We start from the raw sequence: 115,343 nt of genomic DNA on the forward strand, positions 1-115,343 counted from the left end.
GTACAGATGCTATCGCCCTTTGGCATAAACATCAACACATGGCGTAAACGCCTTGGCAATAAGCGCCCTTTTTATTTGCCCAAAGTTTTCGCCACTGACAACCTAGTCGCCAATTTAGTCACCAATAGGCCACTTCTGGGTGATCGGATAGCGTCGATCGCGACCAAAGCCCCGCTCGGTAATTCTTGTGCCAATCGGCGCCTGACGACGCTTGTACTCATTAATGTCTACCAGCCGCAGCACCCGGTAAACCGTCTCTCGGTCAAAGCCTTCCGCAATAATGGCCTCGGCACTTTCGTCGCGCTCGATATAGCGCTCGAGAATTTTGTCGAGCGTCTCGTAGGGCGGCAGGTTGTCCTCATCTTTCTGATCCGGCGCCAGTTCGGCCGAAGGTGGGCGATCTATGACGCGCTGTGGAATGGCAGCGGCGCGGGTATTGCGGAATCTAGCCAGCTCAAATACGCGGGTCTTCGCCACATCTTTGAGCACATCAAAGCCGCCCGCCATATCGCCGTAGAGGGTTGAGTATCCGACAGCAACCTCGCTCTTATTGCCGGTCGTCAGCACTAGCGAGCCTTTCTTGTTGGAAATCGCCATCAGCAACACGCCCCGGCAACGCGCCTGCAAGTTCTGCTCGGTTGTATCCGCATCCAGCCCGGCAAACTCGTCAGCCAAGGCCGCCATAAAGGCGTCATACATGGGTTCAATGGAGATACAGGAATAGCGAACGCCCAGCAACCGTGCCTGCTCTTCGGCGTCGCTCACGCTCATCGACGACGTGTAGCGAAAGGGCATCATCACGGCTTCGACCCGCTCAGCACCGAGTGCGTCGACGGCTATCGCCAGCGTCAGCGCAGAGTCAATACCGCCAGACAGACCGAGAACCACCCCTTTGAAACCGTTTTTGTTTACGTAGTCGCGAACGCCCAGCACCAGCGTCTCGTAGACGTCTTCCAGCACCGGCTTGAGGTCGGTAATGTCGCCCTCGGCAAAGCTCAGCGTTTTGCCGTTCCAGGTGGCATCCATGCAGGCGAGATGCTCCTGATAGGCCGGGCTGCGCGCCAGCAGCTCCCCTTCTTTGGATACCAGCATCGAAGCGCCGTCGAAAACCAGCTCATCCTGACCGCCGACAAGATTGCAGTACACCACTGGCATTCCGCCCTGCCAGGCGCGCTGAGCCAGCAGTGCTTCACGCTCGATTTGTTTACCCGCGTGAAATGGCGAGGCGCTCAGGTTAAGCATCAACTGCGCACCCTGAGAGCGTGCCGCCGACGTTGGACCATCCTGCCAGACGTCTTCGCAGATACTGACCGCCGTCGGTACGCCAAAGAAATCGAACACCAGGCTTTCCTTGCCTTCCCTGAAATAGCGTTTCTCATCAAATACGCGGTAATTCGGCAGGCATTGTTTGAAATACTCATACTGCATGCGACCGCGATAAAACACCCCGGCGGCGTTGTACAGTCCATCTTCGCGACTGCGCGGATAACCGACAATGACGTAGGCTTCACTAGTTGCCTGCGCGATGCGCTGCAGTGCGCGATCGACGCGATGAGAAAGACTGGCACGAAGCAACAAGTCTTCAGGCGGATAGCCGGCGACCACCAACTCGGGGAACAGTATCAGTTGCGGATTGTGGGCCGCCGTGGCCCGCGCAATGGTATCGAGAATTTTGTCGGTATTGCCCTCGATATCCCCCACCACGGGGTTAATCTGAGCAGTCACAATGCGAAGCGTGGTCATTAAAGGGATTCCGTGTTGCTGTGGCGGCACGCCCCAACCGGGCACCGCTCGCCGTCGACGCGGTATTCTATCAAAACTCGCGGTGTGCATCCGCAGGAATTGGCAGATACACTGGCAACAGCCGAATTAATGAGTCCACCATGCCCACTGCCTACGACCCCAACCAGCGCCGCGCGGTCATGCGCATTTATGCTACCTACCGCTTGTTGCTCGCTGGCACCCTGTTTTTAAGCTACCTGCTGGGCGCCAGCAACAGTATTCTCGGCAGCAACCTGCCCGGCGTGTTCATGGCAACCGTCACCGCCTATCTGGGCTTCAGCCTGCTGGTATTTCTGCAACACCTGCTGATCACCCGCGACTACAGCGACACCGGACTGTTTTTCGAATTCTTTGTCGATATCGGCAGCATTATGCTGATGAGCTATTGCTCGACAAGTACCGACAGCGGCCTCACTTTATTGCTGATTGTCAGCATCAGCGCCGCCAGCATGACCCTGCCAGCGCGATTGTGTCTGTCGCTGGCGTCACTGGCGACCATTGCCGGCATAGGCGAAGTTGCCGCACACACACTCAGCGAACGGGTAGCCACCCAGCAGTTCGTTATCTCGGGCATGATGGGGATCGCCTACTTCTCTACCGCCATCGCCATTCGCCACCTCAGTGCCCGAATCGTTAAAGCCCAGGGGCTGGCTGAAAGCCGACGCAACGACCTGGAACAGCTCTCGCAGATTAACCAGAGCATTGTTCAGCGTATGCAAACTGGCATTCTGGTGATGTCGCGCACAGGGCGCATCAAGCTCAGCAATGCCGCCGCCATTGAACTGCTGCAGTTACCCGCCGACCCCGAAAAAACACAGCAATATGCGCCGCCGCAGCTCATCGCCATGAGCAACAGCGGCAACGGGCACTCGACGATTATTCAACTGCAGCCCTCAGGCGTAGAACTGCATGTAAACCTGACCTATCTCGCGCCTCAACACGGCGACGATGTGCTGATGTACATAGAGAATATCAGCAAGATCAATCAACGCGCCCAGAACCTGAAGCTGGCCTCCCTGGGCCGCTTTACCGCCAGTATCGCCCACGAAATTCGCAACCCGCTGGCAGCGATCAGCCACGCCGCGCAGCTTCTGCGCGAATCGCCGGACCTGATCAGCAGCGACGCCCGCTTTGTCGCCATTATCCAAAGTCATGCCAACCGAATGAACGACATTATCAAAAACATTCTGGAGCTTTCGCGGGGCCGCCTCGCGCAACCCCGGCAATTTGCTCTGCGGCCGTGGCTGGAAACGTTCTGCCGGGACTGGCACGGCAACCATCCTGATAAAACCCGACTACAGATCGACGCCAACACCGAACACGACACGATTAACGTCGACCAGAGTCAGCTGTCACAGATCATCAGCAACATCGTGGAAAATGGCATCCGCCACGGCATTGCCGCCCATGGCGAAGCGCTTATCCAGTTTCAACTGAGCCACACATCTCCCGGCGGCGGCCTGACATTGGACATTATCGATAACGGGCCGGGTATTGATCGCGACGACGAAGACAAGATATTTGAGCCTTTTTTCACAACCCAGACACAGGGCAACGGCCTTGGTCTGTATCTCTGTCGCGAGCTCTGCCTCGCTAACCAGATCGCCATCTCTTACCGTCGCGACAACAACGGCGCCAGTTGTTTTCGGTTACAATTTGCCCATCCCGAACGCGGCACCATTCCAGAATAATCGACACGGCACCGATGAATAGCAAAACCGTACTGATCATTGATGATGAACCCGATATTCGCGAACTGCTGGAAATCACCATCAGCCGCATGGGACTCCATACTGAAGCAGTAGGCTGTGTGGCCGACGCACTGCACTGTCTGGCCAGTAGGCCGATACAGTTGTGTTTAACCGACATCAAACTCCCCGACGGCACCGGACTCGATATTGTCCGGCATATACAACAACATTGTTCCGATACTGCAGTGGCAGTCATCACCGCGTTCGGCAGCACCGAGTTGGCCGTGGAAGCCCTGAAAGCGGGAGCCTTCGACTTCATTAACAAGCCACTCGCTGTCGATCAACTGCGTAATCTGATCAAATCCGCTTTGCGTCTGGAAAACAGCCAGGCCAGCCCGGTGGACAGCAGCCGCAACACTCGCCTGCTCGGAGAGAGTGAACAGATCCGGCGACTGCGCGAGCAGATCAACAAACTTGCCCGCAGTCAGGCGCCGGTGTACATCAGTGGTGAATCGGGCAGCGGCAAGGAAGTGGTTGCGCGCTTGATTCATGCTAATGGGCCGCGCAGCAATGCGCCCTTTGTGCCAGTGAACTGCGGCGCGATTCCCGGCGAGCTGGTAGAGAGCGAGTTCTTCGGTCATGTAAAAGGCAGCTTTACCGGCGCCTATGGTGACAAGGAAGGTCTGTTTGAAGCCGCCAATGGCGGCACCCTGTTTCTGGACGAGGTCGCGGACCTGCCGCTGAGCATGCAGGTGAAACTACTGCGTGCCATTCAGGAAAAGGCCATCCGTCGGGTCGGCTCGAACCAGGAGATTCCCGTGGACGTGCGCATTCTCAGCGCCACCCATCGCGATCTGGCCAAAGAAGTGGCCGCCGAGCACTTCCGCAGCGACCTCTTCTATCGGATTAATGTGATTGAGGTTCAGGTGCCCAGCCTGCGCCAGCGAAAGGAGGACATCCCTCTGCTCGCCCGTTTCATGCTGGAAAAAATAGCGCGGGAGTGGGGCATCACGGCGCCGCAGCTCAGTGACGAGGCGCTGTCAGCCCTGAACACCTACCAATTTCCGGGCAATGTTCGCGAACTGGAGAACATCATTGAGCGCGCCGCCACGCTTTGCGAGGGCAATGTCATTCGCGCCAGTGACCTGTCCCTGCCCGACAGCCCTGGGCAGCTCCCTGAGGCGATAAGCGAGCCGAATCATCTTGCTCAGGCCGCAGGGGATATCGAGGCCTATGTGTCGAGTATTGAAAAGGCGATTATTCTCGAAGCGCTGGAAGCCAATGACGGCAACAAAACCGAATCCGCCCGCATGCTAGGCATCACCTTCCGGCAGTTTCGCTACAAGCTGAAAAAGTACGAAATGGAATAGCGGGGCCCATAACAGGCCCCGATTGCAGTTACTCGTAGTACCAGTAACTGCGTTTGCGCCCACCGGACAAATCCAGCGTTGGCGTAGTCGGGTCAAAGGGTGACGGGCCAGCCCCCCCAATGATAAACGGCACCGTTTTTCCGTCGATAGTGACGAGCCCGGCAATCGGTGATGGCGGCAAGCCGCCCCCCGAGAATTCATTGCGCTGACGCTCGCCAGTCACCAGATTGACGATATATGCCCCGGCATTCCCGAGGTTCGCACTACAGCTTTGCGCATCGGGAACATCCGGCTGGTTCGTGCCGAAATACACCTTGCCAGCCACCGCCAGAGGCGCATTTACGCCCTTTTCTCCCGCTAACAAGTCGATGTAGTAGCCGGCGAAACTGTCTTCCAATCCACCGAAGTAAAGACTCGTTGCCCCTGTTGTCTCACAAGCAACCACCGCCCCGGTATCGTCGCTGCACTGCAAGGTGGTCTGGTTCACCAAGTCGTTCAGGGTGTAGGTCGTAAAACTGTCCGACACCGATTTTCCGAGATTCTTGTCCATAACCATGAAGAATTTATTCTCCACGTTATAGGCAATGCCCGGTGTGGTTGAAGCGCTGTACAAGGGGTGCTCACGGTCCCCTGAGACTGCGACCACCGCATCGTAGCGGTTGGTCGGCACGACATCCGCGCTGAACAGGAACTTGCGATTATTGTTACCGGTTCCCCCGAGGCTAGCGAGTTTAGTGATTTCCACTTCGTCAAAGTCCGTGGTTTGCGGATCATCGGCCTCCAGGTCTACGCGCCAGATATTACCGCCCACGTCGGTGGCATAGAGCCGGTCGATATAGCCATCGAAATCTTTGTCGAGCAAGGTAATATCGGCAGGGAAAGATTTATTCATGCCCGTAACCGTTTCACAATGCCCGCCACTGGCCAGCGCCACACCGGAACAGTTCGCCAGTGCCGCCCACACAACCTCGCCACTGATCGCATCCAGAATCAGCACGCCGCGCCCCTGACTGTTGCTGGCTGGCGCAGGTTCCTGATCCTCAGCAGGGTCATAGCCCGCACCGAGAATCAGCACAGGATTGTCATGATGTTTGAGCATGCCGACTTGCGCCTGTGACCAGGTTTGTCCCAACTCTGGTACCTGCTGCTCTGTCAGGCGCCACATGAACCGCGGCGCCAACGGGTTGCTGACATCCATCGCATAGATCAAGCGTCCACCACGACGCGCTGACAGATAGATAAACGCCTTGCCCGAGGTTGCCGTTCCCGTGCGCTTGTCCTGCAAGATTGTGGTACTGCCGTCGAAGAAATAATCGCGCTTCAAGGCACGCGGGTCGACGACATTGGGGTATTTGACCAAGGGGTCATTATTGAACTGACGCTTGAGTTTGCCAAAAAACTCTGGCGCGACAAAGCTCCACAACTCGCCACCGGGCTGCACGCTGGAAATATTGCTGTCCTGATTGCCATTAATGGCGTGGAAGTGGCCGTCGTTAGAGCCGTAGAACACCACAACCCCGGTGCTGCCACCGTAGTTAATAACAGCCGGACGGGAGTGCAGTACGTCGGCGTGAATAGAGCCCCGCGCTGTAATCGGGCAATTCGCATCCCGAACTTCAGGCGGACAGGGGCCTCGGCGCGCCTCGTTACCATTAATATCCTCACCGCGTACCCAATCAATGAGGTTTTCCGCTGTCAGCGTCACCGTGCTTGCACCACAGCTGACGTTATTGTTTTCAGCAAGCACATACTGGCTCAACTGGAGCACATAGGAGTCGTCATCAATTTTACTGCGTACGGCCCCCAACACTGTGCCTTTCAAGGCATCGATATTGTAGGTATTACTCTCGTTGCCCACCGTGCAGTTTTCCAGCTTGACCTGATCACCAATGTTTAATCCGTGACCGGCCTGGGTGACCGTGGCCGCCCGACTGACCTCCACAATAGTGGCGTTGCTATAGCTCGCGCCATCAGGGATATCCTTTGAGGCGATATCAAAGCTGGTGTCCTGAACATTGCTAATACTGCAGGGTGCTGCAAAGGTACAAACCTGTTTGTTTTGTACTTCGTTCCAGGCATTCAACAAAACGACCTGATCGGTATTGGCGTCCAGATTTGTTCCACCGCTACCGTCATGTGTAATCGTGCACACGGTATTTTTGCCGCCACCAGTGCAGCTGGTGGAAATCGCCTCGCCGGTATCAATACGCCCTACACTGATACTCGCGCCACCACCCTGTTGGGCAGCGCCCAGAAGGGTATTAAGCGACGCCACCAGCGTACTGTTGCTGCTGGCGAAGCTGGGCATTTCCGTGCCGGTAGGGCAACCACCAGCACTGTTACAGGTATAGACCACGCGGCTGTCAGAGTTAAGCAGATTATCAATCCGCAATAGCTGCCCGGCGCCCCCCTTCTCTACCAGTTCTCCGTCTGGCGAATCCAAACCAAAACCCGCCCCTTCCGGGCTGTTGCGCCAGAAGCCGTCCAAGGGCCAGTCGCTGACACTGGAGCCATCGGCACGCGTCGGAGTGTTGGTAGTCCAGAAGCTCACCGCATCGTCAGTAATCGCCCCCGTAATGGGGTTAGTCACCGAGGTGACCGCACCGGAAATATCCTGGGTCGAATCGGTAAGGACAATATTGCCACCCGCATCAAACCCCAGCTGATATTGTTTAACGTTACCCGTCCAGCGCGGGGAAGCGGTGCTGTCGGGCCGGAAGCTGGCGATATACACCTGATTCAGGAAGGTGCCCTGTGTATTGGCGCTGACGGGCAGCGTGGCCGACGAGAAGGCGCTGTTGATGTCCTGCACCTCATTGAAAATCTGCAGCAGAATTTCTGCCAGACCGGCGTGATTCTCCGCGGTGACTTTGAAGGCCTTACCGCCACCTTCAACAGCCATATCCGCCAGAAAATTAATTTCCCCCGCCAGCTTATTCTCAAGGGCGGGGTCATAGACGGCAATAGAATAGGTCGTGACATTGCGATCAGCCTGCGCGCTGTCGCCGACATCCACCAGATTCATGAAGCGCGTCCACTCGTCCCCCCAGTATTTGTTGTTGGCACTGCCGGAATTATTGAGCTGGGTAACGGCACGCGGCGTGGCGTAAAAATTGTACTGGGTAGAACCTGCCGCATAACCGAAAACACTGCTGAGTTGATTCTTGAGCAAGGTGTCGGGGTTACCCGTACCGTCTGCAACACTGGAGGTTTCCTTTGTCGCATTGCCGATATACACCAGTACCGCATCTCGGCACTCGGTCGCCACTTCCGCCAGCCCAGAATAATTGACGCCGGAACAAGACGTGGACAGGCCATTAAGCATGGCCCAACTTTCCGCAATCAGGTCACCCAGGCGGGACTGGTTCGCCAGCTTGTTCTTATCGATTTGTTTAAGGCGGGTAATGAAGTTGTTTATTCCAGTACTGTCCATCAGCGCCGGCGGCGCCAACAGGAAACCGCAGTTGTTGTTACCATTGCCCAAACCAGTACCGTTATTAAAGCTACTGAAGCCCTGCTCATTGAACACCATCAAACCAATACGGATCGCACCGTTGAGGTAGGCATATTGTGGATCCAACAGTGACAGCATAGTGTTAACCAGCGCGCACTGCTCCATACCGCCGACCGTATCGCCGAGCGCGGGGGCATTGCCGGTGTCCCCGTAGACACAGCCGTGAGTCACATTCGCGTTGGAATTCGCCGTGCTGTGCCAACCGAGCAAGACGGTAGGCGGATTCGCGCCACCAGGCGTAATACCCGCAAAAAGATCAATATCTTCTGCCTGCACTGGCCCCTGCATGGCAAGCAGCATCAGTGACAGACCCAGCAGTGATTTCAGCGTCTTCATATTCGTTACTCTTTGCTCATGCCTCGGCGCTCACCGTCAGTTCAGACAGGGCGTCCCGATTACCTCTCGCAGATACACACCCTGGTGCATCTCAACTTCTGTATTGGTACGGGCATCACTGACCGTCGCGCCAACATCCCAGGTCATTTTGGCGCACCAGGAGTTACCCTGCAGCGCCGCACTGTCATCCGTCAGCACCCCGGAACTGCTGTTCTGAGCGGTTCCCAGGCACTGAGCATCAGCGGGGTCCGCAACGTCCAGCTCTGATTGTTTGATCGGTTCGGAGCTCAAGCACGTCGGCGGCGCGACGACCGCAACCATGTCATCGCTGCCGTCTCCGTTAAAGTCGCTGCCAAACTCGGTATTTCCTTCCGGCAGCGGAATAGCAAAGTTGGCCGGGTTGCTGATGTAGGACTCGATAGCATTGCTGGCGCTATGTTTGGCCTCAATCCGATTTTGCTGGTTGCCGGCGATCTTGAAATTAATATTACTGCCCGTGAGCATACTCACCACGATCACGGTGAAAATAGCGAGCATGATCAGCACCACGATCAGCACGATGCCACGCTGTTTTGCCTTGGCCTTCATTCTCTCGGCCCCGCCATATTTGGCATCAGGATAGTCGAAGAGACCACCTGCCGCTTAAAGCGGTCATCAAAGGGTCCCTGCTCCGCCCCCCTGCCCAGATTGAAGGTATCGGCCACGGGCTGATTGAGCGCAGGCTCCTCCGATCTCAGCAGTAAACTGACACTCACTGCCACCACATCTTCCCAGTTATCCACGGCTGTCGCCGGCCACAGGGCAGCAGCACAGCCTGCGGGCACGGTGGCCGCCGCCGGATCAGCCGCATAGCAGTCGGGGCCGCCATCGCCATCAAGATCGAGACCGTACTGGATATGCATGTCCTCAACACCGCTGACCATCGAGAAGGTACCGAGGCTGTCGTTGGCATACTCGATCATTTTCAGCGTGGGTTTGCCGTCTCCCCCGTTGGCACAATCATCGCAGTTCGCGATAAAAAAGCTGCGAACAATCAATGGCCGTGCCACTTCCACACTGCCGCAGCCTTTGGCTCGCAGCGTCAGCTGGCTTGGGTCGTGGCTCAAGCGGTAGGGCAACAGATCCAGCTCACAGTTGGAAATCTGCAAATAAGGCGTGGTATTGCCCAAGGGAATATCCGCTATCTCAACAGTGCCTACTCCCACCCGCCGCACAGTGATCACCTCCGCGGTCGACGGCGCTCCTGCAGCAGAAATACAACTGGGCTGGGTGCCGCCACTGGCGATACCGCTAACCGGCAGGGGAAAGTTCAGCGCAAAGCCATAAAAGCCTTGGTCCACCGCTGCATTACTGCTGACGCAGGGGCTGATAGCTTGATAGTTGGGCACGCCGACGCCGGGATGGTAGCGCCCCCAAAAGCCCGCGAGTGACAACTCTTCCTCCAGCATCATCATGGCATATCGCCCATTCTCCGCCTGCGCGGAGACCATCGACAATTTGCCGCGGGTCTGACTGACCGAGGCCACCAGAGAAATAATGCCAATCAGCATAAACGCACCGATGCCCAGCGCGATCATCACCTCCACCAGCGAGATGCCCCGTTGCAAGCGCCTCATGACAGATCTCCAATACGGACGGTCGCGGTGACCACTCTGCGCTGCTTCTCGCTGCCGTACTGATCCTTACCGCAAGCCAGTGCATCATTCGGCGCCACCGTTTCATTAAGCCCCTGCCAGACGACGCTGATACGGTAAATTCTCGCCACGGCATCCAACTGATCAATGCAGCCTCGCGCACCAATCATGGCACCGACATTGTCATCATCACTATTCTGTTGCGCCGCCCCCAGCAACGCATCATCCCAGGCCTGTAAATCGGCATCGGCGCGGGTTCGCTGCTCCGTCGTCCCTGCCGCACAGCTGGTGGGCACCGAAGTCTGGTATCCAAGCTGCATTCCGTTGGCGCCGTTGGAGTAACAGTCGGCAACCAGCCGATTCGCATTCAGTCGGCCAACCATATCTTGCAACAGATTCAGTGCCTGCAGGCGCTGGTAAGATTCAACTTCCTGCTGGACGGAACGGGCGATCAGCCCGGCGGCGCCCATCAGCGCAACCAGGCCGATGACCATGGCAACCAAAATCTCGATCAGCGTAAAACCGCGAACCACTCGCATCAGCACTCCCCCTTGGCACTTCGCGGGCGACCGCTCAAGCTGATTTCGACACAGGACGCGTGAGTGGTATCGCCAGAGGCTGGCACAATGCTGAAGCTGGCGGAGGCGTTAGCCCGGCCATTGCCCGTAAATTGGACACTGGTGTGACTGGCGGTGATGCTGGCACTCGGCTGGGCCGGTGCCTCGTAGACAACTTCCGCACCGGCCAAAACCTGCCAACCCTTATTCCAATCGTCACTGACGCGACTGACCGTGATGGGCGTATTTCGCTTAACAGCTTCGCTGCGCGCCAGGTCGATACTGCTGCGCAGCATGTCGGCAACCGTACGTACACGCTGGCGCTCCAACACGCCATTAAAGGATGGGGCAGCCAGTGTTGCGACAATCGCCACAATCGCCATCACGATCAGCAACTCGAGCAGGGTAAAACCCCGTGTCACCGGCCTCAATCCCAACATCGCGTTGCTCCCGAGGCGTGACCTTTTTCCCCTTTGTTGTTCAGGGTCAGCGTACCGCAGCTGTCACTAGACTGTGCGCCCTTGGGGGCTGCGCTAACCGAATAGCTGGGTGGTGTCGCCGCATTGTTGCCGACTGTGGTGATGGTGTAGCGATCGCTGAGTTCAGCCGGTGTCGATGCGCCCAGCGCGCTCATATCCGCCGCATAAGCGCGTGCGTCCAGATAGTAACGCTCCTGCATATTCGCCACTTCCATCAGGAAGCTGGCCGCCGCCGAACGGTTGGCGCGCATCACGTGATTTTGGTAAGACGGCAGCGCCACTGTCGCCAGAATGGCAATGATGGCAACCGTGACCATCAACTCGATCAACGTAAAACCGGCGTATTGGTTCTTTCGCACGTGTATTTGCACTTGGCCCGATCCCCCTCAAACCGATGTGCTTATTGTTATGCCTGGCGCAGAGGCCGATCGAAGGAGAGAGTGCAGGCTCACACCGCGGGGTGTAAAGCGCGGCCTCATGCCTACTTCTATTGGAAGTGGTTCCTCGATGCCAGCGCGTGGCGGCAACAACTGTCAGTATAGAACGGTTGTGTAAAGCGAGAATACGCAGTTTCACCAGTCAAGTACAAAAGCAAACGCACAAAGCGAGCACTATTCGACACTCAGGAAAAACGCGTATGGACAGCGCCGCGTTACCGCCGCCAACAGTCCGCCAGCGTTCGACTGGCATTGCTAATCCCTACCTGTCCCGCCTGATTGATCGTTAAATCACCACAATCGTCGCCAGCCATCACGCCTTTGCGCTGAGCCATCAAGGTGAAACTGTTTGGCGCCGGCGTTCCCGAGACCACAATCTCGTAGTAGGCCGTACCGTTATCCGGCACCTTGCCCGGATAAACCGAGGGCAACACACCGCTGTTCAGCGTGGTGGTATAGCGACCGTTCGCAGAGTAGTAACGCTCCAAGGCCTGAGCCCCAACCATTAGTGCATTCGCGGCTTCACTGCGGCGGGATTTGGCCACATGTTCTTGGTAGCTCGGATAAGCAATCGACGCCAGGATGCCAACAATGGCAACGGTGATCATCAACTCCAACAGTGTGAATCCGCGCGCGTTTATTCTGCACATTACTGTAGCTGCCTCCATGACTGACGACCGATATCGCCGCCATCATCGCCTTTCTCCGTAATCACACCCACCGTACCGCTACTGCCGGAGGTGTATTTGTATTCCAGACTGCCCTTGCTGATGACACCCGGCGTTTTAATAATTTCATCGCTGCCGCGACCGCTGATCGGGTAGTACTCGCCTTCAAACAAGATTGTATCCAGCGCGCTGATCAGGCCATCGTTATTGGTATCCAGCACCGGGTCGGCATAGCGCCCACCCGTGTAAGCGTCCAGCTCCATCAGCCAGCTTCGCCCCCCAAAGCCACAGATATTATCGGTGGGAATCAGAGTGGTAAAAATCACTCGTCCGTTGCGCAGCAGTGGCCGGGAAACCGCCCGTTCACCATCAACACGGTCGTCGGGCGGCTGTAGGGGCAGGCGCCAACCGTACTCGGGCACGTCTGCACCGTTGGAGCTCACCAGGCGCACCTGGACGTCCGTGGTGCTGCTGTCTTTATTGGTGCCGATATTTTCAAAGAACACATCCTGCACCAGCAAGTTGTCGCGATCGACCACACTGCCCGCGTCGCGAATGCCGTAAAAATCCTGCAATTGGGGATTATCACCCACGGTGGCATCACTGGTTTCAAAATATTTGCCGGTGCCGAAATACACGTAGTAGCCCCCGGCGGGGTGACGGCCGACGATAGGACGCATGGTAATCGGCTGGGGATTGCCGTCGTCATCGACCGCATTGAATAGCGGCGCCGGAGTACTGCCCGACTTGAAGGCCACCTTCCACTGATTACTGTTACTCCCTGTTAAGTCAAACTTCCAGAGATTGCCATTCAAATCGCCTGCGTAGACATAATCGGTAATTCGATCATTATCGATATCCACCGGCACCGGCGAACCCAGGCCGTTGCCCTCCCCGCTCACCTCAGTATCGATGGCTTTAATCAAGCTTCCCGTCGCCAGATCCACCACCATCAGTTTGACGGTATCACCCGACTCATAGCCATTGCCGAAAATCGCCACCCATTTGTTCCCTGCCGCCACCCGGATAATCGTCGGCTCACTCATCGCCACACCCAGCTTGTCGCTGGCATCGGACGGGGTAGCAAATTCCCACAGGAAATTATTCTGGCTGATTGTCGCCGGGTTGCTGACATCCACGGCAAACACTGATCGTCCGCCTGCGCCGGTCGCACCAACCGCCACCGTGGTCCAGCTGCCGTTGATGTAAGCATCACTGGCCCTCGGAGAGCCATCAACAAAATAGCGATGCTCATAGTTGGGATCGGCGAGCTGCACTAATCCACTGAACGATGATACAGGGACAAAACCGAATATCTCTTTACCCGTTTCTGCATCAAAGCCATGCAACATGCCGTCGTTAGCACCGACGACGATGATGGAATCCCAGGATTTTTTCGTTTTCAGAAAATCGCGATAGGTGCTCCCTTCAGAACCACTTAATGTATGGAAACCATAGTCGTCGCGATTGCCAATAAACACCGGGTCTGAATTGACGATATCCCCCAAAATACTTGTGCGACGACGCAAGCCAGCCAACTGTTCGCCTCGTACCCACCTAACAATTCTGCGACCATCGTCATCAGTGCCGCCATTTTTTAGGGTGGCTCGTTGTTGAGCACTAAGATCAGTCCACGTCGCCGCACTAAAATTGATTGCATCTGCTGTTATTGTATTTCGATCACCTGTCGCCGCAAACAGGTTACGCGATGCCACAGTCGGCATAGCCGACTTATCGCTATCCCACTTTATGTCTCCCAGACTGCCATCAGACTGCACTTTGTAAGCAACGATCCTGCCTGTCCACTCTAAGCTATTAAAGCTTGCTTGATATACTAATGTTCCAGAATCAAGCCGAGTAGAGTTGGCGGCTACTGCCGATGCCGATGACTTACTTTCGTTGGCAATTGTCTGCAGCGAATCGGAAAGTCCCTGTGCGAATTCGTCAGGGTTATTTGCGCTGAAAAACTGGCCACGGCTGTTGACTGCAGCGTGGAGGAGGTCATCAATTTTATGCAGGTCATCCGATGTCGGCGATGGCCAATTAATTGCGGTACCCGTCGTTAATGCGGCAAACGCCGCTTCAGGGTCAATAGTGCCACTCACCCCCAGGCCAACCCCAAAGGTTGTCATATGCTGCCAGAAAGCAGGATTTTTCTTGTTAATCGTTACGGCATTAGGAAGGTCGGAGCGTAAATCATTCTTCCAATAATACATCGCGACATCCGCCAAGGTATCGGAACGATCATCTTTAAACGGGGACACCGCTTTATAAGTATATGAAGCGCCGTTAGACGCCGTATGCGTTGGGTTGTTCTTACCATCGTTGTTTTTAAATGGGTCGCCAGATAAATCACCATTTGACCAATACCCGTCGGTCATTAATACAGTGTAGTTCCGCCGGCATTCAAGATCATCCCCACCGCCTTCTCCTGGCGTGTCATTCCAAGGCCCTTGGTCGTCGTCACGTTGAAAATATTCACCTGCGGCACTCAACGCCTCACGTAATGGTGTACCTTTATCAGGTATATCAATACCGTAGAGCTCGTCATAAAACGCTTGGCGATCGTCGCCGCTGAAAGCGCGAACGCCCTTTCGAATCACTTTGGTGTTTGGCTCATCATCTACATTTCTACTTTCACTATTCAGGCTCCCGAAACCAACACGCAAGCCGCCGCCTTGCAGTGCAAATGCACGACCTGAGCCAGCTCGTGCCGTTAAAACACGAGAGCGATAATACGTATACCAATTAGCAAAGTTTTGAATCTCCTCAGCATAGGTACAAGTCGCGTTTTCAGCATCCGCACAATCACTGCGTCGTACCCTGCCATGACCAACATATTCATTGTTGGAGGTCGCAAAATTTTTTATAACGACTTTTTCGTATTTTCCAGTGTCCCACTGATCGTCCGTACTCTGAACATTCCCGTTGAACCAATAATAAACTGCAGGCCAGAACCTTTTATTAGCGTTATTGTCGCTACTACAACCTCCTGACTGTGGACATTCCCTCCAACTTCCACCATCTTCGCCAATAAAATACTCGCCGTCGTTTTCTGCGGCTAAGTCACGACAAATATTTCGACCTGAACCGCTATTTACGGGATTATGCAGTGCACACCGAGGGTTCGCTTGTGGAAATTCACTGCCGTCAGCGCCTAACCACGGGCGATAAGTAATTGCGGGGTTGTAGTAAACCGTATTCAATTGCGGAGAGCGGCTCATCCGATTAAAAGCGGAGCTACTATCGAATGTCACTACACGGTTGTCGTAACTTCTACCTCCGTATACAGATTTTATCCGGGGGTACAAAAATCTCGCATTATTACGAATCAGCTCACCAGGCATTAGTTCAAACTGCATCGACCCAGAGTCATCCAAGATGTACATAACATTTGGTGGAGCTGATTGCGAGAGAAATAGCGGCACCTGGGATATACCCGACTCGGGGACAGCGTCATCACAGTCTTTTTTTCTGCCAGTAATATTAAAACTCGCTTTACACCCCGCAAAAACGGTTAATTGATTGCCTTCAAATGAATAAGAGAACGGCGAGCATTGATACTCAAAAAGTCCAAGAGCAGGCGGCGCTACTTCATTTACCGAAACAGTGGTTATCGACTCCAGCTCATCAAAAATTTGCGATTGAGTCCCGAAGAAGGACCCTATTTCTCCAGTTTGAAGCGACACCTCACAGCTTGTCGCATTTGCGAGCTGTGGCAAGCCGATAATAAGCGCCAACAGCGGGGGAGCGAGTTTAGACACCAGTGTAAATGCTCGTCTTCGAAAACACAGCGTGGCACTTCTCATACTAGCTCTCCTCCCGACGATAAGTTGTTGTCAATACCACCATCGTCCGATCACTCTGGCCAAAGCCCCGCGCGGTCACACGGTAGTAGCCCTGAGTGGAAATGGTTCGGTCAGAATCCAGGGCCGCGCCGGGGTCTGCGGTGGCACTGATCTGCTCAATAATGTATTCGGGTTGGCGCAGCACATTGGACAACTCATCATCAACCACCTTCCAGCCTGTGGACGCGCGCTGCTGCCAATCCGGCTCGCTGCAGGCGGTGCGGGTATCGGTGGTATCCGGACATGAGAGATAGAGGCCGTTGCTGCCATCAAAATCGATACTCGCCAAGGCATCCATCGCGGCTTCGGCCTCACGAACAGCGGCCTCGGCGGCCTGGAAGGCGATATTAATATCTTTGTTATTCCCCGCCATGCGCTCCTGCATGGTCGCGTTGCGCATGGAAGCGACGCCGAGAACGGAAATAATCAACATAAAAACCAGCGCGACAATCAATACCGCGCCTCGCTGCGAGGTGGAGGCATTCATGGCAGTCGATTCCTCAAGGCAAAGACCGACGTAAAGACCTGCCGCATTCGGCCGTCGCTGTTGTTGATGAGCTTACCTTCAGAGTCGTAAACGGTTTGCGCATTGTCGGCTCCAGTTTTGCCGACTACGCCCTCATCCAAAGCCACCATGGTCAGCTCAACTCTGACACTGAGCACCGTTTCCCAGTCGCTGACCGAACCAGCGGCTATATAGCGGTCTACTGAGCGATCGTCGTTATCATCCACGCCATACATTAATTGCAGATTTTCAACACCTTCCACCAGCTCGGTGGCAGCACTATGTGCCCCGCCCGAGGCAATCGCTCGCTCGCGAAAATACAGCGAGGTAACTGGATTACCGCCGCCGGTGTCACGCTCGGTATCGCGAATAAAAAACTGGCTACTGACAAAGCCGAACACTTCGGCGTCGGGACCATAGGCTTTACTGAGTTTATTGCTGGTATTGGTGTTCTTTGCGTGGGTTAGAACCGCTTTTTTCTTGCCCCCGGCCTTCGGCTCCGGGTTGTTAGTGATACGAAAAATATCCGCAGAGGTACAATCAGATATCAACACATAATCGCCTTTGACAAAGCCGACACTATTTTCATCGATATGAACATTAGCGTTCACGGGATCAGTGTTACCGGTCAACCGTATACTCTGTGTCGAGCCACGGCGAATACTCAGCACATCTGTACCAAGCAGCGCGTCCAGATCATTATCCTTTGGCACGTCATCCAGCCCTTCGATCGCTTTAAATTCGCCCTCAGCGGGCGGGTCGGCAATCACATTGGGAGCAATCCCGCCCGTGGAGTTACAGCCCATATAACCGGCCATTCGAACTTCTCGCCCGATATAATCCATCGCAAAGCGCGCACTCTCCTGAATCAAAGACAGCGACTCCTGCACGCGATAGCTGCTGCGGCTGGCCATAAACACCTGTATCACTGCCGCGCTCAACACTAAGCCAAGCGTGATGGCAATCATCAGCTCGACCAGGCTCAGTCCCTGCTGCCTTGATTTCACGCCTATAGCTCCGTGATAAACTGAAAGGATTGAAGATTACCGCTGCCCGCTTCGCGGGTATCGCTAAGGCGGCTCTCATCCCATTGAATAGTGATGGTAAAGCGGCGGTCATCCCGAGCCACCTCGCCATCCCCTGACGGCATACGCAACGCGAGCTCACCCAGCCACTCGCTCAGGTCCACCACATCGATACTGGTGCCGCTGGGCGCATCATCGTCCATGGCAATATCGTAGTCACCGTTCAGTGCCGCCGCTCTGTTGGCCCGCAGCCGGTCGGCGATATCATTAGCAAGAAAGACGGCCGTCGAACGAAACTTGGCAGTCTGGTTAAATTTCACGGCATTCAATTGCACCGCGGCCGCCCCCATCACACCAATGGCGGTAACCAGAATGGCAACCAACACCTCAATCAGCGTGGTCCCCCGCTGATGCTGTGGCAAACGTATCCGCTTCCTCATCCTCACTCCCGATTTGCCTGCCCTGGCCGGACTTTGTATGGACACCGCTGCATTTCCACCACGCCAACAATGCTCCGACATGGAGCCGAAGACTAACGTCCTGCAAAACAGAAACCAATTCAAGCGTTTAGCCTAGCACAAAGGCGATTTTTTACTGTAGTTAGGAAAAGCGCCGCCTGACAAGGCGGACTTATACTTAAATTCGGCTTACGCGCTGGTTTTATTTGCAAAAACGCGCAATAGCAACTAATTAGCTAGAACAGTCTCTGAACAGCAGCAGCCCATGGAAAGGAGTCCGTGATGCGTGCACAAGGAAAGACGCTGCTTGAAATGCTCGTGACGCTTGGCTTGATTGCGATATTGAGCGCGGTGGCAACGCCTCAACTCAGTCAGTTCCTTCACGAACAACGCTTGCGCAGCGCAACTGACAATCTTTACCACGCCCTGTATGCCACCCGCTATGAAGCCGCTGTACGGCAACAGCGTATCAGTCTATGGAATCAACACGGTGACTGGAGCGGTGAACTGGAAATGTTTGTGGACAGCGACGGCAGCGGTAAGCGGGAAAGTGGCGAGCCCCTGCTGCGCAGTATCTCGGCGCCGGCGGACGGGCTGTCCATCTCCGGCAACAACAGTGTCAGTGACTATGTCTCGTACATGCCAGATGGGCGCGCCCTGACCAAGAACGGCGCCTTTCAGGCTGGCACGCTGCAGCTATGCCAACCGGGGCATCAGGGTGTCTACCGCATTGTACTGAGTATCGGCGGCAGGTTGCGCCGGGCGCACCAGGCAGAGAGCAGCTGCGAACGATAAGCTCAGGACGCGTCGACCCAGCGCAGTTCGCGAGGAAGAGAAAAGGTGATGTTTTCCGGGCGACCATCAAGCTCCACAGGCGCAGCAGCGCCCAGCTCGCCAAGCCGGTCGATCACCGCCCGCACCAGCACCTCAGGGGCCGACGCGCCGGCGGTGATACCAATTCGCAAGCCTTCTTTGAGCCACGAAGGCTGAATATCATTTTCGCTGTCGATGAGGTGTGCCTCACAGCCAAAGCGCTCTGCCAACTCGCGCAGGCGGTTTGAGTTAGAGCTGTTGGGGGAACCCACCACCAGCACTAAGTCGGCTTGCTGGGCAAGATTCTTCACGGCGTCCTGGCGATTCTGGGTGGCGTAGCAGATGTCATCTTTACGCGGCCCCTGAATGGCGGGAAACTTCTCCCGCAACGCCGTAATCACCGCGGCGGTATCATCCATCGACAGGGTAGTTTGGGTAACGAAAGACAGCCGCTGCGGGTCATTCACCTCCAGCGCCTTGGCCTGAGCCACGTCTTCCACCAGATAAATCGCGCCGCCATTCCCGGCATCGTACTGCCCCATGGTCCCCTCAACTTCGGGGTGACCTTTATGCCCGATCAACACGCACTCACGGCCGTCACTGCTGTAATTAACCACTTCCATATGGACTTTCGTCACCAGCGGACAGGTGGCATCAAACACTTTCAAGCCACGTCGCGCCGCTTCATTGCGCACAGCTTGCGATACACCGTGGGCGCTGAAAATCACGATTTTGTCATCGGGGACTTCGTCCAGCTCATCAACAAACACAGCCCCGCGCTGGCGCAGGTTTTCGACGACAAATTTGTTATGCACAACCTCGTGCCGCACATAAATCGGCGCGCCGAACACATCCAGCGCGCGATTTACGATTTCAATCGCGCGATCTACCCCCGCGCAGAACCCCCGGGGATTAGCCAAAACGATTTCCATGCTGTGCTCAACCGGCATGCTGAACCTCATCCTCGCCGCTATGCGGCTGCACATCGATGATCTCGACCTTGAAGCCCAGCGTACGCCCAGCCAGGGGATGATTAAAGTCTACGTCGACCATTTCATCGTCAATGGCGCTGATCACACCCGGCAACTCCGCATTGGCGGCATCGGCAAAATTCATCACCAGCCCCTCGCTGAGTTCGATATCGCCGAACTGGCTGCGCGGCAAACGTTGAATATTGGCGGGATTGCGCTGCCCAAAGGCATCCTCTGGCGCCAGCACAAGCTCCTGCTGATCACCGGCCACAAGGCCTAACAACTTTAATTCCACCCCAGGCAGTAACTTGCCGTCGCCAAAGACAAACACCGCGGGCTGGCGCGAGAAAGTGGAATCCACCTCACTGCCGTCTTCCAACAGCAGCGCAAAGTGCAAGGTAACAGCGGTTCCGGGTCCAATCGCTAAGCTCATTTATCTTCTCTCTGGGTCAGGGCCATGCCAGCTATTTGCGGCTCTCAGGGTTCAATACGGTATCCAGCACCAGCAAGATAGCGCCTACCGTAATGGCCGAGTCAGCAATATTAAAGGTGGGGAAGTACGCGCTGCCCCAATGCACAGAAATAAAATCGATCACATGGCCGTGTAGCAGGCGATCAATCAGGTTGCCCAGTGCGCCGGACAACACCAGCGACAATGCCGCCGACAGCAGGCGCTGTTGCTGGTCGAGGCGCATCAGCCAGACAAGCAGATAGCCGCTGACCAGCGCCGCAATCCCGGTGAAAAACCAGCGCTGCCAACCACCGGCATCGCTGAGAAAACTGAAGGCGGCGCCGGGGTTGTAGTGCAGCGTGATGTCCAACACCGGCAACAAGGCATTGGGCTGACCGTAAACCAGTTGCGTATCGGCCAGATACTTGCTGAGCTGATCGAGTAGGATCAGCAGAATGGCAAACACCAGCCAATAAAGGCGATTGCGGCGCTGAGCCGCGGCCTGCGCATCAGGCATAGTGGCGAACCTCGCCGTCACCATCGACATTATCAATACAACGGAAACACAGTTCGGGGTGCTCCAGCGATTGCCCAACATCGTCGCGGTGGTGCCAGCAGCGTGTGCACTTCATGCCCTCACTGGCGCGAACCCGCACTTCCAGCCCGTCTACATCGGTCGTCGCCGCCTCATTAGAGGCTGAGATCGGCGCCAGCATGGCTGCTGAGGTGATCAGCACGAAACGCAGTTCATCACCCAGCTTGGCCAGAGTATCGATCAGCTCTTCGCTGCAAAACAGCGTCACTTCTGCCTGCAAGGAACCGCCTACGACACCTTCGTTGCGGGCATTTTCCAACACTTTGTTCACCGCCGTTTTTACTGCTTGCACACGGCGCCAGAAGGCATCATCCATATCGTCATCAGCAGGCAGACGGCTGAGCCCGGTATACCACTCAGCCGCAAATACCGGCCCCTGGCGCTCGCCCGGCAGTACCTGCCAGAGCTCGTCAGCGGTAAAACTGAGAATCGGCGCAATCCAGCGAGTCAGTGCTTCGGCAATGTGGTACAGCGCGGTTTGCGCAGAGCGACGGGCACGGCTGTTTTCCTGCGTGGTGTACTGACGGTCCTTGATGATATCCAGATAGAAACCACCCAGTTCGAGCACGCAGAAGTTGTGCAGCTTTTGGTAAACCTGATGGAACTGATAGTCGTTGTAAGCCGCCTGCAGCTCGTCCTGCAGCACGGCGGCACGATGAACAATCCAGCGATCCAGCGCCAGCATATCGTCGCTGTCCAGCGCGTTTTCAGCCGGATCAAAACCGGTCATATTGGCCAGCAGGAAGCGTGCGGTATTACGGATACGGCGGTAGGAATCTGCGGTGCGCTTGAAAATTTCATCCGACACCGTCATTTCATTACGGTAGTCGGTAGCCGCCACCCACAGGCGCAGAATATCCGCACCTAGGTTGTTCATCACTTCCTGAGGTGCGATGACATTGCCCAGGGATTTGGACATTTTGCGACCGTTCACATCGACGGTAAAGCCGTGAGTCAACACCTGCTTATAGGGTGCGCAGCCATTGATTGCCACCGACGTCAGCATGGACGACTGGAACCAGCCCCGATGCTGATCGGAACCTTCCAGATAAATATCTGCGGGGAAAGCCAGCTCCTCGCGCTGACTCAGCACCGCGTAGTGGGTAACGCCTGAATCGAACCAGACATCCAGCGTATCGCCCACTTTCTCGTAATCCGCGGCCTCGTCACCCAGCAGCTCGCCAACGTCCAGATCAAACCAGGCCTGAATGCCCGCCTTCTCCACGCGCTGAGCAACCTGTTCAATAAGCTCAGGCGTACGCGGATGCAGCGCGGCGGTCTCGCGGTGAACAAACAACGCGATTGGCGCTCCCCAGGTACGCTGGCGGGAAATACACCAGTCCGGTCGCTCACCCATCATCGACTCAATACGCGCGCGGCCCCAGCCAGGCATCCACTGCACGCCGTCGACAGCCTGCATCGCTTTGTCGAGCAGACCGTTCTGCTTCATACTGACAAACCACTGGGGCGTGGCACGAAAAATGATCGGCGTTTTGTGGCGCCAGCAATGGGGGTAGCTGTGCGGGTAGGCGGCGTTATGCAGCAGACGCTGACGCGCCGCCAACTCGGCGATAACCTGTTCGTTGGCCTTGAAAACATGCTGACCGCCAAACAGTTCGGTGCCCTCAATGTACACGCCATTGGGACCAACCGGGTTGTAGACGTCCAGGCCGTATTTCTGCCCCACGGCAAAGTCGTCCTGACCATGGGCAGGCGCAGTGTGGACAGCGCCGGTACCCGCTTCCGTGGTGACGTGGTCGCCCAGAATAACCGGCACCTGACGGCCGTACAGAGGATGCTGCAGCGCCAGCCCTTCCAGCGCCTGTCCCTTGCAACGCCCAACAATGCGGAAATCGGCAATGCCGAGACGCGCCATGACCTGCTCGTGCAGCGCCTCCGCTAACAGCAGTAATTCGTCTCGGCCGTCGCGCTGGTAGGCCAGCCAGACATAATCCAGCTCAGCGTTCAGACACACCGCCATATTGGCCGGAATGGTCCAGGGCGTTGTGGTCCAGATCGCCAGATTCATCTGTCCACAGACATCGTCACCCAAGCCGCTGCGCTGGCGAGCATCCGCCTCGTCTACCACAGCAAAAGCTACATCGATAGCCGGAGACGTTTTGTCCTTGTACTCCACTTCGGCTTCCGCCAGCGCGGAGCCGCAATCCAGACACCAGTGCACGGGCTTGAAGCCCTTGTGCAGATGGCCATTCTCGGCAATTTTCCCCAGCGCTCGGATAATATTGGCCTCGAAGTCGAAGCTCATGGTCAGGTAGGGCTTATCCCAATCACCCAACACTCCCAGACGCTTGAAACCCTCGCGCTGGCCATTGACCTGCTTGTAGGCATACTCCCGGCACTTTTCACGGAAGGTGGCAGCATCAACCTTGCGGCCGGGTTTGCCGACTTTCTTCTCCACGTTCAGCTCAATCGGCAGGCCGTGGCAGTCCCAACCGGGGACATAGGGCGCATCGTAGCCGCTCAGAGTGCGCGACTTGACGATCATGTCCTTGAGAATTTTATTCAATGAGTGACCGATGTGGATATCACCGTTCGCATACGGAGGACCGTCGTGCAGAATAAATTTTTCGCGTCCTGCGCGGGCCTTGCGAATCTGACCGTAGTAATCCTCGGCGTACCAGCGCTTGAGCGCCTGTGGCTCGCGCTGGGCCAGGTTGGCCTTCATCGCAAAGTCCGTTTTCGGCAAGTTCAGGGTGTGCTTGTAGTCACTCATAAATGCGTTTCTTGCAGTCCCGGCAGTCGGGTTAGAGAGAGAAGTAATCGCGTGCCTGGTCAATATCCCGGGCTATCTGCTCGCGCAGCGCGTCGATGCTGTCAAATTTGATTTCGTTGCGCAGTTTCTCGCGAAACAGCACGCGGATATTACGCCGATAGAGGTCGCCATTGAAGTTCAATAAATGCACTTCAAGAATGGCTTTGCTCAAGTCGCCCACGGTGGGCCGAACGCCGACGTTAGCCACGCCCGGCAGCGGCTGTGCCTCAACCCCTTCCACTTCCACAGCAAACACCCCGGCCAACGGCGAACGCAGACGGCGGAGCTGGAGATTAGCGGTGGGCGCACCAATAGTGCGCCCCAGTTGCTGGCCGACAATCACGCGTCCGGAAATGCTGTAAGGTCGCCCGAGCAGCGCTTCCGCCAGCGCGAAATCCCCCGCTGCCAGCACCTCGCGAATACGGGTACTGCTGACACGCTCGCCATCGTATTGCAGCGTGGCGGTATCCATCACGTCAAAGCCATCGCGGGCACCGGCCTTGCGCAGCAAGTCAAAATCGCCGCTGCGATCCCGACCAAAGCGCAGATCGTCACCCACCACGATGTACTTGGCACCGAGGTTTTTCACAAACAGGGTATTAATGAACTCGTCGGCGCTCATATTGCGCAGCGCAGGGGTGAAGCGAATACGCACCACGCGATCAATGCCCAGCTCGCGAATGGCCTCAAACTTCTCGCGAAACGACATCAGCCGCGGCGGCGCAGAATCCGGGGCAAAGTATTCGCGGGGCAGCGGTTCAAACAGCACCACAGTGGAAGGCAGGCCGTATTCGCGACTTTTTTCCACGAGCTGGCGCAACACCGCCTGGTGGCCGCGATGCACGCCATCAAACGCGCCTATCGTCGCCACACAGCCCCCGTGTCGTGGGCGGAAATTGTGAAATCCGCGGATTAACTCCATGCCTTCGGCTGTTCCCATCGTTGCGCTCATTGCCGACACTGTTGAACATCATTATTGAACACAGAGAAACGTGCCGAAGCCGGAGCGGTGACAAAGCGCCTGATTATAGCGCAGTCACCGTCGCGACTAAACGCCTCAACGCGCGCCGCGAAAATCGCCGATGCGCATCCCCATCATCCACAAACCGAGCAGGTACACACCGCCCCCCGTCGCGCAAACCGCCAACAGCACGGCAGCACGCTGCCAGGAAAACCACAGGGCCCAGTCGTGAATACCCAGACGCGCGGCGATCAGCACCGCCGCCATCGCCGCCACCGGCAGCAACACTTGCACGCTATAGCGCAACCAGCCCGCTGCGGGATGGTACACATCGCGCTTCAGCAGCCCACGCAGCAACAGCGCCGCATTGAGCCAGGCTGACGCCGCGGTGGCCAGTGCCAGCCCCACGTGACCGATCTGCCAGTAAAAATGCAGTGGCAGCACCAGCGCGATGTTAAAGACCATATTCGCCACCATCGCATAGATGCCGATGCGCACCGGCGTGCGAGTGTCCTGGCAGGCAAAGAAGCCCGGCGCCAATACCTTGATCAGCATAAAGGCCAACAGACCCAGTGTGTATGCGCGCAGACTCAGGGCCGCCATGGTAACGTCGCGACTTTGCAGCTCACCGTACTGGAAGAGCGTAATCAGAATCGGTTCGGCGAGAATCAGCAACGCCACGGCGGCGGGCAGGGCCATCAGTAACACGCCGCGAATCGCCCAGTCCAGCGTCTGAGAAAAGGCCTGCTGGTCACCCCCCGCCCGCTGGCGCGACAAACTGGGCAGAATCACCGTGGCAATGGCAATAGCAAACACCCCCAGGGGCAGCTCTACCAGCCGGTCGGAATAATAGAGCCAGGAGATACTCCCGGTAGGCAGGAAGGACGCCAGTACGGTATCGAGCAGCAAATTGATCTGGCTGACCGAGACCCCGAACATCGCCGGGATCATCAGTTGCACGATCCGGCGCACGCCCTCATCGCCCCACTGCCAACGCGGCGTCGGCAACAAATGCAGGCGCTGGAGAAACGGCAGCTGAAAGACCAGCTGCACACAACCCGCCGTTAGTACGCCCCAGGCCAAGGCCATTGCGGGCTCATCGAAATACGGCGCGGCCACCACGGCCGCCGTGATCAGGCAGACATTCAGCAGCACCGGCGTAAACGCGGGCACAGCAAAGCGGCCATAGCTGTTCAGCACCGCCCCGGCAAAACCAGTGAGGGAGATCAGCATCAGATAGGGAAAGGTGATACGGATCATTTCCGTGGTGAGCGCAAACTTCAGCGGGTCGCCACGAAATCCAGGCGCAAATACCGTTGCCACCAGTGGCGCTGCAATGACCGCCAGCAGCGTGATGCACAGCAATGTGCCGCCCAAGGCACCGGCCACCCGGTCGAGCAGTTGTTTAACCGCCGCGGCATCACGGGTTTCCCGGTACTCGGAGAGCACTGGCACAAAGGCCTGAGAAAACGCCCCCTCAGCAAACAGGCGGCGCAGAAAATTGGGGATTTTAAAGGCAACAAAGAAGGCGTCGGCATTGGCCGTGGCACCCAGCACTACCGCAATCACCACGTCGCGAATCAGCCCCAGTACCCGCGACAACATGGTCATGGCACCGACCACCAGGCTGGAGCGCAGCAGTCCGCCACCGGATGAGGATTTAGAAGGTGCCGCTTCTTCCGTTTCGCTCACGACCATTGCGCCTGCAAACGCGCCCGATGCAGGCGCAGCCACTGCAGGGCAATCACCGAATGGGCATTGTTGATTTCACCGCGATCCAGCATGGCAAAAGCCGTTTCGGCCGCGTATACACTGGCGCGGATATCTTCCCCCTCAGTGGCAAGACCGTGAAGACCACCAGCACCATCGAGAGAACACTGTCCGCAGTAGAGGTAAAAGTACTCGTCGCTGCCACCGGGCGAAGAGAAATACTCGGCCACGGCCTCCAGCTCAGCCACCGCGATGTCCGCTTCCTCTCGGGCTTCACGGCGAGCGACGTCTTCCGGGCTTTCATCGGTGTCGATAATCCCCGCCACCAGTTCAGTGAGCCAGGGCGACTGACCGCTGTCGAGCGCGCCCACACGAAACTGCTCTACCAGCAGCACTTCATCGCGCCGGGCATCGTAGGGCAACAGTCCCACGGCCGGGCCGCGCACAAACAGTTCGCGAGAAATCGGCTTGCCCCAGCCACCGGCAAACAGGCGATGGCGCAACGTGAGCGCGCGGATCTCGAAGAAGCCCCGCCAGGCGCTGCGGCTGTCGATAACCTCGACATCGTCGCGATCGAAGTCCGTCATCAGAACCGCCTTTCGGTATACCAGTTAACGTCGCGAGCCGATTTGTCGACCTGGTCAACAACATCGAGAATCATCGCGAACAGCGCCATACGTACCAGTACGCCGTTGTCGGCCTGACGAAAAATCGCCAGATTGGGGTTGTCGTTCAGGTCGTTATCCAGCTCATTGGCTTCCTGCCGGGAATCCCTGGGCAACGGATGCATGATGACGGTATTGGGTTCGCAGTAGCGGGTGTAAATGGACTGATTCAGGCGATAGCGACCACGATATAGATCCGCGTCGGCCTTGCTGGCAAAACGCTCTTCTTGAATGCGAGTGGAATAGGCGATATCCACATTGGACAGGCTCGCCTCCATCACGTCGGACTCCACCACGGTGTGTCCGTCCATGCGCAGCGCCTCGACAATTTCCCCCGGCATGCGCAATTCGTCGGGTGAGATCAACACCAGATGGATATTGCGATACAGCCCCAGCAGCTTGCACAGCGAGTGCACAGTACGGCCATATTTCAGGTCACCAATCATCGCGATGCGCAAGCCATCGATATCATTGCGGCCCTGATGACGAAGCTCCTTGCGGATGGTGTACAGGTCGAGCAAGGCCTGACTGGGGTGTTCGTTCGCACCGTCGCCACCATTGATCACCGGCACGCGGCTGGCCTGAGCAAACTCGCTGACCGACCCCGATGCCGGATGGCGCATCACAATCACATCGCTATAACCACTGAGCACCCGTGCCGTGTCATAAAGGGATTCGCCCTTGGCAATCGCCGAGCTTTCGAAGCCGGTGGTCTCGCGCACCTCGCCACCCAGCAGATTAAAGGCGCAGCCAAAGCTGACCCGCGTTCGGGTAGAAGGCTCGAAAAACATATTGCCGAGAATGGCACCATCCAGCACCTTGGTTACCCGTTCCCGGTGCGCGTAGGGCACCATGCGGTCGGCCACGGTAAAGACGCGCTCGATATCTTCGCGCTCGAACTGACCGATGGAGAGAATATGACTACCGGCAAATTTCAAGACTGTTCTCCCATATTTACTGTGCAGCGCCAGACAAGGGACGTTCGTCCGCTGCCGACGCCTGATGGTTCGCTTCATCAAACTGCAAACTGGCCCAGCGCGCATACAGCGGCGACTGGCTCAGCAATTCACTGTGGCGGCCACAGGCCACCAGCTCACCGTGATCCAGCACGGCAATACGATCGACATTGATGACGGTGGCCAGGCGGTGGGCAATCACAATGCTGGTGCGACCTTGCATCAGGCGTTCCAGCGCCTTCTGTACCTGATATTCACTCTCGGCATCCAGCGCACTGGTCGCCTCGTCGAGCAGCAGCAGGCGCGGATCAGCCAGCAGTGCACGGGCAATCGCAATGCGCTGGCGCTGGCCGCCTGACAAGCGCACCCCGCCCTCGCCCACAAAACTCTGGTAGCCCTCTGGCAGACGCTCGATAAACTCGTGGGCATAGGCCGCCTTTGCCGCCGCTTCAATATCTTCGTCGCTGGCGTCCGCACGACCATAGCGAATATTGTCCGCGACCGTGCCAGTAAACAGCACCGGTTGCTGCGGCACCATGGCGATGTACTGCCTCAATTCGGCAGGATCAAGGTCGCGAATATCGACGCCGTCAAAACGAATAGCTCCACCGCTGACATCGTAAAATCGCAACAGCAAATCAATCATCGTCGACTTACCGGCACCGGAACTGCCCACCAGCGCCAGGCTGCTGCCAGCGGGGACGTTCAGGGTGAACTGCTTGATGGCCAGTACCTCAGGCCGGGAGGCATAGGCAAAATCCACGGCGTCAAAGGCAATCTCGCCACGAACGGGTTGCGCCAGCGACACCGGCTGTGCGGGCGGCAAAATTCGGTTCTCAGCGGCCAGCAGTTCCAACAGCCGCTCTGCCGCGCCTGCGGCCCGCTGCAAGTCGCCATAGACTTCCGAGATTGCGCCGACGGACGCGGCCACCATCACGGCATAGAAAATAAACGCAGTCAGCTCACCGGCACTGATCCGACCGGCCAATACGTCATGACCACCGACCCACAACATGCCTGTCACCGCGCCCAGTACCAGCACAATCACAATGGTGGTCAGCCAGGCGCGCTGACGAATGCGCACAATGGCCACATCAAAGGCCGTCTCGGCATGACGATCAAACGTCGCTCTATCCGCCTGCTGGTGATTAAAGGCCTGCACCAGTTTGATGTTCTTTACCGCCTCGCCCACAAAGCTGCCAACACTGGCGATCTTGTCCTGACTGCTACGGGACAGGCTGCGCACTCGGCGGCCGAAGATCAGAATGGGACCGATAACCAGCGGCACGCTCAACAGCACTACGCCGGTCAACTTGGGGTTGGTGATAAACAGCCAGATCAGGCCACCGAAAAACATCAGCGCATTGCGCAGGGCAATCGACACCGACGAGCCAATCACCGTTTGCAGCAAACTGGTGTCGGTGGTGATGCGCGACTGAATATCGCCGCTGAGCTGGTTTTCAAAAAAGCCGGGGTGCAGGGTCACAACGTGGGCAAACACCGCTTTGCGAAGATCGGCACTCACCCGCTCGCCGATCCACGACACCAGATAAAAGCGAATAAAAGTGCCAAAGGCAAGAAGGACCACCATGCCCATAAACAGCAGCAGCGCCTGATTCAGCGCGTCTTCCGTTGCGCCGCTGGCAAAGCCGCTGTCCACCAGCATCCGCAGGCCCTGGCCGATAGACAGAGTGATGGCCGCCGTGCACACCAGCGCCACACTGGCGCCTAAGACCTGAGCACGATAGGGACGAAGAAAGCCCAGCATGGCGCGCAACACGCCGATGTTTGCCTTGCCGCGCTCGTCGCCACCTTGATCAGCCATGGACCCTCCTGTTATGGGCGCGCATTATTGCGCGGATCTGCATCCGGTAAAAGCGCCCCGTCAATCAGCCGCAACTTTTGCTGGCGACTGAGTTTTTTGATCGCGGCCTCGCGCTTTGAGGCCGCCGAGCGATCCACCGCCGCTTCGGTATACACCATCGCCTCTGGCGGGTCGCTGCGAAAAAACCGGGCACCGCGTCCACCTTCGCCGCAATGCTCCCGAAAACGTCGCTCGGTGTCGGTGGTAATCCCGGTGTACAGCCGCCCGCTGCGGCAGCGCACCATATACACCCACCAATCGCTCAAAGCCCTTCCTGCTCCAGCGCGTCAGCGTAGTCGTTCAGTTCCTGCAAAATGTGCTGCTGGAAGTCGTCCAGTTCTCCCTCAGCCAGCTCGCTCAGGCGCTGACGAAAGGCGTCGAAACCCAGCAGACCGTTTCCCGGCTGACGAAGGCGCTGCTTACAGAAAGCAAACCAGCGCTGACGCTCCTGAGCGGACAGGCTCTGAGGGAAATTTCGGCCGCGATAGCGCCACAGCAGCTCGCCAAGACGGGCATCACTGAACTGAAAGGACTCGCTGGCCAGTGCTTCTGGCGACAAACTGCGAATACGATCCATGGCGCGCTTGTCACTATCACCGAAAAAGCCGCCATAGAGCTGAGTATCCACATCGGGGTTTTCCTCAAACTCCCGCTGCTGATAAAGCTGCTGAAGCTTTTCTTGCAGGCCCTGAGCATGATGCAATTGCTGCCAGTGACGACGACAGACGTCCAGATCAATCTGCAGCCGCTCGGCACTGGCGTCGTCCAGCAATTTGGGGGTCGCCACGATCGGCGCACGGTTCAGATGAATTTCTTTCAGAGGAATGCGCTCGACGCCCTCCCCCAGTTCGGCACTGCTGCTGAACAGCCGCCGAGCAACTTCTTCAACGCCGAGTTCAATCAGGGGCTGCGGGTCAACTGACAGATCGTAAACAATCACACTGTTACGATTCACCGGGTGCGGCGCCAGCGGCATCATCAAGGCAGTGCAGCCCCGCGCCGCAGAAATTCGACCTGACACATGCACCACTGGCACCTGCGTGTCGGTATCCAGCATCGCCGACACCGTGCGCTTGTTGCGCAAGCTTAGCGCGTAGTCATAGAGCTTGGGCTGCGCGGTTTTTATCAGCCTCGCCAGATCAATCGTTGCCAGCACATCCGACAGCGCATCGTGAGCCGATTCGTGGCTCAGGCCATTGACCGCTGTCAGCTCCTCCAGCCTGAAGCTCGGGCTGCCATCCTCGCGACGGGGCCATTCAATTCCCTCAGGGCGCAGTGCATAACACAGACGCACCACGTCGATCAGATCCCAACGCGAATTGCCGTTCTGCCACTCCCGGGCGTAGGGGTCGTAGAAATTGCGGTAAAGCGCGTAACGAGTCACCTCGTCATCGAAGCGAATACTGTTGTAACCGACCGTGCAGGTGCCGGGCTGGGCCAGTTCCGCATGGATATTGGCAACAAACTCGGCTTCACTCAGCCCTTCTTCCAAGGCCTGTTGAGGCGTGATGCCGGTGACCAGACAGGCCTCGGGATTGGGCAGGTAGTCAGGCGTGGGGCGACAGAACTGAACCAGCGGCTCGCCGATAATGTTCAGATCGGCATCGGTTCGCACACCGGCAAACTGTGAGGGACGGTCCAGCGCAGGCGCCGTGCCCCAGGTTTCGTAGTCATGCCAGTAAAAGGTTTCGCTCATGCCGTTTGTCCAACACCACCCTGCAAAAACGGGGGCCTAGCCCCCGTTCTGTTTTACGCCACGTTAATCTTTTCAGCCTCGATTTTGGCTTTCCAGATCTGCGGCCCGAGTTTATGTACCGACTCACCCTCGGTATCCACTGCCACGGTGACCGGCATGTCCTCCACGGTGAACTCGTAGATCGCCTCCATGCCCAGTTCCGGGAAGGCAACCACTTCAGCTTTTTTGATCGCCTGCGCCACCAGGTATGCAGCGCCGCCGGTCGCCATCAGATAGACAGCTTCGAACTCTTTAATGGCATCGATGGCGCCATCGCCGCGCTCGGACTTGCCGATCATGCCCATCAGGCCGGTTTCGGCCAGCATGGTGCGGGTGAATTTATCCATACGGGTGGCCGTGGTCGGACCAGCGGGGCCAACCACCTCATCGCGCACCGGATCAACCGGGCCCACGTAGTAAATGAAGCGGCCTTTCAGATCGACCGGCAACTTCTCGCCCTTGGCCAGCATATCGACCATTTTCTTGTGCGCGGCGTCGCGGCCGGTAAGCATTTTGCCATTCAGCAGCAGCGTATCGCCGGGCTTCCAGGTCTTAATCTCGTCAGCCGTAACAGTGTCCAGATTCACACGCTTCACATTGCCGCCGGTTTCACGGGTGACTTCCGGCCACTCTTCCAGCTTCGGCGGCGCCAGCGCAACCGGACCGCTGCCATCCAGGGTGAAATGAGCATGACGGGTGGCTGCGCAGTTCGGGATCAGTGCAATCGCCTTGTTCGCTGCGTGGGTCGGGTAGTCTTTGACTTTAACATCCAGCACCGTCGTCAGGCCGCCCAATCCCTGAGCACCGATGCCCAACTGGTTCACTTTTTTGTGCAGCTCCAGGCGCAGCTCTTCTGAACGGTTAGATGCGCCACGTTTTTGCAGGTCGTGAATATCGATGGGGTCGAGCAGAGCCTCTTTGGCCAGCAGCATCGCCTTTTCGGCCGTGCCGCCAATACCAATGCCCAGCATGCCCGGCGGACACCAGCCCGCACCCATGGTCGGCACCATTTTCAGCACCCAGTCCACTACGGAATCAGAGGGGTTAAGCATGGCGAATTTCGACTTGGCCTCGGAACCGCCGCCTTTCGCTGCCACGTGCACTTCAACGGTGTCACCGGGCACGATTTCGTAGTGAATGACGGCAGGCGTGTTGTCTTTGGTGTTGCTGCGAGCGCCGTCGGGATCGGCCAGAATGGAAGCACGCAGCACATTGTCGGGCAGGTTGTAAGCACGGCGAACACCTTCGTTCACCATATCGGAAACGCCCATATCACCTTCCCACTGCACGTTCATGCCCACGGTCAGGAAGACGGTTACGATACCGGTGTCCTGACAGATCGGGCGGTGCCCCTCGGCACACATACGCGAGTTGATGAGAATCTGCGCCATGGCGTCTTTGGCCGCCGGGTTTTGCTCACGCTGGTAAGCCTCGTCCACTGCCTTGATGAAATCGACCGGGTGGTAGTAGGAAATGTATTGCAGGGCGTCGGCAACACTCTGAATCAGGTCGTCTTGACGGATAACAGTCATGTGGCAGGTTCCTCAGGCCAAGGTTTGCATTGGGGTTGAGCGCCGTGGCGCAGACCGACCCTCAGGCCAGTCAGGCTCGGCACCGGGCCCTCGCCCAGTGCCGATAATGTGGCGCAGGATTATACACCAGCCAGCGCGGCGGCGTCAGCGGGCCTCGGGACTGCCTGCGTGGTATTGGGTAATGGTCTGGCGCAGGGCATCGATTTCACGATTGACCTGACGGCGGAACGCATTCACAGAATCCAGCCACTGCTCGCTCTGCTCCATGCGCTTCTCCAGGTCCTTGACGCGCGCATCGAGACTGCCCCCGGCGGCAAGCTGCTTGTTCACGTCCAGTAAGGTTTTTTTGTTCACCTCACTTTGAGCGATGACTCTATCCAGCTTGCCCGACATCGATTTGAGCGACTCGCGGTCGGCCTTGTAGCCATCCAGCGCCTTTTTAAGCTCCGCGCTCAGCGTGGTATTGCGGCTTTCGATACTCGCCAGACGTTTTTCGTTTTTGGCAATCTGGGCATCGTGCTCGGCCAGTTCCGCCTTCTGTCGCTTCCAGACGTTATCCCAGAGTTTGCGCACCTCGGAATCCAGCTCTTTGAGTTTTACCGCCGTTGTCACGCTGTTCTGCTCAAGACTCTCATCCGCTGAGGATAATCGCTGTTCGAGTGCATCCAGCCGCGACTGCGCCTGCTTCAACTCGCCCTGAGTCAGCAGCAAACGATCAAACAGGTAGTACGCCGCCGCGGCCAAGGCAACAATCAACAAGGCCAGCATAAACAGAATAAAGCCACTACCACCGGAGGCAGGCGGAGGCGGCGGAGGTAAATCAGCCCCGCCGTTACCTCCCTTGCCAGCGGGCGCGCGCTGGGCAATGTCCTCTTCATCGAGGGCAATCGAAATACGCGGTTCCTGTCGTTCTGTACTCACTATTCACCTTTCCATCGCTGTTTAAACATCGCCACCCAGGCATCAATGCTCCGCATTATGAACTGCCGCCCGTCCAGCCTCCAGTGCCACTGTACAAAGTCGCTCGGCCGACGGGCATTTTGCTATACTGCTGCCGCCCCCGGACGCGCTGTCTGCGGGCTACAACTATGACAACAACTCTTCGAGAGGGGCTTATGGACGCGTATATTTCTGTCGACCTCGCACTGCGCTGGTTGCACGTATTGTTTGGCATTACCTGGATCGGCCTGCTGTACTACTTCAACTTTGTACAGACCGAGTACTTCAAAGAAGCCGAGCCCGCCGCCAAAGCCGATGCGGTACAAAAATTGGTTCCCCGCGCGCTGGCGTGGTTCCGCTGGGGCGCCATGTTTACCTTCCTGACCGGTCTGGCCCTTCTACACTTCACCATGAGCCGCACGGGCGGCCTGAATGGCTACATTATTGTCGGCGCACTGCTCGGCACCCTGATGTTCCTCAACGTATGGCTGATCATCTGGCCAAACCAGAAAGTTATTTGCGGCATCAAGCCCGGTGACGCCGCCAAGGCCGCGCCTCGCGCCGCCGTGGCCTCACGTACCAACACGCTGTTCTCTGCCCCCATGCTGATCGGCATGCTGGGTTCTTTCCACGGCACTGGCAACGCGGCACTGGCCGCCGTTGGCAAAACTGCCGAGGGAGGCATCAGCCTCGGCCTGTGGATTTGCTTGGGTATTATTGCTCTACTGCAACTTAACGCCATGTTCGGCAAACCCGGCCCGATGACCACTGTGGTTGGCGTAGTGCATTTGAGTCTCGCACTGGCGCTGGGCATGATCGGTCTGCTGCAGTTTGTCTGAGCCAACACGACGTTGATAATTTTAAGGGAGCCTCTGGCTCCCTTTTTAGTTCCCAAATCCCCGCAAAATCTCCCTTCGCCCGCGCTAGAACGCCCCACTTCGCAGCATCACCAGGGTGCAGGCATCAACACACTCAATACCCGCCTCACGCAGTGTCTTCGCCAATGCTGGCGCTTCGCTGCCAGGGTTAAAAATGATTCGACGTGGCATCAGCGCCAACAACTCGGAAGCATGAGGTGCCAGCAGCGCTTCGCGCATATACACCGTTACCGTATCGACACTCCCCTCATCCAGCGCCGACAGCGACGGTACACAATTCAGCCCCGCCACGCTGGGGTGATAAGGGTTTACCGGCACAACCCGATGACCGAAGTCCTGCAGCATCACCGCGGCCCTGTGAGAAAAGCGCTCGGCTTTCGGGCTGGCTCCCAGTACCGCAACTACCATAGTTATATTCCTGAATAGATCCGATATTGAGGCAAATATGGCAGGCAATAAAAAACCGGGCAAGGCCCGGTTTTCGTTCGTGCAGTGCTCAGATTACTGCTGGTTGCTGCCCATCCATCGGCGCAGTGTAGAAGCCAGCTCCTGCGCATTGTAAGCCTCTGCCGCATCAGGCATGGGGTCTTTGCCCATTTTGATTTCCAGCGATGCCTGATAGGACGTACGCGTGGTGGACGTGGCGTAGCCACCACTGAGGCGTCCGGGCGTTTGCGCCACCACCGTGTCGCAGCTCAACAGCCCGCAACGCTGATAAACGGCCGTACCACCGCCAAAGTCGTTCACACCGGAAATACTGCTGCTGGTGCGGCTCTTACTTTCGGTATCACGGTTGACCAGCTGGAACCAGTCGTAACCCTGCTGAAGGGTTAATTCCGCTGCGCGCAGCAGCGCATAGTCATTCACCGTCTCTTTGTCGGTAACCGTATTACCGGTAAACGTGACTCGGTAGCGATCCTTGCCCAATTCAGTTTCGGTGTAGCCGTAACCGCCCCGCTTCTCCGCGGGCTGATAGGTGGTTGTACTGCTGCAGGCGGCCATGAACAGCGCCAACACTGCAATCAACATCGTCTGAATACGCATGGTCTCTCCTCATCTCGAATGCTGGCCAGTCGTTTCGCTGGCCTGTTTACTCTTTACTGACGAGAGAAAGCTTACGTGAATCTTATTAACTGAAACTGAATAGGTATAACTACGTAGCTGTCGAGATCACCATTCTCGCAACGCAGTCGTCGCCCGGCGCTAATGCAAGCTCATCGGCAAAAGCCATACCGCGCTCCACACAGACGTAGTCTCGATAGCCCCCACCGACATCCTTCATGTCAGCGGCCAGACGCTCTCCGGGGTTCCAGATGACCAGGGTATCGCAGCCCTCACCGCTGACATCCAGGGTCTGCGATCCGGTTAACAGCCGCTGACGGCCGCCAGCGCCCTCAAAAACACGATCCACCTCGCCAAAAAATGTCTGCGGTTCGACCTGCTGCTTGGCAAGCAGGCTATCGGTATTGTCGAGAAAACGACCACTTCCCAAGCCGAAGACCTGTGTTTGCTCTATGATTGCCGAAAAATAACTATGCGCGGCAAAACTCAGTGGCATAACGGTGTCACTGCAATTGCGAACCCGCAGCTCAAGCTCAATCTGACGGCCAAGGCGGTATTCCACCTCGACCTCATACACCCAGGGAAAATCCGGCAGTTCCGAGGGCAATGATGCGGTTGCCAGCTGCAGGCTCACCACGCCCTCTGCATCGCAGCTCGCCGCCTGCAACTGCCAGTCACGCTGGCGCAGCCAGCCGTGCTTGGGAAGCTCGGGCCGACGGCGATTCACGCCAAACCAAGGCAAACAGAGTGGAATGCCGCCGCGAACCGCCTTGCCCGGCGCAAATTCAGCCTGTCGGCTCAACCACAGCCAGTCGCGCCCGCTCTCAGGCACAAAGGACAGCAACTGCGCCCCCTGCAAGGCGAGTACGGCGCGGCACAAGGGGGTTTCAACACGTATCAACGGTATGGATGACTCGCTTGCATACTCGTTCCGACTGTCGCTCAGACTGACGCCGGCGGGCAACTCACACGTCAAGTTCAAGGTTTTCTCCTACAGATTGAATCCACAGCATATCGGTGGCGCCCTTCTGGAATTGGTAGTCGACCTTTTCCATACCCAGCTCGTAGCCGCAGGCCGCCAGCTCGCGAATCACCCCTGGCAAATGACTGGAGGGCCTACCTTCCAAGTCGACCAGCGGATAAATCCGCACTTCCCGGGCAACCCGGCACAGTTCTTTAAGGGCAGCGATATGCGACGCCAGACTGATCTGTTCGCTATACAGGAACAACAGATGCGAGCACAAAGCCAGATCGTACTCCCGATCCAGGCAAGGTAATTCCGGCAGACTGGCCTCAATATAGCGACCGTCAGCCAGCCCTTTGGGGTAGTCCTCCAGAAATCTGTTCATCGCTGACATGCGCACCGACCCGACGTGGCTGGGGTCGCGGAAATGCCGCCAAAGATACTCGTCGCGCTGCCGGGCGAGCTGACTGAGCATACCGGGGTAGACACGGCGAATACGCTGTTGGATGTCCTCGACGCTGAAGCAGTACATCGGGTCAACCGACAGTACCCGGCCTCCCAGCGCGGTCAACTCGGCATTAAAACTGGCAGGGCCATCGCCACAGCCCAAAATTATCCGCTCTAAATCTTCGTCACTGAGGGAAAACATCGCCCGATATTCCTCGAACGAGCGCCCCCAAGGCACAACAGATGACAACTCCAATGTATTTCACTCCGCCCTTAACGGTAAAAGCCCGCGGTGCGGGCTCTGAAGGACGAAGTATACGGCCTGAACGGGGCGACATGCCATGTCGCCCGACCTCAGTTTTCGCTGAGTTCACTGACCGCGGTGGTCAATGCCATCTGCGGATCAGGCTGGCCCGCACCGTCTACCGCATACAGCGGCAGGCGAAGGTCGGCCGAGACATTAACCAGCGGAATTGTCACATCCCGCGAGAAGGACTCGATGTACTGCGGGTGATAGCCGCTGACCCAAAAGCCCAAGGTATCGCCGGGTAACAGGCGCTCGGCAATCCCCACCATATCGATATCGACATGCTCACCCAGCCCGCGTACCGGCATCATCTGATCGTCAATCAGCGCCCAGTCGCCGCCATCGCGCTGTACAGCAAGCCCCACTAACATAATGGCGTCGCAGCCAAGGCGCAGCGTGGTAATCGTCCCCATGGTACATATTTCATCGTTAAGCATCTGGGGCGTACTCAAGGTGATATCCAACTGGGGAATTCCTGCCAGAATCACGCCTTGCTCATCGTCCACCGTCAACAGCGGCACAATCTGCGTCGCCTGGCCCAGAAGATGCGCTACCTGCGCCTCCACGCCGTTGGGGACATTGTCCACCGCGACGTCCGCAACGCCGTAGAATGCGGGCTGCACACCGTTTGCCCGCCGCGCTTTAAAATCCCCGTCGTCGATGTAGACAGCGTCGTCATCGGCCAGCGACAGGCAGAGGCCCTCGCCCAACAAACCCGCCGAATCGACGCCACGCAGCTTTTCCTGCAGCCAGGCAAACTGCGCATCGCGCTGGGACAGACTGCCACAGGCAAAATTACCGCCGGGCGCTTGGAAGTAAAGCGGCTCCGGCGTCTCACCAATGAATCCAGAGATAATGTGACCGCTCTCGTGGGTCAGCAATCGCACCTCGGCGCCGTTGCTCTCGGCGCGCTGACTCAGGCACTGGTAGTTCCACCAGGCATCATTAAAATTAAACAGCGTGTCGCGGATACCCTGCGTAATCAGCACATCGACACCCGGCTGGCCGGTGTAGGTATTGCTGCCGGGCGGCGCCACTTCAATCTGTCCGGTCAGATTATTATTCAACTCACTTTCCGCAACGCTGTAGGGCATAGTGGGCTGACGGTTCAGCCCGCACCAGTAACTCGGGCTGTGGTAGGCAAACCAGTCAATCGCGTCGCGGGGGAATTCATTCAGCGTGATTCCCCGCAGCAGCGTTTCTTTTACATAGGGGTCGAGGCCACGAGAAAAGGGCGAATCCTGCCCCTCCAGTCCGGGGCCGTAGCTGCCCGCTTCGCCACCGGCAACGAGCAGCAGGCTCCAGGTCGCCTTGATGGCATCGCCGGGGTTGAGGCTGTAGGGCAGGTGATGCCAGGTGATGTCAGGCACCATTGCGTCCAGTCGCTGCTTTTCGTCCACGGCATGCAGCAGCATCTGATAACCACCGCCATAACTGGAGCCAATGGAGCCCAACAACAGGTTCACGCCGCCTGCTGTGCTCTCGGCACTGTCAGGCCGACCGGCGTAGTCCCCACTGGCGTTGTCACGCCAGGCCAGGTAATCCAGATTTTGCTCTGCCCAGTCGACAATCTGTACGAGATCCAGCCCCTCAAAATCCGGGTCCATCACCCGCACGGTGCCGCTGCTCTGACCAAAGCCGCGCAAGTCGATACTGATTACCGCATAGTCGGCATTTACCAGCGTCTCAATACCGGTAGACGCGTAGTCTCCCGACGTCGGATCGCTGACTCGACTTCCCCCAAAACCGTGCCCCTGCAATACCAGAGGGTGCGCCCCCAGCGAGCGGGCACCGCAACGCAAGGTGGCGGGCTCAAACACTTCAAAACTGATGGTTTCACCACTGGCCGATTGCAGCGTTACCGGATAGTGGCGACCCGCCGACTGCGTGGCGAAGCTGTCGCCGCAACTGGCATTGACTTGCGTATCGGCACAGCCGCGATCATCGACCGACGCCCCCGCAGGCGTCGCCGCGCAGAGGTCATTGCTGTTTACAATGCCATCTTCATCACTGTCTCGGGCGTCGTCCGCGTCGCAGGCATCGCCCGCGCCGTCATCGTCGGCATCCTGCTGATTCGGGTTCGCCACCGCCGGGCAGTTATCATCCGCATCAAGAATACCGTCACTGTCGGTATCTATGGCTTCGGGTGTCGAACCACCACTGGAGGATGAGCTTGAGCCACCGCAGGCCTGCAGCAGAGCTAAAAGCACGCACAGCATGCCAAGACGCAGTTGGATAGACATGGGAACCACCGTTTATTGTTATTGGCGATCGCCGAAGCCATCGCTATGTCACATTTATTTAATATGTTTACTACTACAACATTAAAACGGATTTTCGACAAGCCGCCATTTCCGACCTCCTGCCTCTCACGAGCGTCTTGAACCTTTCTCGCGGGCAAAAAAAAGCCCCGCATTGCGGGGCTTTTCGGTAGAGCGTGGAGGCTTACATCATGCCGCCCATGCCGCCCATACCACCCATGCCGCCCATATCAGGCATTGCCGGGGCATCTTCTTTCGGTGCGTCGGCGATCATGCACTCGGTGGTGATGATCAGGCCGGCAACAGAGCCAGCAGCCTGCAGAGCAGTACGGGTCACTTTGGCGGGATCGAGGATCCCCATTTCCATCATGTCACCGTAGGTGCCGTTACCAGCGTTGTAGCCGAAGTTGCCTTCGCCACTGCGAACTTTGTCCAGCACGACAGAGGCTTCGTCGCCAGCGTTAGTGACGATCTGACGCAGAGGCGCTTCCATCGCGCGCAGTGCCGCTTTGATACCGGCCTGCTGGTCTTGGTTGTCGCCAGCCACTTCACCCAGCTGAGAGATAGCGCGAACCAGCGCAACACCACCGCCAGGTACCACACCTTCTTCAACCGCAGCACGAGTAGCGTGGAGCGCGTCTTCAACGCGGGCTTTCTTCTCTTTCATTTCAATTTCGGTGGCCGCGCCAACCTTGATCACAGCAACACCGCCAGCCAGCTTGGCTACGCGCTCTTGCAGTTTTTCACGGTCGTAGTCAGAGCTGGTGTTTTCGATCTGCGTGCGGATTTCACCAACACGCGCCTGAATGGCCGCGCTGTCGCCCGCACCGTCAACAATCACCGTGTTTTCTTTATCCATGGTGACGCGCTTGGCAGTACCCAGGTGCTCCAGAGTCGCTTGCTCCAGATCCAGGCCCACTTCTTCAGAAATAACCGTACCGCCGGTCAGGACCGCAATGTCCTGCAGCATGGCTTTGCGGCGATCGCCGAAACCAGGCGCTTTACAGGCAGCCACTTTCACGATGCCGCGCATCGTGTTAACCACCAGTGTCGCCAGCGCTTCGCCTTCAACATCCTCAGCGATAATAACCAGCGGACGGCTGGACTTGGCCACTTGCTCCAGCAGCGGCAGCAGCTCGCGGATGTTGGAGATTTTCTTGTCGACCAACAGGATAAAGGGGCTGTCGTGCTCAACACTCATGTTTTCAGAGTTGTTGATGAAGTAAGGCGACAGGTAGCCGCGATCGAACTGCATGCCTTCAACCACTTCCAGCGCGTTTTCCAGGCCTTGGCCTTCTTCAACGGTGATAACGCCTTCTTTACCCACTTTTTCCATCGCTTCCGCGATGATCTCACCAACATGGCTATCGCTATTGGCAGAAATAGTACCGACCTGAGCAATCGCTTTGCTGTCGGCACAGGGGATAGACAGGGCTTTGACCTGCTCTACGGCGGCAGCAATCGCTTTGTCGATACCGCGCTTCAGGTCCATCGGGTTCATGCCAGCAGCAACGGCTTTCAAACCCTCGTTAACGATGGCTTGTGCCAGAACAGTTGCGGTAGTGGTGCCGTCACCCGCGTCGTCAGAGGCTTTGGAAGCCACTTCCTTCACCATCTGGGCGCCCATGTTCTCCAGCTTGTCTTCCAGCTCGATTTCTTTCGCCACAGATACACCGTCTTTGGTCACGGTCGGCGCACCGAAAGACTTATCCAGAACCACATTGCGGCCTTTGGGACCCAACGTTACTTTAACGGCATTTGCCAGGGTGTTAACACCAGCCACCATGCGCTGGCGAGCTTCGTTGCCAAATACTACGTCTTTAGCCATGATCGTCTTACCTTTAATTCACTAATTCGTTGATTCAATTATGGTTTTGAGAATTAGGCTTCAATGATGCCGAAAATCTCAGACTCACCAAGAATGATCAGCTCTTCGCCATCTACCTTCACGGTATTGCCGGAGTACTGACCGAAGATCACGCGATCGCCGACGTTGACACCGACGGGACGCAGCTCACCGTTTTCCAGCAGTTTGCCTTCGCCCACAGCCAGCACTTCACCCTGGTTCGGCTTCTCTTTCGCAGAACCGGGCAACACGATACCACCGGCGCTGGTCTGCTCCTCTTCGCTACGACGAACCACTACGCGGTCGTATAGGGGACGAATTTTCATCTTGCTCGATCTCCATTAAATCAATGAATACATGTTGTTATTTCACCGGTCTTCCGGTGCCGCAACACGGCTTACGCCGCACGACGACTTCCCTCTCACGCAGATCGGGACTCATCAGAGTTCCCGCGAGGCCAGTGCCCGCGGGCTGTTCAGGGAGTTGGGGGCTATAAAATACTTTTCAAGAGCGGGGGGCGATTTTTTTTACTCTTCTTTGCGGTATTCGCCTTCAATAGTGACATTTGACGCAGAATCTTCACGCTGGGCGCTGCGACCCGCTCCGTAGCTGCCGAAACCGGCGGTGTTTACTTGCACCAGACCGCGACGCAGCAGCGCATCAATCAGCGCCCCGCGCAACGGTCTCAGCAGGAAAACCAGACCCAATGCGTCAGTGATAAAACCGGGCGTCAACAGCAGTACACCACCGATGGCCAGCAACATCCCTTCCAACATTTCCCGGGCAGGCACTTCACCGTGATCCATGCGCTGACGCGCGCGGAGCAGCGTCGATACGCCTTGCTGGCGGAGCAGTGCGGCGCCCGCCATGGCCGTTAACACCACGCAGGCGATGGTCGGCAGCGCGCCGATGGCACTGCCCACTTCAATCAGCAGCCACATTTCCAGAATCGGCGCCAAAATAAAAACAACAAACAGTATTCTCATGCTTACGCAGACCCGTTATTCCTGCAAAGGTGCCCTGATGGCGCCAAAATCTCATCCCGGCAATACAGCCACATTCGGAGACTTCACCCCTAGTGCATCGCCGCTTGTCACCCTATTATGTCAGCTCTTCAGACTCAACGACTAGCGACAAGCCATGCGCCAACTGCACGCCCAAATTATATGCTCACTCCTGCTCGGCGGCCTGCTGTGCGCGCCAGCCCTGGCTCAGGACAAAGTACAGGAAACGCAGGAGCAAATCGTGTCCATGCGACAGTGTCTGGCCTTGTTGAGCCAGGATGCCGCCAACGACACCTCTATCGGTGACCTGCGCGAACGCTGCCGCCAACAGATTGATCCGGTAGAAAGCGCAGAGCAGGAGCTGCGCAGCAATCAAAGTGGCGTCATCAACGAGCGCAAAGCGCTTGAAGATGTCGCCAGTGAGAACCCCTTTGTTCTCACCCCTCACCGCATCAACTATCTGCTGCCGATCTCATGGCGCGACGACACCAGCGACTTCAGTGACAGTCTCGGCGTGGATAAAGAGGGCGTCGACAATACCGAGGTAGAATTCCAACTCAGTGTGAAAGTTCATATCGCCCGGGGCATTCTCGGCGACGGCACGCTGAGCGGAGCCTACACTGGCCGCTCCTTCTGGCAGGCCTACAACAAAGAATATTCCGCACCGTTCAGAGAGACCAATCACGAGCCTGAACTGATTCTGAGTTATACCAATGACTGGGAGTGGCTGGGCTTTCGCAATGTCGGCAATCAGCTGATTTTCAACCACCAGTCAAACGGTCGCAGCGAGCCGCTATCGCGCAGCTGGAACCGTGTCATGCTGAACTTCCTGTTCGAAAAGGACCGCTTCGCCATGTCGTTTCGGCCGTGGTATCGCATTCCCGAAGACCGCGAGGACGATGACAACCCGGACATCGAGCACTATATGGGTCATTTCGAGTGGATGGGCTTCTATCAGTGGCACGACCGCACCCTGAGTATTATGGTCCGTAACAATCTGCGCAGCGACAGTCGAGGCGCAATAGAACTGGGCTGGAGCTTCCCGATCAGTTCAAAAATCAAAGCCTATGTGAAGTATTTTAATGGCTACGGCGAGAGCCTGATCGAATATAATAATTCGCTGCAAAGCGTCGGCATCGGCGTATTGATCAGTGACTGGCTCTAAGCCGGTCCGCGCAGAACACTTACAACAATCATCAAAACACTGAAGGTAAGACATGATCACTGCACAGCAAGCTTTAGCGCGGCTCAAAGAGGGCAATGCGCGTTTCGTTGAAAAACTCAGCGCCAATGAAGATACCTGCATGGTCAACCGCCCTGAGCTGGTGGCCGAACAGAGCCCTTTCGCGATTATTTTGGGTTGTTCCGATGCACGCGTTCCCGCCGAACTGGTATTCGATCAGGGCCTGGGCGACTTATTTGTTATCCGCGTGGCAGGAAATATCGTTGCACCGTCTGGCATCGGCAGCGTTGAGTTTGCCGCGCTGAGCTTCGGCACGCCACTGGTCGTGGTGCTGGGCCACTCAAAATGCGGCGCAATCAACGCCACCGTCAATGCCCTGACCGGCAACTCAAAAATCCCGACGTCCAACCTTCATTCGATCGTTAAACGTGTTCGCCCGGCGGTAGAGAGCCTGCTGGCCACGGAGTTGAAACACGACCATAACAAGCTGGTGGAGCAAGCAGTACGCGCGAATGTCCGCAGCTCTGTTGAACACCTTTCCAGCGGCTCATCGACCCTTGAAAGCCTGATCAGCGAAGGCAAGTTGATGGTTGTAGGTGCCGAGTACTCCCTCGAAACCGGCAAGGTGGACTTCTTCTATGAAGATTACTGGGAGCGCATCCGCAATCTCGACGAGTGACCTCAGTGACCGGGCGCGCCAGCAACTGAGACTGGCGCTCAGCCGCATTCCTCATGGCAGGCTGTGCAGCTATGGCGAACTCGCCCGGCAAGCCGGGCTGCCCGGTCGGGCACGCTGGGTGGGCAGGCAGCTGTCACAGTTACCCGAGGACACGGCTCTGCCTTGGCACCGGGTCGTCAATGCGCAGGGCCGAATCAGTTTCCCAGTGGGTAGCGATCAATACCAGCGGCAACTTCAGCGCCTGTTAGAAGAAGGCAGCGCCGATACCACCGGCAAACTCTACTGGCGGCAGCGTCACTGGCCCCTTCACGAAGACTGAGCATCGCTGGGCTCAGACCACGGCGCCACTTTAAACAACATCAACATGCCCGGAACCGCCAACGCGGTGCAGAAGAGGTAGAAATTGGTCCAGCCAATCGCCTCGACAATCCAGCCGGTGGTGGCGTTGGCAAAGGTGCGCGGCAATGCGGCAAGTGCGGTAAACAGGGCGAACTGCGTGGCGGCATAGGCCGGCGTTGTTGCCCGGGCAATAAAGGCGGTAAAGGCCGCGGTGCCCAAGCCAACGCCGAGGTATTCAAAAACAATCACCAGCGTCAGCGCCAGCCGGTTGGGGCCGATTTCCGCCAATGCAGCAAAGCCCAAAATACTGGCGACTTGGACAAAGCCAAACACCCACAGTGCCCGGTTAATGCCCAGGCGAATCATGATGACACCGCCAACCAGACCGCCAATGATTGCCGCCGTCAGTGAGGCGGTTTTGGCGATGGTGCCAATCTCGGTAAGGCTGAAACCAATATCCAGATAGAATGGCGATGACAGCGCCGTGGCCATGTTGTCGCCGAGTTTGTACAGAAACAGGAACGACAGCAGCAACAGGGCACTGCCCAAGCCGCGACGCAATACAAACTCCCGGAACGGCTCAACGACGGCCGCCCGTAAAGTGAGCGGCGCAACACTGGCATCAGAGGCCTCGCTGACCCACAGCGTCATGGCAACCCCAATTGCCATAAAGCCGGCCATCACCATAAACACGGTGCTCCAAGGCAGGTAATCGCCCATGATGACGCCCAGCGAACCGGGCACCAAGCCAGCCAGTCGGTAGGCCTGCACGTGTATGGCGTTGCCCAGACCGAGTTCTTCATCTTTCAGCAATTCGCGACGATAGGCATCCAGCACCACATCCTGACTGGCGCTGAAAAACGCCACGCCCGCCGCCACATAGGCCACCAAGCCCACTGACACTTTGGGATCAATAAATCCCAGTGCCGCCATCGACAGCATCAGTGCGATTTGAGTAATCAGCATCCAGCCACGGCGACGCCCCAGAAAAGGCGGCACGTAGCGGTCCATTAACGGCGCCCAGATAAACTTCCAGTTGTAGGGAAAGCCCACCAGAGCAAACAGACCGATTTCCGTCAGCCCGACGCCCTCACTGCGCAGCCAGGCAGGCACCAACTGAATAAGGAAATAGAGTGGTAGCCCCGAGGCGATTCCCGTCAATACACAGATAAACATCTGCCGGGTGAAAATCGCTTTATGCCAGGGCTGTTCTGCCAGGGGCGTGTCGGCATCGCTCATCCGACGACCTCCGTGTAAAGGAACAAAGACAACAGTAAGGCCTTAATCACGGAAGTTATTAAACTGTAGTGGCTGTTCAAGATCCGCCTCACGGAGCATAGCCATGACCTGCTGAAGGTCATCACGCTTTTTGCCGGTCACCCGCACTTGATCGCCCTGAATCTGCGTTTGTACTTTGATCTTGGTGTCTTTAATCAGCTTGACGATTTTTCTCGCCAGATCACCTTCCAGCCCGGTTTTCATGGTGATGCGCTGCTTCACCTGCTTGCCAGAGGTTTCCACCTTGTCGAGCTCCATGGCCTTGGGATCGATTTTGTTCTTGATCAGATTGCTGCGCAGCATGTCTTCCATCTGAGTCAGCTGAAACTCGGCATCTGCGTAGATGACGGCATTGAGGCCATCTCGTTCGAACTTGGCATCGACGCCCTTGAAGTCAAAGCGCGTTTCGATCACACGGTTAGACTGATCCAAAGCATTGGTAAACGTGTGCAAATCCACTTCAGAAACAATATCAAATGAGGGCATCGGGGCGTTCCTTAAGAATTCTGGCGGGCCAAGTGTAGCAAGCACCGACGCAAGTCAACAGCATCGGACATTGCCGCAGCGCAGGCCTATCCCGTAAGCTGCGCCCATGCATACACACGAGCTTCACTGGTCTATTCTCGGTGCAGGTGCTATCGGCACGCTGTGGGCTTCTTATGCCTTCAAACAAGGCCGCAGCGCCGCTTTATTGCTGCGCGACAACGCCCGGCTGGAAGACTATCGGCGGGCGCGGGGTATTCTCGCCACCCTCGGCGGCAGTGCCGAACTGCTGCCGTTGCCGGCACAGTCCTGCGAGGAAGACGGCGCCCCCATCGACCACTTGTTGCTGACCACCAAAGCCCCGGACAGTCTTAAAGCACTGAGCCGAATCGACCGTCGTCTCAGCAGAGGCGCAGCCGTGGTGCTATTGCAAAATGGTCTTGGCGTACGCGAAGAATTGCTGGAAAGGCGACCCGATCTGCATTGCTACCACGCAGTGACCACCGAAGGCGCCTATCGCCCCGCCCCCTTCCAAGTGGTTCACGCCGGTCGCGGCCAGACCTTGCTGGGCGGCGGGCCGAATGCCGATGTGCTCGCCAACAGCCTCAGTGTCGGGCCACTAGATGTCAGCGCGACCGAAGACATTGACGCCGCACTCTGGCGCAAGCTGGCGGTCAACTGCGCGATCAACCCCCTTACCGCGCTTTATCGCTGTCGTAACGGCGAGCTACTGGACAACCCGCTGGCACTCCAGCAATTACACCAGGTTATCGACGAAATCCTCGAACTGGGCGAATACATGGGCCAGCCCGCGCGCTTCGACGGGCTGCGTGAGCAAGTGCTCGCCGTCGTCAGAGGAACCGCGCTGAATCGCTCGTCCATGCTGCAGGATATTGAAAATGGGCGCCCCAGCGAAATTGACTATATTACCGGCTACCTTTGCCGCTATGCGTCAGACGTGGGCCTGACACTGGACGCCAACCAACAGCTTCTGGAACAGGTTCGCGCACTGTCGTAAATCCGCTTGCCATGCGCGCTGCAGCGCCGTTTTAATACGGTGAACAGCAAATCAAACCTGCCTGCGATGCTGCGGGCCGCCATGCGAGTCCCAGACATGACGCTGACAGCTCTGCAAGCGTATAACATAGAAAAAGCCATTGCGGCGGGCCAACAGATTGAGGCGATCAAACAATACCGCGAGGCCACGCACTGTGACCTGGCCGAGGCAAAGACCGCCATTGATCGCATCAGCAATGAATTGCGCGAGCAAAAGCCCTGGCTGTTTAAACACACGGCACCACCTGAACCGAAGGGCATCCGCAAGTCGGTCATCAATGTCAAAGCATTCGCCTTGTTTATGTTGGTCGATGCCGTGATTTTCGCCGGTGTGATTTACTACTTTTTTCTTCGCGACACGCCATCGTCGCAGCGAGACAGCACCGCCGTTACCAATGCGCTTGAGACCACCTCCGCACATGCCAAGCCCAAACGCTTGAAGCTGTCGGGCAAGATCGATACCGGCAGTTTTTCCGCAACGCTCGCTGACGGCGAGCGCTTTGAATCGCTGTATCTCGACAAAATTGCCGACCGCCATTACATCCGGCGCAAAGGCAGCTCGGCAAGCCGCCAGTATGACGACAGCCTGCTGGAGCGCAAAATTAAAACGGCCCGAAGCCAACAGGCTGCCACAAGGACGACGCCGGAGGGCACGATCACCCTCTCAATCCCTCGCGGTACCGACGCCCCCGTCATCGACGGCATTCTGGAAGCGGATGCATGGCGCGACGCCCTTCGCCTGACTAGCGATGACGGCAGCCAAACCACACTGTATGCCAAGGTTGTCGGCGACTGGTTATTTGTCGCCTGCGACGCCCCCGCTGAACGGACGGCCAGTGGCTATGACCAACTGCGCGTGTATCTCCACATGGGCCTGTTCGACACACTGGTCAACGAGAGGATTCATATCGGCCGTGGCCCCGGGATAACCAGCATTCGACAAACTCGCTTTCACTGGCAGGGCGAACCACCCAGCAGCGACAAGGAGCGCTGGAAAAAATACGCCATCAGCGACTGGGGACTCTATCAATACGCCCAAGGTAGCTCGTCAATGCACAGTGGCCACCGCCAGTATGAAGCCGCCATCCATCTCGGCGAAGCAGCACTGCACGCCAACACGCCCTTCCCCCTTTATACAGAGCTTGAAACAGATCCTCTGCGCGACACCAACGGCAAATTTGTCGAGCGACAGTACCTCGGCAGTTTCGGCAGCGATGCCCAGCCGCTATGGTTATATTTCAACTAGTACTCCCTCAACCACAAGGCTTGGGTCAACAGGCGTCGGCCATCGCAATTTGACAAGCCTTGTCGCCCGGCATACAGTTGCGCCGCCTGAAACAGGTGCCCTGAAGCGTGTCACGCTCAAGGGTTAAACGGGAAGTTCGGTGAGTCGACCTCGACAAGACCGACGCTGCCCCCGCAACGGTAATCACCCCATGGTGAGAGCCCGGAACCGGCCTGATCAGTTGTTTACCCGATGTAGCGGAGGGCTTCATCAGTGGTCATATATTCGTATATCACCTCTATCCCTCCCTCATTGCTGACGTTCACAAGCTTTGAGGTTTATCATGAAACTCGCAAAACTCGCTATTGGCGGCTGCCTGCCGCTGTTTATTAGTCTCGCCCATGCCGGTTCACCGGAAATGGAAACCACGGTTGTCACCGCCACTCGGATTGAGCAAAGCCTGGCCGAAGTATTGGCGCCGGTCAGTGTCTTCGAGCGCGCTGACATTGAACGCATCGCACCGCTAGACCTGCAGGAACTGCTATCCCGCGCAACGAGTGTCAGCATGCTGCGCAATGGTGGTCGCGGCTCTGCCACCAGTCTGTTCTTGCGCGGCAACAACAGTAATCACACGCTAGTGCTGGTCGACGGCGTGCGTGTCAGCTCAGCTACCAGCGGCAGCCCGGCATTGACCAACCTTCCCCCGGAGCTGATTGAGCGAGTGGAAATTGTGCGCGGCCCCCGCTCGGTGCTTTACGGTTCCGAAGCCATTGGCGGCGTGGTCAACATTATCACCAAGAAGTTTCATGATACCGATGGCGTGAAGCCCTTCGTCCAGCTGAGCGCGGGGTCGAACAACACCCTGAAAGCACTGGCGGCACTGAACGGCGGCAATGCCGATACGCAGTTCAGCTTGAGCCTGCTGCATGACGAAACCGATGGTGTCGACAATACCACCAGCACCGCGGGCCGCCATGGCGATGACGACGCCTTTGAACAGCAAGCCCTAAACTTCAGCCTGGTTCATCGCATCAACGAGCGTGCAAACCTCTATGCGATGTATCAGCAGAGTGATTCGGAAAACGACTACGATGCGAACTGCTATGACAACGCCTGGAATACTGTCGAGTGCGCACCCTATGGTGACAACTCCGTCAGCGTCGGCAGTCTGCGCGGCGAGTTCCTGCTTACCGATAACTGGAAACTCACCCTCAGCGCAGGCCGCTCAGGGGATGAAAGTGAAACCGAGTATCGCTACGTAGATCCTGCCGCTCCGCGTGGTGACATTTTTAAAACCACCCGCAAGCAAGGCGGTATTCAAAACGACTTCACGCTGGGCAAAGCCTATACCCTGACCCTCGGCGGCGAATACTTTAGCGACACAGTGAAAAGCACGCAGAATTATGATCAAGGTGAACGCGATGCCAGCGCGGGTTACCTGCAATGGCAGGCCGACTACGGCTTGATTGATTATGTGCTGGGCTGGCGCCACGACAACAATGAGCAGTTCGGTAGCCACAACACCCGCAATGCGGCAGCAGGCATCGACCTGACTGAGTCGATAAAAATGGTCTTGTCGTATGGCGAAGGTTTTAACGCCCCGACGTTCAATGACCTTTACTACCCAGGCTACGGCAACCCCGACCTTGAGCCCGAGCACTCAAAAAACCGTGAAGTCGAGATTCGCGGCCAGCAATCATGGGGACGCTGGAGCTTGAACTATTTCACCAATGATGTCGAAAAACTGATCGCGTACAATCCAATCACTTTTGGCCCGGATCAGATTAATTCTGCGCGCATCAAGGGTGTAGAGGCCAGTGTTTCCACCGTGATTGCCCTGTGGCATATCGATGCGAATATCACGCTGCTGGATACCGAAGATCGCGACCTCGGCAAGGAGCTGCGCCGCCGCCCCGACCGCCAGGCCAACATCAATGTTGATCGCGAATGGGATCGCTGGGGCGTCAATGCCAGCCTGAGACTGGTGGGAAGCCGCTATGAAGATGCCGCCAACAACGATGAACTGAGTGGCTATGGCCTGCTGGATGCTGGCATTTCCTATCGCCTGCGCGAGGATGTCAGCCTGAAGTTTGCCGTGAAGAACGCTCTCGACAAGGAGTACATCAGTGCGCGTGGCGGAAGTCTTGGCGACTACCAGTCTGTCGGACGCGAGGCGCTGCTGAGTATCACCTATAATCCCTGAGCACCAACAGGAGCCCACATACGATGACGGATGAAGAACAGCGCCACCGCGAGCGGATGGCCAAGAAAAAAGCACTGATTGATGCCCGCGTTGCCAAGGCAACCGAAGAGCGCGGAGTACTGATCGTACTCAGCGGCCCCGGCAAAGGTAAATCCAGTTCGGGTTTCGGCACAGTCATTCGCTGTATTGGTCACGGCTATAAAGCAGCGGTGGTGCAGTTCATCAAGGGTACCTGGGACTGCGGAGAGCGGAATTTTCTCCAGCAGTTCTGCCCCGACACCCCGTTCATCGTAATGGGCTCCGGCTTCACCTGGGAAACCCAAAGCAAGGCGCAGGACCGCGAAGCGGCACAACAAGCCTGGCAAAAGACAAAGGCACTTTTAAAAGATGAAAGCCTGCATCTGCTTTTACTGGATGAACTGACCTATATGCTCAAGTACGGCTATATCGATGCCGATGAAGTCTACGACGCTCTCAAACAGCGCCCGCCGGAAATGAGTGTGATCATTACCGGCCGCGGCGCACCGCCAGCCCTCAAGGAACTGGCAGACACCGTGTCGATGATTGACGACAAAAAGCACGCTTTCCGCGACGGCGTGAAAGCCCGTAAGGGCGTCGACTGGTGACACGGTTTGTACTGGCGGCAATCGTCGCCTGCTGTTTTCCCCTGCTCGGCCATGCCGACGCGACTTGCGTGCAGGACGACCGGGACAAAACCCTTTGCCTGGAGAAATCTGCCAGCAGGATTATTGCCCTGTCACCGGGGGCAACGGAGCTGGTCTATGCAGCGGGTGCAGGCGATCATCTCATTGCCGCCGTCACCTTCAGCGATTATCCCGACGCGGCTCAGAAACTCCCTCGCGTGGGCAGCTACAACCGCTTCGACCTGGAAGCCATTCTCAGTCTGAAGCCCGACTTATTGATTGGCTGGCACAGCGGCAACCCGGTCGAACAGTTAGCCCAACTGGAATCACTGGGGCTGACGGTGTACTACAGTGAACTGCGCGGTTTTGCCGATGTCGCCAGCACGCTAAGGCGTCTCGGGAAACTCGCAGCGACGGAAGCAACCGCCGAGACCGCCGCCAGCGAGTTTGAGAACGGGATCGACGAGCTGCGCAACCGTTATTCCAACGCCGAGCCCGTGCGAGTCTTCCAGCAGATATGGGAGAATCCGCTGATGACCGTAAACGATGAACACCTGATCAGCGAAGCAACGCGCCTGTGTGGCGGGGTGAATGTGTTTGGCGCATTGCCCCGACTGGCCGCGCGCATTGACCATGAGGCCGTGTTGGCCGCCGACCCTGAAGCCATCATAGCCGGAGGCATGGGCGAGGAAAATCGAGACTGGCTCGACGCCTGGCTGCCCTATTCCGGTCTGATTGCAGTACAGCGGAACAACCTGTTCTTTGTGCCGCCATCGACGCTGCAACGACCAACCCCCCGCCTGCTGGAAGGCACGCGCCTGCTTTGTCAGCACTTGGAGACCGCCCGTGCACGGCGCTGAACGCGCCGCTCCACGACTGATGCCGACGCTCTTGCTGCTCGGCCTGTTTGCCTGCGCCGCGATGGGGCTGAGCATTGCCACCGGCAGCCTGCACATTAACCTCGCTCAGTTGCTGGCGGTCTTATCAGGCGATGGCGAACCCCTGCACCGAACGCTGATTTTCGAGTTACGCCTGCCGCGCAGCCTCGCCGCGTTTGCCACGGGCGGCTTACTGGCCGTCGCCGGCGCGTTAATGCAGGTGTTGCTGCGCAACCCACTGGCTGACCCCTATGTTCTCGGCCTGTCCGGGGGAGCCGCTGTCGGCGCGCTGAGCGCAATGCTCGCCGGACTGGGGAGCGCAGTGGTATCGGGTTCCGCTTTTGTCGGCGCCATCGTTTCCGCCGTCACCGTGTTTACGCTCGCCCACGGCAGTGGCAGCTGGACACCGACCCGCCTGCTGTTGACCGGGGTCGTCATTGCCGCTGGCTGGGGCGCCGTGGTCACCTTTATGCTGGCCATTGCGCCGACAGAAAACCTTCCGGGTATGTTGTTCTGGCTGATGGGCGACCTCGCCTACGCGCGCAGCCCCTGGCCGGCATTGATCGCGCTGTCGCTCTTATCGCTACTGCTGATCCCTCTGGGTCGCAGCCTTAATGTGCTGGCTCGCGGCCCTCTTCAGGCTGCCGCGCTGGGTGTCGCGGTGAAGCCCTTGGAGTGGGGGATCTATATCGCCGCCAGCCTGCTGACCGCCATGGCAGTGACCACGGCGGGCAGCATCGGCTTTGTCGGACTGGTGGTGCCTCATTTACTGCGCTTGGTATTGGGCAATGATCAGCGCCTGATCCTGCCCGCCTGCGCCCTGGCCGGGGGCACCCTGCTTACGCTGGCAGATACGCTGGCGAGAACCATTATTGCTCCGGAGCAATTGCCGGTCGGGGTGATCACCGCCTTGCTCGGCGTACCGAGCTTTCTGTTCCTGCTGTACCGGAGCCGATAATGGATACGCCTTCTAGTCTGCTCAGCACTCGCCAACTGGTCATCGATGTTCCCGGACGCGACGATGCTTATCCTCTGGACCTGACGATACAGCAGGGCCAAATCTGGGGAATACTCGGCCCCAATGGCGCGGGTAAAACGACGCTGCTGCATACCTTGGCCGGACTGCGAAAGCCGCGAAGCGGCAACATTCTGCTGGCCGGAAAGGCCCTGGATCGCTGGCGACGCCGCCAGATCGCCCAGCAGTTGGCGGTGATTTTTCAGGAGCGCAGCGACAGCTTTCCCTCCACCGTGCTGGAATCGGCCATGATCGGTCGACACCCTTTTCTGAGCACCTGGGAGCTGGAATCCAGCGACGATCTGAGTATTGCCCGCGAGGCATTGAACAGAATGGAGCTGGGCAATATGGAGCAGCGTCTGGTCAGTACGCTGTCGGGCGGAGAAAAACAGCGGCTGGCTGTCGCAACTGCGCTCTGCCAACAGGCGCAGTTGTGGTTGGCAGACGAACCGGGCAACCACCTCGACTTGCATCATCAAGTCGCCGTGATGCAGCTGCTTCGCGAGCAGGCTGATAACGGCTGTGCCGTGGTACTTTGCCTGCACGACATCAACCTGGCCGCTCGCTATTGCAGTCACCTGCTGCTCCTCTATCCCGACGGCAGTGCTTGCTGGGGAGAGGCGTCTACCATGTTGAAAACCGAAGCGCTGGAGAGACTCTACCGCCAGCCTCTGCGAGTCATCGAAGACAGCGGCGAGCGGATTTTTCTGCCGCGTACCGAGCGACCAAACAAGCCATTATGAACAGCGAATTCAGCCCCGCCGATATCGACGCCATCTACCGCGTGATCGCCGCGCGTCGAGACATGCGTCATTTCGCGGGTGGCGACGTAGCGCCCGAGACACTGCGACGCCTGCTCGCCGCCGCTCACCAGGCCCCCAGCGTCGGCTTTATGCAGCCCTGGCGCTTTATCCGCATTCGCAGACCCGCGCTTCGCGATGCCTTGTACGAGGCCGTTCAACGGGAAATTACCGCTTCGGCCGAGGCGCTGGGAGACCGCAAACAGGAATTTCTGCGCCTGAAAGTCGAGGGCGTTCGCGATTGTGCTGAACTGCTGGTGGTCGCACTTTGCGATCATCGAGAGCGGTATATTTTTGGTCGCCGCACGCTGCCGGAAATGGATTTGGCCTCCGCCGCCTGTGCCATCCAGAACCTGTGGCTGGCCGCCCGGGCCGAAGGGCTGGGCATGGGCTGGGTTTCACTTTTCCAGCCCGAGGAAATCAAGCCGCTATTAAAAATGCCCGAGGACAGCCACCCAATTGCGCTGTTGTGCCTCGGACCCGTCCATGAATTCTACGACAAGCCCATGCTTGAGCAGGAAAACTGGGACAGCCGCCGTCCACTCGATAGCCTGATTATGGAGGACGGCTGGCATGACTGAGCGCAGCAAAACGCTGATGGTACAGGGCACCACCTCCGACGCGGGCAAGAGTGTACTGGTGGCCGCCCTTTGTCGGGCAATGGCCCGGCGCGGCCTGGCCGTGGCACCGTTCAAGCCGCAAAATATGGCCCTGAACAGCGCGGTAACCCCCGATGGCAGGGAAATTGGCCGTGCTCAGGCGGTACAGGCCCGCGCCTGCGGGCTGCCTCCTCACAGCGATATGAACCCGGTTTTACTCAAGCCCAATAGCGATACCGGCGCGCAGGTCATCATTCATGGCAAGGCCCTGAGCAACATGGAGGCGGCGGATTACCACGCCTACAAACGCACAGCGCGGCAGGCGGTACTCGACTCCCACACGCGCCTCCAACAGCAGTACACACACATTGTGGTTGAGGGCGCGGGCAGCCCGGCGGAGATCAATCTTCGCGACAACGATATTGCCAATATGGGCTTTGCCGAAGCCGTCGACTGCCCGGTTATCCTGATTGCCGACATCGATCGCGGCGGCGTGTTTGCCCACCTCGTCGGCACCCTCGCTCTGTTGTCGGAAACGGAAAAAACGCGGGTAAAGGGTTTCGTCATTAACCGCTTTCGAGGCGATATTGCCCTACTGCAATCGGGTCTGGACTGGCTTGAAGATTACACCGGCAAGCCGGTGATTGGCGTTTTACCCTACCTGCACGATCTTCATCTGGAAGCCGAAGACGCCATCAATGCCGACCAGCAACTGAGCAAAGTCGCTCTGCGAATTGCGGTACCCGTGCTGCCTCGCACCAGCAATCACACCGATTTTGATGCGCTGCGGCTGCAACCGGATGTAGACCTGCAATTTGTGCGCAAGGGTCAGCCACTTCCCCCCTGCGACCTGATCATTCTTCCCGGCAGCAAGAGCGTGCGCGCTGACCTCCAGGCTCTGCACGACAATGGCTGGGCAGAACAACTCACCAGACATCTGCGCTACGGCGGTAAAGTACTGGGCATCTGCGGCGGCTTTCAAATGCTGGGTAAGCTCATCCACGACCCCTTGGGCATAGAGGGACCGTCCGGCAGCAGCGAGGGACTGGCTTGGCTGGATATGGAAACCACCCTCGCCGCCGAGAAAACCCTGCGTCAAGTCAGTGGTCATTGCCGACTAAACGGGCGCCGGGCCTCGCTGCGCGGCTACGAAATTCATGCGGGGATCAGTCAGGGCCGCGCACTGGAAACCCCGTTTGCAGAAGTAAATGAGCACTGCGACGGCGCAATTTCAGCAGATGGACACGTTCTGGGCAGCTATGTACACGGCTTGTTTGATGACGATGAGGCCCGCGCCTTGATCCTGCAATGGGCTGGCGCCTCAAGCCTGGAGGCCGTCGATTACGACGGCATTATCGAGGCCAACCTAGAGCGACTGGCAGATTGTGTTGAGCAGCATCTCGACATGGAGACGCTACTCTCCCTGGGCAGTTAAAATTCAAAATCTGCCAGACTGGCCAGGCCGTCAAACAACGGGGTCAACAACAGCTCATCCAGCGCGCCGATCAGCGGTGCCAACAAGGCCAGCAAGGTGTTATCGAGGACGAAGGTCACTTCGCGCACTACCGCCAGCAGGACGCTGCTCAGGAACTTGGGACCCAGGCCAATAGCATTGGTCACCTCTGCCGGAGCGAACTGTTCAATGGGGATAATGCCGACGAGGATATTGTTCAGCAAATCTTCAACCAGTGAGACCAAAACCTGTCCCAGTTCGGCCGTGCTCGCATTGCCCACGGCATCCAGCGTTCGTCCCACGTCGAACAGCAGCTCAGACAACAGTGCAAAGCTACCGCCAACCATGGGCACAACACCTGTTTCTTCCTCTATTGCATCGACCAGCCCTTGAATATTCATGGCAAGCGCTTTAACAGGATCGGTCAAGCTGCGCAGATCGGCCGAGCCCTCCCCGGAGCCCTGATCATCGGCACTGGGAACACTGGCACGAAATTCGTCAAGAATACCGCCCAACTGATCAAACGGCGCCGGCAGAGATTCATTGCTGTCGACCACAGCCTGCAGTTGCTGCAATGAGTACAGCAACGCCTGCGAGGCCCGGGCCGAACCCGCCATCAGCAGATCGGGATTCTGCTCCTCAGCCGCCTTCTGCACGCCGGTAGACAGCGCATCCAGAACTTCGATCAGGCCGACACTGGATTGCGCCATGGCATTGATCAACGCCGCCATTGTGGGGTCATTAACGGCACCGGCCAGCTGCGTGAAGCCCTCGGCAAAGGTGCTTTGTACCTCGTCGAGATTACCCTCTTCGCCATACACATCGAATTCCGGGTTAGCCTGCAACGGGCTGGTAAAGGCATCGCTGCTGGCAATCCCTTCGGCAGGCTGCTGCAAGGTGCTGCGGATAAACGCGGGTTGCGGATCAGTCAACGAGCCGATACCCAACGCACCGTCGTCGGGGTCGACTTCATAGACCTCGCCATAAAACTGGTCGCCCTTCACTTCCACCCACACAAAGCCGTAGGAGTCGCCCTTCTCGTAAAAGACAGGATTACTGTTGCGCCCCTCCAAACTGCGAGTCTTACTCGCGGCACCGGATAGAATAAACTCGGTTTTACCGCAGTCCGGCTGACTCATCAGCCACTGGAGATCGTGATCATGCCCGGCGAACATGAAGTCGGCGCGATCACACATCGTTTCTTCCAAAAATGCCTTGTAGCGCTCACCGGCCAGCACCGGCAACAGGAAGCCCGGCACACCGTCGTAATTGCCGGCATTTCCGTGGCTGCCATTGGATACGTAGGGGTGGTGTGCAAAAACAAACTTCCATTTGGCCTGACTGGTCTCGATAGACGATTTCAGCCATTCAGCCTGCGCCAGGCCGAAGTTGTTGTAGGAATAGTTTTCGTCGCTGTCCGGGAAACCACCCGCCACCTGACTGGAGTCGATGCCAAAGAATTCCACCAGCGGCTTGCCGTTATCCTGCTCACCCTCAGAGAAACGGTAGTAGCGATCAGGCATTTTCCAGCGCTGGGAAGCGCGAGGGGCGTCGGGGTGTTCTGCGTCCCGATAGTGATAATCCACCTGATACTCACCAGTGGCATTCCCGGCACCATCACCACCGAAAAACCCGGTGTTATCGTGGTTGCCGAGGACGAAATAGAACGGCAGATCAACGGGCTCGAATGGCAGTTCAAATTTCTCTTCGAACTGGGGGTCCATTACGGACGTCACACCAGACTCATAGATATTGTCGCCAAGCCCCAATACCAGATCACAACCACGAGCCTCGCAAACCGCCGCCATGGCTTTACCCACTGCATAGGCGCCATTACTGGCGCTGCCGCTGTCGCCCATCAAAATAAAGCGAACGACATTGTTATCCGGCGGTGTTGAGCCACCATTATCCCCGCCGTTGTCACCGCCATTATCGACACTATCGCTGCCACTGCTGCCTGATGAAGAAGAACCTCCACAAGCTGACAGGCCTAGCAAGCTAGCGGCCAGTAACAGAGAGGTAAGAATCGGTTTTGCTGTCATTTGTCTCTCCCGGGGCAAAACTTAAACACGCGGCCGAGACACAGGCGTGTCTTCTACCAGACGACTGCTGCCGACCTGAACCGCAACGGTTTTGACCTTGTCCATTTCCACACCGGATTGCTCCGGATCATCAATACTCGCCGCGTAGTAATACTCCGCCTGGGCACGCTGCCGCGTGACATCGACGAGAATAAATCCCTTGTTGACCAGATCCGTATATTTCATATGCGGGTTAAGCAGGGGCAACACCGACGACACCAGTTGCGCGGCACCGTCGGGAAAACCCGGCGACGTAACACTGGGGGCCACGAATTCAACCGCTAGCGGATCATCCAGCACACCGCCGGTCAAAATGGCGCTGCTCTTGTATACCTCATTCGCCCAGCTGGTATGAATGTCACCGGTCAGGATCACGGTGTTTTGAATGCCCTGCTCTTCAATGAAATCGAGCAGCTCTTCACGCTCGCTGGGATAGCCATCCCACTGATCCATATTAATAGCAATCAGCGGACTGAATTCATTGGTGGGTACGCCAGGCAGCAGCCGCTGCAATTCGAGAATCTGCAACTGAGCGAACATGACCTGCTGCCCGATAAATTTCCAGATACCGGTGCCGGTGGCCAGTTCATTCTTTAACCAGGTTTTCTGGGGCTCACCCAGCAGATCACGCTGCTCAGCGCGCGCCGGGTCGACGGGGTTACTCAACTGCTGCTCACGTCCCTCAAGGCGGGTATCGAGCATGGTGAAATCGGCAAGGTCTCCAAAGTGGAACGCCCGGTAAATACTGTCCTGCGTGGCTGTGGGCGGCCGGATCGGCAACCATTCAAAGTAGGCTTTAATCGCCGCCGCCTTGCGTTCAAACCAATCGCCTTCACCTTCATTGTGGTTTTCCGCGCCATCGCGGTAGGAGTCGTTGGTCGATTCGTGGTCATCCCAAATCGTGACAAAGGAATGCATGGCGTGAACGGCCTGCAAATCTGTATCGCGGCGGTAGAGGGCGTAGCGACGACGGTAGTCATCCAGCGCGACAATTTCATGCGGCGGATCAAGCAGACGGTTCGGGTTATCGCCATAGCCATCCTGGGCGTACTCGTAAATGTAGTCACCGAGATGCAGCACGAAATCGAGGTCGCTGCGGTTGGCGATCATTCGATAGACAGAGAAATAGCCGTGGGGGTAGCTGCTGCAGGAACACACGGCAAAACGCAGACGGTCGGCATATTGGCCGCGCATCGGCAGTGTGCGGGCACGGCCCACTGGTGATTCGCTGTCGGCACCGCGGAAACGGTACCAGTAACGACGATCAGCCAATAAACCGGCGGCGTCGAACTTGATGGTGTAGTCACTCTCGGCTGTGGTTGTGAGGGTTTCTGAGAGCACCAGCGTCTCAAAATCCTCATCCTCCGCAATCTCACAAAGTACGGTCAACGCCGAACTGCCCGCTGGCGGCGTGGCCCGCGTCCACAAAATCACCCGGTCATCCAGCGGATCACCACTGGCGACCCCGTGCTCAAAGGAAATACCGCTACTCAGGGGCTGCCCCTGCCCACCGCCGTTGTCGGGATCAGGCGAACCGCCGCTGCTGCTATTGCTCCCACTTCCGCAGGCTGTCAGTATTGGGATGCTCAGGCTGGCGGTCGTAATGGCTTTCAGGAAAAGTCGGCGATCCATGGGTGTACTCGTGGTGATTGATCTTCGGTGCGGGACGTCGTGCAGCTCACACAACGCCAATAATTTACTACACAAAGATTACAATTCTATTTCTAACGAGTAATTAAAGATGCGATATATCACCAAGCCTTTCGCTTGCCGTGCAGCAATTATGCTTTGCCTCAGTGTATTCCTGACTGCCTGCAGCAAGCCGGTCGCCTTTACCGACTACACGGTTGAGAACCTGCTGAAGAAAAATCTCAGCGAGCTCACCGAGCCAAGACTTTTTGAGACAGAGAAGCTGGAGATTATCCAGAAAAGTGAAGAAGGCGATGCTGCCGAAGCGGAAGTCTACGTCACACTGGTGTTTCCCGAAGACTTCGACACCGTGATTTCCATGCGCAAGCTTCAGCCCTTCAACATGGAGTACAAACAGTACAAAAGCAGCTTCGGCAAATTTGCCGCCGGCGAGCGCCAGCGTCACCACGCCAAGTACCAGTTTGTGAGACGGGATGGAAAATGGCTGATCAGCGGCAGCCAGGCAATGTCACCACCGGAGATCATGCCGCCACAGCCATGATCGCCATCAGCCGTGAAAGTGCAGCTGTACCCAGGGCTCGCGCCCTTGCTGTCGGTAAACATGAAAGCGGCTAAAACCCGCATAGGGGACCGACAGGCGAGTCATCGCCCCCATCGGCATGCCCAGCCAGTGGCAGATCATCACGCGAATAACCGCGCCATGCACCACCAGTAATATCGACTCACCGGCATGGCGCTCGGCAATCTCGTCCAGCGCTCGACAAACCCGCTGACTGAAGTCCGCCATATTCTCGCCATTCGGGGGACTCGCCTCATCGGGCGACTCCCAGAAACGCCGCCACACTTCGGGGTCTCGCTGCTGCGCCTCACTGTGAGGTAGCCCCTCCCAATCACCGAAATGAATTTCTCTGAGTGCGTCTTCAATGGCCAGAGGAACACCCTTCTCCCCCGCCAGCGATTCTGCAAACCTCGCGCAGCGCTGCAGCGGGGAAGAGATAATCCGGTCCCAATGGGCATCCTCGACGATGGCAACCTTGCCACTCATCTGCGCCCAACCTTCCTCGCTGAGCGCCACATCGGTACTGCCACGGAAAATTTCTCCGCCCTCACAGGCGCCATGGCGAAGTAAATCTATACGACTGCGCTGCACGCTCATCAATCATTGCCGCGGCTGACGCCAGCCTGCTCAAAGCTGGCCATTTCATTCTGTAACAGACAGGCAGTCTGCATGACCGGCAGGGCCACCGCAGCACCGCTGCCCTCACCCAGTCGAAGATCGAGCTCGAGCAGAGGCTCTGCATCCATTTTATTGAGCAGACGTTTATGACCCGGCTCAGCGGAACAGTGAGAGAAAAACAGCCAGGGGCGAATACTCGGGTTCACTTTCACGGCAGAGATGGCTGCGGCGGTACAGATATAACCATCGACCAGAACAGCAACGCCATTCTGTGCAGCGCGAATGTAAGCACCCACTAACGCACAAATTTCAAAGCCACCGATACGGCGCAGAGTTTCCACACCATCTTTCATATGCGGCAAATGGCGTGACATGGCGCGGGTGACGACCGCCGCTTTTTTCGCCATGCCCTGCTCGTTTATCCCGGTACCACGCCCTACCATGGCCGTAGCCGACAAGCGCGTATGAGCCACCGCGAGCGCCGCCGCAGACGTACTGTTGGCGATCCCCATCTCGCCCCCGAGGAAGATATTGATGTCGTCGGCGCCATCCAATGTATCGCGCCCGACATCAAACGCTTCCAGGCACTGCTCCCGAGTCATTGCTTCCGTCACACACATATTCTGCGTGCCGGCACCCACTCGACGATCGACCACATTGGGCAAGTCTTCGATAGCATAGACGGTGCCGACATTGACCACCGAAAACTGCGCCTTCAGTTGCTTGGCCAATACACTGATGGCGGCGCCACCGTTGGCAAAGTTGCGCACCATCTCCGCCGTTACCAGCTGAGGGTATGCAGATACGCCTTCGGCTGCGACGCCGTGGTCACCGGCAAACACCGCAATGAGTGGCTTGTCGACGCGGGGCGTCAATGTTCCCTGCAACGCCGAGAGCTGCACCGCCACATCTTCAAGGCGGCCCAGCGATCCTTTTGGCTTGGTAAGATTGTCCTGACGCGCCTGCGCCTGCTCACGCAGCGCCTCATCCGGCTCGCGCGCCGGCTCCAGATACCACTCTGTCACAATTCATCCTTTTATTGATTAATGAGGCGCTTTCAGCACCTGCTCCAACCCGGCCGTTACTAGCACCACTCTCTCGGACACTGCCGCCAGCTCCTGATGAAGCCGCCCGGCCTCATCCACAAAACGGCGCGATAATGCCCCCATTGGCACGACACCTTGTCCCACTTCATTGCTGACCAGAATAAGCTGCCCCGGCGCCCGCTGTATGCCATATAAAAACTCGGCCCTGACGCGCTGCCACAGCGCATCGTCATCTTTCATCAGCCAGTTGCTCAGCCACAGCGTGAGACAGTCCACCAGCACACAGGACTCGTCGCTGGCATGGGCCGCTATCGCATCGGCAAGTTGCTCGGGAGCCTCTATCGTTTTCCAGCCACCACCTTCGCGCTGCTGGCGATGATGGGCGATTCGCTCAGCCATTTCCGAATCACCGGCTGTTGCCGTCGCGATGTACACCAGCGTTTTACCACTGGCGACAGCCCTGGCCTCGGCAAGACGACTCTTACCGGAGCGCGCACCACCCAAATACAGTTCCAGCACCCTGACTCCTTATGATTTTATGCCGCCGGCTGCCCGCGCTGTGTAAGTCACGTATACTCCGCGAGAATCGTGGGGCGTCGCGTTTGACGCACTATTCTACAAGACAGCAGTAAGCAGAGGGAAATATGGGCCACCGCTTATCCAAGATTTACACCCGCACAGGCGACGACGGCACCACAGGGCTCGGCGACGGGTCGCGGATCGACAAAGATCATGCGCGCATGGAAGCCATTGGCACTGTCGACGAGCTGAACTCTCAAATCGGGGTGTTAATTACCGAGCTGGAATCTGGCGACAACAGCATCGGACTGTTGTCGCGCATCCAGCACGACCTGTTTGATCTCGGTGGAGAACTTTCCATACCCGGTTACACCTTGGTGAGTGCCGAGCGCATCGGCGAGCTGGAAGCCTCGCTAGACACCATGAACGACGACCTGCCGCCACTGAAGAATTTCATTCTGCCCGGCGGCAGCAAGGCCGCCGCGCATTGTCACCTCGCCCGCGCCATCTGTCGTCGAGCAGAGCGCGCTGTGGTAACCCTGAGCCGCGACAATGAGGTGAACGATACCACCCGGCAATATCTGAATCGGCTGTCAGACTTGCTGTTTGTGATGGCTCGGCTACTGGCAAGGCGCGGAGATGGAGAAGAGGTGCTTTGGCTGCCTGCGGATCAGCGCAAATAAGCCCGGATTACGGCCACAATCTCGCAGCGCCTCTCACGCCGCTGCTATCTCCAAAACGATTGGCTCGAAGCTGGGTGCGGCAGTGATCACTGAACACCCAGTGCATCCATAGCTCTGGCACCCGCTGATACAGGCAGGGGATATTCGATAGACCGCCACCGAGCACAATGACCTCGGGGTCGAAGATATTGATAACCTGCGCCAGCGCTCTGGCCAAGTCGTGACAGTAGTGCTCCAGCGAGCGACAAGAAACCCCGTCACCCCGCTCAGCGGCCGCTACCAGCTCAGGCACGGAAGTCAGCGTGCCGCCGAATTGCCGATAGGTTTGCAGCAGGCCCGCACCGCAAAGATGAGTTTCAATACAGTCGCGACGGCCGCAATAACACAAGCGCTGCTCGTCGGTTTCACTGAGGCGATTGTGCCCCCACTCCCCGGCAATCCCGTTGACCCCTGAAAGCAATTGGTTGCGAAATACCAAACCGCCGCCAACGCCTGTCCCCAGGATGACACCAAACACCGACTCAGCCCCTTCGGCCGCACCATCTGTTGCTTCTGACAATGCAAAGCAGTTGGCATCATTGGCAAGGCGCAGCTCACGCCCCAACACCTTTTCAAGATCCCGCTGCAGCGGCCGGCAGTTTAGGCAAAGGGTGTTACTGTTTCGCATCAGCCCCGTTTCCGCAGAGAGGCTGCCCGGCGTACCAATCCCTATATTCGCAGAAACAGCGAACGTCCGTTCCAGCTTACATACCAGCTGCCCGATGGTCTCGAGAATGGCCTCGTAGGAATGACTCGGGGTCGGGACGCGCTCACGATGCAGTAAGTCACCTTGCGCATCCATCAGCACGGCTTCTATTTTGGTGCCGCCCAAGTCAATGCCAAGACGCATCAGAACAACTGCATCAGCGCCATGACAGCAATCCAGCAAAGCAGACTGCGCGAGAGCATTTGCTGAACGCATTGCAATTCTTTCGCCGCGTTCTGTGTAAACTGTCCGTCGTCAGTGTGAGCTGTGCATGGCAGCGACAGACAACCCAACGCATCCAGATAGTCCTCAGCGGGCAAGTCTGACATCAGGCTCTCCCGCCACTTTCTGAAACTGCCATCAAAATCCCCCACCAGCGCAAATGCGAAACCCAGCAGGCGGACTGGAATCCATTCGGCATAATAAAGCCACAGTTTCGCTTGATCCCTCTCTTCCTGATCGAAGCTGTCGTGACGACTGGCGATAAAAAGCAAACGGTACAACAAGGCGACCGCGGGACCGAGAGCGAAGAACCAGAATACCGCAGCAAACCAGCGCTCGAAGCCCTGATAGAAGACCGCCTTACGCACAGCGCTATGCAATTCTTCCGCATTTTCAGCGCCGCTGTCACAAAGCTCCGGGCTGAACTGCTGGGCATGAAGGTAAGCGCCCTCCAGGTCCCCTCGCTGCCAACTGTTCAAATATAGACGCAGCCGGGTTTGGAAATCGCCACGCCCCAAGCTGTACAACAATATGAGCACCGACAGCAAAAAGAATGGCAGACCGAATAACAAGGGACCCAGCAGCCAGAGAATAACGGCGACAAGCAGCGCCGGCGCCGCCAGAAAAATCACCAAACGCAGACGCACGGTTTGCACATAGCGAAGCACCCGCCTGAACTGCGCGATCCAGCCATCTTTCTGTACTACCACCCCACTGCCCCAGAACTGAACGGCAGCCCAGGCAATAAGAATCGCAAAAAACTCCATAGTGTTATCCGTGATCAAGGCAATTGTCTGCCTAAATTGATATCAGGCTCTTGTAATAAACCCAGTCAAACGCCGGACCGGGGTCCGTTTTTCGTCCTGGCGCGATGTCACTGTGCCCGGTGATGCGTTCCGGCACAAGCCCCGGAAACCGCCTCAACATCGCCTGGGTGACAGCGGCCAGCTCTCGATACTGTGCGTCACTATACGGTCGCAAATCTTCTCCCTCCAACTCGATGCCGATGCTGAAATCATTACAGTTTTCTCGCCCATCAAAGCACGAAACGCCCGCATGCCACGCACGATCCAAAAGAGAAACAAACTGAAAACAGTCGCCATTACGATCAATAAACAGGTGCGCAGACACCTGAACTCCAGTCAATTCCTCCAGCTGCGGATGCGAGTAACAGTCGAGTTCATTGCAGAAGAAAGCCTGGACACAACCGGTACCAAACTGGCCTGGCGGCAGACTGATATTGTGGATCACCAGCAAGCTGATATCGTTGATGTCAGGGCGCGGGTTAAAGTTGTCGCTAGGACAGCGGCGTGCGTGAGAAAACCAGCCGAGATTATCGATAAGATACATGGGGAGTCCTGAATAGCTGGCTAGAGTGTATCAGGCCGACGAGAAACAGGGGAGCCTTGGCACAGGCGCGATATCCGGCTTAGCTTAGCGGCTTGTCGTCCATATCCCGAAGGTTGCTGATCACCGACTCCAAGGCACGATCAAACATGCGGTCATCATCAATCATCAGCAAGTGGCCATCGCTCACCGCCTCCAGCAGGCTGTCGCGATTGTACTCGGCGACCTTGATACCCGCGCGATTCACGAAGATGTACCGCCCAATACCATTGATGACCGCCGCCAGACGACAGCGGAGCATTTTGCCATCATCCTGACGCAAGTCGACCCAATTACCCACACGCAGAGAGTCAAGCAGAGAAGGGTCAACCGAGGCCGCAGCAGCCTGAGATTTTCCAGTAACGGCCTCGCCCGACACCGGCAGAGAATGCGGCATGGGCTCGTCCAGCTCCCGGGCCAGTGCCGCATCAAGGTCTTCTAAATCTACGTCATCTGCAGTCGACGGCGCGTTTTGCTGGGGTGCATCATCAGGTATCTTGGGTTTGCGATTTAGCTTCGCCATATGCAGGCGCTCAAGCTGCTCAAACCACTGGCCTGTTTCAAAGGCATTCAGCGAGACGCGGTTGAAGCCCAGTCGCAGTGTTTCTACCAGCACGGGCAGCGCGGTAATCAGCTCGTTGCGATGCCCGACATCTTCATTGGCGGCGACACTCCACAACAGGCGATCAACGAACTCCACTTCGTCCTTGAAACGAGGACTTTCCGGTCCGGCCTGGACATAACTGAGAAACAGAACCTTGGACCAGCCCTCTTTGAGAATACGCTCGACAGCGACGGGATAATTACCGCCAGCCAGTTTCTCGTCCAGCAGGCCGGCGATGTAGCCCCGGGCCGCCTGGGCCGTCGCGCGACCGCCTTCCGCACTAACGGTGCGCTGCGCAACCAGCTCGGCCCGACGCTGCGCTTTTTCCTGGAACTTGCTGAACTCGCTCAGAACATCCACAAACACCTGGGTGTCTACACCGAAATCACCCAGCACCCGGAGGACGACGTCCTCAACCTTGCGGTACAGAGGGTCCTTTTCCGGAGCAGCGACCGGCGCCCAGCCGATGCTGGCACTCATGATCGCACTGAGCAACTTACGCGCAGGATGCTCCTCGCGGCTGAAAAAGCTCTTGTCCAGCATCGCCATCTTCAAAATGGGAATCTGAAGCTGTGCCATCAAGCCTTTAAGAGGATCTGCCAGTCCATCACCTTCCAGCATGTACTGAAATAAGGTGCCCACGAGGTGGATAGTGTCTCGATCACGCTCTACTGAAAGCGCCGAAGCGTCGCCCGGCGCGACACGACCGACCTGTTTGAGTCGGGACACCAGTTTCTGAGTCACCAGCTGATAAGCATCCCCGTCATCATTCGCCGCATCGCGGTTCTTCAAATGACTGAACTGCTCATTCTGAATGTCCTGCAAAGCCACCATTAGCGACGGCTTGGAAAGCGTTGCCGCCTCCTGAGTACTCCCATTGCTGGTCAGCAAGGCTTCCAGCTCATCGATCAACTGGGTAACGCGTTCGTCAGTAGACGCTTTTTGGGCATTCTCAGCTTTGACGCCGTCTACACGCTTATCGGCCGGTTTCGGCTTTTGGGTGAGCGCATCAAGAGACAGCCCCTGTGATTCCAGCACCGGAACCAATACTGCAAACAGTTCGTCAAAACGGGAAATGATCTGGGCATCAAACAGCTTGAAGAGAACCAGACGCGCCTTGAGATCAATATTCAGCTCACTGCATGCCTGCCCCAGTGCCTTGGCAATTTGCGCGGGCCCCAACGGCAGCTCTGTTGCCGTTACTGCGTCTCCGCCCAAGCTTTGCTGCCAAGCTGCCGAAAGTTGCCAAAGCTCCTTCAGATAGCGCCGCTCGGCCTTTTTGGCCATACCTTCGATGGCAACCAACTCTTCCAGCGCATCGGATTCGAGCAACTTGAGCTTGGCCACTCCCTGAGATTCGGCAGCAAACTGGCCGCCGGGAATCTGCGATTGGAAATTCTTTTTGAAAAGCTGGGAAAAATTCTGCTCGACTTGCTGCCGGTGAATGCGAATTTCCCGCATGGAGTCGAAATAGAGGTGCTGTTCTTTCGCACTACAGGCCTCATCGGCCAGCTCAAATAAGGTGTCGTCGACGTCGTCAAGTAAGCTCGTAAGCCGATCCGCCAGAAACAGGCTACTTTTCTCCTGTAACGCAGCAATCACCGGAGGTAACGGCCTTGCCGCCTCCTGCTGTCTCGCGCCTGCAAGTTTCGCGCGAATATCGACAATATTTTCCGACTTATCAGCCATACTGACCCGCCACCAGTTACCCTTCTGTGCTGCCTATGCTGCAAATTCCGTCCGCAGGTGCCGAACGCGACTATTGTTACCCTTCTAGCGCTCCCTGTGCACCTCCACGCTGTGAACCAAGTAATGGCCCCGGCCTCCCGCCGATACATCACACATTTATACCAGAGTGCAATTGCGCTTGTAAGTAGCGATTTACCCATACTTTCACCTGAACGCTACACGCACCGCATTGAACTTGCTAAACTCGCGCGCCTCAGTGCTTCCCTCTGTGAGCAACCAGTGTCCATCGTACTCACTACGCGCATGTGACAACTTAATGGCCAACGATGACGTTATAGCAGCCAGTCAGCGCGAACAGCCAGCGGGGGAAACTACTTAGGGCATATACGGGTTCTGTGCCGTTGTGCAATCGACATTAAAATAGTAGCGCTATACAAACAAGTATTATCGGAAAGGTGCCGCACCGCGATGGAATTTTCTGAACATTTGAGCAGCGACCGCAAAGCCACAGTGCGCGCGGCGCTGAACGAAGATATTGGCTCCGGAGATATCACCGCTATGCTCATCTCCGAAAAAGAGTACGCCAGCGCTAAAATCATCAGCAGGGAAAGCGCCATTGTCTGCGGACGTGACTGGGTTGACGAAGTTTTCCGCCAAGTTGATAACTCTGTCACAGTTCACTGGTTCGTCGCCGATGGACAGAAAGTCGCTCCGGATACCGTCCTCTTCGAACTGAGAGGCCCGGCACGCGCACTGCTCACTGGCGAGCGCAGCGCTCTCAACTTCCTGCAACTACTCTCCGGCACAGCAACGACCTGCCGCGAGTACGCCGATATTGTGGCGCACACCAAGGTCAAACTGCTGGACACACGAAAAACCATCCCGGGCCTGAGAACAGCCCAAAAATACGCGGTCACCTGCGGCGGCTGCCACAACCACCGAATCGGCCTCTACGACGCCTTCCTTATTAAGGAAAACCACATCGCGGCCTGCGGCGGGATCGACAAAGCGGTGCAGCGCGCCCGTGACATCGCCCCAGACAAACCGGTAGAAGTGGAAGTGGAAACGCTGGCGGAACTGGACACCGCACTGGCAGCCAACGCCGACATCATCATGCTGGATAACTTCTCACTGTCGGATATGCGAAAAGGCGTGGAAGTGACGGGTGGACGGGCAAAACTGGAAGCATCAGGCAATGTCAGCAAAGAAACCCTAGCCGCGATTGCAGAAACAGGTGTGGACTACATCTCGATTGGAGCACTGACCAAACACGCGCGGGCAATTGATCTTTCAATGCGGCTGGCGCGCTAGAATATTTTCTGGCTCAGCCCCCAACGCTTGCTTGTTGTGGAAATTGACCAAATCAAAACCTCGTTGCAACCAAGGCTCATCCGTTTGAGCATTACTATAGCGGCCACCTCTGAGTAGGTCGCCGTTCAGGTCATAGCATTGCTGCATATCCGTGAACTTTTCAAGAAATAGCTCACCAAACTGGTGTGCAACGCATTCCTGATGCAGCCCCGCACAGCTTCTGTCCTTTATACGGCACAGCCTATCTTCAACACGCACAACCAACTGACCACTTTTCATCATCAAGGCCCAAGGCTTAGCCGCAGCCTCTAGGATATTCTTGCCGATGAAAGTTCCCTCATCATCAAGACCTAACATTGCAGCCAGCGTCGGAGCAATATCCAACTGACTGGAAACTTGTCCTACCTCAATATGCTCTGAAATATCTGGATGATAGATCATCAACGGCATACGAAAGAACTGCTCGTCCAGCAAAACCTGATTTGACATATCTTCGTTATCAGCAAATGTCCAAACCCCGTGGTCGGCAGTCACCACCACAATAGTATTTTTCGCCAGGGGTGAGCGCTTGAACTTGTCCCAGAACCGACCAAAGGCGTAGTCCTCATATTGCACAGCGCGCTGATAATTCTCAAACAATGTCTGCCCGCTATTAACCGGTAGGGGCACAGTCGCTGGCCAATCCCACTTAAAAGGGTAGTGGCTACTCAGGGTCGTGATGTGTGCAAAAAATGGTGTGGCAACAGTGTAGAGATCATTCAGCATCAATGAGTACATCGCCTCATCCGAGACACCCCAGCCGATGCGGCGCGATTCATCTGGCACTTGATCCGAATGGAAGTAACGGTACTGAAAGCCCACTTTGGGCAAAAACCGGTCTCGACTGTAAAAATCGGACTTATACCCGTGATAAAAGCGGGTGCTGTAGCCTCTTTTATTACTCAGCAACTCAGGGAGACAATTCAGCGATAAGCGTTCACTGTATTTTGACAAAGGTGGCTTGGCATTGTGATCCATCAGGCCGCACCAAATTGCGGTTTCAGCCTTCACTGTAAAGTTAGTGTTCGCATAGAAGTTGCGCGCATGGATATGGTGCTTGGCAAAGGCGTCTAGATTTGGTGTGAGGGACTGACCGCCATGGTAAACACCTATCGTCGACGCGCGCACCGATTCCAGCATCACCACTATGACATTATAGTCCGCCGCCGCTGGCGATACCGCCGCACTTTCGAGCGGCACATTCATTGCCACAAAGTCAGCCGCGGCCTGTTGCTCGCGACCCAGCAACTCCTCATTGCTATCTAGTGAGATAAAAAAAGCGTGGATCGGATTGAAATACGCTGGTGACAAGCTCAGCATGTTCAGCGCGCGGTAATTGGTGACAGAATTATAAACGATTGCACCTGATGCAAAGGCAGCCCCACATAGACCAAGCAATACAGGAAGCACTGCCCCCGAACCAAAATAGGAACGCTTGTAGTAGCGAATTGATAAATAAAGAAAAAAACTACTTCCCGCTATCAAAATCAAAGCTGGAGTTTTGTAGGCAAACGCGGAAATGGAGAACAAGCTTTCCGGGGACTCGGAGCTCAACTCAAGCGACTGATAGTTAAAGTAGGACTGAAAGTATTGGAAGTGCCACCAATTACCAAGCGTTAATAACTGGCTAACCACCCAAAAAAAAACGGAAAATGACAGAAAAATATATTTACCACAACAGCTAAAAAGCACTAGTAACACTAGAGCCACTAACGCCACAAAAAAGCCACTCATGAGTCCCAATGTATTTGGGTTAACGCTTCCAAAATGCGAAATACCAATAACAAAGAGTACCCAAACTACCGTTGCATAATTTCTCAATTGCCATCCCAAAGTAAAGCAGGGGCTATCAGCCCCTGCTCAAGACAAATTACAACCCATCAAGATTTAGGATTGAGGGATACGGCAAGACCCAGGGAGGTACTTAGTGTTGCCAGCTGTATCAGTGGCCGTTGACGGCCCACAAACCCAAGAACTAACCAAGCCACCTGCAGTAGGTGCAGTACAAGCAGCAAAAGTAGCAGGGCTGTCATTCGAACAAGGCTTCATCTCCACAACCAAGGTACCTACTCCAAGGTTTTGAGAAGTCACAATAACCTTACCGGTCGCATCAGTTGCTACAGAAGCAACATATTTACTTGTTGAAGTACTAGACTCACAACCCCAATCATTCGCACCCGGCAAGCTAGATGAACTTTGAACCACTTCAGTTATTGAAGTCCGGCACGCAGATGCAGCCAATACCACTTCAGAGGCTTTGGCTCTAACTGTGTAGTCTTGGTATGCAGGTAGTGCTACCGCCGCCAAAATACCGATAATCGCGACAACGATCATCAGTTCGATCAATGTAAAACCCTGTTGTGCTTTTTTCATCACATTCTCCTAACAGTTCTTTTGTGGGTGATTAATGCAATCAACCTGCCCGAAGCAATACAGAAAACGTGCCAACTCGCCATCACAACCATTTACTCGCTTCCGGGGTACTACCTACGACCGGAAGACACTAAAAACTGCCCCTTTGCGTCAGCAGTGACATTTTCTGTCACCCCAGCTGACATCCATACCCCCGCAAACAACGCCATATAAAAACTTGCCTTGCCATGATAGAACGTCCCATCAGTCAGGCCGTGTAACATTAATGCCAACACCACTGCAGCACTGCCTAACAAGTACCACTTACTGACCATGCCTTCATACACTCGCAACAGTTCGGAGAAGCCTGCGCGGAGATAGCGCACTAGAATCGTAAGGAATAGCAGTGTGCCAACGATGCCCCACTCCACCAGAAACTGGACGATCATGTTGTGGGGCATGCTGGTCTTTCTCGCCAGCTTGTCGGGAAGGAACAAATATGCCTGAGATCCAAACCCCATCAGCCAATGGCCTTCAAGTTTAGACAGCGCGTCAGCCCAGATAGCAAGTCGCGACGACGACAAGCGGTTTAAATCGTCCGCTGCCAGTGAACGCACAAAGGAGTTGTACAAGCCGTTAAAGCGAAACTGCGCCGCCAGCTCCGCGGCTAGTAAGGCAAGCGTCACGATCCCCATCAGCAGCCACACTCGCCAGGCAGAGAGGCGCAACTGCTTGCGCGTTACATAGCCAATCACAAGCACGGCAAGCACCACCGACAACATCGAGCCCCGGCCACCCAGCCAGATCAGACAGGCGCCCACTAAAAACAGGCCTAACGCATTTGCTGCCAGGCTGGGCATTTTTTCAGTGCTGGTCATCCACAGGGTGACACCGGCGATACAGGCAACCATCATATTGTAACCGGCGTGTCTAGCATGACCAGCAAAGGGAAAATGGCTGAACCACATTCTGTGACTGTGGATACCGGGGTCGGGGCTAAAATGCCAGGTCATAAAGGCATGAACCACGATCAGCGCGTAGCCCACTAACACCGTGGTAAACAGCAGCCTGTACGGCAAGGAGTATGCTCTGAAAAAACTGTAAAGCACCGCAAAAAACGCGACATGCGCCAACGTCTCTGCGTAGCGGAATTGGGCAATGGTCAGATGCCGAAGCTGCAGCGGCGATTGCCATAGCGAGACGGTAATCGATACGGCCCACAACAATACCAACGCCACAACAAATGGGCGCTGGCGGATATCCTGCAGCAGTGGCATCTCCCCCCGGAACACCAGTATGTATGCCACAATAAACACCAACTCGTGGTAAAGCACCACGCGGGAGTTACCTATATCCCAAGTACCTGTAGTAACCGCTACAGAGAACACCAATATCAATAATAAAAGATAAAGAACGTTGTGTCCGGCCCGAAGATCCAAGCCGAAGGCTGATAAATTGTGCTGTGTCATCAAGTGCCTATGCCCACCAGTTAGCATTTTCTTTGCATGCATTGCGCCTTTCCAGTAGTCCACTGCTGCAGAAGGCCGTGCTAGAGTAACGGATATGACGCAACGTTGCTTTTTTTAGACGAGTGATAAGATCACACTATGAGCAGTACATATAGCAGCCCTTTGACCGGCCTTGCCCGCAGATTGGTTTTTGACGGACTTCTTGACGAAGACGTCGTACGCAAGGCACAAGAGGCCGCCAAGAAAGAGAAGAAAAGCCTCGTGGGCCAATTAGTCGCCGGGAAGCTAGCGGATGGCCTGACTCTGGCACAAATTGCCGCCGATGAGTTTGGCATTCCATTCTTAGATCTGCGAGCCTATAGCCTGGATCTCGCTCCCCGCAAGGTGGTAGACAACAAACTCATTCAAACTCACCGGGCACTGCCGCTGTGGCTCCGAGGTAAGCGCCTGTTCGTCGGCATGTCGGACCCCACAAACCTCCACGCTCTAGACCAGATCAAGTTCCACACCAACCTGAGTACCGAACCGGTTATTGTCGAAGAAAGTGCGCTCAACCAGGCCATTGAGAAATATATGGCGTCTCAGGAGGAGTCGCTGACCGACAGTTTGGGCGATATGGATGACCTCGATCTGGACAATCTGGATGTTGAGGCCGTCGATGAGGATGCCGCTGCTAATGGGGATGCCAGCGGCGCCGATGAAGCCCCCGTTGTAAAGTTTGTAAACAAGGTACTGCTGGACGCGATTCGCGCTGGCGCGTCGGACATTCACTTTGAGCCCTATGAAAAAATGTACCGGGTTCGCTTTCGTACCGACGGGATTTTGCAGGAAATCGCCCGCCCGCCCGCATCACTGGGCTTCCGACTCGCGGCGCGCCTCAAAGTGATGTCGCAGATGGATATCTCAGAGAGACGCGTGCCACAGGATGGGCGGATCAAGATGAAGCTGTCCAAAACCCGTGCTATCGACTTTCGGGTTAACACGCTACCGACCCTATGGGGTGAAAAGGTCGTACTGCGGATACTGGATCCATCTTCTGCGCAGATGGGCATCGATGCCTTGGGCTATGAACCCGAACAGAAAGAGATGTACCTCTCAGCGCTGAATCAACCACAAGGCATGATTCTGGTTACCGGCCCCACTGGCTCAGGTAAAACCGTGTCGCTGTATACCGGCCTGAATATCCTGAATACGCCCGAGCTGAACATTTCTACGGCGGAAGATCCGGTTGAAATTAACCTTGAGGGTATCAACCAGGTTCACGTGAACACCAAAGTGGGACTGGGTTTTGCCGAGGCACTGCGTTCCTTTCTTCGCCAAGACCCCGACATCATCATGGTGGGGGAGATTCGAGACTTGGAAACGGCGGAAATCGGTATTAAAGCAGCGCAAACTGGTCACTTGGTACTGTCCACCCTGCACACCAACAGCGCGCCAGAAACGCTGACACGACTGTTGAACATGGGGGTTCCCGCATTCAACGTTGCGACCTCGGTCAGCCTGATCATCGCTCAGCGATTAGCCCGACGATTGTGTAAGGAATGCGCAGTACCCGCCGACATCCCCCACGAGACACTCCGTGAGGAAGGCTTTAGTGAGGAATTGCTCGAATCAGCCTCTATTATGGAAGCCGTGGGTTGTGAACGTTGCAATAACGGTTATAAGGGCCGGGTGGGGATTTACGAAGTCGTTCGCATCACCCCGGATATTTCTCGTATTATCATGGAAAATGGCAACTCATTGCAGATCGCCGAACAGGCTCAAAAGGAAGGCTTTAACAACCTCCGCCAATCAGCATTGAAAAAGTGCGCCCAGGGCATCACCAGCTTGAGTGAAGTCAACCGCGTTACCAAAGACTAAGCGACAATAGAGATTACGATGGCCGCAAAAAATAAAGATGCCGTTTTTGTCTGGCAAGGCACCGACAAGCAAGGCCGCAAAACTCGCGGGGAGATGACCTCATCGACACCGGCACTGGTGAAGGCGCAGCTCCGCAAGCAGGGTATTGCCGCCAAGTCCGTTAAGCGCAAACCCAAACCCCTGTTTTCGTCAAAGAAGGCAATCAAACCCGCCGACATCGCCATTTTCACTCGCCAGATGGCGACGATGCTGAAAGCTGGTGTACCGCTTGTCCAAAGTTTTGACATCGTTGCCGAAGGTGCGGGCAACCCGACGATGACCGAGCTGATCAATGACATTCGCAATGATGTCGCCGCGGGCGGCGGCTTCGCTGCAGCCTGCGCCAAGCATCCCAAGTACTTCGATAATCTGTTTTGCAGCTTGGTCGATTCCGGCGAGCAGTCCGGTACGCTCGAGCTGATGCTGGATCGCGTGGCAACCTACAAAGAAAAAACAGAGGCCTTGAAAGCCAAAATCAAAAAAGCGCTGACTTACCCCATCGCGGTTATTGTTGTGGCAATCATAGTCACCGCGATCCTGCTGATAAAGGTCGTCCCCCAGTTTGCGGAAACCTTCCAAAGCTTTGGCTCAGACCTGCCTGCCTTTACTAAATTGGTCGTCAGTATGTCGGAGTGGATGCAGGCCAACTGGTTTATTTTATTCGGCGCCATCGGCTTGGCGGTAGCCGCTTTTGGTCAAGCTAGGCGACGCTCACAGGCCTTCTCTGACTGGATCGACAAAATCTCACTGAAAATTCCGGCGATTGGCGACATTGTATACAACGCAGTAATAGCGCGTTTTTCACGCACACTCGCCACCACTTTCGGCGCCGGTGTGCCGCTGGTAGACGCGCTCAATTCCGTGGCGGGCGCGGCAGGCAACGCCGTTTACAACAAAGCCATCATCCAGATTCGCGATGACGTCACCACTGGCCAGACCCTGTACTCCGCCATTCGCTTCACCAACCTTTTCCCCACCATGCTGTTGCAAATGGTGTCGATCGGCGAAGAATCGGGGTCTCTGGATGAGATGCTCGACAAGGTGGCTACGCACTATGAAGAAGCCGTCGACAATGCGGTAGATTCACTGACGTCACTGTTGGAGCCCTTCATCATGTCGATACTGGGTGTACTGGTAGGCGGCCTGATGATTGCGATGTATCTGCCCATCTTCATGCTGGGCTCTGCCATCTAACACTTCTGTGGCGGCATGACATTGCCGCCCGAGTTCGGAATCGAATCCATGTCAGCTATTGTGTATCTGGACAGTAATCCATGGCTCGCGTTATGCCTGCTCGGCATTTTTAGCCTGCTGTTGGGTAGTTTTTTCAATGTGGTGATTTATCGCCTGCCCAAGATGATGGAGGCACACTGGAAGCACGAGTGCCAGCTGATTCTCGAACAGGAACCAACATCTCCACCTGAAAGCTTTAATCTGGCCCTGCCGAACTCTCATTGCCCGCAATGCGGCGCAGCCGTCAAAGCTTGGCAGAATATCCCTGTTCTCAGCTATATCTTGCTGCGCGGCCGCTGCGCCTCCTGCCAAAACAAGATTGGACTACGCTACCCCGCGGTTGAGCTGGCAACCGCCGCTCTTGCCGTGTTCACCGCACTTCAGTTCGGATTCACCTGGCAGGCATTGGCGGTCATCTTGTTTAGCTGGCTGCTGCTGATTATGAGCGTCATTGATATCGACCATCAGTTGTTGCCCGACAGCCTCACATTGCCGCTGTTATGGCTCGGTCTGGCCTACAACAGCCTCAGTGGCAGCGTTTTATTAATGGATGCCGTGTGGGGCGCCATTGCCGGCTACCTCTCACTGTGGTCTGTTTACTGGCTGTTTAAATTGATCACCGGCAAGGAAGGCATGGGATTCGGAGACTTCAAGCTACTCGCTGCCCTGGGCGCCTGGCTGGGTTGGCAGATGTTGCCGGTGATTATTCTACTGTCATCCGTCGTGGGCGCGGTATTGGGAATCACCTTGCTCAGCCTTCAGGGCAAAGGCCGTAATACCAGCATCCCCTTCGGCCCCTATCTGGCAGCAGCGGGCTGGATCGCCATGTTTTGGGGCCAGGATATCCTCAGCGCGTATATGGGCTTTGCAGGCCTGTAATCTCAAAGGAAACAGCAGTATTTATGAGCAAGGTCATTATCGGTCTGAGTGGTGGTATCGGCAGCGGTAAAACCGCGGTATCTGACCGTTTCGCGGCAAAGGGTATTGACGTCATTGACGCCGATGTCATCGCACGCGTTGTGGTCGAACCCGGCACCGAAGCACTGACAAAAATTCGAGAGCATTTTGGCGACGGCATCCTCGACAGTGATGGGCAGCTTCGCCGCGCCGAGCTACGCAAACGCATTTTCAGTAACCCCGACGAGAAACAATGGCTGGAAGCGCTGCTGCATCCGCTTATTGCCGAGGAAACGTTGCGACAGCTCGGCAATATTCAAAGTGCCTACGGCCTGTACGTATCTCCCCTTCTCGTAGAGGGAGGCCAGAAGGCCCTGTGCGACCGACTACTCGTGGTCGATGTGCCGGAAGCGGTGCAGCTTGAACGAACCATGGCGCGTGATGACAATGAACGCGCACAGGTGGAGCGCATAATGGCCAGTCAGGCCAGCCGGGAACAGCGGCTGGCCGCCGCTGATGATATTCTGGACAATAGCCAAGCCATCGACACACTCGATGCTCGCGTTGAAGAACTTCACCGGAAATACTTACAGCTGGCGCAGGAGAAAGCCAATCGTGGCTAATACCCAATCAAACCGTCCGGCCGTAGCCTGCCCGAATTGCGGGACAGCTCAACAGTGGGACAGCCGTAACCCCTTTCGTCCTTTTTGCTCGGAACAATGCAAGAACCGCGACTTCATTGCCTGGTCGAATGAAGAACACAGCATTCCGGGACAAGCGGACTACGAAGATATTCTTAGCGGGGATCTAGAAATGGCCCCGGAACGGGAGTAATCAAGCGCCCTGAATGGCCTCTACAATAGCGTCGTTGGCTTTCGGAAATGCATAGTTATTCAGGTCCGCCACATCGATCCAACGCAGTGGCTGTCCTTCTTTGCCCGTGGGCACGCCCTGAAACTGACGCACCCAGCAGACTTCCAGCCGCACCGCCTTGTCGCCGTAATCATGTTCAATCGTCATCAGCGGCTCACAGCGTTCCGGGGCGACATCAATCCCCAGCTCCTCGTGTAACTCACGGACTAAAGCCTGAGCGAGAGTTTCTCCCTCTTCAATCTTGCCGCCGGGAAATTCCCACAGCCCGCCCTGATGGCGATACTCTGCTCGCCGGGCAATGAGTATGCGATGCTCGTCATCACACACCACACCAACAGCGACTCTCACTAAGGCTTTAGCTTCGGTACTCGGCATTAATTTTGACGTAATCGTAGGAAAAATCGGTGGTCCACACGGTTTCAGCCACATCGCCCCGGCCGAGATCAATGGCGATGACAATCTCTTCCTGCTTCATCACCGCCGCGCCCGCTTCCTCAGTATAGGACGCAGCCCGACCGCCTTTGTCGGCAATCAATACATCGCCCAGATGAACCTGTACGCCGCTGACATCTAGATCCTCAATGCCTGCGCGACCAATCGCGGCCAGAATGCGTCCCCAATTCGGGTCGCTGGCAAACAGCGCCGTCTTAACCAGCGGCGATTCAGCAACCGTATAGGCCACCTTCAATGCTTCTTCACTGGACTTGGCGCCGCAGACTGCCACTTCCACAAACTTGGTTGCCCCCTCGCCATCACGCACAATCGCCTGCGCCAAATCGAGAAAGACTTCGTTGATCAAATCCGTCATGGCAGCCAGCAATTCAGGCTCACGTTCTGATATCTCGACACCCGATGCACCGCTTGCCACCAGCATGCAGGCATCGTTGGTGGAGGTATCGCCATCAACGGTAATGCGATTAAAGGACTGCTCCGCCGCGTCGCTAACAAGGCGTTGCAGCAGAGTTTGTGCGATAACCGCATCGCAAGCCACATAGCCCAACATGGTCGCCATATTGGGTTTAATCATGCCCGCGCCTTTGGAGATACCGGTGACGGTAATGATCTTCCCCTGCCATTCGAACTGACGGGAGCATGCCTTGGGGCGGGTGTCGGTGGTCATGATACCGCTGGCAGCATCAGACCAATGCTCGGCAGACAAATCAGCCAGCGCTGCGGGCAAGGCAGCGATAATTTTATCGGCGGGCAAGGGCTCGCCAATCACACCGGTAGAAAACGGCAACACCTGCTCTGTCGGACAGCCGGCCAAATCAGCAAGCGCCGAGCAGCACTGCTTGGCAGCCTCAAGCCCTGAAGGCCCGGTGCCGGCATTGGCATTGCCGGTATTTACCAGCCAGTAGCGTGCACCGGACTGCTGAAGATGAGACTTGGCTATCGTCACCGGCGCAGCGCAGAACGCGTTCTTGGTAAACACGCCAGCAACCGTGCTGCCCTCGGCAAGCTCAAACACCACCACATCTTTGCGACCGGCTTTCTTGATTCCCGCACTGGCTATACCAATGCGCACGCCATCAACCGGGTGCAACACGCCAAAGTCACCAGACCCTACCGCCATGCTTTGCTACTCCTTGTGCCTTAACCCAGCTTACCGTGGCATTGCTTGTATTTTTTACCCGACCCACAAGGGCAAGGCTCATTGCGCCCCACTTTACGCCCTTCGCGCACAAAGGTTTCGGGGACAGCTTGTTCAGGTGCTTCGCCAACGTCCTCCTCAGACTCTGCATCCATCGCAGACGCCTCAGCGTGCTGGAATTCCATCGCACGGCGCGCCTGCTCTTCGCGACGCTTACGCTCCAGTGCCTCCGCACTTTCATCCTGCTGCAACTGCAGGTGAGCCAGGAAACGGACAACCTCGTGCTTGAGGCTGTCGAGCATTTGTTGAAACAGCTCAAACGCCTCGCGCTTGTATTCTTGCTTAGGATTTTTCTGGGCAAATGCGCGCAAGTGAATGCCGTGGCGCAGGTGATCCATGGTAGCCAGATGCTCCTTCCACAACGTATCCAGCACCTGCAGCATGATATGTCGCTCAATTTTGCGCATATCCGGGCCGACCTTCTCACACTTCGCCTCGTAGCCAGCCGTTACCGCATCGAGAATGCGCTCACGAACGCCTTCCTCTTGCAGCTTTTTGTCTTCTTCCAGCCACTGGGCAATCGGCAGTTTGACTTCGAAGTCATTCTCCAGCCGACGCTCCAGTCCGTCGACATCCCACTGCTCAACCATGCTCTGCATGGGAATATATTCACTGACGACGTCATTAACCACATCGCTGCGAATCGCTGCCAACATCTCGCTGATGTCTTCCGACTCCAGCAGTTCATTACGCTGCTGATAAATAATCTGGCGCTGGTCATTTGCCACATCGTCGTATTCCAGCAACTGTTTGCGGATATCGAAGTTGCGACCTTCAACTTTGCGCTGGGCTTTCTCGATGGCGTTGGACACCATACGGTGCTCGATCGCTTCCCCTTTCTCCAGACCCAGCGCCTGCATAATGCTGCGCACGCGATCAGAGGCAAAGATCCGCATCAAATTATCTTCGAGTGACAGATAAAAACGCGACACACCCGGGTCGCCCTGACGGCCGGCACGACCGCGCAGCTGGTTGTCGATACGGCGGGATTCATGGCGCTCGGTGCCGATAATATGCAGGCCACCGGCCTGAATCACCTGCTCATGACGCTCTTTCCAGGCTTCGCGCAGCTCGTTAATCATCGCCTCTGACGGGTTGTCGAGCTTTTCCAGCTCGGCATCGACGCTGCCACCCAAGACAATATCGGTACCTCGACCGGCCATATTAGTGGCTATAGTCACCACGCCGGGGCGCCCCGCCTGGGCAATAATTTCGGCTTCTTGCTCGTGGTATTTGGCGTTTAGCACCTTGTGAGACATGCCCGCTTGCTTGAAGCGCTTGGACATTTCTTCAGAGGTTTCTATCGACGCCGTCCCCACCAGCACCGGCGCACCGGTTTCGACAATGGCTTTCACATCGTTGACGATGGCGTCGTATTTTTCTTCTTTGCTCAAATAGACCAGATCATTGTGGTCCCGACGAGCATTGGGTTTGTTGGTGGGAATCACCACTACGTCCAAACCGTAAATCTGGCGGAATTCAAAGGCTTCCGTATCAGCGGTACCCGTCATCCCGGCCAGTTTGTCAAACAGACGGAAGTAATTCTGGAAGGTGGTGGATGCCAGTGTCTGGCTTTCCGCCTGAATAGTTACTCCCTCCTTGGCTTCAATCGCCTGATGAAGACCTTCCGACAATCGACGGCCCGGCATCGTCCGGCCAGTATGCTCATCAATCAGCACAACCTGGTCGTTCTGGATAATGTATTCGATATTATTATGGAACAGAACGTGAGCGCGCAGGGCCGAGTTCACGTGGTGCAGCAGGTTCAGATTGCTGGCGGAGTAAAGGCTGTCCCCTTCATCCAGCAAGCCCTCTTTAATCAGCAGCTCTTCCACTACTTGGTGACCGGCCTCCGTCAGCTCCACCTGCCGCATTTTTTCATCGACGCTGTAGTGACCTTCTTCCGGCTCCGAACCGGCCACTTTCGGCTCATCCGTTTCAGGCACGGGTTCCAGCTTGGGAATAAACTTGTTGATTTGCCGGTACAGCGCCGAGCTGTCTTGGGCTGGACCGGAAATAATCAGTGGTGTGCGCGCTTCGTCGATCAGAATAGAGTCGACTTCGTCGATAATGGCGAAGTTCAGGCTGCGCTGATAGCGATCTTCAATCGCAAAAGCCATATTGTCGCGCAGATAGTCGAAACCAAACTCATTGTTGGTGCCGTAGGTAATGTCGGATTGATAAGCAGCGCGCTTTTCATCACTGCCCTGCCCGGCACGAACAACACCGACGCTCAGCCCCAGGAATTCATACAGCGGACGCATCCAGTTCGCATCACGCTGGGCCAGGTAGTCGTTAACCGTAACGACAAACACGCCCTTACCTTCAATGGCATTAAGGTAAACCGGCAATGTCGCAACCAGCGTTTTACCCTCACCGGTACGCATTTCGGCGATTTTGCCCTCATGCATACTGATACCACCGATCATCTGCACATCGAAGTGCCGCATACCGAGCACACGACGTCCCGCTTCACGGGCGACAGCAAAGGCTTCCGGCAGTATCTGATCCAGCGTCTCACCAGCGGCCACCCGCTGACGGAACTCTTCAGTCTTACTTCGCAGCGCCGCATCATCCAGCGCGGTCAGGGATTCTTCTAAAGCGTTGATACGGGCCACGACCTTGCGCATGCGCTTGAGTTCTCGGTCGTTTTTGCTTCCAAATATCTTCTTGACTACTGCTGTGATCATGTTGAGCCGTTGGTTCTCAGAGGAATTTCAGGTCCTGCCTGACAGAGCGACAGCGCCGCGCGTCACGCTAAACTACGTCAATGAAGTTCAGATGACAAAATTTCAAGGGCATCTGGGTGGCACTGTCAGAACGATGTCGCAATGACATGGCCGGCAGGAGTCGCGCACGCTGCGCTACCGTGGGGCAATATCGCATACATGGAAAAAGATTGCTATTCCCACCCGGCGAGGTGCCGGATGGGAAAGAGGAGTGCCATCAAGCACTGGCAGCAGCGGCTGCCGCGTAGGTAATCGGCGCGTCGGCGGGGTCTTCGAAGGTCACCCATTCCCAAGCGTCGGTTTCTTTGATGAGCTGTCTCAGCGACGCATTATTCAAGCCGTGGCCAGACTTGTGCGCCTTGAATTCACCAATCAGGCTGGTACCCAACAGATACAAATCACCGATGGCGTCGAGCACCTTGTGCTTCACAAACTCATCTTCGTAGCGCAGACCGTCTTCATTCAGAATCCGGTATTCGTCTACCACGATGGCATTGTCCACACTGCCGCCCTGAGCAAGGCCCTTGGAACGCAGGTACTCGATCTCATGCATAAAACCGAAGGTGCGGGCCCGGCTCACTTCCTTCACGAAGGAGGTACTGGAAAAATCCAGCTCGGCGTGGCCGGTACGGTCGCGAAAAACCGGGTGATCAAAGTCGATGGTAAAAGAGACTTTAAAGCCGTCAAAAGGGAGGAAACTGGCAACTTTATCGCCATCTTTTACCGTAACCGGCCGCTTGATACGGATGAACTTCTTGGGTGCATCCTGCTCCTCTATGCCCGCTGATTGAATCAGGAACACGAAGGGGCCCGCACTGCCATCCATAATCGGCACTTCCGATGAGCTCAGCTCGACGTAGGCATTGTCAATGCCCAGCCCCGCCATTGCTGACAGCAAGTGCTCAACCGTTGATACCCGGACATCGCCGTTTACCAGCGTGGTAGACAGGGTCGTATCACCGACATTTTCCGCGTGAGCGTGGATCTCAACGACCGGGTTCAAGTCCGTTCGTCTGAAGATCACCCCGGTATCCACCGGTGCGGGCTTCAGGGTAAGAAAGACTTTTTCTCCGGTGTGCAAACCAATACCGGTCGCCCGGATGGTATTGCGCAATGTACGTTGTCTGATCATGGTTCACACTCTTACTAAAGACGCAAAACGCCGCCTAGCGCAGCACCCTGGCCGTAACCGACCGGGTGGCGCCAACTGCTACCGCTGCCGTACTTGCGTATCAGTCAGCTTGGCGGCGCAAAAACGCAGGAATATCCAGATATTCCATGTCTTTGTCTTCCACCACCGGCGAAGCGGGAACGGCTTCACGAGCGGCAGCTGCCTGCTGGTTACGCATAATTGTCGGCCGGTCCAGCTTGCGGTAGTCACTAGCGCGCTCAACGGGCTTGCTCTCGACCACTTTCAGCGGGGCTTCCTGCGCGATGCCGTCCAGACCAGTTGCCACGACAGTGACTCGCAGCTCGTCGCTCATATCCGGATCGATCACCGTACCAACCACCACGGTAGCGTCCTCAGACGCAAATTCCTTGATAGTATCCCCGACATCGCTGAACTCGCCTAGGGAGAGGTCCAATCCCGCGGTAATATTTACCAAAATGCCACGGGCACCCTCGAGGTTAACGTCTTCCAGCAGCGGGCTGCGAATCGCGGCCTCAGCGGCTTCACAGGCACGGTTCTCACCGCAGGCAATACCACTGCCCATCATCGCCATACCCATTTCAGACATCACGGTGCGCACATCGGCGAAGTCGACGTTGATCATACCCGGACGGATGATAAGGTCAGCAATGCCTTGCACCGCCCCCAACAATACGTCGTTGGCCGCCTTGAAAGCATCCAGCAGACTGGTGTTTTTACCCAGTACCGGCAGCAGCTTCTCGTTGGGAATAGTGATCAGCGAGTCAACGTGCTGACGCAGTTCCCGCATGCCCGCTTCAGCAACGGTCATCCGCTTCTTGCCTTCGAAGGGGAAGGGCTTGGTGACCACCGCCACGGTCAGAATACCCAGCTCACGCGCCACTTCTGCAACCACCGGCGCGCCGCCAGTACCAGTACCGCCGCCCATACCCGCGGTGATGAACACCATATCGGCACCTTCCAGTGCTTCCGCGATGCGATCGCGATCTTCAATAGCCGCCTGGCGACCCACCTCGGGGTTGGCACCTGCGCCCAGCCCTTTGGTGATGGCGGTGCCAAGCTGCAGAACAGTTTTTGACATCACATCAGTCAACGCCTGCGCGTCGGTGTTGGCGCAGATGAAATCCACACCATCAACATCGTTGGCAATCATGTGCTTAACGGCATTGCCGCCGCCACCACCGACACCCACCACTTTAATGACTGCGTTCTGAGGAACGTTATCTACGAGTTCAAACATGGTTTTTCTCCCTTTTTACATGATCAGCCGTGCTGCCAAACACGACCGGTTACTACTTCGTTAAAAACAGTGTTGTTGTGTTAAAAATTGTTCTGCACCCAGTTTTTCAACCGGGATACAAAACCGTCCTGACGAACGCGCCCGCGCCCGCCGGATTGTTCCTGATGCTTCAGTCCGTACTGCAGCAAACCCACGCTGGTGGCATAAATCGGATTGCGCACAATGTCGGTGAGGCCGCGAATACCCTGCGGAGACCCAATGCGCACAGGCATGTGGAATATCTCTTCCGCCAGCTCAACGACGCCCTCCATCTTTGAAGTACCGCCAGTCAGCACAATGCCCGCCGCACAGAGGTCTTCGTAGCCACTGCGGCGCAATTCGGCCTGAACCAGCGTGAAAAGCTCGTCATAGCGGGGCTCAACTACCTCTGCCAAGGCCTGACGGGACAGCTCACGCGGCGCGCGCTCACCCACACTGGGTACTTTGATGGTTTCACCTTCACCGGCGAGCTGAGTCAGCGCACAGGCATATTTGATTTTGATTTCCTCGGCGTACTGGGTGGGCGTACGCAGCGCCATGGCGATGTCATTGGTCACCTGATCACCCGCTATGGGGATTACGCCAGTGTGGCGTATCGCCCCGTCGGTAAAGATGGCGATATCGCTGGTACCACCACCGATGTCCACCAAGCACACCCCCAGCTCCTTCTCATCGTCTGTCAGCACCGAGTAACTGGACGCCAGCTGCTCGAGAATCACGTCCTCGACCTCGAGGCCACAGCGACGGATACATTTCTCGATGTTTTGCACGGCATTCACCGCACAGGTCACCAGGTGCACTTTGGCTTCCAGGCGCACACCTGACATGCCCAATGGTTCCTTGATGCCTTCCTGTTCATCGATCACAAATTCCTGAGGCAGGATGTGCAGCACTTTCTGATCGGCAGGAATCGCCACGGCCTGAGCCGCATCAATCACCCTGTCGAGATCCAACTGAAAGACTTCGCGGTCACGGATCGCCACGATGCCGTGAGAGTTGAGGCTGCGAATGTGGTTACCGGCGATCCCCACATACACGCTGTGGATTTCGCAGCCAGCCATCAACTCCGCCTCTTCCACGGCCCGCTGAATGGACTGGACGGTGGACTCAATATTGACGACCACGCCTTTCTTCAGGCCACGAGAGGGATGCGAGCCAATACCCACAACCTCCAGCTTGCCCTCATCGTTGATCGCACCCACAATCGCCACCACTTTCGAGGTACCGATATCCAGCCCGACCACCATTCTTCCGGCATTTGCATTAGACATTGCTGCACTTCCCCCAAGCGATGCACGATGTGAGTACGAGGCGACGTCGACCTTCTTTTAGCAACTCAATGTGCATGGTTATCCCTTGTTCTGTTGTTCGGCCCAGGCAACGGCCAGACCATTTACATAGCGCATATCCACACGCGCGACTTTGGCGAAATCTGCCGCCAGAGACTGGCGGTATACCCACAGAAAACGCCGCAACTTCTCCAGCGGCTCCTGCCGCCCCAACACCAGCTCCACATCATTTTCGATGCGAGCGGTCCAACTGCCCCGCGCACTCATTTCCAGCGTATTGAGCTGCAGATTTTCATCACCCAGCAGCTGGCTCATCAGTCGGTACTGGCGCATCATCTCCAGCGCACTGCCCTCTGGACCGTCCAGCACCGGCAGATCACCGCGGTAAGCACGCCCTTCTTCCGGTTCGAAAATACGGCCGCGATGGTTTAGCAGGCCACCACGCCCCCATACAGCAATTGGCGTTTCTTCAACGATGGTGATTTTCAGCTCACGCGGCCACAGCCGCTCCACCACCGCTCGGTATACCCACGGCTCCTGCTCCAACTCGGCCTGAATCGCAGGCAAATCCAAGCCCAGATACCCGACAGCCAAATGGCTGGTCACCCGTTCAACGAGTACCTCTCGGTTCACGTGGTGCAGATCACCCGCAAACACCACACGCTCAACGGGAATACCGTCGAGACGCTCTCCCAGTTTTTCCACGCCGTAGACAAAACCCAACGCAGCCGACAGCAGCAACAGGCGATTAAAAATTCGCCCCCACTCCCGGCGACTTCCCATGCGTCGCTTTTCTTCGCCGCCACGGGAGCGCTTGAATCGGTTCTGCTTAGCCGCCATGGGCCGCCTCAGTGTCGTTCAGGCTGCTCTGTAAAATGCGCAGCACCAATTGATCAAAATTCAACCCCGACTGCTTGGCGGCCATCGGGACCAGACTGTGATCGGTCATCCCCGGCACGGTATTGATCTCCAGTAAATAGAAACGGCCGCGCTCATCGCGCATCACGTCTACCCGTCCCCAGCCTCTGCAGCCGACCGCATCAAAGGCCTGCACCGCCAGCTTTCGCAAACCCTGCTCGTCGTCTTTGCTCAACCCCGCCGGGCAGTGATAGCGCGTACTGTCTGACAGGTACTTGGCATTGAAATCGTAAAAAGCCGCATCGGTCTCCAGCCGGATCGCCGGTAAAGCCTGACCATCCAGTACCGCCACGGTGTACTCGCCACCCGTTATCCACTGTTCCGCAAACACCCGGCCGTAGGGCTTCGCGGTATGCCATGCCGCTTCGAGCTCTGCGGCGCTATCGGCACGGGACATGCCAATGCTTGAGCCCTCGCAGGCCGGCTTCACAATCGCCTGCCCCAGCGTTTTACTGATGACCTTCCAGTCACTGTGCTCATCCAGCTCAACAAACTTTGGCGTACTCAGGCCGTGTCCTAACCAGAGCAGCTTGCAGCGCAACTTATCCATAGCCAGCGCAGAAGCCATCACGCCGCTGCCGGTGTACGACTTACCCAGACATTCCAGCGCGCCCTGAACTGTGCCGTCTTCACCACCGGGCCCATGCAAGGCCAGAAAGCAGTGACTGAACGGCGCAAGCTGCTGCATCCAGTCAGCATCGCGGGTATCGATTGCGGTGGCAGGGATACCCAAGCGAGCAAAGGCCTCCATCACCGCCGCTCCACTGCGCAACGAGACTTCACGCTCTGCCGAGCTGCCACCCAGCAGCACGGCGATTTGACCGCCAATGGCTTGCATCACTGTGTTAATGGCCGTGTCCGTCATCTAACTCGCCTGCGTCCAATCCTGCGTTGAAAATTGTTGCGCCAGTGCGCCGATATTCCCCGCCCCCTGAGTCAGCAGAACATCACCGGGGCGCAAATGGGGGCGCAGCTGCGCCAACGCCTGTTCAGGCCCATCGACGAACAGCGGCTCCAGCTTGCCCTGCAAGCGAATACTGCGGCAGAGGTTGCGACTGTCCGCTCCGGGGATCGGCGATTCGCCCGCTGAATACACATCCAGCAGAGCCAGTGCGTCCACACTGCCCAGCACTTTGACGAAATCCTCATAGAGATCGCGCGTGCGTGTGTAGCGATGCGGCTGATACAACATGAACAAGCGGCGATCCGGCCAGGCCTGACGCGCCGCCGCAATCGTCGCCGCCACTTCAGTGGGGTGGTGGCCGTAATCGTCTACCAGCATGAAACTGCCCTCTGCCAGCAACTGTTCGCCATAGCGCTGAAAGCGGCGACCGACGCCCTGAAAATTGGCGATACCGCGACAGATCGCCGTATCATCCAGGCCTTCATCACTGGCAACCGCCACTGCCGCCGTCGCATTAAGCACATTGTGAATACCGGGCTGACCGATAGTCAGCGCCAGCTCGCCGCCCTTGCGGCGGCTCACGCGGAAGTGGCTTTGCAGCCCGTCCTGCTCAACGCTGTGGATACGGAAATCCGCGTCTTCCGCGAAACCATAGGTCAGTGTTTGGCGACCAATTTCCGGCAACAACTCCCGCACCACCGGGTCATCCACACACACCACGGCCACCCCGTAGAACGGCAGATTGTGGAGAAAATCGATAAAGGTCTGCTTTAAACGACTGAAGTCGCCACCATAGGTGTCCATGTGGTCAGCTTCGATATTCGTCACCACCGACACCATTGGCTGCAGATGCAGGAATGACGCGTCGCTCTCGTCCGCCTCTGCCACCAGATAGCGGCTTTCGCCGAGCGCCGCATTGGTGCCCGCACTGTTTACCAGCCCACCAATAACAAATGTCGGATCCAGCCCCGCCTCGGCAAAAATCGAGGTAATCAGGCTGGTAGTGGTGGTTTTTCCATGCGTGCCCGCCACGGCAATGCCATGGCGATAGCGCATGAGTTCTGCCAGCATTTCGGCGCGCGGCACAATAGGAATGCGCTGCTCTCTTGCGCTCAGCACTTCCGGGTTGTCAGCCTTCACCGCACTGGATACCACCACCACATCGCACTGCTGGATGTTTTCGCCGCGATGGCCAAAACTCACGTTCGCCCCCAGGCGCTGAAGCCTGGCGGTGCTCAGTGAAGCCTTCAAGTCAGAACCCGACACCACATAACCCAGGTTCAACAGCACCTCGGCAATACCGCACATACCGGCGCCACCGATGCCCACAAAATGGATGCGCTTCACTCTGCGCATTTCGGGAACAATAAACGGATGCTTAGTGACCATGGGCATACTCCATACAACAGTCGGCAGCCACATCAGCAGCATCGATTTTTGCCAGCGCCCGCGCCGCTTCCGCGCGCTCGCGCAATAGCTCCGGCTGCGTCGCGAGTTCGCGCAGGCGGTCTGCAAGGCGCTCCGGCGTGAGTTCACGCTGGTCAAGAATTTCGCCCGCACCGCCATCGACAAACCACTGCGCATTCGCGCGCTGGTGATCGTCAATCGCGTTCGGCAGTGGAATTAGAATTGCTGACAGTCCGGCCGCCGCAAGCTCGGCCACAGTCAGTGCACCGGCCCGGCATACCACCACATCGGCCCAGGCATAGGCCTCGGCCATGTCGTCGATAAACGCATCAGCGCGCACACTCAGCCCAGATTCGGCGTAGGCCATGCGTACCGTGTCTTCGTGAGCACGGCCGGTTTGGTGCCACAATTGCAGCTGCGGCAGATCGGCAAGCAGCGCCCAGGTTTTCACCATGCATTCGTTAATCGCCAGCGCGCCCAGGCTGCCGCCCACCACCAACACCCGCAAACCGGACTCTCGCTCGGCAAAACGCGACGACGGCGCAGGCAGTTCGGCAATATCCCGACGCACCGGGTTACCGATATAGCGGCTTTTATCGCCGCCCAGCTCAATGGGATACCCGGTCAGGCAACGTTTAGCCAACTTAGCCAGCAAGCGATTGGTCGTGCCGGCCACCGCGTTCTGCTCATGAATGAGTACCGGAATACCCATCAGTTTTGCGGCCAATCCGCCCGGCCCCGAAGCGTAGCCACCCAGACCTATCACGCAGAAGGGTTTGAGACGACGTAGCAGCAACATACTGCTCAGAACCGCCAGTCCGGCCTTAGCCAGCGCCAGCAGTCGGAACAGGGGATTTTTGCCGCGCACACCGGCCATTTTCAGACAGTGCAGCGGAATATCGGCGGCAGGCACCAGCCGGGCCTCAATCCCCTGCGCCGTGCCCAACCAATGCAGTTCAACACCGCGCTGACGCAGCGCCTCCGCCACCGACAAAGCGGGGAAGACGTGACCGCCTGTGCCACCCGCCATAATCAACACACAGGGCTTAGTGGCCATATTCCCCCCTGCATTCGCGCTCAATGCGGGCGACCAATGCCACCATCGCCATGCACACCATCAGGCTGCTGCCGCCGTAGCTGAGAAAGGGCAAGGTCAGCCCCTTTGTCGGCAACAATCCCGCATTAACGCCCATATTGATGAACGCCTGTGCACTGATCATCATCGATACGCCGTACGCCACAAAAGCATGAAAACGGCGACCGGTGAGTTCGGCGTGGCGGCCGATCCACATCATCCGCCCGACCAGACCGACGAACAGGCCAATGACTACAACCGTACCCATAAAGCCAAATTCTTCTGCCAGAATGGCAAACACAAAGTCGGTGTGCGCCTCAGGCAGGTAAAACAATTTCTGCACGCTGTTCCCTAAACCGACACCCGCCAATTCGCCGCGCCCGAAGGCAATCAACGATTGAGTAAGCTGGTAACCGGTATTGAATTGGTCGGCCCAAGGGTCGGTGAAAGCCGTTAAACGCTGCATCCGATAGGGCTCAAAAATCACCAGTGCCACGGCACTGGCCAAACAGCTGAGAATGACCAGCAGAAACTGCCCTAGTTTCACGCCGCCGAGAAAAATCATTACAAATGCCGTACCGGCAGTCACTACGGTCGCGCCAAAGTCCGGCTCAAGCATCAGCAATAGCGTGACTGCAAACAGCAGCGCCATGGGTTTGATAAAGCCCGAAAAACGCTCCTGCACCTCTTCACCGCGACGTACCAGATAGCCCGCGAGATAAAAGATCACGAACAGCTTGACGAACTCGGAGGCCTGCAGGGTCAGCGGCCCCAAGGCCAGCCAGCGACGACTTCCGTTCACTTCGCGCCCCACGCCGGGCACCAACACCAGCGCCAGCAGCAGGAAGCCAATCAGCAACCACAGCCATCCCGTGCGTTCCCAGAACGCAACGGGGGTGAAATACATCACCAGGCTCAGACCGAAGGCCAGCGTAAAATGCAGGCCATAGCGTTTGGCAAAGAAGAAGGCATCGTCGTAACGACTGGCCGCGTGCTCAATCGACGCCGACGTCATCGCCACAAACCCTACTGCCAGCAGTGCCACCAGCAACCACTGAAGCTGGCGATCCATATCCTGCAAGTCCTGCCAGGCGGTGCGAAGGCTAAGCATGGCTCACCTCCCGCACGGCTTCACAGAACTGCTCACCGCGGTCACCATAGCTACGAAACATATCGAAGCTGGCACAGGCTGGAGACAGCAGCACCACATCGCCGGTTTCGGCCAGCTTCCGGGCAGCCGCAACCGCAGCCGACATGCTGTCGGCGTTTACGGTCGGCACTTGATTGTTTATTGCCGAGGCGATCTGCGGCGCCGCTTCGCCAATCAGTACCGCAGCTCGCCCATGGCGACGAAGGGCTTCCGCCAGCGGTGCGAAATCGCCGCCCTTACCCAGGCCACCGGCGATCAGCACAACGCGACCTTGCTCAGCCAAGCCTTCAATCGCCGACACCGAGGCGCCCACATTGGTGCCCTTGGAGTCGTTGTAAAACCGCACGCCGTTTTGCTCATCGACAAATTCGCAGCGATGGGGCAAGCCGGGAAATTCGCGCAGGGTATCCAGCATCGCCGCCATCGGGAGATCGGCAGCTGCGCCAATTGCCAGCGCCGCGAGCGCATTGCTGAGGTTGTGGCGTCCGGCGATACGCAGCTCATCCGCTGACATCAACGGCTCGCGCGCCAACGCCAAATAGCGCTGACCCGGCTGTTCCAGCAGGCCGAAGCGGCGGAAATCCGAACGCCCCAGACTGAAGACCCACTTTTCGACATCCTCAGGCACCAGCGGCTGGGTCAGGCTGTCATCAGCGTTGATCACCACTTTTTTACAGCCCTGAAAAATGCGGTGTTTGGCCTGATGGTAGGCCAGCATCGACCCGTGGTGGTCGAGGTGATCGGCGCTGACATTCAACACTGTCGCCACTTTCGCGCCCAACTGCTGACAGCGCTCCAACTGGAAAGATGACAGTTCCAGCACATACAGCTCGCAGTCGTCGCTGAGCAGATCCAGGGCGGGGGTGCCCAAATTGCCGCCCACGGCCACACGCAGACCAGCGCGATCTGCCATATCACCGACCAGGGTGGTCACGGTGCTTTTGCCGTTGGAACCGGTAATCGCCACGATAGGCGCCTTGGCCGCCTCGTGGAAGCAATCGATATCGCCGCTGATGCGCACACCGGCTTTAGCTGCCGCCGCAATGGCCGGCTCACTCAGAGGAATACCGGGGTTCACCAACAGCTCACTGGCGCCGGTAAATTGCTCGTCAGAAAAAGCGCCCAGTTGAAGCTCAACATCCGGATAGGCTTGACGAAAATCATCAAGGCCGGGCGGCTGTTCGCGACTGTCTGCCACAGCGAAGGGCAAACCACGCGACGACAGATAGCGGGCAACAGAAAGCCCGGTGGCTCCCAGTCCCACAATCACGCGCTTATTGTCCGATGCAATGAGGCTCACGTCCGTTCTCGTCTCGCTTAACGCAGTTTCAGTGTTGCCAGGCCAAACAGCACCAGCATCACCGTGATAATCCAGAAACGCACAATGACTCGCGGCTCCGGCCACCCCTTCAGCTCGAAGTGGTGGTGAATCGGCGCCATGCGGAAAATGCGTTTACCGGTTAATTTGAAGGACGCCACCTGCAGGATGACCGACACGGTCTCCAGCACGAAAATGCCGCCCATAATGAAAAATACGATCTCGTGGCGGGTGATCACGGCAATGGCGCCCAAGGTTGCCCCCAGCGCCAGCGCGCCGACATCGCCCATAAATACCTGCGCGGGGTAGGTGTTGAACCACAGAAAGCCGAGCCCGGCACCCGCCAGCGCGCCGCAGATCACAATCAGCTCCCCCGCCCCCGCTACATAAGGAATGTGCAGATACTCGGCAAATTTCACGTGACCGGTCAGGTAGGCAATCAGCCCCAGCGCTGACCCCACCAGTACGGTAGGCAGAATCGCCAGGCCATCGAGGCCATCGGTCAGGTTCACCGCGTTACTGGAGCCGACGATGACGAAGTAGCAAAGCACCATGAACAGCGGGCCCATCTGCCAGCTCAGGTTCTTGAAAAACGGGAAGTAGAGCGTGGTATCCACCGGGCTGTCGGCATTGATATAAAGAAAGACCGCCGCACCGATGCCGGCCACGCTCTGCCAGAAGTATTTCCACTTCGCGGGCAAGCCGCGGGGATTACGCTCGATCACCTTTCGGTAATCATCTACCCAGCCCACGGCACCGAATACAAAGGTAACGATCAGCACGGTCCACACGAAGGGGTTACGCAGATCCGCCCACAGCAAGGTGCTGGTAAAAATCGCCACCAGAATCAAGGCACCGCCCATGGTCGGCGTGCCGGACTTGCTCAGGTGCGATTTAGGGCCGTCGTCACGAACGGCCTGACCGATTTGATAGTAATTGAGGCGGCGAATCATGCCCGGCCCGACCAACAGCGAAATCGCGAGCGCCGTCAGCACACCGAGAATGCCCCGGAAACTGAGGTACTGGAACACAGCAAAACCGCTGATATGCTGGCTGAGATATTCCGATAGCAGTAACAGCATTCAGCCGTTCTCCCCTGATAAGGTTTGTTGCAGGGCCGTCACGACCTCTTCCATCGCGCTACTGCGCGAGCCTTTCACCAACACCGTATTCACGTTATCCAGCAGCGTCGGCAAATGACCGAGCAATGCTTGCTTGTCGGCAAATGCGCGGCCAGCATCGCCAAATTCTTCAGCCATCACGTCAGCAAACTCGCCAACAAAGGCACAGCTCGCCACGCCGGCATCGCGGGCATACGCAGCGACATCGCGATGCAGAGCCTCAGCATCCGGACCCAGCTCAGCCATCTCTCCGAGCACAAGCAAGGACTTGCCCGGTTTGGCCGCTAGCACCTCAATCGCCGCCCGCACTGAGCCGGGGTTAGCGTTATAGCTGTCGTCAATCACGGTGATGCCGCCCCATCGCTGACTGAACAATCGACCCGCCGTGCTATTGACCCCACCCAGGCCTTCGGCAATTTGAGACAGGCTTATACCGACTTCCAGCGCTGCCGCCGCCGCGGCCAAGGCGTTAGCGACCATGTGCCGGCCGCTGAGGGGCAACAGCACCTCAGTCTGCCCGGCCGCGCAATGCAGCGTGAATTGACTGCCCTCTGCGGTCGCGGAAATATCCGATGCATAAACGTCTGCGGACGACGAGATCAGGCTGAAGCTGGACTGACGGCAGTGCGAGGCCTGCGCCTGCCATTGCGAGTAATAACGATCATCGGCATTGATCACAGCGAGGCCAGACGGGGACAACGCTTCGAAAATTTCACCCTTGGTTTTAGCTACGCCGTCCAGCGAGCCAAAACCCTGTAAATGCGCCGCCTGGGCATTGGTCAGAATCGCGACATCGGGCTGTGCAAATTCGCAGAGGTAACGGATATCACCGGCTTTAGCCGCGCCCATCTCGATAACGGCAAACGCATGCTGCGGCGAAATATCCAGGAGCGTGAGCGGCACACCCAATTCGTTGTTGTGATTCCCCGACGTCGCCAGCACGGAGGCGTTGCAAGACAGAATCGCCGCCAGCATTTCCTTGGTACTGGTCTTACCACTGCTTCCAGTAAGCGCGATCAGCGGCCCGCGGAACGCACGGCGGTTATCTCTGGCAAGGTCCGCCAAAGCCCGCTGACTGTCATCCACAATCACACCCGGCAACTCCTTGCATTGCCGGTTAACCAGGGCTGCCGATGCGCCGGATTCTGCGGCTTGCCGAAGGTAGTCATGACCGTCCACGCGCTCACCACGCAGCGCGACAAAGAGGCTGCCAGCACGGACCCGGCGACTATCAATGACCACCGAGCTGATCTCGGCGTTCTCACCATAATGTTTGCCGTGGGTCAGCGTCGCCACTGCATCAAGAGAAAGCGCACGCATCATGCTGACGCCCTCCTTGCCAGTGCACGCCGGGCAGTAGCGACATCACTGAAAGGACGCCGCTCGCCAGCGATTTCCTGACTGGACTCATGCCCTTTGCCAGCGATCAATACCACGTCGCCCGGCCGGGCTTCGGCAATGGCCATCAAAATGCTGCGCTCACGATCTACATCGCAATGCCGGGATACCGTTGCAGGCATGCCTTCGCAGATTTGCTCAATAATTGCTTCCGGAGACTCGCTGCGTGGATTATCACTGGTCACGTAGACGCGGTCAGCAGCCGATGCGGCACGCCCCATTTTGGGCCGCTTATCACTGTCGCGGTCACCGCCACAGCCAAATACGCAACTCAGGCGACCGCGCGTCAGCGGCCGCAGCGTCGCAATGGCTTTAGCCAGGGCATCTTCGGTATGGGCGTAGTCCACCACAACCAGCACGTCATCATCACTGCGCTGGCATTGCATGCGGCCGGGCACCGGCTGCAAGCCCGGCAACAAGGCCTCAATTTCGCCAGGATCAACATCGCGTGCCAGCAATACCCCACAGGCCGCCGCAAGGTTGGCGAGGTTGAATTCTCCCAGCAACGGCGTCTCAATCTCTACATGGCCCCAGGGACTATGCAGTCGCGCACGGCTGCCGCGAATATCCTGCTCAAACGATTCCATATACAGGGTCGCTGACGGGTCGCGGAGGCTGTAATCAATACACTGCGATGCAGCACTTTTTTGCAGTAGCTGCCGACCGAAGTCATCGTCACGGTTAATCACCGCCAGCTCCAGCTCGGGCCACGTAAACAAACGCGCTTTCTCTGCCGCGTAGGCTTCCATGGTACCGTGGTAATCGAGGTGGTCCTGACTCAGGTTGGTGAATACGGCAGCGTCGAAATGCAGTGCTTCCACACGTTTCTGCGACAAACCATGGGAAGACACCTCCATGGACGCCCAACGGGCCCCAGCCTGGCACCACTCAGCCAACAGCGCCTGAATCGCGACCGCATCCGGCGTAGTATTGACCGCTGGCTCAAGGCTGCCAAAACGGCCGCTGCCCAAGGTACCAATGATGCCGCAAGGCTGGTTCATCGCTTCCAGTAACTGCGCCAACATCCAGCTACAGCTGGTTTTGCCGTTAGTACCCGTGATTCCTACCAGGCGCAGGCTGCGCGAAGGCTCTGCGTAATAACGCCCCGCAATGGCGCTCAATTGCTCACTCAGTCCCGGCACTTCCAACACAGGCAGAGACCAGCTCGAACCGTCACAGGGTGCGTCGGCAATCACCGCCACGGCGCCCGATGCCACGGCGGTATTGATGTGCTCACGGCCATCCTGACGGTGACCTTTAACGGCCAGAAATACATCACCCGGCTTGATTCGACGGCTGTCCAGACACAAGCCACTCAATGGCACCGCCGCGACTTCAGCACTCAAATTCGGCAGCAGGTCGCCGAGCGAACGATGGAGAGGGCTGTCATAGCGCTTGATCGCTGTCATGCCGCCGCATCTCCTTTTTTGTCCGCCTTCGCCACCGGCTCCACATCATCGGGCGCAATATTCATCAACCGGAGCGCATCGGCCACAACCTTGGAAAACACTGGCGCGGCCACGAGGCCACCAAAGTAGTCGCCTTTCGGCTCGTCGATAGCCACTACCGCAACAATGCGCGGGTCGCTGGCCGGCGCAACACCGGCAAACAGCGAGAAATAACGATCCTCGGCATAACCGCCTGCAATGGCCTTATGTGAGGTACCGGTTTTGCCCGCCACACGATAGGCATCCACTCTCGCACGCGTCGCCGTGCCGCCGGGGCCGGTAACGCTTTCAAGCATATCGACGATCTGGCGGGCAATTATTGGCGAGATTAACTGTTTGCGCTCAGCACTGGCCTCGCGCTTCACGAGCGACACCGGCTGAAACACACCGTGATTGGCAAACACAGAATATGCCTGCGCCAACTGCAAACTGGTGACCGTTAGGCCGTAGCCAAATGCAAATGTGGCGCGCTCAATGGCACGCCAGTTAGGGTGATTCGGGAGCACGCCGGTGCTCTCTCCAGGGAAGCCGGAGCCGGTACTGCGCCCCAGCCCGAAACGCTGAAACACCCTCCACACTTCTTGCTCATCGAGAGAGAGCGCAATTTTTGTTGTGCCAACCTGACTGGACTTTTTAAGGATGTCAGCCACAGTCAACACCCCGTAGTTGCGGTGATCCTCCAGCAGTTTTGGCCCGACTTTGATGTAGCCGGGGTGAGTGTTGATCTCGGTATCCGGCTGGTAGCGACCACTTTCCAATGCCGCCACCATCGTCAGCGGCTTCATGGTCGAACCCGGCTCAAACATATCGGTCAGCGCGCGATTGCGCATGGCGCTGGGGCTGAGCTGGCTGCGATTATTGGGGTTGTAGGAAGGCTGATTCACCAGCGCCAGCACTTCGCCGCTGCGACTATCGAGAATCACCACCGATCCCGCCTTCGCACCGGTGCGCTTCAGCGCCGACTTCAACTCCTTATAGGCGAGGTATTGCAGACGCAGATCAATACTCAGCTGCAAGTCTTTGCCCGGACTGGCCTCACGGCCAGCATCAATCTCGCGAATGATATTGCCGTACAAATCCTTCAAAACACGCTTGCTGCCTGGCGTTCCGTTCAGCCATTCGTCATAGGCCAACTCAAGCCCTTCCTGGCCCCGATCGTCGATATCGGTAAATCCAAGCATGTGAGCAGCCACTTCACCCGCCGGATAAAAACGACGGTACTCCCGCTGCAGATAAACACCGGGCACCTTCAATGCAAGAATGGTTTTAGCGTCCTGCGGCGACAGGTGGCGACGCAGATACATGAATTGACTGTCGGCATAGCGCTGAAGCCGGCCGGCGAGTTCACCGTGCGACATATTGAGTGCACGCGCCAGCTTCGCCCAACTGTCCTTGTTTTTACCCAGTTCCTGCGGGTTGGCCCAAATGGATGCCACCGGCGTACTCACTGCCAACGGCTCGCCGTTGCGGTCGGAGATCATGCCGCGGTGGGCAGGAATAATTTCGGTACGAATAGTGCGCGCATTCCCCTGCCCTTGCAGGAAACGGTAGCCGCGATCGACATCCAGCACCTGCAATGTCAGGGCACGGGCGAGCAGCAGCGCTGCCAGTATTAGCAGCCCAGCAATGACAACACGGAATCGCCAAGGCGATACCGGCGCATTAACCTGCTTTGCCATAACCCCTTACCATATTGACTTCGCGCATATCCGGCGCTTGCATCTTTAGTTTGTCTTCGGCCAGGCTCTGCACCCGGTCGGGTGAGGCCCAGGTGCTCTGCTCTAACAGCAGCCGGCCCCACTCTTCATCCAACTGCATCGCCTCGCGACGCAGGTCTTGCAGCTCACTAAACAGCTTGCGCGACCGGTGCGAACTCTGAACCAGCGCAATGGCACTCACCAACACCATCACCAGCAACAGCGGCACCAATATGCCTCCCAATGGCGCCGGCACCTGCTCTTTACTGCGGCCGGCCACCTTGGCTTTTGAGCGCTTGGCTCGCCCATCAGCCACCTTCTGCTCCCAGCTTTTCAGCAACTCGCATCACCGCACTGCGCGCCCTCGGGTTTTCATCGATTTCCTGCTGACTCGGCTTAACCGCCTTACCGAGCAAACGCATCGAACGCCCCAGCTGTTCATCACTCACCGGCAAGTAGGATGGCACTCGCTCGCCCTGAGCCTGTTTGCGCATAAAGCGCTTTACCATGCGGTCTTCCAAGGAGTGAAAGCTAATCACTACGAGGCGCCCACCCGGGCGCAATACATCAACCACTTTGCCGAGAAAGGTCTCCAGGTCGCCCAGCTCGTTATTGATATAAATGCGAATCGCCTGGAAGGCCCGGGTAGCCGGATGCTTGTGCTTCTCCCAAGCGGGATTGGCCTCAGCCACAATTTTTGCCAACTGCAAGGTTCGGAGAATCGGCTGCTCTTGCCTTGCGTTGACAATCGCCCTGGAAATTCGCTTCGCAAAGCGCTCTTCACCATATTCTTTTAATACGCGGGCAATATCGGCCTCTTCAGCCACCGCCAGCCAGTCCGCCGCACTGAGCCCATTCTCGGTGTCCATGCGCATATCCAGCTCGCCATCGCGCAAGAAACTGAACCCGCGCTCAGCCTGATCCAACTGCGGCGACGACACGCCGAGGTCCAGCAACACACCATCAACCCCGTCACCCCAAGCCGCCTGCTCCACAAAGCGATCAAAATCGGCGAATGAGCCTCGCGCAATGGAAAAGCGGTCATCCTCCGCCGCAAGTGAATTTCCCGCCTCAATCGCCCTCGGGTCTTTGTCCACACCCAGCAACCGCCCCTGCGGCCCGAGCTGCTGAAGAATCAAGCGACTGTGCCCGCCACGACCAAAGGTCCCGTCAACATAGCGCCCTTGCTCATCGCCAATCAGGGCGGCAACGGCTTCATCCCGCAGTACCGTCAGATGCTTATCCAAAGCGCCCCCTACAGTGACAGTGACAGCACTTCATCCGGCATCGACACATCGTCGTCACCGGTTTCAAGCTCGTCGTACCAGCCCGCCTCGCTCCACAGCTCAAGTTTTTTACCCTGGCCGATCAACATCAGCTTCTTCTCAAGCCCTGCGTAGTCACGCAGCGTTTGTGGCAACAGCACCCGGCCATTGCCATCAAGCTCAAGCGGCGTGGCATAACCCAACAACAATCGCTGCATGCGGCGCGCCTTGCGATGGATATTGGGCAATGCCTCAATTTTCGGCTGTAGATCTGCCCATTGAGGCTCTGGATAGACCAGCAGGCAGCGCTCCTCAGTGTGCGCAGTAACAACCAGTCGCCCATCACAAATAGACGCAAGGGTATCCCGCACCTTGGCCGGAATGGCCATGCGCCCCTTTGCATCCATCGTGATTGCGTAGCTGCCTATAAACACGCTATGCCACCTAAAGCCCTGTTAATTCCACTCTTGCACCACTGAGACCCACAAATATCCACTTTTCTCCACTACGCGACACTATATGAACTGCTCAGTCACACTGTCAAGAAAGCGATGCAGGAAATAGCAGGGATTTTTCAGAAACTGGAGGGCATCGTGCAGCGAAATTCGCAGAAAAAGAAAATCACAAAGCATCAATAGCAAGGCAAAACAAAAGAATAGAACGACAACTTAAAGTAAAACCTTAAGTTTAGCGGAATCACTTAAACACGGAGGGAATAAAATGAGAAAAATGAGTCGGCCTATAAGCCGGGTTCTGTCGAGGACGACCATTCATCTGGGACCTGCGTCACCGCAGGCCTCAAGCAGCCTACCCGAATCCACTGCGGGTCACAGCATCGGATTCCTATTTGGCCTTGCTCCAAGCGGGGTTTACCATGCCGCAAGCTGTTACCAGTTGCGCGGTGCGCTCTTACCGCACCATTTCAACCTTACCGGCAGCAGAGCTGCTTAGGCGGTATATTTTCTGTTGCACTTTCCGTAGGCTCTCGCCCCCCAGGCGTTACCTGGCGCTTTACCCTATGGAGCCCGGACTTTCCTCCCTTCCTTGCGGAAAAGCGGTCGCCCAGCCGACTCACCTGTAAGAATAACCAGTGGTTGAACGAACCACAAGCCCCTCTCACTATTTTTTCAGCGGCACATCTAAACCGTACTGGTAAAGGCGATTCTTTTTAACACCCGTTAGCTTGGCCGCCAAACTCGCTGCCTGTTTTAGCGGCAGCTCTTCGCGCAATGTGTCGAAGATATATATGGCCTCCGCCGGTAATTCATCGTCGACCGCGCGGTACCCCGCGACCAGCAACACGCACTCTCCCCGTTGCTGATTGCGATCCGCCGCTATCCAATCTACAAGCTCCCCCGCAGGCAGACGGACCACCGTTTCATAGAGCTTGGTCAGTTCACGCGCCAATACAACCACGCGCTCTCCACCCATACATTCGGCGATATCGGCCACGCTATCGAGCAAACGGTGCGGCGCCTCATAGAAAATCATCGTTCGCGGCTCTCGCGCCAGTGTCAGCAGCTGCTTCTGGCGCGCCTGCACTTTCGACGGCAGGAAACCTTCGAAAACAAAACGATCCGAAGGCAAACCCGCTACCGACAGGGCCGCAATAACGGCGCTCGGCCCCGGAATCGGTGACACCCGAAAGCCTTCACTTAAGGCGGCATCGACCAAACGATAGCCGGGATCAGAAATCAATGGCGTGCCAGCATCGGAAATCAAAGCCACGCTGCCACCATCGCGCAACACCTGTAGCAGGCGCTGCGTATCTCTCTCTCCGCTATGATCATGGTAGGCACGCATGGGCGTCGTGATTTGGAAATGCGCCAATAGCGGGGCGCTGCGGCGAGTATCTTCAGCCGCAATCGTGTCTACTGTTTGTAGGACTTCCAGCCCTCGGGGTACCATATCGGCCAGATTCCCCAACGGCGTCGCTACAATGAACAATGTGGGGACAGGGTCCACCTGAAATCCCTCCGTGTATTCGGCCCGCGAAGACTAACAACGGCATAATGATGAAGACAAGATTTTTCGTACTCGCGCTGATCAGCGCATTGCTGGCCGCCTGCTCCTCCACGCCGGAGACACCCGCGCCTTCTGGTAGCGACACGCTGCACAGCTATGAGATTAATCGGCCCAGCCCGGCGGGCAAACCCGGCGACCGACGCGACTCCGGCTTTAATCCTGCAACAGCTGACTCGGGTGCCGTGGAGCAGTGGTTGATCGACGCGCAAACTGCCTCGCCCGAGGAGGCTGCCGAGCTGCAATTACGCGCGGCAGAGGTGTTGCTGCGTGATGGCGAAATAGGTCGAGCCGACGACATTGTCAGCGAACTGATCGCTCCGGAGCTGACCGCAAATCAAGCACTGCGTCTCGCGATCGTCCGTGCGCGCGTTCACCGCGCTCACGCTGAGTTCGCCGAAGCGCTTCAGCAATTGTCCGACCCACTGGTTGAACAGGCGATGCTGGAAGCACCACTGCGCCGCCAGCTGCAATTCAGTCAATTGCGCGCCTCTCTCTTCGCGATTGAGGGCGACCACCTCGCGGCTGTCAGAGAGTGGATTTTTATCGACCCGCTGTTGACTCGCTCCCAGCAGGAGCACAATCGAAAAGCGATCTGGCAATCGCTGATGCAGATTCCGACATCGACGCTGCTGGAAAATCTGACCAGCGCCAGCAACCGAGACTATCTGGGGTGGCTTGAGTTGGCATCCATTGCCAAGGACAACCAGGGTAATATCGAAGCCCAGATTCGCCAACGAGACGCCTGGCTCGCACGCTGGCCGGAACACCCGGCCAATCAAGGAAAGCTTCCCGGCGGTCTCGATCAACTCGACACGCTGATGGTCGAGCAACCCAAGAAGATTGCGCTGCTCTTACCCGTGACCGGGCGCTACGCGCCTTTTGGCAAAGCCATCCGTGACGGCTTTATTGCGGCCTATGAAGATGCCCGGCGCCGAAATGCCACTGTCCCTGAAATGCTGTTCTACGATAGCGAAACGTCCGACATCAACCAACTGATTCAGCAACTGAGCGGCGACGGCGCCGAAATGGTGATTGGCCCCCTGCGCAAAGAAAAGCTTAGCGAACTGATAAGCCGCCACCAGGCGATGATGCCACTGCCCACACTGGCGCTTAACCGCATAGATGGCGAGCAATTCCCGGGAGGCCTGTACCAGTTTGGCCTCAACCCCGAAGATGAAGCGCAGCAAGTTGCTGAAATTGCGCGCGGCAAGGGCCTGCAACGGGCGCTGATCATTACCCCCGAGGGCAGCTGGGGCAGCAATGTCGCGCATGCGTTTGCCGAGCGCTGGCAAAGTCTGGGCGGAGAAATTATTGCCAGCACCAGCTTTGATGCCAGCGCCAACAACTACTCCAAACAAATCAAGCGCGTTCTCCAAATAGACAAAAGTGAAAGCCGGCACCGGGAATTACAGCGCATAATCGGCATGCACCCGCACTTCGAACCGCACCGTCGCAGCGATGTAGACATGGTATTCCTCGTCGCCAGACCCAATGAGGGACGCGCCGTTAAGCCGCTCCTAGCCTATCACTATGCCGGCGACTTGCCCGTATACGCCACTTCTCATGTTTATCAGGGGAATACAGACCGATCGCGCGACCAAGATATTAACGGCATTCATTTTATCGATATCCCCTGGGTACTCAGCGAAGAGAATTCGATCCGCAAGCAAGTCAATGAAAATCTACCCAACAGCGGCACCTATCAGCGCATGTATGCCCTGGGCGTGGACAGCTTCCGGCTGCATATGCGCATTAATCAGCTGCAGAGCGACGGCCAAGTTTTCGGAGAAACCGGTGCACTCACACTGAATGAGCTGGGGCAGATCGAGCGCACCCTCAGCCTTGCAAAAATCCTCCGGGGCGTTGCCGTGATGGATGCCCCCAGCACACCGGCTCAGGCCGAAGACTGAGTGCTAGACCTTAGCAAAAAGAAGGGGGATGCCGCTGAACAGGCGGCCGCCCGCTTCCTTAAAAAGCAAGGGCTCACACTCATTGAGCACAACTACCGCTGCCGCTTTGGCGAAATAGACCTGATTGCTCGCGATGGCCCCATGCTCGTATTTGTTGAAGTTCGCTGTCGGCAAAGCAAGCGCTTCGGCAGTGCGGCCGAATCGGTAAACTGGCGCAAGCAACAGCGCCTGATTGCCGCCGCCTCTCACTATCTGGCTACCGTTCAGGGCGCCGAACTTCGCTGCCGTTTCGATGTCATTGAAGCATCGGCGTGTAATGGTGGCTTTGACATAAACTGGCTGCAGAACGCCTTTCAGTAACAGGATGCCATTCGTGGACCATACCGAGCAGGTTATTGACCTCTTTCACCGTCATATCGAAAGCTGCATGTACACCATGGAGTCATTGGGAGACGGTATTGCACTGGCTAGCCAGCACATCGTTAACGCCATGCTTCAGGAGCGTAAAATTATGTGCTGCGGTGAAGGCAGTAACGGTCTCATCGCACAGCACCTGGTGACAAACCTGTTAAACCAATATCAGCACGAGCGCCCTGCCCTGCCGGCGATGGCATTGACAGCAGATACCGCAAGCGCAACCGCTATTGCCGCCCAATCGGGATACAATGATATTTTCGCCAACCAAATTCGCGCACTGGGCCAGCAAGGTGACTGCCTGTTTATCTGCTATCAGGCAAGCAGCGCCAACACCCTGCGCTGTATTCAGGCCGCCCATGAGCGCGATATGCGAGTGATCAGCATGTGTGGCGCCCAAGGCGGCGATGCCAGAGCGTTGCTGCACAGCGATGATATTGAGCTGGCGTTCCCGGTAGAGGACCGCGCTCGCCTGACGGAAATGCAGCTTGTCGCCGTACACGCTATTTGCGAACTCATTGACAGCCAACTTTTTGGAACCCATTAACCATGTATGTACTGACCCGGCTTCTGACCTGTGTATCTCTTTGCATCGGCCTGTCTGCCTGCACACAAATCCTCAGCGCAACTCATGAAGGCCCGATAGAGGACGACCCCGGCAGCCGCAGCCTTGGCAGTTACATCGACGACCAAATCATTGAAACCAAGGTATCCGTCAACATCCGCAAAGCCAATGACGCTTTCTCCCAAGCCAGTATCGACGTCAACAGCCACAACGGCATTGTTCTGCTTACAGGCCAGGTACCCAACGAAGAACTCAAACGCGTAGCTGCCGCAGTCGCCGACCAGGTAAAGAAAGTACGCAAGGTTCACAACGAACTGGTGATCGGAGAGCCCATTCATCTGATGGCCCGCACCAGTGACAGCTGGCTGGCCACAAAGGTAAAAAGTCGCCTCTCTCTCAATGACGAGCTCGATGCATCACGCATCAAAGTCATCACCGAGAACGGCGCCGTCTACCTGATGGGATTAGTATCAAAGAATGAGTCCGACATAGCAGCAAAAGTCGCCAGCGAAACCACCGGGGTCCAAAAAGTCATACGCGTCTTTGAGTATTACTGAGGAGCGAACTATCGCTTACTTAACGACTTTCAGTGACGGCCTGCCAGACTTTGGCGTCTTCGAGCTAGGCGACGTGCTATCGTCATCTGGGCTTGATGGCGAAGGAGGAGGAACCGGGTCGTCGGAGTCGAACAGCATGCCCTGCCCGTTTTCCCTGGCATAGATTCCCAGTACTGCCGACGTTGGCACGCGGACATCTTGAGCGACGCCACCGAAACGACCGCGAAATCCCAGCTCATCGTTACCTACATCCAGTCCGACAACTGCCGTGGGGGAGATATTTAGAACAATCTGCCCGTCTTGAACAAATTGCTGGGGCACCTGCACACCCTCCTGCATCGCATTGACGAGGATATACGGCGTGCAGTCATTGTCGACAACCCATTCGTAGATGGCCCGGATCATGTAGGGCCGACTGGATGTCATACTTCCCAGCATCCGAGACGTCCCTCAGGCCGCGCTGCTTTCGCTGCGCATTTCCCGTTCTTTCTGGGTCAGGCTTTCCTGAAAAGAAGGACGCTCGAAGAGGCGTGCCATATAATCCAGTAATGGCTTTGACTGGCGAGTCTGCGGCATATCGATGCCCAGCTGCTCAAGACGCCAGAGAATCGGAGCCAAGCAGCAGTCCACCAGCGTAAACTCATCGTTCATAAAGAACGGCTTTTCAGCGAAAATCGGCGCAATGGTCAGCAGGCTGTCACGCAGATCTTTACGCGCTTTGTCCTGTGATTTCTGGGGGCCGTTCTGAATCTCATCAACGAGGCGGCACCAATCGCGCTCTATGCGGTAGATGAACTGGCGGCTTTCTCCACGGGCAACCGGGTAAACCGGCAGCAGCGGTGGATGAGGGAAGCGCTCATCGAGATATTCCATCATCACCTTTGACTCATAGAGCGCAAGGTCACGATCGACCAGTGTCGGCAGACTGTTGTAGGGGTTGAGCTCAGACACTTCCTCGGGAAGGTTGTCGGGATCCACGTCAATGATATCGACGGTCACGCCTTTTTCAGCCAGCACGATGCGCACGCGGTGGCTGTAGTGACTGGACGCATCCGAAAAGAAAGTCATAGTAGAACGCTTGGCGACAACGGCCATTGAACTCACCTCAAACTGTATACCGTAATGACAACAAACGGGCAGACTTCATCTGAAGCTGCCCGTCAGCAAAGACCCGCTTGTCGAGTCTGTTTTAGTGCACGTCTTTCCAGTACTCGCGGTTAAGCAGGTACGCGAAGACGAAAAACAGCGCAATAAAGGCCAACACATAAATACCAATGCGCTGACGCTTGGCTTGCACCGGCTCACCCATGTATTCCAGGAAGTTTACGAGGTCGTAGATCACCTTATCGTACTCTTCCGGGCTAAGGCGACCTTCGGTCGCGTAAGTGAAGCTACCGCAAGGGTTCAGGGCGTCGCCATTCTCGTCGAACAACACGTCCTCACCGGTCAGCGGATCGCGCAGTATACCACCATTTTCAGCGTGAACCGGACCGGGCGCGCACTCGGGCATACCCTGCAGCTCGGCCAATACATGTGGCATACCGACGTCTTTAAAGACCTTGTTATTCACACCGTAGGGACGAGACGGATCGGCGTAAAAGTGGCGCAGGTAGGTGTACAACCACTCGGGGTTACGCGCACGCGCCACCAACGTCAGGTCCGGCGGCGCAGCGCCGAACCACTTCTTCGCCTCATCCTTGGGCATGGAGTTGGTCATCAACGCCCCAATCTTCGCCGACTTGTCGAACTTAAGGTACTGCTCGAACAGGTCCTCAGGAATATTCAGATCGGTTGCAACACGCTGATACCGACCGTATTCCAGTGTATGGCAGCCCATACAATAGTTCATAAAGGTCTGCGCACCGCCCTGCAGAGAGGCTTGGTCAGTCACATCCGTTTCGATTGAATCGCAAGCCATAGTGCCGCAATCGTAAGCGGACTCAGCGCCGACCGCCTTCAGCGGAAGAATCGTCAGCAATGCCACAATCAGCAGCACACCCATGCTCTTCCAGAAGCCCATACCACCGTCTGTAACACGGGTCGGCTCTTGCTTGGTCGCTTCCCATTTAGTCCAGAAAGGCATCAGCAGGAAGAAAGCAAAGTACAACACGGAGCAGATACGTGCCAGCAGAGTACGACCTTCAGTCGGTGCTTTCACACCCAGCACCCCCAAGATCAGGAAGGATGCGACAAAGATCACCAGTGCGATTTTGCTGATACGCCCTTTATAGCGAATCGACTTCACGGGGCTGCGGTCCAGCCAAGGCAACAGGAACAGAATAGCGACTGACGCGCCGAAGGCGATGAAGCCCCACAGCTTATCCGGCACCGCACGCAATACCGAGTAGAACGGGGTGAAGTACCAAACCGGCGCGATATGATCGGGCGTTTTCAGGCCATTCGCCAGTTCGAAGTTCGCGTATTCCAAGAAGAAACCGCCCATCTCCGGCATGAAGAAGATGATGCTGCAGAATACAAACAGGAAGACCGCAATCGCCGTCAGATCGTGCACGGTGTAGTACGGATGGAACGCCACGCCGTCGAGCGGGATACCATTTTCGTCTTTGTTCTTCTTGATCTCAACGCCATCGGGGTTATTTGAACCCACTTCATGCAGTGCCAGAATGTGCAGCAGAACAAGCGCCAACAGGATGATTGGCAGCGCTACAACGTGCAGAGCAAAGAAGCGGTTCAAGGTAATACCGGAGATCAGGTAGTCACCGCGAATCCACTGAACAATATCTTCACCGACAACCGGGATTGCGCCAAACAACGAAATGATAACCTGCGCGCCCCAATATGACATCTGACCCCAAGGCAATACGTAGCCTACGAATGCTTCGGCCATCAGCGCGAGGAAGATAAACATCCCGAACACCCAAATCAGCTCACGCGGCTTTTTGTATGAGCCGTAAAGCAGGGCGCGGAACATGTGCAGGTACACCACCACAAAGAATGCGGAAGCACCGGTGGAATGCATATAGCGGATGATCCAGCCATATTCCACGTCGCGCATGATGTATTCAACAGAACGGAAAGCTTCTTCTGCGCTGGGGGTGTAGCTCATGGTCAGCCACACACCTGTCAGCAGCTGGTTAACCAGCACCACCAGTGACAGCACACCAAAGAAATACCAGAAATTAAAGTTCTTCGGCGCATAGTATTTACCCATGTGGGTGTCCCATGCGCGCATAATCGGCAGGCGGGCATCAACCCAATCGCGCAGACCAATCAACATCTTCATTACGCAGCCCCCTGATCAACACCAACAACAAGAACATTGTCACCTTCATAAGAGTACGGAGGTACGACAAGATTGGTTGACGCGGGAGAGCCGTTGTAAACGCGACCGGACAGGTCAAAACGCGACCCGTGACATGGGCAGAAGAAACCACCCACCCAAGCGTCACCACCCAAATCAGGCACACCCACTTCAGGGCGGTGCTTGGGCGCACAACCCAAATGGGTACAAAGGCCGACTAACACCAGAATCTCCGGGCGAATCGCTCGCGCAACCCCTTCGATGTACTCAGGCTGATCTGCACTGGCGGAGGTAGGGTCTTTCAGATGTGACTCAACGGTCGGCAGCTCGTCAATCTGCTTTTGCGTACGACGCAACACGTAAACGGGCTTGCCTCGCCACTCAACCACGACCATCTGGCCGGGCTCTAGCTTACTGATATCCGCTTTTACCGGTGCACCAGCCGCCTTGGCCTTCGCACTGGGATTCCAAGAACCGACGAAGGGTGTTGCCACCCCAACCACGCCGGCGGCACCAACCACAGAGGTCGCCGCTGTCAGAAAGCGCCGACGCCCGGTGTTTACGCCGTCATTACTCATGACGTTTCCCCCATAACATATGAATAATCAGACTGGATGGGCCCCGAGGAGGAACCCCAGCTAATCTCAAATGGGCCAAATAGTAATGGAACTTGACCCTTACTGCCAATAAATTCCAGGCAACTCCCTGCCTCTCCAGCAGGGCAAAACGGACAAAAAAAAACGCCCCACAGATTGCTGTTGGGCGTTTTCCGATAGCCGCCAGTAGCGTCCCCGGTCTGAAAGACCGTAACGGTTAACGCTTGGAGAACTGAGGTCTTCTACGCGCCTTGCGCAGACCAACTTTCTTACGCTCAACCTCACGGGCATCACGGGTTACGTAGCCAGCCTTACGCAGATCACCACGCAGTGCCTCGTCGTACTGCATCAGTGCGCGAGTGATACCGTGGCGAATCGCACCAGCCTGACCAAAGCTGCCGCCACCGTTGACGTTCACTTTGATATCAAACTTCTCAGCCATATCCACCAGCTCCAGAGGCTGACGAACAATCATGCGGGCTACTTCACGACCGAAGTATTGATCCAGCTCGCGATCATTAACGAGGATCTTGCCGCTGCCGGGCGTCAAAAAGACGCGGGCTGAAGAAGTTTTACGGCGACCAGTGCCGTAGTATTGAGTGGCTGACATAGTACGCTTCCGTTAGATATTCAGTTCGATGGGCTGCTGAGCGGTGTGCGGGTGCTCTGCGCCAGCATAAACTTTGAGTTTTTTGAACATGGCCCGACCCAGCGGGTTTTTGGGCAGCATGCCTTTTACAGCACTCTGGATAACACGCTCGGGCGCCTTGTCGATCAGCTTTTCAAAGCTCATTGACTTCAGACCACCGGGGTAACCAGTGTGATGGTGATACATTTTGTCTGTTGTTTTCTTGCCAGTAACGCGAATCTTCTCCGCGTTTACAACAACAATGTAGTCGCCGGTATCGACATGAGGCGTGTACTCAGGCTTGTGCTTGCCGCGCAGGCGGTGCGCAATCTCACTGGCCAGACGACCCAATGTTTTGTCGGCGGCGTCAACCACGAACCAGTCGCGAGTGACATCGTTGGGTTTTGCACTAAAGGTTTTCATGAATCTCGCCTATGGGGACCGTACCGAACAAAGAGCGCGAATACTACATAAGCGCCAAACGATTTTCAAGCGAAAAACGCAGCTTTCTTGAATGGCGTTTTGGCGCCAACGTCACCCTACGGGCGGTGCTCTCGGGCCAGGTATTCCTGCGACTGCATTTCCAGCAGGCGGCTTTGGGTACGTTCAAATTCAAAGTCTAATCTGCCACCGGCATAAAGTGCCTCCAGTGGCGCGGCCGCAGACAATACCAGTTTTACATTGCGGTCGTAAAACTCATCGACCAAATTAATGAAGCGTCGGGCCTGATCATCGCGCCCCGCTCCGAGTACCGGCACATTACTAACCAGCACAGCATGGAAGATTTTGGCCAGCTCAATGTAGTCGTACTGGCTGCGCGGGCCGTCACAGAGCTCGTCGAACTCGAACCAGGCAACATCGTCGGCAATTTGACGCGCCAGGATATTGCGCCCCTCAATTTCCAGCAACTGGTCCGATAACGGAATCTCCGGCGCCAATCGATCAAAGCTTTCCTGAAGGCTGGCCTCAGCTTCCGCGCCGAGCGGCGAATGGTAGAGCTCAGCTTGCTCCAGTGCACGAAGGCGGTAATCGACCCCTCCATCAACATTGATCACGTCGACATTCTGCTTGATTAACGCAATGGCTGGCAGGAAACGCGCGCGCTGCAGACCGTCCTTATACAGCTGGTCAGGCACAATATTCGACGTCGCCACGAGCACCACCCCGCGTTCAAACAGACGATCAAACAGGCCAGCCAGAATCATCGCATCAGTAATATCGGAGACAAAGAACTCATCAAAACAGATGACCCGCGCCTCGTCAGCAATGCGATCGGCGACTGAAATCAGCGGATTTTTTTCTCCCGCCAGGCTTTTCAGCTCGCGATGCACCCGCTGCATGAAGCGATGAAAATGAGCCCGCAGCTTGTCTTCAAATGGCAAGGTGTCAAAGAACGTATCCATCAGGTAGGTTTTGCCGCGCCCGACACCTCCCCAGAAATACAGCCCCTTTGTCGGCGCCACTTCCGGAGATTTCACAAAACGCCCCAGCAACCCACGCAATCCTCCTGCCGACCGTTGCGGCGGGGGCGCAGCCACCAAATCCTCATAGAGCCTTTGCAGGCAATCAACGGCCTGGGCTTGAGCGGCATCATGGGCAAACGCAGGCGACTCCAGATCGCGACGATAGCGCTCAATAGGGGATGACATGGGCGGCTCCTTTGAGAAAACGCGGCAACTTTACCCAGCGATGTAGCAATTGGCAATTTTTCGCGCCCTGCTGCTGCCCCGCGCCGGATGCCCGAGTATACTAGAGAGAAACGCGACGGAAAGTCGCTGACAGGAGGACACGCGTGGAAGAAACAATGAGCACTTTGGTATTCGTAGGCATTGGCTGCCTGCTGGCAGGCGCTGCCATCGGCTATTTCCTGGCCAACAAAAAACCGGAACAACAGAGCCGCGCTGCACTAGAGAAGCAATTCACCGACATGCAGCAACAGCAGCAGGAATATCAGCAGCAGGTGAGCAGCCACTTTGACCGCACTGCAGAACTACTGAACGACTTGGCAGAAAGCTACCGCAGCGTTCACAACCATATTGCCGAAGGTGCCAGCTCTCTGCACAGCACGGGCATCAGTCCGCTACAGGCTATTCCAGAAGGCCGCCCCGTGCTGGAAGGCAACCCCAATTCGGGTAAGCCCTCTCAGCAACCACTGGACTACGCCCCCCGCCAGCCGGGCTCAAAGGGCGCACTTCACGAAGAATTTGGTCTGGAAAAAGGCCGCTCAGAGAAAGAGGAGCCCACTCCTCCGGTTCCTCCGCACGCCTAATAATCCAGACGCTTACGCTGGGTTGTCGATATCGATAAAGCGATGCTCGACGCCCAGCGCCCTAGACAGGGCCTCGCCAAGCGCCTGCACACCATAACGCTCTGTAGCGTGATGACCGGCAGCGAAGTAGTGCACGCCCTGCTCACGGGCACTGTGAATAGTGGGCTCTGACACCTCGCCACTCAGATAAGCATCCACCCCCAGCGCGGCAGCTTTATCAATATACGATTGCGCTGCACCGGTGCACCATGCGATCCGCTTGATGGGCTGCTCCCCCACGCACTCCACCAAGGGCTCACGACCGAGCACATCGACCAGTCGCTGAGCAAGCTGCTCCGGTGCCAAAGCCTCCGAAAAATGCCCGACGCTTCCTACTGAACGCGGCCCTGCATCCATACCGCCATCAACGACAATTCCCAGACGCTTGGCAAGCTGCGCGTTATTGCCCAGCGCAGGATGCGCATCCAACGGCAGATGATAGGCAATAAGGCTAATGTCGTTTTCCAGCAACGCCGCGATTCGGCGGCGCTTCATACCGCGCAAGCAGGGGTCTTCGCCCCGCCAGAAAAAGCCGTGATGTACCAAGATCGCATCAGCTCTCTGCTCAATCGCGGCATCAATCAGCGCCTGACTGGCAGTGACCCCGGATACCAGACGCCGCACCTCACCCCGCCCCTCTACCTGCAAGCCATTGGGGCAATAATCCTGAAATGCTTCAGGCTCCATCAGGCGATTCGCCTCCGCCAGCAGTGCCAGTAATGTTACCGCCACAGCAACTCCTCTCTATTGCTCATTCGGATTTTTGGTCAGTCGTGATAGGCTATCACGCCCATCGCGGCACAGAATACCCGACTCACCTGCCGCCGCCCTCAGAGAATAAGAGACGACGACGTGAAACTGCACAACCTGACATCGTTTTTCTGGCCCAGCCTGTGCGGCCTGCTGCTGGGCCTATGCATTCTCGCCTACCAGTCACAACCTACATCCACAGAGCAGGATTTTTCGCTGGCCGTTGAGCAAGCCGCCCCCGCCGTTGTCAACATATACACCACCAAAGTGGTGCAGCAGCGCCACCCACTGGCCAACGACCCTCTCTTCAAGCACTTTTTCAACCGCAACGGTCGCGTTCGCCAGCACCTGGAACGCAGCCTGGGATCTGGCGTCATCGTCGATGAGCGCGGCTATTTGCTGACGAACTTCCACGTTATCAAGGGCGCTGATGAGATACTGGTCATGCTGCAGGATGGCCGCCAGGCGCTGGCCAGCGTTATTGGCAGCGACTCCGATACCGACCTCGCGGTACTTAAAGTGGATCTCGACCACCTGACAGCGATCAAACCCGGCAACCCCGAACAGGCACGCGTTGGCAATATCGTGCTGGCTATCGGCAACCCCTACGGCTTCGGGCAAACCGTTACGCAAGGCATTGTCAGCGCCACCGGTCGCTACGGCCTTGGGCTGAGCCAATTCGAGAACTTTATCCAAACCGATGCCGCCATCAACCCCGGCAACTCCGGCGGCGCACTTATCGACCGCAACGGGCGGTTGCTAGGAATCAATACCGCCATTTACACCCAGAGCGGCGGCTCCACAGGCATCGGACTGGCAATTCCCACTGACCTGGCGATGCGCACAATGGACGATCTGATTCGCTACGGTCACCCGGTACGCGGCTGGCTCGGCATTGAAGTTCAACCGCTGGGCACCGGCACCAACGGCGTCATCATTACCGGATTAGCCAACAATGGGCCGGCCGCCGAGGCAGGACTGCGCCTGGGAGACGTACTGACCGAAATCAACGGCGAGAAAGTGGGAGATGGTCACGCGGGGATGCGCCTGATTACCGATACCCGTCCGGGCGAAACCGTCACGCTGGGACTGCTTCGCGGAGAGCAGGCCTTTACCGTCAGTACGCAGGTCGCAATGCGACCAGAACAGCAAACCAACAGTTAGCCCCGGCAGCCCTCATTTAGCGCCGAAGTGGCGATCAAAGGATGCCAGCAGGCGCTCATGCTGCTCGGCAGTGCCAACGGTAATCCGCAGATAGTTCTCGATACGCGACTGCCTGAAATGCCGGACAATCACGCCATCTTCCCGCAACGCGGCGGCCACAGCTTCCGCAGCGAGATCGCGGTGACGACAGAACAGAAAGTTAGCCGCCGAAGGCAGCGACTCGAATCCCCGCTTGTTCAGGGCCACGCGCAGGCAATCTCTTTCGTCAATGACGGCCTGGCGGCACTGCTCAAAGTACGCTTGGTCTTTGAACGCGGCCTCTGCCCCTGCCAGCGCCAAACGGTCCAGCGGATAGGAGTTAAAACTGTTCTTCACCCTCTCCAGCGCCTCAATCAACTCGGGCGACCCCAGCGCCAGGCCAACACGCAAGCCCGCCAGCGAGCGGGACTTTGACAGTGTCTGCGTGACCAGCAGATTGGGGAACTGATCGATCAGCCCCACCGCCGATTCGCCACCAAAGTCGATATAGGCCTCATCAACCACGACCACCGTTTCAGTATTCACCTCCAACAGGCGGCGAATTTCATCCAGCGGCAGCAGGCGCCCTGTCGGCGCAT

Annotated in this window: 106 protein-coding genes, 1 other RNA gene and 1 riboswitch (1 of these 108 running past the window's edge); of the genes, 30 read left to right on the forward strand and 77 right to left on the reverse strand. The window is 56.8% G+C overall.

Annotated features, from left to right (window positions below; genetic code table 11):
- Positions 1-114: 114 nt before the first annotated feature.
- Positions 115-1,743: an NAD+ synthase gene (locus tag AC5DB9_RS01840; RefSeq protein WP_273009628.1), complete on the reverse strand. Its 1,629-nt coding sequence runs from the start codon at positions 1,741-1,743 to the stop codon at positions 115-117.
- Between the two features lie 140 nt (positions 1,744-1,883).
- On the opposite strand from AC5DB9_RS01840, the gene AC5DB9_RS01845 reads away from it, so the two are divergent.
- On the forward strand, positions 1,884-3,473 hold the full coding sequence (locus AC5DB9_RS01845) for a sensor histidine kinase (RefSeq protein ID WP_272994414.1): 1,590 nt from the start codon (positions 1,884-1,886) through the stop codon (positions 3,471-3,473).
- A 14-nt stretch (positions 3,474-3,487) separates the two neighbouring features.
- Complete coding sequence (locus AC5DB9_RS01850) at positions 3,488-4,843, forward strand: sigma-54-dependent transcriptional regulator (RefSeq protein ID WP_272994416.1); 1,356 nt, start codon at positions 3,488-3,490, stop codon at positions 4,841-4,843.
- A 28-nt stretch (positions 4,844-4,871) separates the two neighbouring features.
- Here the strand turns inward: AC5DB9_RS01850 and AC5DB9_RS01855 are convergent, their stop codons facing one another.
- The 11 genes from AC5DB9_RS01855 to pilV all read right to left on the reverse strand — a co-directional run bounded on the left by AC5DB9_RS01855 (position 4,872) and on the right by pilV (position 18,286).
- Positions 4,872-8,693 carry a pilus assembly protein gene (locus AC5DB9_RS01855; RefSeq protein ID WP_272994418.1) on the reverse strand — a complete coding sequence of 1,274 codons (3,822 nt, stop codon included), beginning with the start codon at positions 8,691-8,693 and terminating at the stop codon, positions 4,872-4,874.
- A gap of 36 nt (positions 8,694-8,729) precedes the next feature.
- Positions 8,730-9,281 (reverse strand): pilus assembly PilX family protein, encoded by a 552-nt coding sequence (locus AC5DB9_RS01860; protein ID WP_272994420.1) that lies wholly within the window; start codon positions 9,279-9,281, stop codon positions 8,730-8,732.
- Positions 9,278-10,309, reverse strand: coding sequence for a PilW family protein (locus AC5DB9_RS01865; protein ID WP_273010060.1), 1,032 nt, complete (start codon positions 10,307-10,309; stop codon positions 9,278-9,280). Before AC5DB9_RS01865 ends, AC5DB9_RS01860 begins: the two co-directional genes overlap by 4 nt.
- Positions 10,306-10,866 (reverse strand): type IV pilus modification PilV family protein, encoded by a 561-nt coding sequence (locus tag AC5DB9_RS01870; RefSeq protein ID WP_272994423.1) that lies wholly within the window; start codon positions 10,864-10,866, stop codon positions 10,306-10,308. Before AC5DB9_RS01870 ends, AC5DB9_RS01865 begins: the two co-directional genes overlap by 4 nt.
- A complete protein-coding gene (locus AC5DB9_RS01875) occupies positions 10,866-11,306 on the reverse strand; it encodes a GspH/FimT family pseudopilin (RefSeq protein ID WP_273010062.1) in 441 nt (146 codons plus the stop codon). Before AC5DB9_RS01875 ends, AC5DB9_RS01870 begins: the two co-directional genes overlap by 1 nt.
- A gap of 5 nt (positions 11,307-11,311) precedes the next feature.
- On the reverse strand, positions 11,312-11,722 hold the full coding sequence (locus tag AC5DB9_RS01880) for a type IV pilin protein (protein ID WP_272994426.1): 411 nt from the start codon (positions 11,720-11,722) through the stop codon (positions 11,312-11,314).
- Positions 11,723-12,015: 293 nt separating this feature from the next.
- The gene (locus AC5DB9_RS01885) at positions 12,016-12,408 is read right to left on the reverse strand and encodes a type IV pilin protein (RefSeq protein ID WP_272994428.1); all 393 of its coding nucleotides are present in this window, start codon (positions 12,406-12,408) and stop codon (positions 12,016-12,018) included.
- A gap of 41 nt (positions 12,409-12,449) precedes the next feature.
- A complete protein-coding gene (locus tag AC5DB9_RS01890; protein ID WP_272994433.1) occupies positions 12,450-16,277 on the reverse strand; it encodes a pilus assembly protein in 3,828 nt (1,275 codons plus the stop codon).
- A gap of 1 nt (position 16,278) precedes the next feature.
- Positions 16,279-16,803, reverse strand: coding sequence for a pilus assembly PilX family protein (locus AC5DB9_RS01895; protein WP_272994435.1), 525 nt, complete (start codon positions 16,801-16,803; stop codon positions 16,279-16,281).
- Entirely contained in the window at positions 16,800-17,828 is a 1,029-nt protein-coding gene (locus AC5DB9_RS01900) for a PilW family protein (RefSeq protein WP_272994436.1), read from the reverse strand. Before AC5DB9_RS01900 ends, AC5DB9_RS01895 begins: the two co-directional genes overlap by 4 nt.
- 2 nt (positions 17,829-17,830) lie before the next feature.
- The gene (pilV, locus tag AC5DB9_RS01905) at positions 17,831-18,286 is read right to left on the reverse strand and encodes a type IV pilus modification protein PilV (RefSeq protein WP_272994437.1); all 456 of its coding nucleotides are present in this window, start codon (positions 18,284-18,286) and stop codon (positions 17,831-17,833) included.
- Between the two features lie 300 nt (positions 18,287-18,586).
- Between pilV and AC5DB9_RS01910 the strand changes: the two genes are divergently transcribed.
- Entirely contained in the window at positions 18,587-19,099 is a 513-nt protein-coding gene (locus AC5DB9_RS01910) for a GspH/FimT family pseudopilin (protein WP_273010065.1), read from the forward strand.
- Between the two features lie 2 nt (positions 19,100-19,101).
- On the opposite strand, the gene ispH is transcribed toward AC5DB9_RS01910, so the two are convergent.
- The 13 genes from ispH to AC5DB9_RS01975 form a co-directional block, all read right to left on the reverse strand.
- On the reverse strand, positions 19,102-20,049 hold the full coding sequence (gene ispH / locus AC5DB9_RS01915; RefSeq protein WP_272994478.1) for a 4-hydroxy-3-methylbut-2-enyl diphosphate reductase: 948 nt from the start codon (positions 20,047-20,049) through the stop codon (positions 19,102-19,104).
- Between the two features lie 7 nt (positions 20,050-20,056).
- A complete protein-coding gene (fkpB, locus tag AC5DB9_RS01920; RefSeq protein WP_272994441.1) occupies positions 20,057-20,521 on the reverse strand; it encodes an FKBP-type peptidyl-prolyl cis-trans isomerase in 465 nt (154 codons plus the stop codon).
- 31 nt (positions 20,522-20,552) lie between these two features.
- The gene (gene lspA, locus AC5DB9_RS01925; protein WP_022959512.1) at positions 20,553-21,056 is read right to left on the reverse strand and encodes a signal peptidase II; all 504 of its coding nucleotides are present in this window, start codon (positions 21,054-21,056) and stop codon (positions 20,553-20,555) included.
- Complete coding sequence (gene ileS / locus AC5DB9_RS01930) at positions 21,049-23,868, reverse strand: isoleucine--tRNA ligase (protein ID WP_272994444.1); 2,820 nt, start codon at positions 23,866-23,868, stop codon at positions 21,049-21,051. The genes lspA and ileS overlap by 8 nt, the downstream gene beginning before the upstream one ends.
- Before the next feature lie 31 nt (positions 23,869-23,899).
- Positions 23,900-24,859 carry a bifunctional riboflavin kinase/FAD synthetase gene (gene ribF / locus AC5DB9_RS01935; RefSeq protein WP_245542385.1) on the reverse strand — a complete coding sequence of 320 codons (960 nt, stop codon included), beginning with the start codon at positions 24,857-24,859 and terminating at the stop codon, positions 23,900-23,902.
- A 105-nt stretch (positions 24,860-24,964) separates the two neighbouring features.
- Entirely contained in the window at positions 24,965-26,566 is a 1,602-nt protein-coding gene (gene murJ / locus AC5DB9_RS01940) for a murein biosynthesis integral membrane protein MurJ (protein ID WP_414711558.1), read from the reverse strand.
- Positions 26,557-27,165: an NUDIX domain-containing protein gene (locus tag AC5DB9_RS01945; protein WP_272994452.1), complete on the reverse strand. Its 609-nt coding sequence runs from the start codon at positions 27,163-27,165 to the stop codon at positions 26,557-26,559. Before AC5DB9_RS01945 ends, murJ begins: the two co-directional genes overlap by 10 nt.
- The gene (locus tag AC5DB9_RS01950; protein WP_022959517.1) at positions 27,165-28,181 is read right to left on the reverse strand and encodes an aspartate carbamoyltransferase; all 1,017 of its coding nucleotides are present in this window, start codon (positions 28,179-28,181) and stop codon (positions 27,165-27,167) included. Before AC5DB9_RS01950 ends, AC5DB9_RS01945 begins: the two co-directional genes overlap by 1 nt.
- 16 nt (positions 28,182-28,197) lie before the next feature.
- A complete protein-coding gene (locus AC5DB9_RS01955; RefSeq protein ID WP_022959518.1) occupies positions 28,198-30,024 on the reverse strand; it encodes an ABC transporter transmembrane domain-containing protein in 1,827 nt (608 codons plus the stop codon).
- A gap of 11 nt (positions 30,025-30,035) precedes the next feature.
- The gene (locus tag AC5DB9_RS01960) at positions 30,036-30,329 is read right to left on the reverse strand and encodes a GIY-YIG nuclease family protein (RefSeq protein ID WP_022959519.1); all 294 of its coding nucleotides are present in this window, start codon (positions 30,327-30,329) and stop codon (positions 30,036-30,038) included.
- Positions 30,326-31,759 carry an exodeoxyribonuclease I gene (gene sbcB / locus AC5DB9_RS01965; protein WP_272994456.1) on the reverse strand — a complete coding sequence of 478 codons (1,434 nt, stop codon included), beginning with the start codon at positions 31,757-31,759 and terminating at the stop codon, positions 30,326-30,328. The genes AC5DB9_RS01960 and sbcB overlap by 4 nt, the downstream gene beginning before the upstream one ends.
- A gap of 53 nt (positions 31,760-31,812) precedes the next feature.
- The gene (locus AC5DB9_RS01970; RefSeq protein ID WP_272994458.1) at positions 31,813-33,330 is read right to left on the reverse strand and encodes a fumarate hydratase; all 1,518 of its coding nucleotides are present in this window, start codon (positions 33,328-33,330) and stop codon (positions 31,813-31,815) included.
- A gap of 144 nt (positions 33,331-33,474) precedes the next feature.
- Entirely contained in the window at positions 33,475-34,251 is a 777-nt protein-coding gene (locus AC5DB9_RS01975; protein ID WP_272994460.1) for a hypothetical protein, read from the reverse strand.
- Positions 34,252-34,445: 194 nt separating this feature from the next.
- Here AC5DB9_RS01975 and AC5DB9_RS01980 point away from each other — a divergent pair, with 194 nt between their 5' ends.
- The gene (locus tag AC5DB9_RS01980) at positions 34,446-35,108 is read left to right on the forward strand and encodes a urate hydroxylase PuuD (protein WP_272994482.1); all 663 of its coding nucleotides are present in this window, start codon (positions 34,446-34,448) and stop codon (positions 35,106-35,108) included.
- Between the two features lie 84 nt (positions 35,109-35,192).
- On the opposite strand, the gene AC5DB9_RS01985 is transcribed toward AC5DB9_RS01980, so the two are convergent.
- The 8 genes from AC5DB9_RS01985 to AC5DB9_RS02020 all read right to left on the reverse strand — a co-directional run bounded on the left by AC5DB9_RS01985 (position 35,193) and on the right by AC5DB9_RS02020 (position 43,020).
- Positions 35,193-35,555, reverse strand: a complete 363-nt coding sequence (locus tag AC5DB9_RS01985) for a CoA-binding protein (RefSeq protein WP_272994462.1) — start codon at positions 35,553-35,555, stop codon at positions 35,193-35,195.
- Between the two features lie 93 nt (positions 35,556-35,648).
- Entirely contained in the window at positions 35,649-36,191 is a 543-nt protein-coding gene (locus tag AC5DB9_RS01990) for a CC0125/CC1285 family lipoprotein (RefSeq protein ID WP_272994463.1), read from the reverse strand.
- A gap of 109 nt (positions 36,192-36,300) precedes the next feature.
- Positions 36,301-37,191 (reverse strand): D-hexose-6-phosphate mutarotase, encoded by an 891-nt coding sequence (locus AC5DB9_RS01995; RefSeq protein ID WP_272994464.1) that lies wholly within the window; start codon positions 37,189-37,191, stop codon positions 36,301-36,303.
- Positions 37,175-37,822: an SAM-dependent methyltransferase gene (locus AC5DB9_RS02000; RefSeq protein WP_272994465.1), complete on the reverse strand. Its 648-nt coding sequence runs from the start codon at positions 37,820-37,822 to the stop codon at positions 37,175-37,177. Before AC5DB9_RS02000 ends, AC5DB9_RS01995 begins: the two co-directional genes overlap by 17 nt.
- A gap of 152 nt (positions 37,823-37,974) precedes the next feature.
- Complete coding sequence (locus AC5DB9_RS02005) at positions 37,975-40,170, reverse strand: CocE/NonD family hydrolase (protein WP_272994466.1); 2,196 nt, start codon at positions 40,168-40,170, stop codon at positions 37,975-37,977.
- A 202-nt stretch (positions 40,171-40,372) separates the two neighbouring features.
- Positions 40,373-42,019 carry a chaperonin GroEL gene (gene groL / locus AC5DB9_RS02010; protein ID WP_272994483.1) on the reverse strand — a complete coding sequence of 549 codons (1,647 nt, stop codon included), beginning with the start codon at positions 42,017-42,019 and terminating at the stop codon, positions 40,373-40,375.
- Positions 42,020-42,069: 50 nt separating this feature from the next.
- Complete coding sequence (locus AC5DB9_RS02015; RefSeq protein ID WP_022959530.1) at positions 42,070-42,360, reverse strand: co-chaperone GroES; 291 nt, start codon at positions 42,358-42,360, stop codon at positions 42,070-42,072.
- Positions 42,361-42,561: 201 nt separating this feature from the next.
- On the reverse strand, positions 42,562-43,020 hold the full coding sequence (locus tag AC5DB9_RS02020; RefSeq protein ID WP_022959531.1) for an FxsA family protein: 459 nt from the start codon (positions 43,018-43,020) through the stop codon (positions 42,562-42,564).
- Between the two features lie 265 nt (positions 43,021-43,285).
- On the opposite strand from AC5DB9_RS02020, the gene AC5DB9_RS02025 reads away from it, so the two are divergent.
- Genes AC5DB9_RS02025 through AC5DB9_RS02035 form a run of 3 tightly spaced genes read left to right on the forward strand, consistent with a single transcriptional unit; the run spans position 43,286 to position 45,219 of the window.
- Positions 43,286-44,203 carry a phospholipase A gene (locus tag AC5DB9_RS02025; RefSeq protein ID WP_272994484.1) on the forward strand — a complete coding sequence of 306 codons (918 nt, stop codon included), beginning with the start codon at positions 43,286-43,288 and terminating at the stop codon, positions 44,201-44,203.
- Positions 44,204-44,255: 52 nt separating this feature from the next.
- Complete coding sequence (locus tag AC5DB9_RS02030; RefSeq protein WP_272994469.1) at positions 44,256-44,900, forward strand: carbonic anhydrase; 645 nt, start codon at positions 44,256-44,258, stop codon at positions 44,898-44,900.
- Complete coding sequence (locus AC5DB9_RS02035; RefSeq protein WP_272994470.1) at positions 44,860-45,219, forward strand: MGMT family protein; 360 nt, start codon at positions 44,860-44,862, stop codon at positions 45,217-45,219. Before AC5DB9_RS02030 ends, AC5DB9_RS02035 begins: the two co-directional genes overlap by 41 nt.
- Here AC5DB9_RS02035 and AC5DB9_RS02040 read toward each other — a convergent pair.
- On the reverse strand, positions 45,207-46,478 hold the full coding sequence (locus AC5DB9_RS02040; protein ID WP_272994472.1) for an AmpG family muropeptide MFS transporter: 1,272 nt from the start codon (positions 46,476-46,478) through the stop codon (positions 45,207-45,209). The two genes, AC5DB9_RS02035 and AC5DB9_RS02040, sit on opposite strands and share 13 nt — an antisense overlap.
- A gap of 42 nt (positions 46,479-46,520) precedes the next feature.
- Complete coding sequence (locus AC5DB9_RS02045) at positions 46,521-47,003, reverse strand: YajQ family cyclic di-GMP-binding protein (RefSeq protein ID WP_022959536.1); 483 nt, start codon at positions 47,001-47,003, stop codon at positions 46,521-46,523.
- A gap of 106 nt (positions 47,004-47,109) precedes the next feature.
- Here AC5DB9_RS02045 and AC5DB9_RS02050 point away from each other — a divergent pair, with 106 nt between their 5' ends.
- From AC5DB9_RS02050 to AC5DB9_RS02090, 9 genes are all read left to right on the forward strand, one after another.
- Positions 47,110-48,018, forward strand: a complete 909-nt coding sequence (locus AC5DB9_RS02050) for a 2-dehydropantoate 2-reductase (RefSeq protein WP_273009552.1) — start codon at positions 47,110-47,112, stop codon at positions 48,016-48,018.
- Positions 48,019-48,114: 96 nt separating this feature from the next.
- Positions 48,115-49,302: a hypothetical protein gene (locus AC5DB9_RS02055; protein WP_272994474.1), complete on the forward strand. Its 1,188-nt coding sequence runs from the start codon at positions 48,115-48,117 to the stop codon at positions 49,300-49,302.
- Positions 49,303-49,378: 76 nt separating this feature from the next.
- Positions 49,379-49,532: riboswitch (cobalamin riboswitch) on the forward strand.
- Positions 49,533-49,624: 92 nt separating this feature from the next.
- The gene (locus AC5DB9_RS02060; RefSeq protein ID WP_273009550.1) at positions 49,625-51,484 is read left to right on the forward strand and encodes a TonB-dependent receptor domain-containing protein; all 1,860 of its coding nucleotides are present in this window, start codon (positions 49,625-49,627) and stop codon (positions 51,482-51,484) included.
- A 23-nt stretch (positions 51,485-51,507) separates the two neighbouring features.
- On the forward strand, positions 51,508-52,110 hold the full coding sequence (gene cobO, locus AC5DB9_RS02065; protein WP_272993491.1) for a cob(I)yrinic acid a,c-diamide adenosyltransferase: 603 nt from the start codon (positions 51,508-51,510) through the stop codon (positions 52,108-52,110).
- Complete coding sequence (locus AC5DB9_RS02070) at positions 52,107-52,988, forward strand: cobalamin-binding protein (RefSeq protein WP_272993489.1); 882 nt, start codon at positions 52,107-52,109, stop codon at positions 52,986-52,988. The genes cobO and AC5DB9_RS02070 overlap by 4 nt, the downstream gene beginning before the upstream one ends.
- Positions 52,975-53,964, forward strand: coding sequence for a FecCD family ABC transporter permease (locus AC5DB9_RS02075; protein WP_272993485.1), 990 nt, complete (start codon positions 52,975-52,977; stop codon positions 53,962-53,964). Before AC5DB9_RS02070 ends, AC5DB9_RS02075 begins: the two co-directional genes overlap by 14 nt.
- Positions 53,964-54,764: an ABC transporter ATP-binding protein gene (locus AC5DB9_RS02080; protein ID WP_272993482.1), complete on the forward strand. Its 801-nt coding sequence runs from the start codon at positions 53,964-53,966 to the stop codon at positions 54,762-54,764. The genes AC5DB9_RS02075 and AC5DB9_RS02080 overlap by 1 nt, the downstream gene beginning before the upstream one ends.
- Positions 54,761-55,402 (forward strand): 5,6-dimethylbenzimidazole synthase, encoded by a 642-nt coding sequence (gene bluB / locus AC5DB9_RS02085; protein WP_272993479.1) that lies wholly within the window; start codon positions 54,761-54,763, stop codon positions 55,400-55,402. The genes AC5DB9_RS02080 and bluB overlap by 4 nt, the downstream gene beginning before the upstream one ends.
- Positions 55,395-56,855: a cobyric acid synthase gene (locus AC5DB9_RS02090; protein ID WP_272993477.1), complete on the forward strand. Its 1,461-nt coding sequence runs from the start codon at positions 55,395-55,397 to the stop codon at positions 56,853-56,855. Before bluB ends, AC5DB9_RS02090 begins: the two co-directional genes overlap by 8 nt.
- Here AC5DB9_RS02090 and AC5DB9_RS02095 read toward each other — a convergent pair.
- A complete protein-coding gene (locus tag AC5DB9_RS02095) occupies positions 56,852-58,915 on the reverse strand; it encodes a metallophosphoesterase (protein WP_272993475.1) in 2,064 nt (687 codons plus the stop codon). The two genes, AC5DB9_RS02090 and AC5DB9_RS02095, sit on opposite strands and share 4 nt — an antisense overlap.
- 21 nt (positions 58,916-58,936) lie before the next feature.
- Entirely contained in the window at positions 58,937-60,586 is a 1,650-nt protein-coding gene (locus tag AC5DB9_RS02100; RefSeq protein WP_272993473.1) for an alkaline phosphatase D family protein, read from the reverse strand.
- A gap of 151 nt (positions 60,587-60,737) precedes the next feature.
- On the opposite strand from AC5DB9_RS02100, the gene AC5DB9_RS02105 reads away from it, so the two are divergent.
- Positions 60,738-61,145 (forward strand): hypothetical protein, encoded by a 408-nt coding sequence (locus AC5DB9_RS02105; protein ID WP_022959548.1) that lies wholly within the window; start codon positions 60,738-60,740, stop codon positions 61,143-61,145.
- Positions 61,146-61,151: 6 nt separating this feature from the next.
- Here AC5DB9_RS02105 and cobC read toward each other — a convergent pair whose 3' ends face one another.
- The 3 genes from cobC to cobU are packed head-to-tail and all read right to left on the reverse strand — an operon-like array spanning position 61,152 to position 63,346.
- Entirely contained in the window at positions 61,152-61,760 is a 609-nt protein-coding gene (gene cobC, locus AC5DB9_RS02110; RefSeq protein ID WP_272993470.1) for an alpha-ribazole phosphatase, read from the reverse strand.
- Positions 61,760-62,806, reverse strand: a complete 1,047-nt coding sequence (cobT, locus tag AC5DB9_RS02115; protein ID WP_022959550.1) for a nicotinate-nucleotide--dimethylbenzimidazole phosphoribosyltransferase — start codon at positions 62,804-62,806, stop codon at positions 61,760-61,762. The genes cobC and cobT overlap by 1 nt, the downstream gene beginning before the upstream one ends.
- An 18-nt stretch (positions 62,807-62,824) precedes the next feature.
- Complete coding sequence (gene cobU / locus AC5DB9_RS02120; protein WP_022959551.1) at positions 62,825-63,346, reverse strand: bifunctional adenosylcobinamide kinase/adenosylcobinamide-phosphate guanylyltransferase; 522 nt, start codon at positions 63,344-63,346, stop codon at positions 62,825-62,827.
- A gap of 125 nt (positions 63,347-63,471) precedes the next feature.
- Here cobU and AC5DB9_RS02125 point away from each other — a divergent pair, with 125 nt between their 5' ends.
- Positions 63,472-64,029 (forward strand): cob(I)yrinic acid a,c-diamide adenosyltransferase, encoded by a 558-nt coding sequence (locus tag AC5DB9_RS02125; protein WP_272993467.1) that lies wholly within the window; start codon positions 63,472-63,474, stop codon positions 64,027-64,029.
- 7 nt (positions 64,030-64,036) lie between these two features.
- On the opposite strand, the gene AC5DB9_RS02130 is transcribed toward AC5DB9_RS02125, so the two are convergent.
- The 4 genes from AC5DB9_RS02130 to AC5DB9_RS02145 form a co-directional block, all read right to left on the reverse strand.
- Positions 64,037-64,918 carry an ROK family protein gene (locus tag AC5DB9_RS02130; protein WP_272993464.1) on the reverse strand — a complete coding sequence of 294 codons (882 nt, stop codon included), beginning with the start codon at positions 64,916-64,918 and terminating at the stop codon, positions 64,037-64,039.
- On the reverse strand, positions 64,918-65,763 hold the full coding sequence (ampE, locus tag AC5DB9_RS02135) for a regulatory signaling modulator protein AmpE (protein ID WP_272993462.1): 846 nt from the start codon (positions 65,761-65,763) through the stop codon (positions 64,918-64,920). The genes AC5DB9_RS02130 and ampE overlap by 1 nt, the downstream gene beginning before the upstream one ends.
- A 31-nt stretch (positions 65,764-65,794) precedes the next feature.
- Positions 65,795-66,346 carry a 1,6-anhydro-N-acetylmuramyl-L-alanine amidase AmpD gene (gene ampD, locus AC5DB9_RS02140; RefSeq protein WP_272993460.1) on the reverse strand — a complete coding sequence of 184 codons (552 nt, stop codon included), beginning with the start codon at positions 66,344-66,346 and terminating at the stop codon, positions 65,795-65,797.
- Positions 66,347-66,425: 79 nt separating this feature from the next.
- A complete protein-coding gene (locus AC5DB9_RS02145; RefSeq protein ID WP_272993458.1) occupies positions 66,426-68,675 on the reverse strand; it encodes a DUF1631 domain-containing protein in 2,250 nt (749 codons plus the stop codon).
- A 468-nt stretch (positions 68,676-69,143) separates the two neighbouring features.
- Between AC5DB9_RS02145 and nadC the strand changes: the two genes are divergently transcribed.
- A complete protein-coding gene (gene nadC / locus AC5DB9_RS02150) occupies positions 69,144-69,986 on the forward strand; it encodes a carboxylating nicotinate-nucleotide diphosphorylase (protein ID WP_272993455.1) in 843 nt (280 codons plus the stop codon).
- Here the strand turns inward: nadC and AC5DB9_RS02155 are convergent.
- The 3 genes from AC5DB9_RS02155 to AC5DB9_RS02165 form a co-directional block, all read right to left on the reverse strand.
- On the reverse strand, positions 69,966-71,846 hold the full coding sequence (locus AC5DB9_RS02155) for an LTA synthase family protein (protein WP_272993452.1): 1,881 nt from the start codon (positions 71,844-71,846) through the stop codon (positions 69,966-69,968). The two genes, nadC and AC5DB9_RS02155, sit on opposite strands and share 21 nt — an antisense overlap.
- A gap of 66 nt (positions 71,847-71,912) precedes the next feature.
- Positions 71,913-72,398: a pilin gene (locus AC5DB9_RS02160; RefSeq protein ID WP_272993449.1), complete on the reverse strand. Its 486-nt coding sequence runs from the start codon at positions 72,396-72,398 to the stop codon at positions 71,913-71,915.
- 110 nt (positions 72,399-72,508) lie between these two features.
- Positions 72,509-73,846 (reverse strand): O-antigen ligase family protein, encoded by a 1,338-nt coding sequence (locus AC5DB9_RS02165; protein WP_272993498.1) that lies wholly within the window; start codon positions 73,844-73,846, stop codon positions 72,509-72,511.
- A 138-nt stretch (positions 73,847-73,984) separates the two neighbouring features.
- On the opposite strand from AC5DB9_RS02165, the gene pilB reads away from it, so the two are divergent.
- From pilB to AC5DB9_RS02190, 5 genes are read left to right on the forward strand one after another with little or no spacing between them, the layout of a single operon-like run.
- A complete protein-coding gene (gene pilB / locus AC5DB9_RS02170; RefSeq protein WP_272993447.1) occupies positions 73,985-75,706 on the forward strand; it encodes a type IV-A pilus assembly ATPase PilB in 1,722 nt (573 codons plus the stop codon).
- Positions 75,707-75,724: 18 nt separating this feature from the next.
- Entirely contained in the window at positions 75,725-76,939 is a 1,215-nt protein-coding gene (locus AC5DB9_RS02175; RefSeq protein ID WP_272993444.1) for a type II secretion system F family protein, read from the forward strand.
- 48 nt (positions 76,940-76,987) lie between these two features.
- A complete protein-coding gene (locus tag AC5DB9_RS02180) occupies positions 76,988-77,857 on the forward strand; it encodes a prepilin peptidase (RefSeq protein ID WP_272993441.1) in 870 nt (289 codons plus the stop codon).
- Between the two features lie 23 nt (positions 77,858-77,880).
- The gene (coaE, locus tag AC5DB9_RS02185; protein WP_272993438.1) at positions 77,881-78,498 is read left to right on the forward strand and encodes a dephospho-CoA kinase; all 618 of its coding nucleotides are present in this window, start codon (positions 77,881-77,883) and stop codon (positions 78,496-78,498) included.
- Positions 78,431-78,709, forward strand: coding sequence for a DNA gyrase inhibitor YacG (locus AC5DB9_RS02190; protein ID WP_272993435.1), 279 nt, complete (start codon positions 78,431-78,433; stop codon positions 78,707-78,709). The genes coaE and AC5DB9_RS02190 overlap by 68 nt, the downstream gene beginning before the upstream one ends.
- Here the strand turns inward: AC5DB9_RS02190 and mutT are convergent, their stop codons facing one another.
- The 21 genes from mutT to rsmI form a co-directional block, all read right to left on the reverse strand.
- The gene (mutT, locus tag AC5DB9_RS02195; protein ID WP_337924579.1) at positions 78,710-79,096 is read right to left on the reverse strand and encodes an 8-oxo-dGTP diphosphatase MutT; all 387 of its coding nucleotides are present in this window, start codon (positions 79,094-79,096) and stop codon (positions 78,710-78,712) included.
- Between the two features lie 7 nt (positions 79,097-79,103).
- The gene (gene argJ, locus AC5DB9_RS02200) at positions 79,104-80,321 is read right to left on the reverse strand and encodes a bifunctional glutamate N-acetyltransferase/amino-acid acetyltransferase ArgJ (protein ID WP_272993429.1); all 1,218 of its coding nucleotides are present in this window, start codon (positions 80,319-80,321) and stop codon (positions 79,104-79,106) included.
- Between the two features lie 20 nt (positions 80,322-80,341).
- Positions 80,342-83,089, reverse strand: coding sequence for a preprotein translocase subunit SecA (secA, locus tag AC5DB9_RS02205; RefSeq protein WP_272993426.1), 2,748 nt, complete (start codon positions 83,087-83,089; stop codon positions 80,342-80,344).
- Positions 83,090-83,345: 256 nt separating this feature from the next.
- Positions 83,346-84,260, reverse strand: coding sequence for a UDP-3-O-acyl-N-acetylglucosamine deacetylase (gene lpxC / locus AC5DB9_RS02210; protein ID WP_022959568.1), 915 nt, complete (start codon positions 84,258-84,260; stop codon positions 83,346-83,348).
- A 100-nt stretch (positions 84,261-84,360) separates the two neighbouring features.
- Positions 84,361-85,518, reverse strand: a complete 1,158-nt coding sequence (gene ftsZ, locus AC5DB9_RS02215; protein ID WP_272993421.1) for a cell division protein FtsZ — start codon at positions 85,516-85,518, stop codon at positions 84,361-84,363.
- 80 nt (positions 85,519-85,598) lie between these two features.
- Positions 85,599-86,828 carry a cell division protein FtsA gene (gene ftsA / locus AC5DB9_RS02220; protein ID WP_022959570.1) on the reverse strand — a complete coding sequence of 410 codons (1,230 nt, stop codon included), beginning with the start codon at positions 86,826-86,828 and terminating at the stop codon, positions 85,599-85,601.
- 78 nt (positions 86,829-86,906) lie between these two features.
- Entirely contained in the window at positions 86,907-87,686 is a 780-nt protein-coding gene (locus AC5DB9_RS02225; protein ID WP_022959571.1) for a cell division protein FtsQ/DivIB, read from the reverse strand.
- On the reverse strand, positions 87,676-88,629 hold the full coding sequence (locus AC5DB9_RS02230) for a D-alanine--D-alanine ligase (RefSeq protein WP_272993417.1): 954 nt from the start codon (positions 88,627-88,629) through the stop codon (positions 87,676-87,678). Before AC5DB9_RS02230 ends, AC5DB9_RS02225 begins: the two co-directional genes overlap by 11 nt.
- On the reverse strand, positions 88,630-90,057 hold the full coding sequence (murC, locus tag AC5DB9_RS02235) for a UDP-N-acetylmuramate--L-alanine ligase (protein ID WP_022959573.1): 1,428 nt from the start codon (positions 90,055-90,057) through the stop codon (positions 88,630-88,632).
- On the reverse strand, positions 90,047-91,132 hold the full coding sequence (murG, locus tag AC5DB9_RS02240; RefSeq protein WP_272993414.1) for an undecaprenyldiphospho-muramoylpentapeptide beta-N-acetylglucosaminyltransferase: 1,086 nt from the start codon (positions 91,130-91,132) through the stop codon (positions 90,047-90,049). The genes murC and murG overlap by 11 nt, the downstream gene beginning before the upstream one ends.
- A complete protein-coding gene (gene ftsW, locus AC5DB9_RS02245) occupies positions 91,122-92,261 on the reverse strand; it encodes a putative lipid II flippase FtsW (RefSeq protein ID WP_022959575.1) in 1,140 nt (379 codons plus the stop codon). The genes murG and ftsW overlap by 11 nt, the downstream gene beginning before the upstream one ends.
- Positions 92,254-93,600: a UDP-N-acetylmuramoyl-L-alanine--D-glutamate ligase gene (murD, locus tag AC5DB9_RS02250; protein WP_272993409.1), complete on the reverse strand. Its 1,347-nt coding sequence runs from the start codon at positions 93,598-93,600 to the stop codon at positions 92,254-92,256. Before murD ends, ftsW begins: the two co-directional genes overlap by 8 nt.
- Positions 93,601-93,617: 17 nt before the next feature.
- Positions 93,618-94,700 carry a phospho-N-acetylmuramoyl-pentapeptide-transferase gene (mraY, locus tag AC5DB9_RS02255; protein WP_272993406.1) on the reverse strand — a complete coding sequence of 361 codons (1,083 nt, stop codon included), beginning with the start codon at positions 94,698-94,700 and terminating at the stop codon, positions 93,618-93,620.
- Positions 94,701-96,062, reverse strand: a complete 1,362-nt coding sequence (locus AC5DB9_RS02260; protein ID WP_272993403.1) for a UDP-N-acetylmuramoyl-tripeptide--D-alanyl-D-alanine ligase — start codon at positions 96,060-96,062, stop codon at positions 94,701-94,703. It abuts the gene before it with no gap.
- Positions 96,059-97,546 (reverse strand): UDP-N-acetylmuramoyl-L-alanyl-D-glutamate--2,6-diaminopimelate ligase, encoded by a 1,488-nt coding sequence (locus AC5DB9_RS02265; protein ID WP_273009547.1) that lies wholly within the window; start codon positions 97,544-97,546, stop codon positions 96,059-96,061. The genes AC5DB9_RS02260 and AC5DB9_RS02265 overlap by 4 nt, the downstream gene beginning before the upstream one ends.
- Positions 97,543-99,264, reverse strand: coding sequence for a peptidoglycan D,D-transpeptidase FtsI family protein (locus tag AC5DB9_RS02270; RefSeq protein ID WP_272993915.1), 1,722 nt, complete (start codon positions 99,262-99,264; stop codon positions 97,543-97,545). The genes AC5DB9_RS02265 and AC5DB9_RS02270 overlap by 4 nt, the downstream gene beginning before the upstream one ends.
- Positions 99,248-99,598, reverse strand: a complete 351-nt coding sequence (ftsL, locus tag AC5DB9_RS02275; RefSeq protein WP_022959581.1) for a cell division protein FtsL — start codon at positions 99,596-99,598, stop codon at positions 99,248-99,250. Before ftsL ends, AC5DB9_RS02270 begins: the two co-directional genes overlap by 17 nt.
- Entirely contained in the window at positions 99,591-100,529 is a 939-nt protein-coding gene (gene rsmH / locus AC5DB9_RS02280) for a 16S rRNA (cytosine(1402)-N(4))-methyltransferase RsmH (RefSeq protein WP_022959582.1), read from the reverse strand. Before rsmH ends, ftsL begins: the two co-directional genes overlap by 8 nt.
- Positions 100,530-100,537: 8 nt before the next feature.
- Positions 100,538-100,981: a division/cell wall cluster transcriptional repressor MraZ gene (mraZ, locus tag AC5DB9_RS02285; RefSeq protein WP_028968412.1), complete on the reverse strand. Its 444-nt coding sequence runs from the start codon at positions 100,979-100,981 to the stop codon at positions 100,538-100,540.
- A 292-nt stretch (positions 100,982-101,273) separates the two neighbouring features.
- Positions 101,274-101,621: RNase P RNA component class A (gene rnpB, locus AC5DB9_RS02290), an RNA gene on the reverse strand.
- Between the two features lie 45 nt (positions 101,622-101,666).
- The gene (gene rsmI / locus AC5DB9_RS02295; protein WP_022959584.1) at positions 101,667-102,512 is read right to left on the reverse strand and encodes a 16S rRNA (cytidine(1402)-2'-O)-methyltransferase; all 846 of its coding nucleotides are present in this window, start codon (positions 102,510-102,512) and stop codon (positions 101,667-101,669) included.
- Positions 102,513-102,559: 47 nt separating this feature from the next.
- Between rsmI and AC5DB9_RS02300 the strand changes: the two genes are divergently transcribed.
- From AC5DB9_RS02300 to AC5DB9_RS02315, 4 genes are read left to right on the forward strand one after another with little or no spacing between them, the layout of a single operon-like run.
- On the forward strand, positions 102,560-104,482 hold the full coding sequence (locus AC5DB9_RS02300; RefSeq protein WP_169530688.1) for a penicillin-binding protein activator: 1,923 nt from the start codon (positions 102,560-102,562) through the stop codon (positions 104,480-104,482).
- The gene (locus AC5DB9_RS02305; protein ID WP_022959586.1) at positions 104,483-104,842 is read left to right on the forward strand and encodes a YraN family protein; all 360 of its coding nucleotides are present in this window, start codon (positions 104,483-104,485) and stop codon (positions 104,840-104,842) included.
- Between the two features lie 13 nt (positions 104,843-104,855).
- Complete coding sequence (locus AC5DB9_RS02310) at positions 104,856-105,443, forward strand: D-sedoheptulose-7-phosphate isomerase (protein WP_022959587.1); 588 nt, start codon at positions 104,856-104,858, stop codon at positions 105,441-105,443.
- Between the two features lie 2 nt (positions 105,444-105,445).
- Positions 105,446-106,018: a BON domain-containing protein gene (locus tag AC5DB9_RS02315; protein WP_022959588.1), complete on the forward strand. Its 573-nt coding sequence runs from the start codon at positions 105,446-105,448 to the stop codon at positions 106,016-106,018.
- Between the two features lie 15 nt (positions 106,019-106,033).
- On the opposite strand, the gene AC5DB9_RS02320 is transcribed toward AC5DB9_RS02315, so the two are convergent.
- The 7 genes from AC5DB9_RS02320 to zapE all read right to left on the reverse strand — a co-directional run bounded on the left by AC5DB9_RS02320 (position 106,034) and on the right by zapE (position 112,153).
- Positions 106,034-106,444, reverse strand: a complete 411-nt coding sequence (locus AC5DB9_RS02320; RefSeq protein WP_028968413.1) for a ClpXP protease specificity-enhancing factor — start codon at positions 106,442-106,444, stop codon at positions 106,034-106,036.
- 24 nt (positions 106,445-106,468) lie between these two features.
- Entirely contained in the window at positions 106,469-107,113 is a 645-nt protein-coding gene (sspA, locus tag AC5DB9_RS02325; protein ID WP_022959590.1) for a stringent starvation protein SspA, read from the reverse strand.
- Between the two features lie 94 nt (positions 107,114-107,207).
- Positions 107,208-109,262, reverse strand: a complete 2,055-nt coding sequence (locus tag AC5DB9_RS02330) for a ubiquinol-cytochrome c reductase (protein WP_022959591.1) — start codon at positions 109,260-109,262, stop codon at positions 107,208-107,210.
- Positions 109,262-109,858, reverse strand: a complete 597-nt coding sequence (gene petA / locus AC5DB9_RS02335; RefSeq protein WP_022959592.1) for a ubiquinol-cytochrome c reductase iron-sulfur subunit — start codon at positions 109,856-109,858, stop codon at positions 109,262-109,264. Before petA ends, AC5DB9_RS02330 begins: the two co-directional genes overlap by 1 nt.
- Before the next feature lie 235 nt (positions 109,859-110,093).
- Positions 110,094-110,486 (reverse strand): 30S ribosomal protein S9, encoded by a 393-nt coding sequence (gene rpsI / locus AC5DB9_RS02340; RefSeq protein ID WP_022959593.1) that lies wholly within the window; start codon positions 110,484-110,486, stop codon positions 110,094-110,096.
- Positions 110,487-110,498: 12 nt separating this feature from the next.
- Positions 110,499-110,927, reverse strand: coding sequence for a 50S ribosomal protein L13 (gene rplM, locus AC5DB9_RS02345; RefSeq protein WP_022959594.1), 429 nt, complete (start codon positions 110,925-110,927; stop codon positions 110,499-110,501).
- A 116-nt stretch (positions 110,928-111,043) separates the two neighbouring features.
- Complete coding sequence (zapE, locus tag AC5DB9_RS02350; protein ID WP_022959595.1) at positions 111,044-112,153, reverse strand: cell division protein ZapE; 1,110 nt, start codon at positions 112,151-112,153, stop codon at positions 111,044-111,046.
- A 155-nt stretch (positions 112,154-112,308) separates the two neighbouring features.
- Here zapE and AC5DB9_RS02355 point away from each other — a divergent pair, with 155 nt between their 5' ends.
- Complete coding sequence (locus tag AC5DB9_RS02355; protein WP_157581309.1) at positions 112,309-112,773, forward strand: Z-ring associated ZapG family protein; 465 nt, start codon at positions 112,309-112,311, stop codon at positions 112,771-112,773.
- Between the two features lie 12 nt (positions 112,774-112,785).
- Here the strand turns inward: AC5DB9_RS02355 and AC5DB9_RS02360 are convergent, their stop codons facing one another.
- Positions 112,786-113,544 (reverse strand): Nif3-like dinuclear metal center hexameric protein, encoded by a 759-nt coding sequence (locus AC5DB9_RS02360; RefSeq protein WP_349676058.1) that lies wholly within the window; start codon positions 113,542-113,544, stop codon positions 112,786-112,788.
- Positions 113,545-113,670: 126 nt separating this feature from the next.
- Between AC5DB9_RS02360 and AC5DB9_RS02365 the strand changes: the two genes are divergently transcribed.
- Positions 113,671-114,726, forward strand: a complete 1,056-nt coding sequence (locus AC5DB9_RS02365) for a trypsin-like peptidase domain-containing protein (protein WP_028968414.1) — start codon at positions 113,671-113,673, stop codon at positions 114,724-114,726.
- Positions 114,727-114,738: 12 nt separating this feature from the next.
- Here the strand turns inward: AC5DB9_RS02365 and hisC are convergent, their stop codons facing one another.
- Positions 114,739-115,343 carry the 3' portion of a histidinol-phosphate transaminase gene (gene hisC, locus AC5DB9_RS02370; RefSeq protein WP_272993904.1) on the reverse strand. The gene runs 460 nt beyond the window's last position, so the window shows 605 of its 1,065 coding nt (coding positions 461-1,065); the start codon falls outside the window, past its right edge; the stop codon is at positions 114,739-114,741.

This window comes from Spongiibacter sp. (assembly GCF_984394615.1).

Excerpts from the sequence above, each read along its gene's own strand:
- zapE (WP_022959595.1), bottom strand. The coding sequence starts at position 112,153 with ATGTCATCCCCTATTGAGCGCTATCGTCGCGATCTGGAGTCGCCTGCG.
- AC5DB9_RS02080 (WP_272993482.1), top strand. The coding sequence starts at position 53,964 with ATGGATACGCCTTCTAGTCTGCTCAGCACTCGCCAACTGGTCATCGAT.
- AC5DB9_RS02060 (WP_273009550.1), top strand. The coding sequence starts at position 49,625 with ATGAAACTCGCAAAACTCGCTATTGGCGGCTGCCTGCCGCTGTTTATT.
- AC5DB9_RS01855 (WP_272994418.1), bottom strand. The coding sequence starts at position 8,693 with ATGAAGACGCTGAAATCACTGCTGGGTCTGTCACTGATGCTGCTTGCC.
- cobO (WP_272993491.1), top strand. The coding sequence starts at position 51,508 with ATGACGGATGAAGAACAGCGCCACCGCGAGCGGATGGCCAAGAAAAAA.
- AC5DB9_RS02190 (WP_272993435.1), top strand. The coding sequence starts at position 78,431 with ATGCTCGCGTTGAAGAACTTCACCGGAAATACTTACAGCTGGCGCAGG.
- AC5DB9_RS01845 (WP_272994414.1), top strand. The coding sequence starts at position 1,884 with ATGCCCACTGCCTACGACCCCAACCAGCGCCGCGCGGTCATGCGCATT.
- mraY (WP_272993406.1), bottom strand. The coding sequence starts at position 94,700 with ATGCTGTTACTGCTATCGGAATATCTCAGCCAGCATATCAGCGGTTTT.
- AC5DB9_RS02015 (WP_022959530.1), bottom strand. The coding sequence starts at position 42,360 with ATGAAAATTCGTCCCCTATACGACCGCGTAGTGGTTCGTCGTAGCGAA.
- AC5DB9_RS01865 (WP_273010060.1), bottom strand. The coding sequence starts at position 10,309 with ATGAGGCGCTTGCAACGGGGCATCTCGCTGGTGGAGGTGATGATCGCG.
- AC5DB9_RS02005 (WP_272994466.1), bottom strand. The coding sequence starts at position 40,170 with ATGTCTATCCAACTGCGTCTTGGCATGCTGTGCGTGCTTTTAGCTCTG.
- AC5DB9_RS02100 (WP_272993473.1), bottom strand. The coding sequence starts at position 60,586 with ATGGATCGCCGACTTTTCCTGAAAGCCATTACGACCGCCAGCCTGAGC.
- ispH (WP_272994478.1), bottom strand. The coding sequence starts at position 20,049 with ATGGAAATCGTTTTGGCTAATCCCCGGGGGTTCTGCGCGGGGGTAGAT.
- AC5DB9_RS02020 (WP_022959531.1), bottom strand. The coding sequence starts at position 43,020 with ATGAGAATACTGTTTGTTGTTTTTATTTTGGCGCCGATTCTGGAAATG.
- AC5DB9_RS02270 (WP_272993915.1), bottom strand. The coding sequence starts at position 99,264 with ATGGCAAAGCAGGTTAATGCGCCGGTATCGCCTTGGCGATTCCGTGTT.
- AC5DB9_RS02315 (WP_022959588.1), top strand. The coding sequence starts at position 105,446 with ATGTATGTACTGACCCGGCTTCTGACCTGTGTATCTCTTTGCATCGGC.
- ampD (WP_272993460.1), bottom strand. The coding sequence starts at position 66,346 with ATGTATCTTATCGATAATCTCGGCTGGTTTTCTCACGCACGCCGCTGT.
- AC5DB9_RS02165 (WP_272993498.1), bottom strand. The coding sequence starts at position 73,846 with ATGACACAGCACAATTTATCAGCCTTCGGCTTGGATCTTCGGGCCGGA.
- AC5DB9_RS02160 (WP_272993449.1), bottom strand. The coding sequence starts at position 72,398 with ATGAAAAAAGCACAACAGGGTTTTACATTGATCGAACTGATGATCGTT.
- murG (WP_272993414.1), bottom strand. The coding sequence starts at position 91,132 with ATGGCCACTAAGCCCTGTGTGTTGATTATGGCGGGTGGCACAGGCGGT.
- ftsW (WP_022959575.1), bottom strand. The coding sequence starts at position 92,261 with ATGCTTAGCCTTCGCACCGCCTGGCAGGACTTGCAGGATATGGATCGC.
- AC5DB9_RS01990 (WP_272994463.1), bottom strand. The coding sequence starts at position 36,191 with ATGCGTATTCAGACGATGTTGATTGCAGTGTTGGCGCTGTTCATGGCC.
- AC5DB9_RS01895 (WP_272994435.1), bottom strand. The coding sequence starts at position 16,803 with ATGAATGCCTCCACCTCGCAGCGAGGCGCGGTATTGATTGTCGCGCTG.
- AC5DB9_RS02320 (WP_028968413.1), bottom strand. The coding sequence starts at position 106,444 with ATGACATCCAGTCGGCCCTACATGATCCGGGCCATCTACGAATGGGTT.
- lspA (WP_022959512.1), bottom strand. The coding sequence starts at position 21,056 with ATGCCTGATGCGCAGGCCGCGGCTCAGCGCCGCAATCGCCTTTATTGG.
- AC5DB9_RS02225 (WP_022959571.1), bottom strand. The coding sequence starts at position 87,686 with ATGGCGGCTAAGCAGAACCGATTCAAGCGCTCCCGTGGCGGCGAAGAA.
- AC5DB9_RS01985 (WP_272994462.1), bottom strand. The coding sequence starts at position 35,555 with ATGGTAGTTGCGGTACTGGGAGCCAGCCCGAAAGCCGAGCGCTTTTCT.
- murJ (WP_414711558.1), bottom strand. The coding sequence starts at position 26,566 with ATGGTCGTGAGCGAAACGGAAGAAGCGGCACCTTCTAAATCCTCATCC.
- AC5DB9_RS01970 (WP_272994458.1), bottom strand. The coding sequence starts at position 33,330 with ATGACTGTTATCCGTCAAGACGACCTGATTCAGAGTGTTGCCGACGCC.
- AC5DB9_RS01945 (WP_272994452.1), bottom strand. The coding sequence starts at position 27,165 with ATGACGGACTTCGATCGCGACGATGTCGAGGTTATCGACAGCCGCAGC.
- ftsZ (WP_272993421.1), bottom strand. The coding sequence starts at position 85,518 with ATGTTTGAACTCGTAGATAACGTTCCTCAGAACGCAGTCATTAAAGTG.
- cobC (WP_272993470.1), bottom strand. The coding sequence starts at position 61,760 with ATGAGCGTGCAGCGCAGTCGTATAGATTTACTTCGCCATGGCGCCTGT.
- rplM (WP_022959594.1), bottom strand. The coding sequence starts at position 110,927 with ATGAAAACCTTTAGTGCAAAACCCAACGATGTCACTCGCGACTGGTTC.
- sspA (WP_022959590.1), bottom strand. The coding sequence starts at position 107,113 with ATGGCCGTTGTCGCCAAGCGTTCTACTATGACTTTCTTTTCGGATGCG.
- rpsI (WP_022959593.1), bottom strand. The coding sequence starts at position 110,486 with ATGTCAGCCACTCAATACTACGGCACTGGTCGCCGTAAAACTTCTTCA.
- AC5DB9_RS02035 (WP_272994470.1), top strand. The coding sequence starts at position 44,860 with ATGAAGATTACTGGGAGCGCATCCGCAATCTCGACGAGTGACCTCAGT.
- pilV (WP_272994437.1), bottom strand. The coding sequence starts at position 18,286 with ATGAGGAAGCGGATACGTTTGCCACAGCATCAGCGGGGGACCACGCTG.
- murC (WP_022959573.1), bottom strand. The coding sequence starts at position 90,057 with ATGGTCACTAAGCATCCGTTTATTGTTCCCGAAATGCGCAGAGTGAAG.
- bluB (WP_272993479.1), top strand. The coding sequence starts at position 54,761 with ATGAACAGCGAATTCAGCCCCGCCGATATCGACGCCATCTACCGCGTG.
- ampE (WP_272993462.1), bottom strand. The coding sequence starts at position 65,763 with ATGGAGTTTTTTGCGATTCTTATTGCCTGGGCTGCCGTTCAGTTCTGG.
- AC5DB9_RS01860 (WP_272994420.1), bottom strand. The coding sequence starts at position 9,281 with ATGAAGGCCAAGGCAAAACAGCGTGGCATCGTGCTGATCGTGGTGCTG.
- AC5DB9_RS02025 (WP_272994484.1), top strand. The coding sequence starts at position 43,286 with ATGCGACAGTGTCTGGCCTTGTTGAGCCAGGATGCCGCCAACGACACC.
- AC5DB9_RS02055 (WP_272994474.1), top strand. The coding sequence starts at position 48,115 with ATGACGCTGACAGCTCTGCAAGCGTATAACATAGAAAAAGCCATTGCG.
- ftsA (WP_022959570.1), bottom strand. The coding sequence starts at position 86,828 with ATGTCTAATGCAAATGCCGGAAGAATGGTGGTCGGGCTGGATATCGGT.
- AC5DB9_RS02265 (WP_273009547.1), bottom strand. The coding sequence starts at position 97,546 with ATGACAGCGATCAAGCGCTATGACAGCCCTCTCCATCGTTCGCTCGGC.
- coaE (WP_272993438.1), top strand. The coding sequence starts at position 77,881 with ATGAGCAAGGTCATTATCGGTCTGAGTGGTGGTATCGGCAGCGGTAAA.
- AC5DB9_RS01910 (WP_273010065.1), top strand. The coding sequence starts at position 18,587 with ATGCGTGCACAAGGAAAGACGCTGCTTGAAATGCTCGTGACGCTTGGC.
- AC5DB9_RS01850 (WP_272994416.1), top strand. The coding sequence starts at position 3,488 with ATGAATAGCAAAACCGTACTGATCATTGATGATGAACCCGATATTCGC.
- AC5DB9_RS02030 (WP_272994469.1), top strand. The coding sequence starts at position 44,256 with ATGATCACTGCACAGCAAGCTTTAGCGCGGCTCAAAGAGGGCAATGCG.
- argJ (WP_272993429.1), bottom strand. The coding sequence starts at position 80,321 with ATGGCGGTAGGGTCTGGTGACTTTGGCGTGTTGCACCCGGTTGATGGC.
- AC5DB9_RS01870 (WP_272994423.1), bottom strand. The coding sequence starts at position 10,866 with ATGCGAGTGGTTCGCGGTTTTACGCTGATCGAGATTTTGGTTGCCATG.
- AC5DB9_RS02175 (WP_272993444.1), top strand. The coding sequence starts at position 75,725 with ATGGCCGCAAAAAATAAAGATGCCGTTTTTGTCTGGCAAGGCACCGAC.
- AC5DB9_RS01890 (WP_272994433.1), bottom strand. The coding sequence starts at position 16,277 with ATGAGAAGTGCCACGCTGTGTTTTCGAAGACGAGCATTTACACTGGTG.
- ileS (WP_272994444.1), bottom strand. The coding sequence starts at position 23,868 with ATGAGTGACTACAAGCACACCCTGAACTTGCCGAAAACGGACTTTGCG.
- AC5DB9_RS02040 (WP_272994472.1), bottom strand. The coding sequence starts at position 46,478 with ATGAGCGATGCCGACACGCCCCTGGCAGAACAGCCCTGGCATAAAGCG.
- AC5DB9_RS02130 (WP_272993464.1), bottom strand. The coding sequence starts at position 64,918 with ATGCGTCTTGGCATTGACTTGGGCGGCACCAAAATAGAAGCCGTGCTG.
- AC5DB9_RS02000 (WP_272994465.1), bottom strand. The coding sequence starts at position 37,822 with ATGTTTTCCCTCAGTGACGAAGATTTAGAGCGGATAATTTTGGGCTGT.
- AC5DB9_RS02300 (WP_169530688.1), top strand. The coding sequence starts at position 102,560 with ATGATGAAGACAAGATTTTTCGTACTCGCGCTGATCAGCGCATTGCTG.
- lpxC (WP_022959568.1), bottom strand. The coding sequence starts at position 84,260 with ATGATCAGACAACGTACATTGCGCAATACCATCCGGGCGACCGGTATT.
- AC5DB9_RS01840 (WP_273009628.1), bottom strand. The coding sequence starts at position 1,743 with ATGACCACGCTTCGCATTGTGACTGCTCAGATTAACCCCGTGGTGGGG.
- petA (WP_022959592.1), bottom strand. The coding sequence starts at position 109,858 with ATGAGTAATGACGGCGTAAACACCGGGCGTCGGCGCTTTCTGACAGCG.
- pilB (WP_272993447.1), top strand. The coding sequence starts at position 73,985 with ATGAGCAGTACATATAGCAGCCCTTTGACCGGCCTTGCCCGCAGATTG.
- AC5DB9_RS02330 (WP_022959591.1), bottom strand. The coding sequence starts at position 109,262 with ATGAAGATGTTGATTGGTCTGCGCGATTGGGTTGATGCCCGCCTGCCG.
- AC5DB9_RS02045 (WP_022959536.1), bottom strand. The coding sequence starts at position 47,003 with ATGCCCTCATTTGATATTGTTTCTGAAGTGGATTTGCACACGTTTACC.
- AC5DB9_RS01980 (WP_272994482.1), top strand. The coding sequence starts at position 34,446 with ATGGACGCGTATATTTCTGTCGACCTCGCACTGCGCTGGTTGCACGTA.
- AC5DB9_RS01885 (WP_272994428.1), bottom strand. The coding sequence starts at position 12,408 with ATGATCACCGTTGCCATTGTTGGCATCCTGGCGTCGATTGCTTATCCG.
- AC5DB9_RS02125 (WP_272993467.1), top strand. The coding sequence starts at position 63,472 with ATGGGCCACCGCTTATCCAAGATTTACACCCGCACAGGCGACGACGGC.
- AC5DB9_RS01955 (WP_022959518.1), bottom strand. The coding sequence starts at position 30,024 with ATGGCTGATCAAGGTGGCGACGAGCGCGGCAAGGCAAACATCGGCGTG.
- AC5DB9_RS02145 (WP_272993458.1), bottom strand. The coding sequence starts at position 68,675 with ATGGCTGATAAGTCGGAAAATATTGTCGATATTCGCGCGAAACTTGCA.
- ribF (WP_245542385.1), bottom strand. The coding sequence starts at position 24,859 with ATGAGCGCAACGATGGGAACAGCCGAAGGCATGGAGTTAATCCGCGGA.
- AC5DB9_RS02050 (WP_273009552.1), top strand. The coding sequence starts at position 47,110 with ATGCATACACACGAGCTTCACTGGTCTATTCTCGGTGCAGGTGCTATC.
- nadC (WP_272993455.1), top strand. The coding sequence starts at position 69,144 with ATGGAATTTTCTGAACATTTGAGCAGCGACCGCAAAGCCACAGTGCGC.
- AC5DB9_RS02180 (WP_272993441.1), top strand. The coding sequence starts at position 76,988 with ATGTCAGCTATTGTGTATCTGGACAGTAATCCATGGCTCGCGTTATGC.
- AC5DB9_RS02105 (WP_022959548.1), top strand. The coding sequence starts at position 60,738 with ATGCTTTGCCTCAGTGTATTCCTGACTGCCTGCAGCAAGCCGGTCGCC.
- AC5DB9_RS02230 (WP_272993417.1), bottom strand. The coding sequence starts at position 88,629 with ATGACGGACACGGCCATTAACACAGTGATGCAAGCCATTGGCGGTCAA.
- sbcB (WP_272994456.1), bottom strand. The coding sequence starts at position 31,759 with ATGAGCGAAACCTTTTACTGGCATGACTACGAAACCTGGGGCACGGCG.
- fkpB (WP_272994441.1), bottom strand. The coding sequence starts at position 20,521 with ATGAGCTTAGCGATTGGACCCGGAACCGCTGTTACCTTGCACTTTGCG.
- AC5DB9_RS02260 (WP_272993403.1), bottom strand. The coding sequence starts at position 96,062 with ATGATGCGTGCGCTTTCTCTTGATGCAGTGGCGACGCTGACCCACGGC.
- AC5DB9_RS02095 (WP_272993475.1), bottom strand. The coding sequence starts at position 58,915 with ATGACAGCAAAACCGATTCTTACCTCTCTGTTACTGGCCGCTAGCTTG.
- AC5DB9_RS02355 (WP_157581309.1), top strand. The coding sequence starts at position 112,309 with ATGAGCACTTTGGTATTCGTAGGCATTGGCTGCCTGCTGGCAGGCGCT.
- secA (WP_272993426.1), bottom strand. The coding sequence starts at position 83,089 with ATGATCACAGCAGTAGTCAAGAAGATATTTGGAAGCAAAAACGACCGA.
- AC5DB9_RS02090 (WP_272993477.1), top strand. The coding sequence starts at position 55,395 with ATGACTGAGCGCAGCAAAACGCTGATGGTACAGGGCACCACCTCCGAC.